This is a genomic window from Salinivibrio sp. EAGSL (genome assembly GCF_013366455.1).
In the GTDB taxonomy this organism is placed as follows: Bacteria; Pseudomonadota; Gammaproteobacteria; order Enterobacterales; family Vibrionaceae; genus Salinivibrio; species Salinivibrio costicola.
On record NZ_JABWMG010000008.1, the window covers coordinates 1 to 115,343 of the forward strand.

Annotated in this window: 102 protein-coding genes, 1 tRNA gene and 4 pseudogenes (1 of these 107 running past the window's edge); 87 read left to right on the forward strand and 20 right to left on the reverse strand. The window is 49.8% G+C overall.

The genetic code is table 11. The annotated features are described in order from the left end of the window. Window positions 1-273: 273 nt before the first annotated feature. The 3 genes and pseudogenes from HLG76_RS06350 to rdgC all read right to left on the reverse strand — a co-directional run bounded on the left by HLG76_RS06350 (window position 274) and on the right by rdgC (window position 2,919). Window positions 274-528 carry a YfhL family 4Fe-4S dicluster ferredoxin gene (locus tag HLG76_RS06350; protein ID WP_021022889.1) on the reverse strand — a complete coding sequence of 85 codons (255 nt, stop codon included), beginning with the start codon at window positions 526-528 and terminating at the stop codon, window positions 274-276. Window position 529: 1 nt separating this feature from the next. Further along, a pseudogene (gene yegQ, locus HLG76_RS06355) lies at window positions 530-1,875 on the reverse strand (tRNA 5-hydroxyuridine modification protein YegQ). A gap of 135 nt (window positions 1,876-2,010) precedes the next feature. Beyond that, window positions 2,011-2,919 carry a recombination-associated protein RdgC gene (gene rdgC, locus HLG76_RS06360; protein ID WP_175993358.1) on the reverse strand — a complete coding sequence of 303 codons (909 nt, stop codon included), beginning with the start codon at window positions 2,917-2,919 and terminating at the stop codon, window positions 2,011-2,013. A 40-nt stretch (window positions 2,920-2,959) separates the two neighbouring features. On the opposite strand from rdgC, the gene HLG76_RS06365 reads away from it, so the two are divergent. The 5 genes from HLG76_RS06365 (at window position 2,960) to HLG76_RS06385 (ending at window position 11,164) form a co-directional block, all read left to right on the forward strand. Then, window positions 2,960-4,315 (forward strand): exonuclease SbcCD subunit D C-terminal domain-containing protein, encoded by a 1,356-nt coding sequence (locus tag HLG76_RS06365; protein ID WP_236719536.1) that lies wholly within the window; start codon window positions 2,960-2,962, stop codon window positions 4,313-4,315. Window positions 4,316-4,318: 3 nt separating this feature from the next. Beyond that, complete coding sequence (locus HLG76_RS06370) at window positions 4,319-8,071, forward strand: AAA family ATPase (protein WP_175993315.1); 3,753 nt, start codon at window positions 4,319-4,321, stop codon at window positions 8,069-8,071. 122 nt (window positions 8,072-8,193) lie between these two features. Next, entirely contained in the window at window positions 8,194-8,883 is a 690-nt protein-coding gene (phoB, locus tag HLG76_RS06375) for a phosphate regulon transcriptional regulator PhoB (RefSeq protein WP_021022894.1), read from the forward strand. Window positions 8,884-8,921: 38 nt separating this feature from the next. After that, entirely contained in the window at window positions 8,922-10,217 is a 1,296-nt protein-coding gene (gene phoR, locus HLG76_RS06380) for a phosphate regulon sensor histidine kinase PhoR (RefSeq protein ID WP_021022895.1), read from the forward strand. Beyond that, window positions 10,211-11,164 carry a PstS family phosphate ABC transporter substrate-binding protein gene (locus tag HLG76_RS06385; protein ID WP_077774412.1) on the forward strand — a complete coding sequence of 318 codons (954 nt, stop codon included), beginning with the start codon at window positions 10,211-10,213 and terminating at the stop codon, window positions 11,162-11,164. Before phoR ends, HLG76_RS06385 begins: the two co-directional genes overlap by 7 nt. On the opposite strand, the gene ppx is transcribed toward HLG76_RS06385, so the two are convergent. Next, window positions 11,161-12,672, reverse strand: a complete 1,512-nt coding sequence (gene ppx / locus HLG76_RS06390) for an exopolyphosphatase (protein ID WP_175993316.1) — start codon at window positions 12,670-12,672, stop codon at window positions 11,161-11,163. The genes HLG76_RS06385 and ppx overlap by 4 nt on opposite strands. Next, entirely contained in the window at window positions 12,647-14,761 is a 2,115-nt protein-coding gene (gene ppk1, locus HLG76_RS06395; RefSeq protein WP_077460253.1) for a polyphosphate kinase 1, read from the reverse strand. The genes ppx and ppk1 overlap by 26 nt, the downstream gene beginning before the upstream one ends. 469 nt (window positions 14,762-15,230) lie before the next feature. On the opposite strand from ppk1, the gene HLG76_RS06400 reads away from it, so the two are divergent. From HLG76_RS06400 to phoU, 4 genes are read left to right on the forward strand one after another with little or no spacing between them, the layout of a single operon-like run. Next, the gene (locus HLG76_RS06400) at window positions 15,231-17,489 is read left to right on the forward strand and encodes an ABC transporter permease subunit (protein WP_175993317.1); all 2,259 of its coding nucleotides are present in this window, start codon (window positions 15,231-15,233) and stop codon (window positions 17,487-17,489) included. Between the two features lie 17 nt (window positions 17,490-17,506). Next, complete coding sequence (gene pstA / locus HLG76_RS06405) at window positions 17,507-19,153, forward strand: phosphate ABC transporter permease PstA (RefSeq protein WP_077677724.1); 1,647 nt, start codon at window positions 17,507-17,509, stop codon at window positions 19,151-19,153. An 18-nt stretch (window positions 19,154-19,171) separates the two neighbouring features. Continuing rightward, the gene (gene pstB, locus HLG76_RS06410; protein WP_021022901.1) at window positions 19,172-19,990 is read left to right on the forward strand and encodes a phosphate ABC transporter ATP-binding protein PstB; all 819 of its coding nucleotides are present in this window, start codon (window positions 19,172-19,174) and stop codon (window positions 19,988-19,990) included. Between the two features lie 10 nt (window positions 19,991-20,000). Then, window positions 20,001-20,708 carry a phosphate signaling complex protein PhoU gene (gene phoU, locus HLG76_RS06415; RefSeq protein ID WP_021022902.1) on the forward strand — a complete coding sequence of 236 codons (708 nt, stop codon included), beginning with the start codon at window positions 20,001-20,003 and terminating at the stop codon, window positions 20,706-20,708. A gap of 4 nt (window positions 20,709-20,712) precedes the next feature. On the opposite strand, the gene ppk2 is transcribed toward phoU, so the two are convergent. From ppk2 to HLG76_RS06430, 3 genes are all read right to left on the reverse strand, one after another. Beyond that, entirely contained in the window at window positions 20,713-21,525 is an 813-nt protein-coding gene (gene ppk2, locus HLG76_RS06420; RefSeq protein WP_077677725.1) for a polyphosphate kinase 2, read from the reverse strand. A 143-nt stretch (window positions 21,526-21,668) separates the two neighbouring features. Further along, window positions 21,669-22,412, reverse strand: coding sequence for a copper homeostasis protein CutC (locus HLG76_RS06425; RefSeq protein ID WP_077460257.1), 744 nt, complete (start codon window positions 22,410-22,412; stop codon window positions 21,669-21,671). A 205-nt stretch (window positions 22,413-22,617) separates the two neighbouring features. Then, window positions 22,618-23,220 (reverse strand): peroxiredoxin C, encoded by a 603-nt coding sequence (locus tag HLG76_RS06430; RefSeq protein WP_021022905.1) that lies wholly within the window; start codon window positions 23,218-23,220, stop codon window positions 22,618-22,620. A gap of 142 nt (window positions 23,221-23,362) precedes the next feature. On the opposite strand from HLG76_RS06430, the gene HLG76_RS06435 reads away from it, so the two are divergent. The 3 genes from HLG76_RS06435 to aceA all read left to right on the forward strand — a co-directional run bounded on the left by HLG76_RS06435 (window position 23,363) and on the right by aceA (window position 27,781). Beyond that, entirely contained in the window at window positions 23,363-24,295 is a 933-nt protein-coding gene (locus HLG76_RS06435; protein ID WP_077677727.1) for a hydrogen peroxide-inducible genes activator, read from the forward strand. Window positions 24,296-24,791: 496 nt separating this feature from the next. Beyond that, entirely contained in the window at window positions 24,792-26,399 is a 1,608-nt protein-coding gene (aceB, locus tag HLG76_RS06440) for a malate synthase A (RefSeq protein WP_021022907.1), read from the forward strand. 77 nt (window positions 26,400-26,476) lie between these two features. Next, window positions 26,477-27,781: an isocitrate lyase gene (gene aceA / locus HLG76_RS06445; RefSeq protein WP_021022908.1), complete on the forward strand. Its 1,305-nt coding sequence runs from the start codon at window positions 26,477-26,479 to the stop codon at window positions 27,779-27,781. A 57-nt stretch (window positions 27,782-27,838) separates the two neighbouring features. Here aceA and HLG76_RS06450 read toward each other — a convergent pair whose 3' ends face one another. Then, on the reverse strand, window positions 27,839-28,279 hold the full coding sequence (locus HLG76_RS06450; RefSeq protein ID WP_077660461.1) for a CBS domain-containing protein: 441 nt from the start codon (window positions 28,277-28,279) through the stop codon (window positions 27,839-27,841). 314 nt (window positions 28,280-28,593) lie between these two features. Here HLG76_RS06450 and queA point away from each other — a divergent pair, with 314 nt between their 5' ends. The 5 genes from queA (at window position 28,594) to secF (ending at window position 34,088) form a co-directional block, all read left to right on the forward strand. Next, window positions 28,594-29,652 (forward strand): tRNA preQ1(34) S-adenosylmethionine ribosyltransferase-isomerase QueA, encoded by a 1,059-nt coding sequence (queA, locus tag HLG76_RS06455; protein WP_021022910.1) that lies wholly within the window; start codon window positions 28,594-28,596, stop codon window positions 29,650-29,652. Between the two features lie 107 nt (window positions 29,653-29,759). Continuing rightward, a complete protein-coding gene (gene tgt / locus HLG76_RS06460) occupies window positions 29,760-30,881 on the forward strand; it encodes a tRNA guanosine(34) transglycosylase Tgt (protein WP_021022911.1) in 1,122 nt (373 codons plus the stop codon). A gap of 36 nt (window positions 30,882-30,917) precedes the next feature. Further along, window positions 30,918-31,247, forward strand: a complete 330-nt coding sequence (gene yajC, locus HLG76_RS06465) for a preprotein translocase subunit YajC (RefSeq protein ID WP_021022912.1) — start codon at window positions 30,918-30,920, stop codon at window positions 31,245-31,247. 27 nt (window positions 31,248-31,274) lie between these two features. Then, a complete protein-coding gene (gene secD / locus HLG76_RS06470) occupies window positions 31,275-33,128 on the forward strand; it encodes a protein translocase subunit SecD (protein WP_077460262.1) in 1,854 nt (617 codons plus the stop codon). Between the two features lie 12 nt (window positions 33,129-33,140). Continuing rightward, window positions 33,141-34,088 (forward strand): protein translocase subunit SecF, encoded by a 948-nt coding sequence (gene secF, locus HLG76_RS06475; protein ID WP_021022914.1) that lies wholly within the window; start codon window positions 33,141-33,143, stop codon window positions 34,086-34,088. Between the two features lie 135 nt (window positions 34,089-34,223). Here secF and suhB read toward each other — a convergent pair whose 3' ends face one another. After that, a complete protein-coding gene (gene suhB / locus HLG76_RS06480) occupies window positions 34,224-35,027 on the reverse strand; it encodes an inositol-1-monophosphatase (protein WP_077669528.1) in 804 nt (267 codons plus the stop codon). A 237-nt stretch (window positions 35,028-35,264) separates the two neighbouring features. Between suhB and trmJ the strand changes: the two genes are divergently transcribed. The 19 genes and pseudogenes from trmJ to der all read left to right on the forward strand — a co-directional run bounded on the left by trmJ (window position 35,265) and on the right by der (window position 52,747). Further along, window positions 35,265-36,029, forward strand: coding sequence for a tRNA (cytosine(32)/uridine(32)-2'-O)-methyltransferase TrmJ (gene trmJ, locus HLG76_RS06485; protein ID WP_021022916.1), 765 nt, complete (start codon window positions 35,265-35,267; stop codon window positions 36,027-36,029). 122 nt (window positions 36,030-36,151) lie between these two features. Beyond that, the gene (iscR, locus tag HLG76_RS06490) at window positions 36,152-36,673 is read left to right on the forward strand and encodes a Fe-S cluster assembly transcriptional regulator IscR (RefSeq protein WP_021022917.1); all 522 of its coding nucleotides are present in this window, start codon (window positions 36,152-36,154) and stop codon (window positions 36,671-36,673) included. Between the two features lie 30 nt (window positions 36,674-36,703). After that, window positions 36,704-37,917 (forward strand): annotated as a pseudogene (locus HLG76_RS06495) (IscS subfamily cysteine desulfurase). 53 nt (window positions 37,918-37,970) lie between these two features. Beyond that, on the forward strand, window positions 37,971-38,354 hold the full coding sequence (iscU, locus tag HLG76_RS06500; RefSeq protein ID WP_025744586.1) for a Fe-S cluster assembly scaffold IscU: 384 nt from the start codon (window positions 37,971-37,973) through the stop codon (window positions 38,352-38,354). 21 nt (window positions 38,355-38,375) lie between these two features. Next, on the forward strand, window positions 38,376-38,699 hold the full coding sequence (gene iscA, locus HLG76_RS06505) for an iron-sulfur cluster assembly protein IscA (protein WP_021022920.1): 324 nt from the start codon (window positions 38,376-38,378) through the stop codon (window positions 38,697-38,699). A 13-nt stretch (window positions 38,700-38,712) separates the two neighbouring features. After that, complete coding sequence (gene hscB, locus HLG76_RS06510) at window positions 38,713-39,225, forward strand: co-chaperone HscB (protein ID WP_077460265.1); 513 nt, start codon at window positions 38,713-38,715, stop codon at window positions 39,223-39,225. A gap of 45 nt (window positions 39,226-39,270) precedes the next feature. Continuing rightward, the gene (gene hscA / locus HLG76_RS06515) at window positions 39,271-41,121 is read left to right on the forward strand and encodes a Fe-S protein assembly chaperone HscA (RefSeq protein WP_077669531.1); all 1,851 of its coding nucleotides are present in this window, start codon (window positions 39,271-39,273) and stop codon (window positions 41,119-41,121) included. 2 nt (window positions 41,122-41,123) lie between these two features. Next, complete coding sequence (gene fdx / locus HLG76_RS06520) at window positions 41,124-41,462, forward strand: ISC system 2Fe-2S type ferredoxin (protein WP_077460267.1); 339 nt, start codon at window positions 41,124-41,126, stop codon at window positions 41,460-41,462. 29 nt (window positions 41,463-41,491) lie between these two features. After that, window positions 41,492-41,692, forward strand: a complete 201-nt coding sequence (gene iscX / locus HLG76_RS06525; protein WP_077460268.1) for a Fe-S cluster assembly protein IscX — start codon at window positions 41,492-41,494, stop codon at window positions 41,690-41,692. 203 nt (window positions 41,693-41,895) lie between these two features. After that, a complete protein-coding gene (gene pepB / locus HLG76_RS06530; protein WP_175993318.1) occupies window positions 41,896-43,197 on the forward strand; it encodes an aminopeptidase PepB in 1,302 nt (433 codons plus the stop codon). Between the two features lie 150 nt (window positions 43,198-43,347). Continuing rightward, complete coding sequence (ndk, locus tag HLG76_RS06535) at window positions 43,348-43,776, forward strand: nucleoside-diphosphate kinase (protein ID WP_021022926.1); 429 nt, start codon at window positions 43,348-43,350, stop codon at window positions 43,774-43,776. Between the two features lie 246 nt (window positions 43,777-44,022). Next, entirely contained in the window at window positions 44,023-45,144 is a 1,122-nt protein-coding gene (locus HLG76_RS06540; RefSeq protein ID WP_021022927.1) for a bifunctional tRNA (adenosine(37)-C2)-methyltransferase TrmG/ribosomal RNA large subunit methyltransferase RlmN, read from the forward strand. A 27-nt stretch (window positions 45,145-45,171) separates the two neighbouring features. Beyond that, entirely contained in the window at window positions 45,172-45,927 is a 756-nt protein-coding gene (pilW, locus tag HLG76_RS06545) for a type IV pilus biogenesis/stability protein PilW (RefSeq protein WP_021022928.1), read from the forward strand. Next, the gene (gene rodZ / locus HLG76_RS06550) at window positions 45,917-46,909 is read left to right on the forward strand and encodes a cytoskeleton protein RodZ (RefSeq protein WP_175993319.1); all 993 of its coding nucleotides are present in this window, start codon (window positions 45,917-45,919) and stop codon (window positions 46,907-46,909) included. The genes pilW and rodZ overlap by 11 nt, the downstream gene beginning before the upstream one ends. Window positions 46,910-46,924: 15 nt before the next feature. Continuing rightward, complete coding sequence (gene ispG / locus HLG76_RS06555) at window positions 46,925-48,052, forward strand: flavodoxin-dependent (E)-4-hydroxy-3-methylbut-2-enyl-diphosphate synthase (protein ID WP_021022930.1); 1,128 nt, start codon at window positions 46,925-46,927, stop codon at window positions 48,050-48,052. A gap of 54 nt (window positions 48,053-48,106) precedes the next feature. After that, window positions 48,107-49,375 (forward strand): histidine--tRNA ligase, encoded by a 1,269-nt coding sequence (gene hisS / locus HLG76_RS06560; RefSeq protein ID WP_077460272.1) that lies wholly within the window; start codon window positions 48,107-48,109, stop codon window positions 49,373-49,375. A gap of 12 nt (window positions 49,376-49,387) precedes the next feature. Beyond that, window positions 49,388-49,981 carry a YfgM family protein gene (locus tag HLG76_RS06565; protein ID WP_021022932.1) on the forward strand — a complete coding sequence of 198 codons (594 nt, stop codon included), beginning with the start codon at window positions 49,388-49,390 and terminating at the stop codon, window positions 49,979-49,981. Window positions 49,982-49,990: 9 nt separating this feature from the next. Then, window positions 49,991-51,148 (forward strand): outer membrane protein assembly factor BamB, encoded by a 1,158-nt coding sequence (gene bamB, locus HLG76_RS06570; protein ID WP_021022933.1) that lies wholly within the window; start codon window positions 49,991-49,993, stop codon window positions 51,146-51,148. A gap of 93 nt (window positions 51,149-51,241) precedes the next feature. Then, window positions 51,242-52,747, forward strand: coding sequence for a ribosome biogenesis GTPase Der (gene der, locus HLG76_RS06575; protein ID WP_175993320.1), 1,506 nt, complete (start codon window positions 51,242-51,244; stop codon window positions 52,745-52,747). Between the two features lie 399 nt (window positions 52,748-53,146). On the opposite strand, the gene xseA is transcribed toward der, so the two are convergent. Then, window positions 53,147-54,502: an exodeoxyribonuclease VII large subunit gene (gene xseA / locus HLG76_RS06580; protein WP_368656347.1), complete on the reverse strand. Its 1,356-nt coding sequence runs from the start codon at window positions 54,500-54,502 to the stop codon at window positions 53,147-53,149. A gap of 269 nt (window positions 54,503-54,771) precedes the next feature. Between xseA and guaB the strand changes: the two genes are divergently transcribed. The 4 genes from guaB (at window position 54,772) to tadA (ending at window position 60,387) form a co-directional block, all read left to right on the forward strand. Continuing rightward, window positions 54,772-56,235 carry an IMP dehydrogenase gene (guaB, locus tag HLG76_RS06585; RefSeq protein WP_021022936.1) on the forward strand — a complete coding sequence of 488 codons (1,464 nt, stop codon included), beginning with the start codon at window positions 54,772-54,774 and terminating at the stop codon, window positions 56,233-56,235. Between the two features lie 75 nt (window positions 56,236-56,310). Continuing rightward, window positions 56,311-57,888: a glutamine-hydrolyzing GMP synthase gene (guaA, locus tag HLG76_RS06590; RefSeq protein ID WP_175993322.1), complete on the forward strand. Its 1,578-nt coding sequence runs from the start codon at window positions 56,311-56,313 to the stop codon at window positions 57,886-57,888. 320 nt (window positions 57,889-58,208) lie between these two features. Then, entirely contained in the window at window positions 58,209-59,723 is a 1,515-nt protein-coding gene (locus HLG76_RS06595) for an AbgT family transporter (protein ID WP_241833844.1), read from the forward strand. A gap of 118 nt (window positions 59,724-59,841) precedes the next feature. Next, entirely contained in the window at window positions 59,842-60,387 is a 546-nt protein-coding gene (gene tadA / locus HLG76_RS06600; RefSeq protein WP_021023010.1) for a tRNA adenosine(34) deaminase TadA, read from the forward strand. On the opposite strand, the gene HLG76_RS06605 is transcribed toward tadA, so the two are convergent. Both HLG76_RS06605 and mltF read right to left on the reverse strand, forming a co-directional pair. Beyond that, a complete protein-coding gene (locus HLG76_RS06605; protein WP_021023011.1) occupies window positions 60,384-60,545 on the reverse strand; it encodes a hypothetical protein in 162 nt (53 codons plus the stop codon). The two genes, tadA and HLG76_RS06605, sit on opposite strands and share 4 nt — an antisense overlap. A gap of 7 nt (window positions 60,546-60,552) precedes the next feature. Beyond that, a pseudogene (mltF, locus tag HLG76_RS06610) lies at window positions 60,553-62,060 on the reverse strand (membrane-bound lytic murein transglycosylase MltF). Window positions 62,061-62,399: 339 nt separating this feature from the next. On the opposite strand from mltF, the gene purL reads away from it, so the two are divergent. Continuing rightward, the gene (gene purL, locus HLG76_RS06615) at window positions 62,400-66,290 is read left to right on the forward strand and encodes a phosphoribosylformylglycinamidine synthase (RefSeq protein ID WP_175993324.1); all 3,891 of its coding nucleotides are present in this window, start codon (window positions 62,400-62,402) and stop codon (window positions 66,288-66,290) included. 147 nt (window positions 66,291-66,437) lie between these two features. Then, on the forward strand, window positions 66,438-66,776 hold the full coding sequence (gene glnB, locus HLG76_RS06620) for a nitrogen regulatory protein P-II (protein WP_021023014.1): 339 nt from the start codon (window positions 66,438-66,440) through the stop codon (window positions 66,774-66,776). Between the two features lie 123 nt (window positions 66,777-66,899). On the opposite strand, the gene HLG76_RS06625 is transcribed toward glnB, so the two are convergent. Beyond that, the gene (locus HLG76_RS06625) at window positions 66,900-67,517 is read right to left on the reverse strand and encodes a YitT family protein (RefSeq protein ID WP_077460281.1); all 618 of its coding nucleotides are present in this window, start codon (window positions 67,515-67,517) and stop codon (window positions 66,900-66,902) included. A gap of 552 nt (window positions 67,518-68,069) precedes the next feature. Between HLG76_RS06625 and glyA the strand changes: the two genes are divergently transcribed. The 9 genes from glyA to HLG76_RS06670 all read left to right on the forward strand — a co-directional run bounded on the left by glyA (window position 68,070) and on the right by HLG76_RS06670 (window position 75,476). Then, on the forward strand, window positions 68,070-69,320 hold the full coding sequence (gene glyA / locus HLG76_RS06630; RefSeq protein WP_077460282.1) for a serine hydroxymethyltransferase: 1,251 nt from the start codon (window positions 68,070-68,072) through the stop codon (window positions 69,318-69,320). Window positions 69,321-69,492: 172 nt separating this feature from the next. After that, complete coding sequence (nrdR, locus tag HLG76_RS06635; RefSeq protein ID WP_021023017.1) at window positions 69,493-69,942, forward strand: transcriptional regulator NrdR; 450 nt, start codon at window positions 69,493-69,495, stop codon at window positions 69,940-69,942. Beyond that, the gene (gene ribD, locus HLG76_RS06640; RefSeq protein ID WP_175993325.1) at window positions 69,939-71,069 is read left to right on the forward strand and encodes a bifunctional diaminohydroxyphosphoribosylaminopyrimidine deaminase/5-amino-6-(5-phosphoribosylamino)uracil reductase RibD; all 1,131 of its coding nucleotides are present in this window, start codon (window positions 69,939-69,941) and stop codon (window positions 71,067-71,069) included. The genes nrdR and ribD overlap by 4 nt, the downstream gene beginning before the upstream one ends. Window positions 71,070-71,073: 4 nt before the next feature. Continuing rightward, a complete protein-coding gene (locus tag HLG76_RS06645) occupies window positions 71,074-71,736 on the forward strand; it encodes a riboflavin synthase (RefSeq protein ID WP_077677139.1) in 663 nt (220 codons plus the stop codon). A 10-nt stretch (window positions 71,737-71,746) separates the two neighbouring features. Then, window positions 71,747-72,856: a bifunctional 3,4-dihydroxy-2-butanone-4-phosphate synthase/GTP cyclohydrolase II gene (gene ribBA, locus HLG76_RS06650; RefSeq protein WP_077460285.1), complete on the forward strand. Its 1,110-nt coding sequence runs from the start codon at window positions 71,747-71,749 to the stop codon at window positions 72,854-72,856. Window positions 72,857-72,978: 122 nt separating this feature from the next. Next, the gene (gene ribE / locus HLG76_RS06655) at window positions 72,979-73,449 is read left to right on the forward strand and encodes a 6,7-dimethyl-8-ribityllumazine synthase (RefSeq protein ID WP_021023021.1); all 471 of its coding nucleotides are present in this window, start codon (window positions 72,979-72,981) and stop codon (window positions 73,447-73,449) included. Next, complete coding sequence (gene nusB, locus HLG76_RS06660; RefSeq protein WP_021023022.1) at window positions 73,449-73,913, forward strand: transcription antitermination factor NusB; 465 nt, start codon at window positions 73,449-73,451, stop codon at window positions 73,911-73,913. The genes ribE and nusB overlap by 1 nt, the downstream gene beginning before the upstream one ends. A 62-nt stretch (window positions 73,914-73,975) precedes the next feature. Beyond that, window positions 73,976-74,965, forward strand: a complete 990-nt coding sequence (thiL, locus tag HLG76_RS06665; protein ID WP_021023023.1) for a thiamine-phosphate kinase — start codon at window positions 73,976-73,978, stop codon at window positions 74,963-74,965. Continuing rightward, window positions 74,952-75,476: a phosphatidylglycerophosphatase A gene (locus HLG76_RS06670; protein WP_175993326.1), complete on the forward strand. Its 525-nt coding sequence runs from the start codon at window positions 74,952-74,954 to the stop codon at window positions 75,474-75,476. Before thiL ends, HLG76_RS06670 begins: the two co-directional genes overlap by 14 nt. Before the next feature lie 3 nt (window positions 75,477-75,479). Here HLG76_RS06670 and HLG76_RS06675 read toward each other — a convergent pair. Together HLG76_RS06675 and HLG76_RS06680 are read right to left on the reverse strand one after the other, a co-directional pair. Continuing rightward, window positions 75,480-75,555 (reverse strand) — tRNA-Arg (locus tag HLG76_RS06675). A 50-nt stretch (window positions 75,556-75,605) separates the two neighbouring features. Further along, window positions 75,606-76,739, reverse strand: a complete 1,134-nt coding sequence (locus HLG76_RS06680) for a flagella assembly protein FlgT (protein WP_175993327.1) — start codon at window positions 76,737-76,739, stop codon at window positions 75,606-75,608. Between the two features lie 211 nt (window positions 76,740-76,950). Here HLG76_RS06680 and HLG76_RS06685 point away from each other — a divergent pair, with 211 nt between their 5' ends. Both HLG76_RS06685 and HLG76_RS06690 read left to right on the forward strand, forming a co-directional pair. Continuing rightward, window positions 76,951-77,586 carry a FlgO family outer membrane protein gene (locus HLG76_RS06685; protein ID WP_021023026.1) on the forward strand — a complete coding sequence of 212 codons (636 nt, stop codon included), beginning with the start codon at window positions 76,951-76,953 and terminating at the stop codon, window positions 77,584-77,586. 24 nt (window positions 77,587-77,610) lie between these two features. Further along, window positions 77,611-78,045 carry an LPP20 family lipoprotein gene (locus HLG76_RS06690; protein ID WP_021023027.1) on the forward strand — a complete coding sequence of 145 codons (435 nt, stop codon included), beginning with the start codon at window positions 77,611-77,613 and terminating at the stop codon, window positions 78,043-78,045. A 210-nt stretch (window positions 78,046-78,255) separates the two neighbouring features. On the opposite strand, the gene HLG76_RS06695 is transcribed toward HLG76_RS06690, so the two are convergent. From HLG76_RS06695 to flgA, 3 genes are all read right to left on the reverse strand, one after another. Continuing rightward, window positions 78,256-78,690 carry a flagella synthesis protein FlgN gene (locus HLG76_RS06695; protein WP_175993328.1) on the reverse strand — a complete coding sequence of 145 codons (435 nt, stop codon included), beginning with the start codon at window positions 78,688-78,690 and terminating at the stop codon, window positions 78,256-78,258. Between the two features lie 15 nt (window positions 78,691-78,705). Next, on the reverse strand, window positions 78,706-79,029 hold the full coding sequence (flgM, locus tag HLG76_RS06700) for a flagellar biosynthesis anti-sigma factor FlgM (protein WP_021023029.1): 324 nt from the start codon (window positions 79,027-79,029) through the stop codon (window positions 78,706-78,708). A gap of 88 nt (window positions 79,030-79,117) precedes the next feature. After that, window positions 79,118-79,810: a flagellar basal body P-ring formation chaperone FlgA gene (flgA, locus tag HLG76_RS06705; protein ID WP_175993329.1), complete on the reverse strand. Its 693-nt coding sequence runs from the start codon at window positions 79,808-79,810 to the stop codon at window positions 79,118-79,120. Window positions 79,811-79,932: 122 nt separating this feature from the next. Here flgA and HLG76_RS06710 point away from each other — a divergent pair, with 122 nt between their 5' ends. From HLG76_RS06710 to flgL, 13 genes are all read left to right on the forward strand, one after another. After that, window positions 79,933-80,856, forward strand: a complete 924-nt coding sequence (locus tag HLG76_RS06710) for a chemotaxis protein CheV (protein ID WP_077460292.1) — start codon at window positions 79,933-79,935, stop codon at window positions 80,854-80,856. Window positions 80,857-80,882: 26 nt separating this feature from the next. Continuing rightward, window positions 80,883-81,710 (forward strand): protein-glutamate O-methyltransferase CheR, encoded by an 828-nt coding sequence (locus tag HLG76_RS06715; RefSeq protein ID WP_175993330.1) that lies wholly within the window; start codon window positions 80,883-80,885, stop codon window positions 81,708-81,710. Between the two features lie 186 nt (window positions 81,711-81,896). Further along, a complete protein-coding gene (gene flgB / locus HLG76_RS06720) occupies window positions 81,897-82,292 on the forward strand; it encodes a flagellar basal body rod protein FlgB (protein ID WP_021023033.1) in 396 nt (131 codons plus the stop codon). Between the two features lie 3 nt (window positions 82,293-82,295). Then, window positions 82,296-82,709 (forward strand): flagellar basal body rod protein FlgC, encoded by a 414-nt coding sequence (gene flgC / locus HLG76_RS06725; RefSeq protein WP_021023034.1) that lies wholly within the window; start codon window positions 82,296-82,298, stop codon window positions 82,707-82,709. 14 nt (window positions 82,710-82,723) lie between these two features. Beyond that, entirely contained in the window at window positions 82,724-83,467 is a 744-nt protein-coding gene (gene flgD / locus HLG76_RS06730) for a flagellar hook assembly protein FlgD (RefSeq protein ID WP_021023035.1), read from the forward strand. 24 nt (window positions 83,468-83,491) lie between these two features. Next, window positions 83,492-84,805 carry a flagellar hook protein FlgE gene (gene flgE, locus HLG76_RS06735; protein WP_077460295.1) on the forward strand — a complete coding sequence of 438 codons (1,314 nt, stop codon included), beginning with the start codon at window positions 83,492-83,494 and terminating at the stop codon, window positions 84,803-84,805. A gap of 169 nt (window positions 84,806-84,974) precedes the next feature. Continuing rightward, window positions 84,975-85,724 (forward strand): flagellar basal body rod protein FlgF, encoded by a 750-nt coding sequence (locus HLG76_RS06740; protein WP_077669108.1) that lies wholly within the window; start codon window positions 84,975-84,977, stop codon window positions 85,722-85,724. A gap of 22 nt (window positions 85,725-85,746) precedes the next feature. Beyond that, window positions 85,747-86,535 carry a flagellar basal-body rod protein FlgG gene (gene flgG, locus HLG76_RS06745; protein WP_175993331.1) on the forward strand — a complete coding sequence of 263 codons (789 nt, stop codon included), beginning with the start codon at window positions 85,747-85,749 and terminating at the stop codon, window positions 86,533-86,535. Window positions 86,536-86,616: 81 nt separating this feature from the next. Continuing rightward, window positions 86,617-87,357 carry a flagellar basal body L-ring protein FlgH gene (locus HLG76_RS06750; RefSeq protein WP_175993359.1) on the forward strand — a complete coding sequence of 247 codons (741 nt, stop codon included), beginning with the start codon at window positions 86,617-86,619 and terminating at the stop codon, window positions 87,355-87,357. Between the two features lie 25 nt (window positions 87,358-87,382). After that, entirely contained in the window at window positions 87,383-88,471 is a 1,089-nt protein-coding gene (locus HLG76_RS06755) for a flagellar basal body P-ring protein FlgI (protein ID WP_021023040.1), read from the forward strand. A 9-nt stretch (window positions 88,472-88,480) separates the two neighbouring features. Then, window positions 88,481-89,431, forward strand: a complete 951-nt coding sequence (gene flgJ, locus HLG76_RS06760) for a flagellar assembly peptidoglycan hydrolase FlgJ (protein WP_175993332.1) — start codon at window positions 88,481-88,483, stop codon at window positions 89,429-89,431. 170 nt (window positions 89,432-89,601) lie between these two features. Then, window positions 89,602-91,479, forward strand: a complete 1,878-nt coding sequence (flgK, locus tag HLG76_RS06765; RefSeq protein WP_175993333.1) for a flagellar hook-associated protein FlgK — start codon at window positions 89,602-89,604, stop codon at window positions 91,477-91,479. Window positions 91,480-91,491: 12 nt separating this feature from the next. Next, complete coding sequence (gene flgL, locus HLG76_RS06770) at window positions 91,492-92,685, forward strand: flagellar hook-associated protein FlgL (RefSeq protein WP_175993334.1); 1,194 nt, start codon at window positions 91,492-91,494, stop codon at window positions 92,683-92,685. Between the two features lie 1,259 nt (window positions 92,686-93,944). On the opposite strand, the gene HLG76_RS06775 is transcribed toward flgL, so the two are convergent. Then, window positions 93,945-94,892, reverse strand: coding sequence for a lipopolysaccharide assembly protein LapB (locus tag HLG76_RS06775; RefSeq protein WP_175993335.1), 948 nt, complete (start codon window positions 94,890-94,892; stop codon window positions 93,945-93,947). A 470-nt stretch (window positions 94,893-95,362) separates the two neighbouring features. Here HLG76_RS06775 and HLG76_RS06780 point away from each other — a divergent pair, with 470 nt between their 5' ends. The 21 genes and pseudogenes from HLG76_RS06780 to fliP all read left to right on the forward strand — a co-directional run. After that, the gene (locus HLG76_RS06780) at window positions 95,363-96,505 is read left to right on the forward strand and encodes a flagellin (RefSeq protein ID WP_175993336.1); all 1,143 of its coding nucleotides are present in this window, start codon (window positions 95,363-95,365) and stop codon (window positions 96,503-96,505) included. A gap of 263 nt (window positions 96,506-96,768) precedes the next feature. Then, complete coding sequence (locus HLG76_RS06785; RefSeq protein ID WP_175993337.1) at window positions 96,769-97,893, forward strand: flagellin; 1,125 nt, start codon at window positions 96,769-96,771, stop codon at window positions 97,891-97,893. A 55-nt stretch (window positions 97,894-97,948) separates the two neighbouring features. Continuing rightward, window positions 97,949-98,377 (forward strand): flagellar protein FlaG, encoded by a 429-nt coding sequence (locus tag HLG76_RS06790; protein ID WP_175993338.1) that lies wholly within the window; start codon window positions 97,949-97,951, stop codon window positions 98,375-98,377. Window positions 98,378-98,395: 18 nt separating this feature from the next. Further along, window positions 98,396-99,754 (forward strand): flagellar filament capping protein FliD, encoded by a 1,359-nt coding sequence (gene fliD, locus HLG76_RS06795; protein ID WP_175993339.1) that lies wholly within the window; start codon window positions 98,396-98,398, stop codon window positions 99,752-99,754. A gap of 2 nt (window positions 99,755-99,756) precedes the next feature. Further along, the gene (locus tag HLG76_RS06800) at window positions 99,757-100,059 is read left to right on the forward strand and encodes a hypothetical protein (RefSeq protein WP_021023051.1); all 303 of its coding nucleotides are present in this window, start codon (window positions 99,757-99,759) and stop codon (window positions 100,057-100,059) included. A gap of 12 nt (window positions 100,060-100,071) precedes the next feature. Next, entirely contained in the window at window positions 100,072-100,476 is a 405-nt protein-coding gene (gene fliS, locus HLG76_RS06805; protein WP_021023052.1) for a flagellar export chaperone FliS, read from the forward strand. Between the two features lie 163 nt (window positions 100,477-100,639). Further along, window positions 100,640-102,124, forward strand: coding sequence for a sigma-54 dependent transcriptional regulator (locus HLG76_RS06810; protein WP_077460303.1), 1,485 nt, complete (start codon window positions 100,640-100,642; stop codon window positions 102,122-102,124). Window positions 102,125-102,262: 138 nt separating this feature from the next. After that, the gene (locus HLG76_RS06815; RefSeq protein WP_021023054.1) at window positions 102,263-103,312 is read left to right on the forward strand and encodes a PAS domain-containing sensor histidine kinase; all 1,050 of its coding nucleotides are present in this window, start codon (window positions 102,263-102,265) and stop codon (window positions 103,310-103,312) included. Next, a complete protein-coding gene (locus HLG76_RS06820; protein WP_077660434.1) occupies window positions 103,309-104,721 on the forward strand; it encodes a sigma-54 dependent transcriptional regulator in 1,413 nt (470 codons plus the stop codon). Before HLG76_RS06815 ends, HLG76_RS06820 begins: the two co-directional genes overlap by 4 nt. A gap of 110 nt (window positions 104,722-104,831) precedes the next feature. Further along, a pseudogene (gene fliE, locus HLG76_RS06825) lies at window positions 104,832-105,142 on the forward strand (flagellar hook-basal body complex protein FliE). A 15-nt stretch (window positions 105,143-105,157) separates the two neighbouring features. Beyond that, the gene (fliF, locus tag HLG76_RS06830) at window positions 105,158-106,933 is read left to right on the forward strand and encodes a flagellar basal-body MS-ring/collar protein FliF (RefSeq protein ID WP_175993341.1); all 1,776 of its coding nucleotides are present in this window, start codon (window positions 105,158-105,160) and stop codon (window positions 106,931-106,933) included. Beyond that, complete coding sequence (fliG, locus tag HLG76_RS06835) at window positions 106,923-107,975, forward strand: flagellar motor switch protein FliG (protein ID WP_021023058.1); 1,053 nt, start codon at window positions 106,923-106,925, stop codon at window positions 107,973-107,975. The genes fliF and fliG overlap by 11 nt, the downstream gene beginning before the upstream one ends. A 29-nt stretch (window positions 107,976-108,004) precedes the next feature. Then, window positions 108,005-108,985 carry a flagellar assembly protein FliH gene (locus HLG76_RS06840; RefSeq protein ID WP_175993342.1) on the forward strand — a complete coding sequence of 327 codons (981 nt, stop codon included), beginning with the start codon at window positions 108,005-108,007 and terminating at the stop codon, window positions 108,983-108,985. Beyond that, window positions 108,982-110,301, forward strand: a complete 1,320-nt coding sequence (fliI, locus tag HLG76_RS06845) for a flagellar protein export ATPase FliI (RefSeq protein WP_077669116.1) — start codon at window positions 108,982-108,984, stop codon at window positions 110,299-110,301. The genes HLG76_RS06840 and fliI overlap by 4 nt, the downstream gene beginning before the upstream one ends. Before the next feature lie 3 nt (window positions 110,302-110,304). Continuing rightward, a complete protein-coding gene (fliJ, locus tag HLG76_RS06850; protein ID WP_021023061.1) occupies window positions 110,305-110,754 on the forward strand; it encodes a flagellar export protein FliJ in 450 nt (149 codons plus the stop codon). A 96-nt stretch (window positions 110,755-110,850) separates the two neighbouring features. Beyond that, window positions 110,851-112,410, forward strand: a complete 1,560-nt coding sequence (locus tag HLG76_RS06855; protein WP_175993343.1) for a flagellar hook-length control protein FliK — start codon at window positions 110,851-110,853, stop codon at window positions 112,408-112,410. A gap of 116 nt (window positions 112,411-112,526) precedes the next feature. Further along, the gene (gene fliL, locus HLG76_RS06860) at window positions 112,527-113,021 is read left to right on the forward strand and encodes a flagellar basal body-associated protein FliL (protein ID WP_175993344.1); all 495 of its coding nucleotides are present in this window, start codon (window positions 112,527-112,529) and stop codon (window positions 113,019-113,021) included. A gap of 8 nt (window positions 113,022-113,029) precedes the next feature. After that, window positions 113,030-114,100, forward strand: coding sequence for a flagellar motor switch protein FliM (fliM, locus tag HLG76_RS06865; RefSeq protein ID WP_077460309.1), 1,071 nt, complete (start codon window positions 113,030-113,032; stop codon window positions 114,098-114,100). A 29-nt stretch (window positions 114,101-114,129) separates the two neighbouring features. Beyond that, on the forward strand, window positions 114,130-114,528 hold the full coding sequence (gene fliN / locus HLG76_RS06870) for a flagellar motor switch protein FliN (RefSeq protein WP_021023065.1): 399 nt from the start codon (window positions 114,130-114,132) through the stop codon (window positions 114,526-114,528). A gap of 7 nt (window positions 114,529-114,535) precedes the next feature. Continuing rightward, a complete protein-coding gene (gene fliO / locus HLG76_RS06875) occupies window positions 114,536-114,922 on the forward strand; it encodes a flagellar biosynthetic protein FliO (protein ID WP_158011516.1) in 387 nt (128 codons plus the stop codon). Beyond that, window positions 114,919-115,343: the 5' portion of a flagellar type III secretion system pore protein FliP gene (gene fliP / locus HLG76_RS06880; RefSeq protein WP_077460311.1), read on the forward strand. 415 nt of this gene lie beyond the right edge of the window; the window shows 425 of its 840 coding nt (coding positions 1-425); its start codon is at window positions 114,919-114,921; its stop codon lies off the right edge, out of view. The genes fliO and fliP overlap by 4 nt, the downstream gene beginning before the upstream one ends.

A 115,343-nucleotide genomic window follows, 5' to 3' on the forward strand; every position in this document is an offset into this window, starting at 1 on the left:
GGGGGTCGCGGGTTCGAGTCCCGTCCACTCCGCCACTACTTAGAAACCCTAGCTGGAAAGCTGGGGTTTTTTGTTATTGGCCAGGTTCGCCCTGCGGGCGAATGAGTCCCGCAGGATGGCCTGCCCGTTGTCCGCAACCCCGGCCCTCCGCCACTACTTAGAAACCCTAGCTGAAAAGCTGGGTTTTTTGCGTTTAAAGCGCCCCTATAGTGTTAGGGTTATTGCTGGAGAATAAAAGACATAAAAAAAGCGCCTCGCGGCGCTTTTAGTGGTTTAGGCCATCCCTTGGATGACCACAAATTTTTCTAGGAGCTGATCCTCAGTCTCGACATTATCGGGATCGGTGATAATGCATTTGGAGATCGGGCAAACCGACTGGCACGTCGGTTTGTCGTAATGGCCTTTACACTCGGTACATAAATCAGGCTCGATCTCAAAGATCTCGGAACCCATAGAGATAGCCCCGTTGGGACACTCGGGCTCACACATGTCGCAGTTTATGCATTTATCGGTGATGAGTAGTGCCATATTACTTACCCGATGGGTTACGCGTATCTTGGCCTGATTGTAGGTTACGCATCAGTAGCGCGTACTCTAGATCCATATCAGCGGGCACGGGAATAAACACGAAATGGCCGCTGCCTTTGGCATCGTCGATCGCTTCTGATTTGCGGTTTCCATCGCCTCTAAGGTGAAATGCACATTGCCGCGTGGCGTCATTAGCTCCATGCTGTCACCGAGCATAAATTTATTCTTCACTTCCACTTCGGCTAGATCGCCTCGACGCTTGCCAGTGAATTCGCCGACAAATTGCTGCTGCTCAGAAATCGAGTAACCATAGTCGTAGTTTTGATAGCTATCGTGGGTATGACGGCGCAAAAAGCCTTCGGTATAGCCTCGGTGTGCAAGGTTCTCGAGGGTATTCATCAGGCTCTCATCGAATGGTTTACCGGCCACGGCATCATCAATGGCTTGGCGATACACCTGTGCTGTGCGTGCGCAGTAATAGAACGACTTAGTACGGCCTTCGATTTTGAGCGAATGAACGCCCATTTGCGTAAGCCGTTCAACGTGCTGAATGGCGCGCAAGTCTTTTGAGTTCATGATGTAGGTGCCGTGCTCATCTTCGTATGCCGCCATTAACTCACCGGGACGTCCACCTTCTTCGAGCAATACTACGTCATCAACCGGCTCGCCTTTACCAAGTGTGGGAGTCACTTCTTGAACTTGTACCACCTGGCCAGCATCATCTTCTTTGCCTTGATGGACTTTGTAGTCCCAGCGGCAAGCATTGGTGCAGGTACCTTGGTTTGGATCGCGCTTATTAATATAGCCTGATAGCAAACAACGACCAGAATACGCCATACAGAGCGCACCGTGAACAAATACCTCAAGCTCCATTTCAGGGCAGTGTTGGCGGATGTCTTCGATCTCTTCCAGTGATAATTCACGCGATAAGATCACACGCTCAATGCCTTGTTGTTGCCAAAACTTAACCGTGGCCCAGTTAATCGCATTAGCTTGCACGGAAAGATGAATCGGCATATCAGGAAAATGTTCGCGGACCATCATGATAAGGCCAGGATCCGACATGATCAGCGCATCAGGACCCATATCAATGATAGGTTTAAGATCACGAATAAAGGTTTTAAGCTTTGCGTTGTGCGGCTGAATGTTGCAAACCACGTAGAATCTTTTTCCCTGCGCATGGGCTTCGTCGATCCCAATTTTTAGGTTGTCGTGGTTAAATTCATTGTTGCGCACACGCAGGCTATAGCGTGGTTGACCGGCGTAAACAGCGTCAGCCCCGTAGGCAAACGCGTAGCGCATGTTCTTTAGGCTACCGGCGGGAGAGAGTAATTCTGGCGTCAACATAATTCCAAGCTTGAGTCTGAGTGTAAGTCAGGCACCTTCACGTTGAAGGTGAGTGTGGGCGCCATTTTACTGTGACATTGCCCACACTACCAGCCGAATTTACCTAATCTTTGTAAGGGTTAATGCGGTAAAGGATTAGTCGGTTTTCAGTCCGCCTAGCGCGGTAAATATGCCATCGAGCAAGGTGTCGAGCTCACCACACATGAGTGATAAATCTGCATCAAGGCGAGCAGCGACATCTTCGCGGTCAATATCGGCGTTTTGATCGCGGATTTCCTCTGAGAATTTGATCCGCTTTAGGCTAAGGTCGTCGCCAAGAACGAAGTGAACTTGCTCTTGCCAATCCATCGATAACTTAGTGACTTGTTTGTCTGCCTCAAGGTGCGCTTGGATTTCATCACTGGTGAGATCTTGCTGCTTACATTTGATCACCCCACCTTCTTCGAGTAGCGCTTTAAGCTCGGCCTCATCACCGAGGTGGAAGCCTTGTGGGGCTTGGCCTTGCTTGACCCATTCTGTCATCGCTTGCTCGGTTGGTGTTTCCGTTTCAACCGGCACCACGGGCAAACTGCCAATCGATTTACGTAATAGGGCGAGCAGCTCTTCCCCTTTTTTAATGCTTGCCGCATCAACGAGGATCAAGCCTTTATCGGCCATAATCAGCGCACACATCTGGCTTTGGCGAGTAAACGCGCGTGGTAATAGCTCCATGACCACATCGTCTTTTAAGCTGTCTTTCTCGCGCTTTTTCAAGCGTTGACCCTGCGCTTGCTCCATGGCGTCCACTTTTTCTTCCAAGGCATCTTTAATGACCGAGGCAGGTAAGAGCTTTTCTTCTTTGCGAGCGCGGATCAGAATATTGTTACCGCTGACATGGGTGAGCATATCGCCGTGTTTACCCAACGCATGATCCCAGCCAAATTTTTGCATGTCTTGGCTGCCACACGGGGTAAAATCGAATTCTTTCAGCTGGCCTTCCAACTGAGCGGGATCGAGAGGAATATCACGGGTGAGACGATAGACGAGTAAATTCTTAAACCAAATCATGGTGAGGCTTTATCCATCCTGTTGTGAGAAAGGCAACATGGTATTGCATTCACTCTCGAATGTCGCTGCAATTAGCGTAGAATTTAACCCTACTCGCGTGTTGTGCGAGATGCACTTGCCGAACGCTCAAATAAAATGGATTACCCCAGCTGTGTTAAAAATCATTCATACCTCCGACTGGCACCTTGGTCATCAGCTTCACGGTTACGATCGTCAATATGAACATCAAGTCTTTCTCGATTGGCTCAAGCAATGTCTCATTGATGAGCAAGCCGATGCATTGTTAGTGGCCGGTGATGTGTTTGATACGGCGAATCCACCGGCAAGCGCATGGCGGATGCTGTATCGCTTTTTAGCCGACATAGCAAAAGCGTTGCCCCATTTAAATGTGGTGATCACCGGGGGAAATCATGATTCACCTAGCAAACTCGACGCCCCACATGAGCTTCTAAAAGCCTTTGATTTACACTTAATTGGTGCCATTGCCCGCGATAATGATGGGCGTTTAGACACCGAGCGCATGATGGTACCGATCACTGATAACAGTGGCGAGACGGCAGCATGGATACTCGCGGTGCCTTTTTTACGCAGTGGTGATTTGCGTACTGAAGGGTTGGGAGAAGAGGATGATCGTCTCATCGAAGGGGTTCGACAGGTTTATCAGCAAACTGAACAAGCGGCGCGCGCTAAGTGCAAAGGGATGCAAGCATTGATCGCGATGGGGCATGTATATATGGCCAGTGGTGAATTATCTGAGATGTCAGAGCGGCGTATTCTAGGTGGTAATCAGCATGCGCTGCCCGCTGATATTTTCAGTGACGATGTGGCCTATGTCGCGCTTGGGCATTTGCATTTAGCTCAGCAAGTCGCCAAACAAACACGGATTCGTTATTGCGGCTCACCGCTTCCCCTATCACTGTCAGAGCGCCATTATCGGCATCAAGTGTTGGCCGTTACATTAGAAGGTAACCAACTGCAGAGTGTGACGCCTCACATTGTCCCGCGTGCCGTGGATCTTTGGCGGGTGCCAGAAAAAGCTTCGCCACTTGACACTGTGTTAGCGAGCTTGGCAGCGTTGGCGCCGCAAGATTTGCCGCTCGCTCAGCAACCCTTACTCGATGTGCCTGTGCTGTTAGATAAACCACAGCCGATGTTACGCGAGAAGATTTTAGCCGTGCTTGAGGACAAACCTGTGCGTCTGGCAAAGATTACGCCGCATTATCGCGAGACGTCCCAAGATACGGGCTTTCGCCAGCAACACCTTTCCGACGTAGAACCGTTTCAGGTATTGCGTCATGGCTGGCAACAAAAATACCAAGGTGAGCCGGATGAGGCGTTATCGGCGACGTTTTCTCACTTATTGGAGCAATTGGAACAGGACGAGGACCAATAAATCATGAAAATTCTGGCATTGCGTGGCGAGAATTTAGCCAGTATCCAATACCCGTTTGCGTTGGACTTCTCCCAAGGCCCACTCGGTGATAGCGGTTTGTTTGCCATCACGGGGAAAACGGGCGCAGGAAAATCGACGCTTTTGGATGCGATTTGTTTGGCGCTCTACGATAAGATCCCGCGTTTTCAATCCAATAAAAAACACGATGCCGATATTGGTTTGGGCGACCCGGCAACCCGCGTTAAAGCCAATGACGTTCGGAGTATTTTGTCTCGAGGCAAAGGCGAAGGTTATGCCGAAGTCGACTTTCTTGCCCATGATGGCAGCCGCTGGCGTGCACATTGGTCGGTGCGTCGCGCGCGAGGAAAAGCAGACGGTCGGATCCAAGCCAGTGAGCACTGGTTACAAAACCTGACCACAGACCAGCGTATTGCGGGCAAAAAACAAGAAGTGCTGAGCGAGATAGAGCGTCTAGTGGGGCTCAGTTATGAGCAATTCCGCCGTGCGGTAATGTTACCGCAGGGGGATTTTGCTGCGTTTCTAAAAGCCTCGGCAGATGACAGAGCGGCGTTGCTTGAACGTATGACAGGCACCGAAATCTACAGCCGTTTGTCGCAAATGGCGCATGAGCGTGCGCGTGAAGAAAAAAACGCGCTGGATCAGCTCACCCAACAGCTTGGGGATATTAACATACTCAGTGGTGACGAAGAGCAACAACTACACCAAGCGCAACAAACGTGTCAGCAGCAGATTCAAACGCAGCAACGGCAATTAAAAAAACTGAACGATTATCGCCAGCAGCACACGCATTTGGCGCAGGCGGAACAAGGGCTCGCCGCTGCCCAAAAAGCCTTGGATGAAGCCAGTGACGCGCGAAAAGGGGTGGCGGCGCGGCGGCAAAAACTGGATGACATTGCGCGCGTGCAAGTGGCCAGAGACGATTGGCAGGCTGTGCAAACGCGTCAATGGCAGCAGCAGGCATTAACGCAGGATCTTATTCACTTGGCGCGCGAAGAACGAGCGATAGCCGACGATTATGAGGTGCAAGCCGCGCACTGGCAAGATGCTAACCGAGGGGTCACGGAAGCGGAGCAAGCTTGGGCTGATATCGAACCTAAAATACGTGAGGCGCAGCAGCTAGATACGCAGTTGGCAGGGTTAGACAGCCAAATGCATGAGCAAAATATGGCGCTGAATGCACAACAGCAAAAGTACCGACACGCCCAACAAACACTCACGCAAACGCGTGAAAAATCTCAACAACAGGCGCAGCGAGCGCGCGTATTAGAGCAGGAGATTGCGCGTTACGGGGACTTTTCGCATATTGCTGAGCATTATCAGCCAGTATTCGACAATCTTCGCCAATACTTAGACTGCCAAGACACCCTGACCGAGTTACAAGAAGAATATCAAACGCGTTACCGCCAACGTCAGCAGTGGGCACCACAACGAGAGAAAATCGACCAAGATATTGCGCAGGTCGATGATAGCAGCGTGCAATTGAAAACCAAGCGTCAGGCGGCAAACCCTAAAGCCTTGTTCGCGGCACAAGAAGCCGACCAAGCACGTTATGCTAAGCTTCAGCAGCAAAAACGGCAACAAGAGTCACTGCTCCATGAGGCGCAAAATTGGCAATATTGGCAAGAACGCTGCCAGCATAACCATGTAGAGTTTGAAAAGCATGAAGCGATTTATCGCGACAGCCAAACGCATTTAGACCGACTTAAAGAGACGCTGACCCGTGAACAGGCCCAGGTTGATGAAGCGCAACATAGCTTGCAACAAGCAATGGCTGTTGTCGAGTTAGACGATCTTCGTCAAGCGCTGAAAGAGGGCGATCCGTGTCCGTTATGTGGGGCAACTGAGCATCCTTACTTGCATCATGCACCGGCAATTGAAGGCATGATCGCGCAGCAACAGTCGCGTGTCGATGTGTTGCAAGCCTCTTATAATCAACACAACGCCGAATACTATTACTGGCAAAAACAGCATCAACACAGCCAGCATGTCTGTGCTGAACTACGTGAGCAGGGCTTAGTGTGGCAGGCTGAGCGTCAGCAGTATGAGAACGGGCTACGCGACGCAATGGTAGAACTTGGGTGGCAGTTGGCGCCTGAACACCCCCTCGATGAGACGTTGAGCGAGATAGAAGCGCACGCAAAACAAACCGACAGCGACTATCACGCTTGTTATCAGGCGATCACTGCACGTCAACACCAGTTAGCGCAAATTCAGCAAATGGATGCCGCGTTGAGTGATTTACAACACGCACGAGAACAGCTTGTTGCGCGCCGACATCAACTGGATCAGTCATTGACCGAGTGTGAGACGCGGCTGAACGCCATTGATGAACAGTGGCAGCAACAACACGAACAGCTGACGCGCGTGAGCCAAGCGCTTGATCAGCAACTCGGTGCAGGACAGTGGCTCACAAGCCTGCAACAGGTGGGCGCCGCACGTTATATTCGCCAGATGGAGCAAAAAATTCAGGGCTATCGTGCGCTGCAGGACGAAAAAACATCGCTTGCCACGCAAAAACAACAGATAGAGACCGAGCTAGCGTCATTAACCCAGCAGTGTCAGAGCCTGTCAGAGGACACGCAGGCACGGCAAGCGCAATTAGTGAATCTGGCGCAAGCGCATCAACAGCGCAGCGCGGCGCGTCAGGCGTTGATCCCCGATTCAGACTTGGCGGCGCTTGAACAGGCGTATAAATCAGCAATCGAGGCGCAAAAGACTAAGCGTGCGCAGGCTGAACAAGCCTATAGCCAAGCCAGTGAAAAGCGGGCAGGGGTACAGGCACGTCAGCAAACCTTGCGCCAACAACAGCAAGAGGCTGCGCAACAGTATCGCGCCAGTGTTCGACGTTGGGTCCAATGGCAACCGACACTAGCCATGCATCAATACGACATCCTCCAAGCTTTATCTTACTCTGAAACCTGGCGAGCCAGTGAGCGGGAAGCGATCAGTGAAGTAGAAGCGGCTTACCAAGAAGCTAACACGCGCTTAGACGAACGTCAGCAACAATTAACCCATTGCCAGCAGGCGATTGCCGCGGCGCAAGTGTGGTTTGATGAGCAGCAGCTACCGGATGATGATGCCGCGTTGACCGCCCAGCACGATGCCTGGCAACACGCGTTAGAAGACGCCGAGCAGCAGCTGTTTACCTTGCGTCACCAATTAACCGAATCAGAGAAGGCCAAACAGCAGGCCGGATCGCTGACCGAGAAAATTGACGCGCAGCGTAGCCAAACAGAACAGTGGTTAAAACTGGCCGATTTAATTGGCTCGGCCAGCGGAGCTAAATTCCGTAATCTCGCACAATCGCTGACGCTGGCGCAGCTGGTCGAGATTGCCAATGAGCATTTGGCCTCATTATCACCTCGTTATGCGTTACAAACCGTGCCCGATAGCTTACTGGCGTTGCAAGTCGTTGATCATGATATGGGCGATGAAGTACGCAGTGTTGAGTCCTTATCTGGCGGTGAAAGCTTTCTAGTCTCTTTGTCACTGGCGCTTGCGCTGGCATCATTAGCGGCGGATACACGGCAACTTGGATCCTTATTCATAGACGAGGGCTTTGGCACACTGGATCCGGAAAGCCTGGAAATGGCGTTGGCCTGTTTAGACACCTTACAAGCCGACGGGCGGCAAATTGGGGTAATTTCCCATGTAGGCACACTGGTTGAGCGCATTGGTGCGCAAGTGCGCGTCGATAGTCAAGGTGGGGGCGCTAGCCGCGTCCTGGTCACATAGCAAGGTGTTGGCTAGGTCACAGCCTGTTAACACAACGCGAAATTTGCTCGCGCCGGGTCACAAAAATGTCATAATAAATGCACATAATGGCGCCAGTTAAATGATAACACTAGGTAATTATCATGGTTAGACGGATTCTCGTTGTTGAAGACGAAGCCCCCATTCGCGAGATGCTTTGTTTTGTCTTAGAGCAAAAAGGCTATCAAACGGTTGAGGCAGAAGACTACGACTCAGCGCTGGCGCAAATATGCGAGCCTTACCCAGAAATGATCCTCATGGATTGGATGTTACCTGGTGGATCTGGACTCAACTTGATTAAACATTTGAAGCGTGAAGAGCTTACGCGTCAAATCCCAGTGGTGATGCTGACCGCTCGGGGCGAAGAAGAAGATAAAGTTCGAGGCCTTGAAGTGGGTGCCGATGATTACATCACCAAGCCTTTCTCACCGAAAGAGTTAATCGCACGACTGAAAGCGGTCATGCGGCGTGTCTCACCGACCACGTTGGAAGATGTGATTGAAGTGCAAGGTCTAAAACTCGACCCGGTTTCACACCGTGTTACAGCGAATGATGATCCCCTTGATATGGGGCCAACCGAGTTCAAACTTCTACATTTTTTTATGACTCACCAAGAGCGTGTCTATAGCCGTGAACAGCTGCTTAACAATGTTTGGGGCACCAATGTTTACGTTGAAGATAGAACGGTTGATGTGCATATTCGTCGCCTGAGAAAGGTGTTAGAGGCGGGTGGACATGCTAAGTTAGTACAAACCGTTCGTGGGGCGGGGTATCGCTTCTCAACACGTAGCTAGAACATCCCTTTAAAGGGATGAGCCGATATGGAGATATAATGGTCGAACGACTGTCTTGGAAGAAGCTAGCCTGGGAGCTGGCTTTTTTTTATTTACCTTGGCTCGTAGTAGGTGGATTGTTTGGCGGCCTACCTTGGTTATTACTCGGCGCCACTGTAGCGATGTTATTGTGGCACTTGCACCAGCAAATAAAGCTGTCTGACTGGTTATGGAAAGACAAAAGCTTAACGCCTCCATCCGGTACGGGATCGTGGGAGCCTTTATTTAATGGTATTTATCGCTTACAAAAGCGTAACCGCCGGCGTCGTAAAGAGCTTGCTAACTTAATTCGCCGTTTTCGTAACGGCGCGGAGTCTTTGCCCGATGCGGTGGTGGTATTTGAGCGCGATGGCGCCATTGTTTGGTGTAACAAACTCGCTCAGGAGCTACTTGGCTTGCGCATGCCGGATGATAACGGCCAGCATATTAGTAACTTGATCCGCGCACCGGAATTTGTCAGTTATATCGCCAATGCCAATTACGATACGGCGCTGGAAATGCGCTCTCATCTGAATAGCGCTCGCACACTCGAATTTCGGACCATGCCCTACGCGGAAGGCGAATATTTGATGGTGGTGCGTGACATCACACAGTTAAAGCAACTGGAAGGTATGCGACGTAATTTTTTCGCCAACGTTTCGCACGAGCTGCGCACACCAATGACGGTATTGCGTGGGTACTTAGAAATGACTGAAGATCCGGATATGGTTGTTGGACCCATGTGGCCAAAAGCACATGGTGTGATGACAGAGCAATTATCTCGGATGGAATCCTTGGTTGAGCAACTGCTTACGCTGTCTAAAATTGAAGCTGCAGCCAAACCCGATCTCGACCATCATGTCGATGTTCCCGCGATGCTCGATGTGCTGCAAAAAGAGGCTCAGGCATTAAGTGGTAACAGTGAGCATGTACTTACCTTTGACGTCGACACGGCGTTGAAAGTCCGCGGCAATGATGATCAGCTGCGCAGTGCGATCTCAAACCTTGTTTATAATGCGGTGAAACACACTCCCGCCCAGGCAGAGATCCAGGTGCGTTGGTATCGTTCTAAAAAAGGCCCGCGCTTAGAGGTTATCGACAGTGGTGAGGGCATTCCGCCACAACATTTAGACCGATTGACTGAGCGATTTTATCGTGTCGACAAAGCGCGATCGCGAGAAACCGGTGGCAGTGGGCTAGGGCTTGCTATAGTTAAACACGCGCTGAGCCACCATGATGCTGAACTGGATATTAAAAGCGAAGTCGGGATAGGTAGCACGTTTGCATTCACGTTGCCGGAGCGGCTCGCATGTTAAAACGCGTTATCTTGTTTGTTTGTCTCGTATGGAGTCTGAATGCGTTAAGCCAAACCCATCCTTTACCGGATTACCAACGTACCAGCGGCATATCCGGCAACTTAAGCTCTGTGGGCTCTGATACGCTCGGTAATCTTATGGCGGCGTGGACAGGCGGATTTAAGCGCTTGCATCCGGGCGTCAATGTGCAGTTGCAGACCCCTGGCTCGGCATCGGCGGCGCCCGCGCTGGTGGAGGGCACTGCGCAACTTGGGCCAATGAGCCGCGCGATGCGTGTCAGTGAGGAAAACGCCTTTCAAGCGCGGTTCGGTTACCCCCCAACCGCAGTCCCAGTTGCGATTGACGCGATGGCCGTCTATGTCCATCAAGACAATCCACTTCGTACTATCAGTTTTCAACAGCTTGACGCGCTCTTTTCCAGAACGCTGTGGTGCGGTGCGAGTGACCCTATTACAACCTGGGGGCAGCTGGGCTTAACCGGCCGCTGGCAGCATCGTGATTTACAGTTGTTTGGCCGAAATTCGGTCTCTGGCACCTATGGTTATTTTAAGCAATCAGCCCTGTGTCGCGGCGATTTTCGAGCCGATGTGAATGAGCAGCCCGGTTCGGCGTCGGTGGTACAGTCGGTGGCTTCCTCACTCCATGCTATCGGTTATGCAGGGATCGGTCATCAAGCCTCGGGCGCCCGTATGCTTGCGATTTCTCGTCATGGCGACAAAGCCGTTATCCCTAGTGACAGGGCGATTCGAGAAGGTAAGTACCCACTTACTCGACATCTCTATTTATATATCAACAAAGCGCCGCATCAACCGCTTGCGCCTTTAGATGCCGCTTTTATGCGATATATTCTCTCTAAGCAAGGACAAAAAGCCGTCAGCCAGCAAGGATATATTCCATTGCCGGCAGAAACGGTACACGCACAGCGACAGGCGCTGGGATTGGATTAGTCGTTACAGGTCAACGCCCAGTTTACGGATTGCCAGTATTGTTTTTCGGCTTCAAGATCGGCGGCTAATAAGCGGTTATCTTGGAGCCACCTTGCAGGGAAATCGAGCTGCCATGTTCCTTTTTTATCCACATTCAGTGCGATATCAGGTAGTGGCTGGTCGTTACGTTGGGAGTGCAACACACAGGCTAAGCGTAATGCGCAAATTAGGGTTTCAATCAGTTTCGGCTTAAACAAAGTAAACTTGGGCATCTCACTGAGCTTTAGCGCCTTTCGGTGAAAGCGTGCCAATGTCGCGAGCACTGTCTGCTGCTCTTGATTAAAACCCGGCAAATTGGTGTGGTGTAAAATATAGGCTGAATGTTTGTGATAACCCGGATAGCCAATGCTCAGGCCAACTTCATGGAGCAGTGCTGCCCAGTTGAGCAATCCGGCGAGCTCGGACTTTTTACTGCCTTTATCCGGTTCTGCTTGCGCATAAAAGTGGGCCGCCGTTTGCTGTACACGTCGAGCATGACTCAGATCGATATTGTAGCGAGCCGCCATGTCATCTGTGGTGCGGCCGCGGATATCCGTACGCTGAAAACGATCTTCCATCTCATAGAGTAAACCTTCACGCAGTGCCCCGTCGGAAAAGCGCAGTGACTCGATGGCTAACGCATCAAATATCCCCGACAAGATAGCCACACCCGCAGCAAACACAGGTTGCCTATCGGCTGATAAGCCTGGCAAATTGATGCTCTCACTGGTTTTAAATGTCAGTAGCGTTTCAATCAAACTATCCAGGCGTTTGCGGGTGATTATGCCATCGTCGTCACCCAAGCCGATGATGACCTCACGAATCGCTTTCACCGTTCCTGAAGCCCCTAAAGCCACTTGCCAGCCTGCTTGGCGGTATTGGCTTGCGAGACTCTCTAGTTTTTGCCGAGTGGCGAGCTGAGCGGCCGCAAATTGCTTTGAGCTAATGGCCCCTTTGGGGAAAAACCGTTCATTATAGCTCACACAGCCCATGCGTTTGCTATTAACCAGAAGGGGGTCAAAGTTATCACCAATGACTAATTCTGTGCTGCCGCCACCAATATCGATGACGAGTTTGCGGCCGATATTTTGTTGGGTGTGTGACACGCCCATGTAAATCAAACGTGCTTCTTCCTCACCCGAAATAACTTCTATTGGGTAAGGGAAAACTTGATTCGCTCGCTGGATAAACGTCTCGATATTACGAGATTGGCGTAACGTGTGGGTCGCGGCAATGCGGACGTTATCCACGTCAATACCGTTGAGGCGCTCAGCGAACATGGCTAAACATTCCACGCCTCGATCAATCGCTTCCTCGCTAAGACAATGGTGGCTGTCTAGCCCCGCAGCGAGACGAACGCGCTGTTTATGGCGGCTGACGATTTGAAGCCCTTCACCGACGACGCGTGCGACGACCATGTGGAAACTGTTGGAGCCGAGATCAACCGCAGCAATCTCGCGCGGTTTATCCTTTGACTGGGGGTGTGTCATGTTGCAACTTTTCCGCGTGTTTGAGTGCTTGGCGTTCTATGTGTTTGAGGTAATCATAGATCTCGACTTGTGAGCGGATCTTTTTCTTGTTACCGCGTTTAACATAGGCGTTAGACATGGCTTTGTCGATGACTCGTGCTTTGGCGCGATCGGCAAATTGAATTTCCAAGATCGCCATGATGCGATCTTTGAGTCTTGGATCGCGAATGGGTGCCCCCACTTCAATACGATTATCAATATTTCGGGTCATCCAATCGGCAGATGAAATATAGATATCACGTTCACCGCCATTTTCAAAGGCAAATACACGTGGATGCTCGAGAAAGCGGTCCACAATACTGATCGCCTTGATGTTTTGACTCACCCCTTTTACGCCCGGCACGAGCGAGCACATGCCGCGGACGATAATTCGAATTTTGACCCCTTCATTGCTGGCTTTGTATAAGAGATTAACTAAGCCTCTATCAACGAGGTTATTGACTTTAAGCGTAATGCCAGCTTTGCGTTTGGCGCGCGCATGTTCAATCTCGCGCTCGATCAATTTACACATTCGGCGGCGTGAGTTACGCGGCGACACAATCAGGTGGTTAAACTTTACTGGGCGATAAGGGTTCTCGATAAAGTCGAAAACTTTTCGGATCTCTGAGGTGAGTTGTTGATCGGCGGTAAAAAGCGCAAAGTCAGTATAGATTCGTGCCGTTTTTTCATGAAAGTTTCCGGTACCAATATGGCCATAATCGCGAAGTTCGCCATCTTCGCGGCGAGATATCAAGCACAGCTTGGAGTGAATTTTTAGCCCTGGCGTGCCGAATACCACTTTGACCCCTGCGTCGGTCAGTACCCGTGACCACTCGATATTGGCCTCTTCATCAAATCGTGCCTGAAGTTCAACCACCACAGTGACGCGCTTACCGTTATTGGCAGCATCAATCATTGAATTGATAATCCGCGAGTTCTTTGCCACGCGATACACGTTGATCCGAATGCTACGCACTTTAGGGTCAAACGATGCTTGTCGCACCAGTTCGGTCATATGCCGAAAGGTATGATAGGGGTAGTACAGCAGTATGTCGCGTTCACGTATGGCCCGAAACGCATTGTTTTGCAATTGAAAATCGGCACTCTCGAAAGGCGGAAGCGGTGCGTTTTCTAGATACTGGCGTCCCACATTGGGAAAGCCGATAAAATCACGAAAGTTATGATAGCGCGCCCCGGGTAGCACACTGTCATAATCAGAAATCTTTAAAACTTGGATGAGTTTGTTCACCATTTCAGGTGGCATATCACGCTGATACACAAACCGAACAGGCAGGGCGGTTAAGCGTTGGTCCAAGCTTTCTGACATATTTTCGAGCAGGCTATGTTCGACTTCGTTGGTCAAATCGTATTCGGCGTCACGCGTCATTTTCATCGCATAAGCGTCGACGGTATCGTAATCGAACAAACCACTGAAAATCTGATCAACACAGAGTCGAATAATATTGTCCAATAAGATAATGGTTTTGCGCTGCCGCTTTCCTTTAGGCTCAGGCACTTTGACGAACCGGTCCAGATCGTCGGTTGGGATCTCAATTAAGGCATATTTTGGCTCTTCACCGGCTTTTTTTAGCTCGACCGCTAAATAGGAATAAGCGTCTTTTAAAAAGCTTAAAACATCGACATCTTTATTGAGCATGATCGGTGTAATGTAAGGCAAGATATTGCTACGAAAATAGCGTTTGAGCCATTGGGCTTGATGCTCCGACAGTTGTCGTTCATTCACCAAAAAGATATTGCGGCGTGCCATTTCAAGCAAAATATCATTATATAGATGATCGAAATCTTGATTGAGCTTGACCACTTTCGCTTGAATTTTACTGAGTAACTCCTTGGCGTGACTATCCACTCCGCGCTCTTCATCAATAATGATACGGCGTTTCACATCGGCAAATCGTACTTGATAAAATTCATCAAGATTGGATGAAAAAATACCTAAAAAGCGAACCCGTTCGATAATCGGCACGCTTTTGTCCGCAGCTTCCTGCAGTACGCGCTCGTTAAAGGAGAGCCAGCTCAGTTCTTTGTCGACATGATGGGAGTCTAAAGTCATAGCGTGTGAGAAAATCCTGTTCTACTGAATAAGATGGCTGTCAGCAAGACCGCTAAAGCGTCAGACAGCCTTTCAAGGGCTTTGTACAATACGCTGATGTTGGCTGCACTTTGTAGGAACGTATCCAGTGTGTCGATACGTGAAAACAAAACGCATCATGCGTGATCCTTAAGACGATTGTTTAAACAATTATTGAGGTCGTTCAAGGTGTTGTCTATGCTTCACGGCAGTAAACTCACGAAAGTGTGCCCAATATCAACTTGGGCCAGCCTAAAGTCCGTTTGTTGCATATTTATTGCGTACCGCTCAGCAACGCATCGTCCCGGTGTCGAGGCGTTAGCCCGCAAGAGGCAGTATGATTAGCCATCATCCACTTTTTTTATATGGATAATCATAGCGGGCCGATTTGTCACAAAATTGTCATTGTAATGAAATACAATCAAGAGCTTGATTAAAATAAGAGGTGCAAATGACCCACTCCTCACCATCACTTTCTGACACCAAACGTGCGCGACGTTTAAAAGATAAACTGACGCGTCAAACAGTGCGCTTTGGTGGTGTGATGGTACTAGTGACCTTGTTGCTGCTGTTTTTTTATCTTTTAACTGTCGTGATTCCGCTGTTTCATCAAGCCAGTGTGACGTTAAGTGAACGCTTTTCTGTCTCTTCACCTGGAGCGCCACGGTTTGTTGGCGCTGATAATCGCAATCAACTCGTTTATAGCTTGGATGAGACAGGCGTCTTGACGGTAGCGCGTCGTCCTCGTCAGTCATCGATGCCTCAACAGCCCCAACAGCCCCAACAGCCTCAAGAGAAGACAACTTTCCCGCAGGCTGAAACTGTCTTACAACGCGCGCTATCGACCCTCAGTGATCCTGCGATGAGTTGGGCTCAAGCAACGGCGCCTTTTATCGCAGTGGAAAATGCTCCCGGTGAAGTGGGCGTTTGGCAATTACGCTTTGGCAACGATGACCAAGCCGGTGATGCGGTGATCCCGCAGTTATCGCGTATATCTGCGTTTGGTGGACCCGTAACGGTGGATGCGAATAGACAGCCGCTGGATAAGATTGCCCTGGCGATACCGGATAGCTTGCATGGCCAGCCGATAGCGCCTGTGTTGGCGGCTGTGACTGCCGATAATCAATTGATGATCTACCGCGGCCAGCATAAAACATCATTCCCTTTGAGCGCGCCAGTCAATCAGTTGGCATTGTCGGGCGATGGACAACGGTTATTTATCCGTCAGCATCATACTTTATCGGTTTGGCAGGTTAATAATGACATGCCCATTAAGCGCGAACGCCTAGACCTCACTCATGTGAACGATAGCTCGGTGGTTAATATGACGCTGCTAGCGGGGGGACGCTCGTTAATATTGCAGCATCAAAATGGTGACTTGACGCAATGGTTTGATGTCCTCAAAAGTGGTGAGCCGTCATTGACCAACGTGCGTACGTTTTCGCCCGGTGCTGGGGCAAAAATAATAGCGCCAGAGTTACATCGTAAAAGCGTGGCCACCGTGGATGATACTGGGCAGCTGAGCTTGGTACATGTGACCAGTGAAAAACAGCGGCATTTTGATAAACGGTTTACCTCGGTCCCGGAGGCGCTGGCATTTGCTCCTCGCGCCAACGCCTTGATGGCGGTGACACAAAATCAGTGGCAGTGGTTGGCAGTGGATAATCCTCATCCTGAAGTCAGTCTCCATTCTTTATGGCAAAAAGTGTGGTACGAGGGGTACTCATCGCCGCAATATGTGTGGCAGTCGACATCGGCCGACGATAGCTTTGAAGCAAAGTTGAGTGTGGTGCCGGTGATCTTTGGCACACTAAAAGTGGCCGTGGTTGCCTTACTGTTCGCGGTGCCAATGGCCATTGGTGCGGCTATTTATACGGCTTACTTTATGTCATCAGGGTTGAGGCGATGGGTCAAACCGACGGTTGAGACGATTGAAGCATTACCTACGGTGATCATTGGCTTTTTAGCCGGCTTATGGCTTGCCCCTTGGGTTGAAGCACATATTGCTAGCGTCTTTATGTTGTTGATCCTGATCCCGTTTGTGTTGCTGGGGTTGAGCGCCTGTTGGCGAATGATCCCCCGCTATGCTCGCCGTCGCTTGCCGGACAACGCCCAAATACTGGTGATTATCCCGGTGTTGCTGTTAGTGGGGACAATGGCCGTGTCTTTAGGACCTTGGATTGAGCAGATTTGGCTGGGAGGCGATGCTCGTCAATTCATTACCCACGAGCTAGGCATTGGTTATGATCAACGTAATGCCTTAGTGGTTGGGATCGCGATGGGCTTTGCTGTGGTTCCCACCATATTTTCGATTGCTGAAGATGCGATTTTTTCGGTTCCGCCACATCTAAAGCAAGGTGCGTTAGCACTGGGGGCAACGCATTGGCAAACATTGATGCGGGTTGTGTTGCTTACCGCTAGCCCAGGGATATTCTCGGCGGTGATGATGGGATTAGGTCGCGCGGTGGGTGAAACCATGATTGTGTTGATGGCCACAGGGAATACACCGATTATGGATTGGAACCTGCTCGAAGGGCTTCGGACCTTGTCGGCCAATATTGCGATCGAAATGCCAGAGTCCGAAGTGGGGAGCTCGCATTATCGTGTGTTGTTTTTAACCGCGTTTATTTTGTTTGTTTTCACCTTTGTCTTTAATACGTTGGCTGAACTTGTTCGTCAGCGTTTACGCGACAAATACAGTCACCTTTAATTGAGATGAGAGTGCGCATGCGTCCATGGATAAAATCTGGCACGCCTTGGGTCTGGATGACGGCAGGGATGGTTAGCGTCAGTCTTATTGCCATTCTCGGTGTCTTACTCTTGCTCGGTGTTCGTGGCTTAGGCTATTTTTGGCCCACACCGGTGACCAGTTTTGAGTTACAGACGGAACAGGGCGTAGAAACTGTCGTTGGCCAGATTTATCGAACCGATGAGGTTGATGCGACTCAGCTTATAGACGCCGGTGTTCGCTTACCCGCATACCGGCAATCCGCGTATCAGCGCTTGGTGGTTAAAATTGGCAACCGTGAACGAGAAGGGCTCGACTTTCGTCAGTTACTTGCGTTTCAGATAAAAAGCCAACACACGCCGATTGAGATGGCGATGATTGAGCGCAGCGAGAACGGTGTCTTTTATGGCAAGCCAACAGCGTATATTGATCAAAGCGGTACACGTCATGGATTAGTGATTTCTGCGCTGCGTCAGCAACTGGCGGATTTGGCGGCACGTCGTGATGCGATCAATAAAATTGAACAAGTCCATCTGGCAGGGGTGAACTATCAGCTCGAACAGTTGCGATTAGAGGAAAAATCTCGCGAACTTGAGGGGACGTTGGACAAGCGCGCCCAATCGCAGATTGCATCCCGCCGCACGCAGTTGCTCACTCAGTATCAACAACTGGAGCAAAAGCTCGCACAGCTGCGGGATAAACAAAAAACAGGGCAACTGGTTGTCGAAGATAGCCATGGTGATGAGGTCGCATTACCGCTCGAGAATGTGCTAAATATTTGGTACCCCAATGCGATGAGCGGCGTCGATAAGCTGACATTTTGGGGGCACCAAGTGGCGGCTTTTCTATCTGAATCACCGCGTGACAGTAATGCCGCAGGTGGGGTTTTTCCGGCGATTTTTGGCACCGTTTTTCTGGTCTTATTAATGGCAGTGATTGTTACCCCTTTGGGCGTGGTCGCGGCGATTTATCTGCATGAATATGCGCCTAAAACGGCGTTCACTCGGTTGATTCGGATTGCGGTTGTTAACCTCGCTGGGGTGCCATCCATTGTTTATGGTGTGTTTGGTTTAGGCTTTTTTGTCTACTTCATTGGTGGCACCATTGACGATATCTTTTATCAAGCGGCGCAACCCGCGCCTGTGTTTGGTACGCCGGGCATTCTGTGGTCAGCGTTAACGTTGGCGATCTTAACCTTACCGGTCGTGATAGTCTCAACAGAAGAAGGGCTAGCGCGTATTCCTACAAGCGTCCGTCATGGTGCCTTTGCCTTGGGCGCGACCCAATCTGAAATGCTATGGCGAGTCGTCTTACCGATGGCAAGCCCGGCGATGATGACGGGGTTAATTTTAGCGGTTGCCCGTGCCGCCGGTGAAGTGGCGCCTTTAATGTTGGTTGGGGTGGTGAAAGTGGCGCCTTCTCTGCCGGTTGATGGCAACTTTCCTTTTTTACACTTAGAACGGAAGTTTATGCATCTCGGCTACCATATTTATGATGTGGGCTTTCAAAGTGCGCATATCGAGACTGCGCGACCTTTGGTGTATGCGACGTCGTTTTTACTCGTGTCTGTGATCGTGGCACTGAACTTATCCGCGATCGGTATCCGTCATTATTTGCGTGAAAAATATCGCGCATTAGAACTGTAACGATAAGGATCCTGCTCGATGTTTTCGATAAACCCGCCTATAGGCGCCACGCCGAGCTTAGATTTGGGAAACTTACCGAACGAGCAAACGGCGTTAGCTATTCGGGATTTGAATCTTTATTACGGGGCGACTCAAGCACTGTTTGATATCAGTATGCGTATCCCGAAGGGCAAGGTCACAGCGTTTATTGGTCCTTCTGGATGTGGGAAGTCGACCTTACTGCGTTGCATTAACCGCATGAATGATTTGGTGGATGGGTGTCGCGTGCGGGGCGAAGTCACCTTACATGGGCAAAACATCTATCACCGCGAGGTTGATGTGCCTGCGTTACGCCGTCAAGTCGGTATGGTATTTCAGCGTCCTAATCCGTTTCCGAAATCCGTTTATGAAAATGTCGTTTTTGGATTGCGGCTGCAAGGCATTCATGATCCCCGAACCTTGGATGATGCGGTGGAGCGTTCACTGCGAGGTGCGGCGCTGTGGGGTGAGGTAAAAGATCGTCTTAACGATAATGCGTTTGGTCTTTCAAGTGGACAGCAGCAGCGGTTGGTGATCGCCCGAGCAATCGCGATTGAGCCAGAAGTGTTATTGCTGGATGAGCCCTCTTCGGCGCTGGATCCTATCTCAACACTGACGATTGAAGAGTTGATCAACGATCTTAAAAAACAATACACAGTGGTGATTGTTACCCATAATATGCAGCAGGCGGCACGGGTGTCAGACCAAACCGCCTTTATTAATATGGGCCGCTTGGTAGAGTATGCGGATACTGACACCTTGTTTACTACACCAAAAAATAAACAGACGGAAGATTACATCACCGGTCGCTACGGATAAGGAGCAGGCCTTGGATAATTACAATATTAGCCGCCATATTTCTGGCCAATTTAATGCTGAGTTAGAAGCGATTCGCACTCACGTCCTAGCGATGGGGGGGCTGGTGGAGCGTCAGCTCACCGATGCTCTTCGTGCCATGCACAATCAAGATGAAGAGCTAGCGCGCCATGTGATTCGTGAAGATCACAAAGTCAATGGCATGGAAGTCGCCATTGACGAGGCCTGCACACGGATTATTGCTAAGCGCCAACCGACGGCAAGCGATCTGCGCCTGGTGATGGCAATCATTAAAACCATCACGGATCTAGAGCGTATTGGCGATGTGGCTGATAGCATCGCGAAAATGGCATTGGACAATGCCAGTCATTCTCAGCAACCTTTTTTGGTTTCTCTAGAGGCATTGGGTCAGCGTGCTGCCAAAATGCTGCATGACGTACTGGATGCGTTTGCGCGGATGGATATTGATGCGGCCATGAAAGTCTACCGTAAAGACGATTCTCTCGATCGTGAGTATGAGGGAATTTTGCGTCAGTTGATGACCTATATGATGGAAGATCCTCGTTCTATCCCTAATGTGCTAAAAGTGATGTGGTCAGCGCGTGCGATCGAGCGCGTGGGCGATCGCTGCCAGAATATTTGTGAGTACATCATCTATTTTGTAAAAGGGAAAGATGTTCGTCACATTCAAAAAGAGGAGCTCGAAAAGCTCCTCAAATAGGCGTTTAGTCGTTATCGATCCACTCACTGACCTTATCAGGGACAAAACTTTGGTCATGAAGCGGCATGCGCACATAGCCCTCTTTGCTGATCTCGGGAAGAATAACGTCTGGGTATTCAATCTCTTGATAGGGGATCTGGGAGAGAAGATGCGCGATACAATTAAGTCGCGCATGCTTTTTATTATCAGCTTCCACTACCCACCATGGACTTTCCTTGGTGTCGGTATAAGCAAACATGCGATCTTTCGCCTCACTGTATTGCACCCAGCGGCTGCGTGACTCCAAATCCATGGGACTAAATTTCCAGCGTTTTATTGGCGTGTTTATTCGCTCGGCAAAACGCTTTTCTTGTTCTTCGTCGGAGACGGAAAACCAGTATTTGAGCAAAATAATCCCCGAGCGGATCAGCATTCGCTCAAATTCAGGGCAAGTGCGGAAAAACTCTTCATATTCTTCCTCGGTACAAAACCCCATGACACGTTCTACGCCGGCTCGGTTGTACCAACTGCGGTCGAATAAAACTATCTCTCCGCTCGCTGGAAGGTGTTCGATATAGCGTTGAAAATACCACTGTGTGCGCTCGCGTTCCGTCGGTTTATCTAGTGCAACCACACGGCACACGCGTGGGTTGAGTTTTTCGGTAATCCGTTTTATCACCCCACCTTTACCGGCGGCATCTCGCCCTTCAAAGATCACCACGACTTTCAGCTGTTTGTGTTTTACCCACTCTTGTAATTTGACTAGCTCGGTTTGCAACTCAAGTAATTTTTTTTCGTAGTGTTTTTTGCTGATTTTAAGGGGCTTTTTATCCGACAAAGCAGCACTCCTTTTGTGAAGACCATCATTTCAAGTTAGGAAACTCAACGGTGAGATGCAATATCCTTGTCTCTAGGACACAAGCTTATCGACAAAAAGGTTTGGTCAATCACAGTATGGTGAGAGCGGCTGACATATTGCATTTAACTGAACCGAGCGACTGCCTGCTTTACCGCCCTGACTTGCATGGGATCAGTGATGGGGTAACCGATCTTTTCACCTTCACCCATCGTCGCCATCGCATGAGTGTGGGCGGCGCTTGCTTGTGTGGTACGCGCGGACAGGTGGATATCTCGTGCGCCGGTATGAGCGATGATTTCTGCGGCATTATGCGCTGTGATCCCGGCACCTGGCATGATCCGAAGCGGCGTATGACGGACGTAATCGACCCAGGCTTTTAGTGTTTCTTTGCCTTGCTCGGCATGGTTGGCACCACCTGAGGTCAGAATACGTTCCACGGCAGGTCGCGCGATAAGGGCGTCTAACGCTGCCATTGGCTCGGTGCAATGATCAAACGCCCGATGGAACGTCACCCCCATACCTCGGGCTTCGGCCAGCATGGCATCGAGTAACGTTAAGTCTACTGTCCCATCTGGGCGTAAGGCGCCAATCACCACGCCATGACAGCCAGTTTTGCGGGCAGTGGCAATATCTTTAAGCATCACTTCAGCTTCATCATGGCTATAAACAAAGTCCCCTTCTCGTGGACGTATAATCGCGTAAATAGGCACGCGAGCTTGTTGCATCGCTTGATTCAGGGTGCCCATACTTGGCGTGAGGCCACCGAGCTTGAGTGAAGCACAAAGCTCGATACGGTCTGCGCCCGCTTGCTGAGCAATCGATAAAGATTGGATACTATCAATACATACTTCGACGGTGACGGTCATAGGTGCTCCTTGTTTGAACGGTCTAGCATAACCGTGACCAGAGCAAGCGTCATGAACAAATCAGACAAGGTGTGACATGTAGAGAAACGGGAGGGAAGGAAGGCGTTGAGAGACAATAAAAAAAGGGCCCGGTTTAACCGGGCCTCATTATACTGTTACATTGCTTAGTATGGGCACATTGCTCAGTGCGGGGCACGTAACCTTATTACAGGTCGTCAGTGTGCTCAGACAGATACGCGGCAACACCTTCAGGTGACTCAGCCATACCTGCTTTACCTTCTTCCCACTGTGCAGGACAAACTTCGCCATTTTTCTGGTGGAAGTTCAATGCATCAACCATACGTAGCATCTCGTCAATGTTACGGCCTAGTGGCAGGTCGTTAACGACTTGATGGCGAACAACACCGTCTTCGTCGATCAAGAATGAACCACGGAATGCAACGCCCGCTTCTGGGTGTTCAACATCGTATGCTTTACAAATTTCGTGCTTCACATCAGCAACCAGTGGATATTTTACTGCGCCGATACCGCCATCATCGATAGCTGTCTTACGCCATGCGTTGTGTGAGAACTGAGAGTCGATAGACACACCGATTACCTCAACACCTTTAGCTTGGAAATCGCTCAGGCGCTTATCGAATGCGATCAGCTCTGATGGGCACACGAAAGTGAAGTCGAGTGGGTAGAAAAAGACAACTGCTTTTTTGCCTTTGGTGAACTCTTTCAGGTTGAAGTTATCAACGATTTCGCCATTACCTAGTACGGCAGCGGCAGTAAAATCTGGTGCTTGACGACCTACGAGTACCATATCTCAGCTCCTATTTAATTGTTGTCCTGATAATCAGGTTCCTATATAAGCGAGACAAACTATAGCTAACTTGTTAGATTGAAAAAAGTGGAATTAATAGATTGTTATAATCGGAAAATACGATTGTTTAAAATATGACGTTATGAACAAATATCCTTCATTAAAGCAGCTACACTATCTGGTTACCCTGTCAGAAACGCGTCACTTTGGTGAGGCGGCGAAATTATGCTTTGTCAGCCAGTCGACACTGAGCGCAGGGATTCAAAATCTAGAAGAGTTGATTGGAGCACAGCTGATTGAGCGTGACAATAAAACCTTAGTCCTCACCGGCATGGGTGAAGAGGTGGTACGCCGAAGCCGGGAGATTCTCGCCCGTAGCCAAGATCTTATGGAGCTAACGCAAGTTAAGTCTGATCCCATGCATGGTAAGGTGCGTTTAGGGTGTATTCCGACCATTGCACCTTTTTTACTATGTGATGTGGTCAAGCAAGTCAATCAACACTATCCAAATTTAGATTTACTGCTGCGCGAGGATACTACCGCCAATTTACTCACGGCGCTTAAACATGGCGAAATGGACATATTGATCCTTGCACTCCCCATGGATATTGGCACCATGACGCGTCGAATTGTTGGCCGCGATCCCTTTAAAATGGTCATGAGCGGCAAACAAGCAGCACAGCTTACATTGCCCGTTGATTATGAATCTCTCCCCGATGAGTCTGTCTTTTTATTAGAGCGTGAACACTGTCTCACCGACCATGCTGTCTCTGCCTGCCAGATGACTGCCTCGCAGAAGATTAATCCTTTTATGGCGACCAGTTTACATACCTTGGTGCAAATGGTGGCCAACGGCAATGGTGTGACCTTTATACCGCAAATGGCGATTGATCATGGTTTAATTGCTAATTTAGATGTGCATCTAGAAACCCCACCAGGAAAAGCAGCCTATCGTGATATCGGTATGGTATGGCGGCCATCTTCCAGTCGATTAGAGACCTTTAATAATCTCGCTGATCTGGTGACAGGACTGCTTTCCCCAACAGGTAAAGACATATTGACCGAAAATCAGTGATAAATTCTACATTAAAGGCAAAAGATTAGTTTTATATTCTGTTTGAGTGTCATAAAAACCACGATACCGACGTTGGATTATTATCACGAAAAAAAGCAGCACGCCTGAGTGCTGCTTTTATTTTTACAGCTAATATTATGATTTTAAATAAAAAAACAACTTTTCTGTTCAGTTGCTAGTGGCTTGTTTTGTAACTTAATTACGTAAGTGGTTACACTTAAGTGACAAAAATATGATCTTGGTAGCAGTGTTACATCATTCTGCTAATCCATTCAAAAAAGCATATTCGAGCTTATGCTCTAAATTATTTAAATGTCTGATTTTAAGTGTTTATTACTGGTTTTTGATTGATAGATGTGAGGTGTTAGGTTGATTTTTATCCGAGGTTGAGTCAACGTAAGATAACTAGCGCGGCGTTGAGTGAGTGAGATGCCACTTGATGTCCGAAAACAACTTTTGTTGTGATTGGATTACAAATGACAGCCAGGGAGGCGATATGACAGAAGCATGCTCAACCTTACGCGAATCACTGGTAATTAACGAGACCGTTACCCCAGCGCAGGCAGAAATCCTAACCGATGATGCCTTGTGTTTTTTAGCCAGTTTGGCTAATCGATTTGCGGATCGTATACCTGGGCTTCTTGCCACTCGCGAGCAGCGCCAACAGCGTATTGATGCGGGAGAGCTGCCCGATTTCCTTCCTGAGACGCAATCGATTCGCCACGATGATTGGACCATTCGTGGCATCCCCAAAGACTTGCAAGATCGACGGCTAGAAATTACTGGCCCAGTGGATCGGAAAATGGTGATCAACGCCCTGAACGCCAATGTGAAAGTGTTTATGGCGGACTTTGAAGACTCGTTCGCACCAGCTTGGCCACAAGTGGTCGAGGGGCAGCGCAACTTGCGCGATGCTATTAACGGCACCATCAGTTATGAACAACCAGAGACAGGAAAGCGTTATCAACTTAACGATGATCCCGCGCGCCTGATCTGCCGGGTTAGGGGCCTTCATCTGACAGAAAAACATGTCATGTGGCAAGGTAAACCGCTACCCGGTGCTTTATTTGATTTCGCGCTCTACTTTTTCCATAACTATCGTCGGTTGCTTGAGACAGGATCCGGTCCTTACTTCTACTTGCCCAAACTACAAGCCTATCAAGAAGCGGCGTGGTGGAGCGATGTGTTCTCATTTGCAGAAGATGAATTTGGGCTAAGCCGAGGCACGATCAAAGCAACCGTATTGATCGAAACCCTACCGGCCGTGTTTGAAATGGATGAGATTTTATATCACTTACGCGATCACATCGTCGCGCTGAACTGCGGTCGCTGGGATTATATTTTCAGTTATATCAAAACGCTTCGTAATCATCCTGATCGGGTGCTACCTGACCGTCAGGTGGTCACCATGGACAAACCTTTTCTCAATGCTTACTCGCGACTGTTGGTGAGAACCTGTCATAAGCGCGGTGCATTGGCCATGGGAGGGATGGCGGCATTTATCCCGAGCAAAGACCCAACCGAAAACCAACAAGTGCTCGAGAAAATCGAAAAAGATAAAACGCTAGAGGCAAATAATGGCCATGATGGAACCTGGATTGCCCACCCCGGATTAGCAGACACGGCGAAAGCCATTTTTGATAAAGCGCTCGGCGATAAGCCGAATCAGCTAACGGTTTCTCGTGAGCAAGATGCGCCAATTACCGCGGCGGATTTGCTTGCGCCTTGCGATGGAGAACGCACCGAAGCGGGCATGCGCCACAATATCCGGGTTGCGGTCCAATATATCGAGGCATGGATTTCGGGTAATGGCTGTGTGCCGATTTACGGCTTGATGGAAGATGCGGCGACCGCCGAAATTTCGCGTGCGTCGATCTGGCAATGGATCAAGCATCAAAAGCCGCTCAGCAATGGCAACGTGGTAACCAAAGAGCTATTTACGCAGTACCTCGAAGAAGAAATGGCTGTGCTTGAAAACGAACTGGGCACTGAACGTTTTGCTCAAGGGCGATACCGCCAAGCGGCAACGTTAATGGCCGAGCTGACAACCAGTGATGAGCTAGTTAACTTCTTAACCTTACCAGGGTACGAGTATTTGCCTTAATGGGCATGGAAGCAAAACAACAACATGGAATGAAAGCGAAGGGCTGACAAGGCTCTGCTAACAAAGAGGAATGGAACATGACTTTGACTCGCCAACAACAAATCGCGCAACTGGAAAAGGATTGGGCTGAAAATCCACGCTGGAAAAACGTAAAGCGAACGTACACCGCTGAAGAAGTGGTCAGTATGCGCGGCTCTTTTGTCCCCGAGAATACCATTGCTAAACGCGGCGCAGCTAAGCTGTGGGACCTTGTTAACGGCAGTGCGAAAAAAGGCTATGTTAACTGCTTGGGCGCGTTAACGGGAGGCCAAGCTGTGCAGCAAGCAAAAGCCGGCATTGAAGCTATTTACTTGTCAGGCTGGCAAGTGGCAGCGGACAATAACACAGCGTCCAGCATGTATCCGGACCAGTCACTGTATCCAGTTGACTCAGTCCCCTCGGTTGTTAAACGTATCAACAATGCTTTTCGCCGCGCGGATCAAATACAGTGGTCAAAAGGTGGGACCCCAGAAGAGGGGACTGATTATTTTCTCCCTATTGTTGCCGATGCCGAAGCTGGCTTTGGTGGTGTACTCAACGCCTATGAGTTGATGCGCAATATGATTGAGGCAGGTGCAGCAGGCGTCCACTTTGAAGATCAATTGGCGTCAGTGAAAAAGTGTGGTCACATGGGTGGAAAGGTATTGGTGCCAACCCAAGAAGCCGTGCAAAAGCTGGTTGCAGCGCGTTTGGCGGCGGATGTTGCAGGGACTGACACGCTCGTGATTGCCCGTACCGATGCTAATGCGGCTGATCTGCTTACCTCAGACTGCGACCCTTATGATAAAGACTTTATTGCAGGTGAGCGCACCGCAGAAGGTTTTTATCGCGTGCGTCCAGGGATTGAACAAGCGATTTCCCGTGGTCTCGCTTATGCACCGTATGCTGATTTGATTTGGTGTGAAACCGCGACACCGGATCTGGAAGAAGCACGTCAATTTGCCGAGGCGATTCATGCGCAATATCCGGATCAATTATTGGCATATAACTGCTCGCCATCCTTTAACTGGGAAAAGAACTTGGATGCCGACACCATCGCTCGTTTCCAGCAAGCGCTGTCCGACATGGGTTACAAGTATCAGTTCATCACCTTAGCGGGCATTCACAACATGTGGTACAACATGTTCGATCTTGCCCACGCTTATGCGCAAGGTGAGGGAATGCGCCATTATGTAGAGAAGGTACAGCGACCTGAATTTTCTGCGGCGGAGCGTGGTTACACGTTTGTGGCTCACCAGCAGGAGGTCGGTACTGGCTATTTTGACCAGATGACTAATATTATCCAAGGCGGTCAATCTTCGGTAACCGCACTGACGGGCTCAACGGAAGAAGATCAGTTTTAATTAAAACCGTTATCATGGAAATGAAGCCAGAAAGGGAGTGGAAACACTCCCTTTTGTTTATTCACCTTCTTCCATCGGCTCGCTTTCTTCTTGAATTTCGAGCAAGGTCGACGCAATGGCGACAAAGTCACTATCAGTAATGATCCCAACAAGGCGTTGATTTCTAATCACGGGTAAACACCCTATTTTACGCGCTAACATTGATAATGCTGCGGCACGTAACGACGCCTCTGGCGAGACGGTGACAAGTTGCTTATCGGTAAATTGTGCGAGTGGGGTATGGATTTGATGATCGCCATTGGTTGCTCTTCCTAAAGACGATGCCTGGGCTGAAAGCACATCGCGCTGGGTAACGAGCCCAAGCAAGCGTTCATTATCATCGACGATGGGTAAGTGACGGAAGCGTTCCGCGCGCATTAAGCGGTGGGCATCATCAAGCGTATGATCCGGACTCAGTGTATGTGGATGGCGAGTCATCATATCATCAACGGTAAACATGGCACCTCCTTGTTATCAGTGCACAGGATTAATTTAACTGTAGTGCACTTGGCACGGGGTGGACGTGATACACATCAATTATCTGCGCGAGGCTATTATCCGCAAAAGGCTATTATTCGCAAAAGGCAATGATCTGCAAAAGGACATCATCCGCGAAAGCTAATCATCCGCCAAAGTTAATCATCCGGCAAAGGCTTCAAACGTAAATATCGCCATGCTATTAATGCGCACTGAAACGATTGCCTGCTTCGCTCGCTTGATATTCACGGTGGGCTACCTATACTAGCGGCCTGCTTTTTATCTAGGCAAACGTCATGCAATTATCCGATTTTCACTTTGAACTCCCTGATGAGTTGATTGCGCGCTATCCACAGCCGGATCGCAGTGCAAGTCGCTTATTGTCACTTGATGGCACCAGCGGTGAGGTAGCGCATCGTCAGTTTAAAGATATCCTCGAACTGGTTGAACCTGGAGATTTGATGGTGTTCAACAACACACGTGTGATCCCTGCACGCGTGTATGGCCGCAAAGCCTCGGGTGGAAAAATAGAGGTGCTGGTGGAGCGTGTGCTCGACGAACGTCGTTTCCTTGCCCATGTGCGCGCGTCTAAAGCGCCAAAACCCGGTGCTGAATTATTCCTCGGTGATGACGGACAGATCCCGGCAGAAATGGTGGCACGCCATGACGCCCTGTTCGAAATCCAGCTAAACAGCGATAAAGGCGTAGTGGATACACTCAACGACATCGGCCATATGCCGTTGCCGCCGTATATCGACCGTCCTGATGAAGAAAGCGATAAAGAGCGTTATCAAACCGTGTATAACCAAAAACCTGGGGCGGTGGCTGCGCCAACGGCGGGATTACACTTTGATGATGCCATTATGGCAACGCTCAAAGAAAAAGGCGTCAATATTGCCTTTGTTACTTTGCATGTGGGCGCCGGAACATTCCAACCGGTTCGGGTCGACAACATTGAAGAGCACATCATGCATGCCGAGTATGCTGAAGTGCCTCAAGAGGTGGTCGATGCGGTTAATCAAACGCGTGCACAAGGTAAACGCGTGATTGCGGTGGGGACCACGTCAGTACGGTCATTGGAAAGTGCAGCACAAGCGGCGAAGCAAAAAGGTGAACCACTGGCGCCATTTTTTAATGACACCCAGATTTTTATCTATCCAGGTTACCAGTGGCAGCTAGTGGATGTGCTTGTCACCAATTTCCACTTGCCGGAATCAACCTTGATCATGCTGGTGAGTTCTTTTGCCGGTTACGAACATACCATGGCCGCTTATCGCGCGGCAGTTGAAGAACGCTATCGCTTTTTCAGCTATGGCGATGCCATGTTTATAACCCGTCAGCAACAACCTGATTAATTAAGTTCACGCGAAGCCTGGCTTCGTGTGATCTAAGCTTGCGGCAGGGTAAACCTTGTTAGCATAAGACACACGCCAGACTGTTTCTCTGGCACTGAGGAGGATTCGTGGAATACGAACTAAAGAAAACCGATGGACGCGCCCGCCGTGGCCGTTTGATTTTTGAGCGCGGCACGGTCGAAACCCCGGCATTTATGCCCGTGGGGACCTATGGCACCGTAAAAGGCATGACCCCTGAAGAAGTGAAAGGCACCGGGGCTGAGATCTTACTCGGTAATACCTTTCACCTATGGTTACGTCCGGGGCAAGAAGTTATGCGACTGCATGGGGATTTGCATGACTTTATGCAGTGGCATGGCCCTATCTTAACCGACTCTGGCGGCTTCCAAGTTTTTAGCTTAGGAGATATCCGTAAAATCACTGAAGAAGGAGTGCATTTTCGTAACCCGGTTAACGGTGATCGGATTTTCATGGATGCGGAAAAATCCATGGAGATCCAATACGACCTTGGCTCAGACATCGTGATGATCTTTGATGAGTGTACCCCGTATCCTGCGACGCACGCTGAAGCGAAAAAGTCGATGGAGATGTCACTGCGCTGGGCCAAGCGTAGTCGCAATCATTTTGACAAACTTGGTAACAAAAATGCGCTGTTCGGCATTGTGCAAGGTGGTGTATATGAAGACTTACGCGATGTGTCGGTAGAAGGCCTAACTGAGATTGGCTTTGATGGTTACGCCGTTGGCGGACTTGCCGTCGGTGAGCCAAAAGAAGATATGCATCGCATCTTGGAGCATACCTGCCCGCAGTTGCCGGAAGACAAACCCCGTTATCTAATGGGAGTGGGTAAACCGGAAGACCTCGTGGAAGGGGTGCGTCGTGGCGTTGATATGTTCGATTGCGTGATGCCGACCCGAAATGCCCGAAATGGTCACCTATTTATTACCGGTGGTGTGATCAAGATCCGTAATGCGAAACATAAAAGTGATACCTCGCCTCTGGATCCTGAGTGTGACTGTTACACTTGCCGCCATTATAGCCGTGCCTATCTTTACCACTTAGACCGTTGTAATGAAATCCTCGGTGCGCGACTCAATACTATCCATAACTTGCGTTATTATCAGCGCGTCATGGAAGGTTTGCGTAACGCGATTGACGAAGGTAGATTAGATGCCTTTGTAGCGGATTTCTACGCGCGTCGTGGCAAGGAAGTGCCACCGCTCGATTGATTTCGAATTCAACAACTAAAACGAGGACGTGATTGAATGTTTATCTCACAAGCTCACGCAGCGGCTGAAGCCGGCCCACAAGGTGGTGGTATGCAGCTTTTTATTATGCTTGGTCTCTTTGCGGTTATTTTCTATTTTATGATTTATCGCCCGCAATCTAAGCGTGTTAAAGAGCATAAAAACCTAATGGCATCCATGAGCAAAGGAGACGAAGTACTGACCGGTGGTGGTTTGGTGGGTAAAATCACCCAAATTGCTGAAGACAATGACTTTATTGTTATTGCTCTTAACGACAATAACGAAGTGACCATTAAAAAAGACTTCGTGACGGCAGTACTGCCCAAAGGTACTATCCAGTCTCTCTAATTCTCGCAACCATAAAGGATGCATGCTGTGCTAAACCGTTATCCTTTGTGGAAGTACATCATGGTGCTAATAGCCTTGGTTATTGGCATCGTGTATGCGCTTCCCAATTTATACGGTGAAGATCCAGCAGTACAAATTTCCGGGGCGCGTGGCGCCTCGGTAGATATGACTGCGCTGGACTCCATCAAACAAACCCTCGAATCTAATGACCTCTCCTACCAATCCATTGCGCTTGAAGACGGCACTGTCTTAGCTCGCTTTAAAGACACTGAATCGCAAATCAGTGCTCGTGATGCGTTGATGTCTCGCTTTGATAGCAATAACTATGTGGTCGCATTAAACCTGGCGCCAGCGACCCCTTCTTGGTTGGACGCCCTTGGCGCAACACCAATGAAATTGGGACTCGATTTACGTGGCGGGGTACACTTCTTAATGGAAGTGGACATGGACGCTGCGCTAGAAAAGTTGATTACCCAGCAAGAAGACAGCTTTCGTACTGATTTACGTGAAGCGCGCATTCGCTATCGTGGTTTACGTGTCGAAGATAACACGCGCGTAATGGTTAACTTGCGTAACGCAGAAGACACCAATAAAGCGCTCGAGCTACTGTCGAACAATTATCGGGATATGAACTTCTCGATTGATGAAGACGACGGCACCTTAACCGCGGTGTACAAAGAAGAGCGATTAAAAGAAATCCGTAACTACGCGGTGGCGCAAAACATCACTATTTTGCGTAATCGTGTCAATGAGCTCGGGGTCGCAGAGCCTTTGGTCCAACGTCAAGGTGCGAGTCGCATCGTGGTTGAGTTGCCAGGTGTGCAAGATACGGCCCGAGCAAAAGAAATTCTCGGCGCGACCGCGACCTTGGAATTTCGTGAAGTCGACCAAGATGCCGATTTATCTGCAGCGATGGCAGGGCGTGTTCCGCCGGGTAGTGAGCTAATGAGCTCGCGTGACGGGCGTCCTGCAGTATTGAAAAAGCGGGTCATCTTAACCGGTTCACACATCACAGACGCCAGTTCATCACGTGATGAGTACAGTCGCCCACAGGTGAATATCTCGCTCGACAGCGAGGGCGGTGACAAAATGTCTGACTTCAGTAAGCGTAACATTGGCGAGCTGATGGCAACGGTGTTTGCTGAGTACAAAGACAGTGGTGAGCGTGACGAAAATGGCAAAGTGATCTTGGAAAAACACGAAGAAGTGATTAACCAAGCGACCATTCAATCGGCATTAGGCCGTGACTTCCGAATTACCGGGATCGACTCAGCAGCTGAAGCTCACAACCTTGCGTTATTGCTACGTGCCGGTGCGTTGATTGCGCCCATTTCGATTGTTGAAGAACGCACCATAGGTCCATCCATGGGGCAGCAAAACATCAATATGGGTATACAAGCCTGTTTATGGGGCCTCGTTGCAGTCATGCTGTTTACACTGGTGTATTACCGCCGCTTCGGCTTGTTTGCTAACTGTGCCTTGTTCGCGAATATCATCTTGATTATTGGGATTATGTCGCTTATTCCGGGCGCCACCATGACGCTACCGGGCATTGCCGGTATTGTCTTAACCGTGGGGATGGCGGTGGATGCTAACGTGCTTATTTTTGAACGTATTCGAGAAGAGCTGCACGAAGGGCGTAGTCCACAACATGCGATTGATCGGGGTTATTCCAACGCCTTTAGTACCATTGCCGATGCTAATATTACCACGCTGATTACGGCGATCATCTTGTTTGCTGTGGGTACTGGCGCAATTAAAGGTTTCGCGGTGACACTATCGATTGGTATTTTGACCTCCATGTTTACCGCTATCGTGGGAACGCGTGCACTGGTAAATCTTGTGTATGGCGGCAAGCGCGTCGAAAAACTGTCGATTTAAGGGAGCCCAAGCATGTTTCAAATATTTAAACCGGACATGTCGATCAACTTTATGCGTTGGTCTAAAGTGGCCTTCGTGTTCTCGATCTTCATGATTGCGGCGTCTGTGGTCACCTTATCAACCAAATGGTTGAATTGGGGGCTCGATTTTACCGGCGGTACCTTGATTGAAGTCGGTTTTGAACAACCGGCTGATCTTGCCCTAATCCGTGATTCGTTATCCGCTGAAGGCTTTGGCGATGCGGTGGTGCAAAACTTTGGTAGCGCCACGGACGTGATGGTTCGGCTGCGTCCACGTGATGACATGGAAGGTGAAAACCTCGGTAATGAAGTACTGAATGCCATCAAAGCCGGTACCGGTGATAACGTCGAGATGCGCCGCATCGAGTTTGTCGGCCCCAATGTCGGGGACGAGCTGACCGAAGCGGGTGGCTTGGCAATCATCATTGCATTGGTTTGTATCCTGATCTACGTCTCGTTCCGTTTCGAATGGCGTCTAGCTTCCGGTGCCGTCATGGCGCTGGCTCACGATGTGATTATTACGCTGGGGATTTTCTCTCTGTTCGACGTGGAGGTGGATCTCACTATCGTCGCTGCTTTGCTGACAGTCGTGGGTTACTCGCTTAACGATACCATTGTGGTGTTTGACCGTATTCGTGAGAACTTCCGCAAACTTCGTAAAGGCGAGTCAGACGAAATCATCAATGCGTCTGTTTCACAAACCCTAAGTCGGACAACCATTACTTCAGGCACTACCTTGTTTGTGGTGATTTCGCTCTTTACCTTGGGTGGGTCGATGATCCATGGGTTTGCCATGGCACTGTTGATTGGTATTACCGTCGGGACATACTCATCGATTTATGTCGCTTCGGCGCTGGCCTTGAAACTCGGTATTGCGCGCGAGCACCTCTTGATCCCTGAAGTGGAAAAAGAAGGGGAAGAGTTCGACGCGATGCCTTAACCACGCTTGCCCTGTGCTTAGAGTGGGGCTATGCAGTGACCAAGTGGCGAATTGTTTACAAGCCGTCATCATCTTCAGGTACAAAAAAGCGGCGCTCATTGAGCGCCGCTTTTTATTAATATCTTATCGGTGTCTTTATTTTTTCATCGACTCAGGCGCGTGTTCGCGAACTTTGGCGAGTATACCTTTCACCACACGTGCGCCACCGCTGACAATATTGCCAGAGCGCATATAGTCGGTACCGCCGTTAAAGTCAGTGCAAATGGCACCCGCTTCGCGCGCAATTAACTCACCCGCAGCCAGATCCCAAGGCTTAAGGCCTAGTTCAAAGAAGCCGTCAACACGGCCCGCGGCAACGTAGCAAAGATCGAGCGCTGCCGATCCAGTACGACGGAAGTCAGCACAATCGACAAACAACGCCCCAACAACGGCGATAAAGCCTTCAGCGTGCTGTTTAGCTTTAAACGGGAAGCCGGTCGCTAAGAGGGTGCCGTCAAGCTCTTTGGCGCTGCCAGTACGGATACGCTTGTTATTGAGTTGTGCGCCAGAACCACGTTGAGCGGTAAATAGCTCATTGCGGATAGGATCGTAAACGCAACCAATTTCTGTACGGCCTTTAATGCGCACAGCAATGGAAACGCAGAAATGCGGGAAGTCGTTAATGAAGTTAGTGGTGCCATCCAGTGGGTCGATGATCCATTGATAATCGCTATCTTTGCCTTCCGCCACGCCTGACTCTTCGCCAACGATGGTGTGGTCCGGATATGACTTTTTAATAATATCGATAATGATTTGTTCCGCCGCTTTGTCGACATTAGTGACGAAGTCATTAGTGCCTTTTTGTGCGGTTTCGATGTTGTCTTTGTTTTCTGCAGATTTAGCGATAAAATCGCCAGCCTTCCGTGCAGCACGGACGGCGATGTTTAGCATCGGATGCATACGGTTTTCCCAACGGATGTTAAAGAACGAAAGCGGGGCGGAGTATAACAGAGCCAGAGCAAAAGGAAAGTGGGTATTTTTTAACCGTCAATAAGCGCGTGCTCTCTGCTAAATATGACGCCAGCCGCAGGCTTAGCTGAGAAGTATTATCGATTGCACTGTGATAAACTGCGCAGATCTGACAGACCGCTGCCCATCCCATCCAAGATGGACAGAGCAAGAGACGAAAACAACATCATGCTAGATCAAATTCGCGTTGTATTAGTAGGCACGTCCCACTCCGGAAACATTGGCTCAGCCGCCCGAGCGATGAAAGTCATGGGACTGACCAACATGACATTAGTGGCGCCTGGCTGTGAAGTAGACGGTCAAGCCATTGCCTTAGCCGCAGGGGCCAGTGATATTGCCAATAACGCGAGAGTGGTGAATACGCTTGAAGAAGCGGTGGCCGATTGTGGCCTAGTGATAGGCACCAGCGCAAGAAGCCGAACATTAGAATGGCCGATGCTGGATGCGCGAGCGTGCGGCCAAAAAGCCATTCAAGAAGCCGCAACACATCCGGTTGCCATCGTTTTTGGCCGAGAGCGAACTGGCTTAACCAATGAAGAGCTGCAAACATGTCACTATCATGTTTCGATTCCATCCAATCCAGACTACAGCTCTTTGAATTTGGCCATGGCTGTGCAAACGCTGTGTTATGAAATGCGTGTCGCCTGGTTGGACAGTCAAGCCTATCAAGGACCAACCCTTGAACAAGACTATCCGCTGAACCAAGATTTGGCGCGTTTTTATACGCACCTCGAAACGGTTCTTACTAAAACAGGGTTTATCCGTACTCAGCACCCTGGCATGGTCATGACAAAACTACGTCGCTTATTTAATCGCGCGCGCTTAGAGAGTCAGGAGCTCAATATTTTACGAGGCGTGCTGTCTTCGGTGGAAAAGGTGACCAAACAGGCGGCATCGAGCGAGCAAAATACCGATAATCACTCCCCACGTTGATCCTTTCAAATGAGGCGTCGTACACCTTGGTGAAAACTTGACAAAAATACTCAGGTAAATACTTGACCAAAACACTCAGGTATGTAACCATTTGAGCATCTATTCACCACAGGTAGCGTGTTATGAGATTGACTTCGAAAGGCCGTTATGCGGTTACCGCCATGCTCGACGTGGCGCTTCATGCCGAGCAGGGCCCTGTGCCCCTGGCGGACATCTCTGAGCGTCAAGGCATTTCCTTGTCTTATCTTGAGCAACTTTTTTCACGGCTCCGTAAGTCGGGACTGGTCAGCAGTGTTCGTGGTCCAGGCGGTGGTTATCGTCTCGGGATAGCAGCCAACGAGATTGCCGTTGGCGCGGTGATTGCCGCGGTTGACGAATCGGTTGATGCGACAAAATGCCAAGGTAAAGCAGACTGCCAAGGCGGAACCCGTTGTTTGACACACACCTTGTGGCACGACTTAAGTGCCCGTATTAGCGGTTTTCTAAACGACATCACGCTCGGTGAGCTGATGCATGATAACGAAGTGAAGCAAGTAGCAGATCGTCAGGATGCTAAACTGGACGCCTCATTGGCGCCAAGAAACACGTTTAGCTCGAAGGTCAAACAAGATAGCGCCACCATAGGCGTGAACGTTCGCTCCTGATGACCAATGTCGGTGTAATTGGAGAAAAACATGAAATTGCCCATATATTTTGATTATTCAGCCACGTGTCCGGTTGATCCGCGCGTTGCTGAAAAATGAGTCAGCATCTGACCATGGACGGGGTCTTCGGTAACCCAGCCTCTCGCTCGCACCGTTTTGGTTGGCAAGCAGAAGAAGCCGTTGATACCGCACGCGAAAACATTGCCGATTATTGCAATGCCGATCCGCGTGAGATCGTGTTCACCTCTGGCGCGACGGAATCAGACAACCTAGCCATTAAAGGTATTGCCAATTTCTACTCGAAAAAAGGCAAGCACATCATTACCTGCAAGACCGAGCACAAAGCGGTACTTGATCCATGCCGGCAGCTAGAGCGAGAAGGCTTTGAAGTCACCTACCTCGACCTAGAAGAAAACGGCTTAGTTGATCTGAAAAAGCTAGAAGCGGCGATGCGTGATGACACCATTTTGGTTTCTATCATGCACGTGAATAACGAAATTGGCGTGATTCAAGACGTTTCGGCTATCGGCGAATTATGCCGCGAGCGCAAGATCATGTTCCACGTGGATGCTGCACAATCTGTGGGCAAAGTGCCTTTAGATGTGAAAGAAATGAAAATTGATCTGATTTCTTTCAGCGCGCACAAAGCTTACGGACCAAAAGGCATCGGCGCTTTGTATGTTCGCCGTAAGCCACGGGTGCGTATTGAGGCGCAAATGCACGGTGGTGGTCACGAGCGTGGTATGCGCTCAGGCACCTTACCGACCCACCAAATTGTGGGTATGGGTGAAGCCTTCCGTATCGCTAAAGAAGAGCGTGAAAAAGATTTTGAACATGCACTTGCGTTACGTAATCGCTTTTATGACGGCGTCAAAGATTTAGAAGAAGTTTACGTTAATGGTGATTTGGAGCAGCGCGTTCCACACAACTTGAACGTGAGCTTTGCCTTTGTTGAAGGTGAGTCTTTGTTGATGGCGCTAAAAGATCTGGCGGTATCGTCTGGGTCGGCGTGTACATCAGCAAGCCTTGAGCCTTCTTATGTTCTTCGTGCGCTAGGACGCGACGATGAGCTAGCACACAGCTCACTACGTTTTTCATTTGGTCGTTTTACTACTGAAGAAGAAGTGGATTACGCGATTGAAAAAGTCCGTGAGGCCGTGAACAAGCTGCGAGAAATGTCACCACTTTGGGACATGTACAAAGACGGTATTGATTTAAGTACCGTTGAATGGGCGCACCACTAATACGAAAAACGCGCCAACTGGCAACAGTGAGCAATCATATTGAGGAAACAATTATGGCTTACAGCGAAAAAGTAATTGACCACTACGAAAACCCACGTAACGTTGGCTCGTTTGAAAAAGGCGATCCATCCGTCGGTAACGGCATGGTCGGTGCCCCTGCATGTGGCGACGTCATGAAGCTACAAATCAAGGTGAATGACGAAGGCATCATCGAAGACGCTAAATTTAAAACCTATGGCTGCGGGTCAGCGATCGCATCGAGCTCGTTGGTCACCGAATGGGTAAAAGGCCGTTCGATTGACGATGCCGCTGCAATCAAAAACTCTGAGATTGCGGAAGAGCTTGAGCTGCCACCGGTTAAAGTCCACTGCTCTATCTTAGCGGAAGACGCCATTAAAGCAGCAGTTAGCGACTACAAGAAAAAACACCAGCAGTAAAACGAAGGGGTTGTTGATACTATGGCTATTACCATGACACAAGCGGCATCAGATCGCGTAAGAGCGTTTCTAGACAACCGTGGAAAGGGCATTGGCTTGCGTCTTGGCGTACGGACGTCAGGATGTTCTGGCATGGCCTATGTCATTGAATTTGCTGATGAGCTTCAAGAAGGTGATCAGGTATTCGAATACGATGACGTCAAGGTAATCGTCGATGGCAAGAGCTTGCTCTATCTCGAAGGGACAGAGTTAGATTTTGTCAAAGAAGGCCTAAATGAAGGTTTTCAGTTCAACAACCCTAACGTCAGTAGCGAATGTGGTTGTGGCGAAAGCTTCAACGTGTAATACGTGAGAGCACATGAATCATTTTGAACTCTTCGGGCTACCGTATCAGTTTGAGCTGGACGGTAGCTCGCTTTCTTCAACGTTTCGGGAGCTGCAACGCCAGTATCACCCAGATAACGTTGCTAGCCAAGACGATAAAACGCGTCTTCAGGCGGTGCAGAAAGCCTCGCAAATTAACGATGCGTTTCAGACGTTGAAAGATCCCGTTCGACGCGCTGAATATATGCTGACGTTACAAAGCATTGATATAAAAGACGAACAGCAAACGATGCAGGATCCTGAGTTCTTAATGCAGCAAATGACACTGCGTGAAGAACTGGAGTCGATCACTGATAGCCAAGACGATGCTGCGTTATTTGATTTTGGCGCAAAAGCACAAGCGCTTTATGATGCCTTGATCAAAGAGGTTAAGCAGGCACTCGCTGCTTCTCAATGGCAAGAGGCGGCAGTGATTGTGCGCAAGCTTAAGTTTGCAGAGAAGCTTTGCTCCGAAGTGGAGCGCGTCGAAGATCAGCTGATGAGCTGATCGGCACTATTCGCCTGTCAACGCAGTAAAGTTTAAGGATTAGACATGGCACTGTTACAGATTTCAGAGCCCGGTCAAAGTGCCGCGCCGCATGAACACAAGCATGCAGTCGGCATCGATTTGGGTACGACCAACACTTTGGTTGCCACGGTACGAAGCGGTGTCGCAACCACCTTGAACGATGAACACGATCGATCACTGATCCCGTCGGTGGTCCACTATGGTGGTGATGCCATTTCAGTGGGTTATGATGCCCTTCCTCATGTGCAAACGGATAGTGCCAACACCTTGGTATCGGTCAAGCGCATGATGGGACGCTCTTTGGATGACGTCCAGACACGTTATCCGCAACTTCCTTATCGGTTTTCACAAACTGAAAATGGCCTGCCACAAGTCGAGACACGACGTGGTGCCATCAACCCAGTTCAAGGCTCGTCCGATATTTTGCGGGCGGTACGTGAACGTGCAGAAGTCAGCTTGGGTGATGCGCTTGAAGGCGTGGTGATCACTGTTCCAGCTTATTTTGATGATGCGCAGCGAGCAGGCACCAAAGATGCCGCGACACTCGCGGGCCTGAATGTACTCCGTTTACTCAATGAGCCAACCGCAGCGGCCATTGCTTATGGGCTCGACTCGGGCCAAGAGGGCGTGATCGCTGTGTATGATCTCGGGGGCGGGACCTTCGATATATCGATTCTCCGTCTCTCCCAAGGCGTGTTTGAAGTCATGGCCACCGGGGGCGATTCAGCACTAGGTGGGGATGATTTTGACCACCTGCTCGAGCAATGGATCTGTGAGCAAGCCGGGTTTGAAACCCTCAGTGGTGATGAGCGCCGTACGGTGCTCCACGCAGCGACACAGGCTAAAATCGCATTGTCTTCCTCTGCCAGTACCGACATTGACGTACTCGGTTGGCAAGGTACGCTGACACGTGACACCTTTGATGCCTTGGTCGCCCCTTTGGTTAAAAAGACCTTGATGTCGTGCCGTCGTGCGCTTAAAGACGCCGGCGTCAGTGCCGATGAAATCCTAGAAGTCGTGATGGTCGGCGGGTCAACCCGGGTACCGGCCGTTCGCCATCAAGTCGGCGACTTCTTTGGTCGTGAACCGTTAACCAGTATCGACCCAGATAAAGTGGTCGCGATAGGTGCCGCAACACAAGCGGATATTTTGGTCGGCAATAAGCCCGACTCTGACATGTTGTTGCTGGACGTGATCCCGCTTTCGCTCGGCATTGAAACCATGGGCGGCCTGGTAGAAAAAATCATTCCACGCAATACCACCATTCCTGTGGCGAAAGCCCAAGAGTTCACCACGTTTAAAGACGGTCAAACCGGCATGAAAGTGCACGTGGTACAAGGTGAACGTGAAATGGTGGATGATTGCCGCTCGTTGGCGCGTTTCTCCTTAAAAGGCATTCCACCGATGACCGCGGGGGCAGCCCATGTCCGCGTGACCTACCAAGTGGATGCCGACGGTTTGCTGTCTGTGTCGGCCATGGAAAAGTCGACTGGTGTGGCCTCGTCGATACAGGTTAAACCGTCTTACGGGCTCAATGATGACGAAATCGCCAACATGATCAAATCATCATTTACCCATGCGGAAGAAGACAAAGATGCCCGCTATTTGGCGGAGCAACGCGTTGAAGCCGATCGGGTGATCGAAGGCCTACTGGTCGCCATGCAACAAGACGGTGACACCTTGCTCGATCATAATGAGCAACAAGCGCTCGTGAACGAAATTGAAACATTGATCGCGCTGCGTAACGGCGATGATGGCGCTGCCATTGAAGCGGGAATCAAAGCACTAGATAAAGCCAGCCAGACCTTTGCGGCACGTCGTATGGACAAATCGATTCGTAATGCGTTGGCCGGTCAATCCATTGATGAGGTGTAATCATGCCTAAGATTATTGTTCTGCCGCACCACGAGTTATGCCCAGAAGGTGCGGAACTGGAAGGGAAAGAAGGGGAGACCGTCCTCGATGTGGCGCTAAAAAATGGCATTGGCATCGAGCACGCGTGTGAAAAGTCTTGCGCGTGTACTACCTGTCACATTGTGGTTCGCGAAGGCTTTGACTCGCTCGACGAAAGTGATGAGCTTGAAGATGACATGCTCGATAAAGCATGGGGACTTGAGCCAGAGTCGCGCTTGGGCTGTCAGGCGAAAATTACCGATGAAGATCTGGTGGTCGAAATTCCACGCTACACCCTAAACCATGCAGCGGAAAATCATTAATCTAATGCTGTAACGGACGGAGAAGCAAAATGAGTTTAAAATGGACGGATTCACTCGATATTGCGATTGAGCTGTGTGACGCTTACCCAGATGTCGATCCTAAAACAGTACGTTTTACCGACTTGCATCAATGGATCACCGAACTGGATGACTTTGACGATGATCCTGAGCGCTCGAATGAACGGATTTTGGAAGCGATCATTATGTGCTGGATGGATGAGCAAGACTGAGGGCTAGCTCTCGTGAGTGATTGATAATACTTGTGTTATTGTCACCGGCTCGGCACAGTATCGACGGCCAAATAGAGTTATTACCAAAAGCGGGCCCATCGGTTCGCTTTTTTTATTCCACTGGGTGCCATGTACTCAACGTACGCTGCCCAGTCAAACACGCTGTACAGTAAAAAACAGCGCGACAGTACAAGGAGTACAAAATGTCAGAAACATTAAAAGTAACCCTGTCGCATCAGCCGGCAGCCGCGCAATGGGGCGATAATGCGCTGGTCTCTTTTGACGCCGATAAAGCGCTTATCCATGCACCGAGCGACACCAATCAACGAGATAAGGTGCAACAAGCCGCGCGTAAACTCGAGGGGCAAGGTGTCCCTGCACTGACGCTGACCGGCGAGCATTGGGATCTTGAATTAGTGTGGGCCTTTTACCAAGGGCTTCGCGGTCCTAAAAATAAAGTGGCTTTTGCGCAAGCGGTCTTAAATGACACAGACACCAAGGAGTTCGAACTTCGGCAAACTGTTGGTGACTGGGTGCGCGATATTATCAACCAACCGGCAGAAGAAGTCGGTCCGCATCAGTTGGTGGCCCGCGCAGGGGAATTTGTAAAATCGATGGCACCGGAGCCGGAGCATGTCACTTACAAGATTATTTCAGGCACGGATCTGTTAGAAAAAGGCTGGCACGGCATCTATACCGTTGGACGAGGCTCTGCCCGTAAACCGACCATGTTGCAATTGGACTACAACCCGACCGGCGATCCGGATGCACCGGTTTATGCATGCTTAGTCGGAAAAGGGATCACCTTTGATTCGGGCGGCTATAGCATCAAAGGCTCAGATTTTATGACCACCATGAAAGCCGATATGGGTGGCTCGGCAACCGCGACAGGCGCATTGGCGATGGCAGTGGCGAAGGGCCTAAATAAGCGCGTGAAATTAGTGCTTTGCTGTGCAGAGAACATGATCTCAAGCAGTGCCTACAAGCTAGGTGATATTATCACTTACAAAAACGGCGTGACGGTTGAAGTATTGAATACCGATGCCGAAGGACGCTTGGTGCTCGCGGATGGCTTAATGTATGCCAGTGAGCAAAAGCCTGAACTCTTAATTGATTGCGCCACCCTGACGGGCTCAGCAAAAGCCGCATTGGGTAACGATTATCACGCATTGTTTAGCTTTGATGATAAGCTCGCCCATCGTACCCTTGAGGCGGCACAGCAAGAGGGTGAAGGAATGTGGTCTCTCCCTGTGGCTGAAGTCCATCGTAAGTTACTGCCTTCTTCATTTGCTGATATTGCCAACGTATCGACAGGCGCGTACATGCCAGGTGCGAGCACGGCCGCCGCGTTTTTATCGTATTTTGTCGAAGATTACCAAAAAGGCTGGATGCACATCGACTGTTCGGGGACTTATCGTAAAGCCGCCAGTGACAAATGGGCGGTCGGTGCCACCGGGATGGGCGTGAAAACCTTGGCGCGTGTGTTATTGGATGAAGCCAAATAACCTCATCAATTAATCGGTGAGGTGTTAACGAATTTTTTGTGTGAGTTAACGCTTCACCGCATTGGTGATAGGGGCAGACAATAAAGTTTGCTAGGGTAAGCGCGTTGTTGCTCCTAGTGAGCCTGATTTAGACAGTAAAAGGACAAGCGAATGACCATTGAACGCACTTTTTCTATCGTCAAACCTGATGCCGTAGAGCGTAACTTGATTGGTACGCTTTATCAGCGTATCGAAAGTGCTGGCTTACGCATCGTGGCAGCGAAAATGTTACACCTTAGCAAAGAACAGGCTGAGGGGTTTTATGCTGAGCACCAAGGTAAACCTTTCTTTGCGTCCTTAGTCGAGTTTATGACCTCTGGACCGATTATGGTGCAGGTGTTGGAAGGCGAGGGTGCCATTAACCGTTATCGTGAGTTGATGGGCAAAACTAACCCTGAAGAAGCGGCTTGCGGGACATTGCGCGCTGACTACGCGGAAAGTATGCAATATAACTCCGTACATGGCTCGGATAGCCCAGGCTCGGCTGAACGTGAAATTGCGTATTTTTTCACCGCGGATGAGATTCATCCTCGTTGTTAACGCAAAGACGGATATAAAAGGTTTATAAAGAGGCGCGAGCCTCTTTTTTGTTTTGTTCTTCTCCTGCCTCTTACCTGAATAACCACGCTCATAGAGAGTGGAAAGTGTGATCTAAAGCCTGTACAATTTCGCGCCTTAAGCGCGTTCCGAACAGGGATCTTGACTAGATTCAAGGTGTATTCACTCGAGAACGCCAGGCCAATACCCGTGTCTTACCATATAGCTAGTTTTTACGAGGCAACCCCAATGACGACAGAGAAAGTAAATCTGCTTGATTTTGACAGGCAAGGATTGCGTGCCTATTTCGCCGATGAACTCGGTGAAAAAGCCTTCCGCGCTGACCAAGTCATGAAGTGGATGTATCATTTTGGTTGCGATGACTTCGATGAAATGAACAACATCAACAAGAAGTTACGTGAAAAACTCAAGCTTGTCGCCGAGGTTAAAGCCCCTGAGGTGAGTGAAGCGCATTACTCAAAAGATGGCACCATTAAATGGGCGATGCGAGTGGGCGGTCAAGATGTGGAAACCGTGTATATCCCTGAAGATGACCGGGCGACATTGTGTGTTTCCTCTCAGGTTGGTTGTGCGCTCGACTGCAAATTTTGCTCGACTGGTGCGCAGGGTTTTAACCGTAATTTGCGGGTTTCTGAAATTATTGGCCAGGTTTGGCGTGCCGCAAAAGAAATTGGTATCGAAAAAGAAACCGGACGCCGTCCTATTACCAATGTGGTGATGATGGGGATGGGCGAGCCGTTGCTGAACATGAAAAACCTGCTGCCATCACTCAACTTGATGCTCGATGATAATGCCTATGGCTTGTCGAAGCGTCGTGTCACGGTATCGACTTCTGGTGTGGTGTCTGGCTTGGAGCAGATGATTGGTAAAATTGATGTTGCGCTAGCGATTTCACTGCACGCGCCGAATGATGAACTGCGTAGTCAAATTATGCCGATTAACGATCGCTGGGATATCGACGCTTTCTTAGATGTGGTGCATCGTTATATTGAAACCTCGAATGCCAACCGTGGCCGTGTCACGGTTGAATATATTTTGCTCGATCATGTTAATGACTACATGGAGCATGCGCGCCAACTCGCAGAGCTGTTAAAAGATACACCGGCGAAGATTAACCTGATCCCATTTAACCCGTATCCTGGATCGCCATTCAATAAACCAAGTAACTCTCGTATTGATAGGTTTATGAAAACCTTAATGGAATACGATTTTACGGTCACGGTGCGTAAAACGCGCGGCGATGATATTGATGCGGCGTGTGGCCAATTAGCCGGAGACATTGTCGACCGGACAAAACGCGCCGAAAAGCGACTGGGTGCGCAGGAGGTGATCCCTGTTCGACCCGTCTAGCATTATAGGTCTTTATAAGGGAAGAACATGGTAAAAACTGGCTGGGTATGGGTGTTGATTATCACGTTGGCAGGTTGTGCCTCGCCAGTTTCACAGCAAAACGACGCTAAGTTTGATAAGATTCAAGCGGCCGAGGCACGAATTTCGTTGGGGTTAGGTTACTTAAACAGTGATCGCTATCAACAAGCGCAGCAAAACTTGCAGCAAGCACACCAATATGCGCCTAATTACTATCGTACCTCGCTGTCTATGGCGTATTATCAACAACGTGTCGGTGAAACCGACCAAGCGGACCGTTTATATCAAAAAGCGTTATCGCAAGCGTCTAAAAAAGGCGATGTGTATAATAACTACGGTGTGTTTTTGTGCGAACAACAGCGTTTTGCTGAGGCAAAAGAAGCATTTTTGCAAGCCGTCGCACAACCGTATTATCATCGCGTGTCAGACAGTTATGAAAATGCCGCGTTCTGCCAGCTAAAAGCGGGCGAAACCAAGAGCGCGAAGGCCTTGTTGGAAAAAGCGACTGAGCATGACCCGCTGAATGTCCGCGCAGGATTACAACTTGCCAAGTTAGAGATAGAACGAGGGCAAGAGGCAGGTGCCATTACGCGTATCAAACGACTCCATAAACGCGTTGGTGCCCATCCCAGCGGATTATTATTGTTGGTCAAAGCTTATCAGCAACAAGGTAACACGGAGCGAGCTGCCCATGATGCTCAGCGATTGGCGCACCAGTTTCCAGAATCCAAAGAATATCAATTGTACTTAGCGAATGAATACTGAACAGACGGAAGAACACGCGCAAAAAGATACGCAACCTGCGCCCGGGGAAGTATTAAAGCAAGCGCGAGAAAAAATGGGCTGGAGTGTTCGCGATGTGGCTGACCGACTGCGATTGCGCGTCAGTGTCATCGAGGACCTCGAAAGCAATAATCCAGATATGGATCAACTGGCCACGTTTACGCGTGGCTATTTGCGATCCTATGCCAAGTTAATGCAAATCGACGCCGACCAGCTTCTCGGTGACAGCAATATGGAAGCAAGCAGTGCGGCAACGGTTCAGAAAATGCAAAGCTTTTCGCGCAAGACACGACGGCAAAGGAGTGAAAGCCGTTTGATGTGGTTGTCTTGGGTGATCATTGCTATTGCGGTGGGTATTACTGGCGTGTGGTATTGGCAAAATCAACAAGCGATGACATCGTTACCCACGCAGCTGGATAGCGAACAAGCCGATGAGTTAGTAACCACCCCTTCTGACCAAGACAGTGCTGTGATTGCCGCTGAGCCCCAACCGAGCACCGATGAACTCGACACTGAGCCTGCTAAAGCAGTCGATGCGCCGCAGCCGGTAGAACCCGCGGCCAAAGCCAGTGATGAGGGGCAATCGAATCCTGTGTCTATCTCTGATGAGGCAACAGCCGCTAAGACACAAATGGAGGCGCAAACGACTGACGCAGCGAGTCGTCAGGAAACAGCACAAGCGCCAGTGACGGATCCGGCAGCAAAAACAACCGCAAGCGCCAACGAAAACCGCCTGGTCATGACCTTTACTGGCGATTGCTGGATTGATGTGCGTGATGCCAATGGCGAACGCTTGGCGACAGGAATAAAAGCTGAAGGTGAGCAAATTACCTTAACTGGCGAAACGCCGTACCAATTGGTACTTGGGGCGCCAAGTGTGGTGAACATTACCTTTAATGGCGACAATATTGATCTTGATGGCTACCCAACCGGGCAAGTGGCTCGGTTGCGCCTTCCGCAGTAATCAGAGAACGTCAATATGCACAACGAAAATCCGATTAAACGTCGTCCGTCCAAACGTATCAATGTGGGCAATGTGCCGATTGGTGATGGTGCGCCCATTGCAGTGCAATCAATGACCAATACGCGCACCACGGATGTTGAGGCGACCGTGGCGCAAATAAAAGCGCTCGAAAATGTGGGTGCAGACATTGTTCGCGTGTCGGTCCCCACTATGGATGCCGCTGAAGCCTTCAAAACAATTAAAGCGCAAACGTCGATCCCGCTAGTGGCAGATATTCACTTTGACTATCGTATCGCGCTTAAAGTCGCTGAATACGGTGTCGATTGTTTGCGGATCAACCCTGGGAATATCGGTAAAGAAGAGCGCATCCGTGCGGTGGTCGATGCTGCTCGCGATAAAAACATCCCGATTCGAATTGGTGTTAACGGTGGCTCGCTAGAACGTGATCTCCAGGAAAAATACGGTGAGCCAACGCCAGACGCGCTAGTAGAATCCGCGATGCGTCATGTTGATATTCTCGATCGACTCAACTTCGACCAATTTAAAGTCAGTGTGAAAGCATCAGACGTTTTTTTAGCGGTGGAATCCTACCGCAAATTAGCACAACAGATTGAGCAACCTCTTCACCTCGGGATCACCGAAGCAGGTGGTGCGCGCGCAGGGGCGGTAAAATCATCGGTTGGGCTAGGCATGTTACTCGCTGAAGGTATTGGCGATACGTTGCGTGTGTCGTTAGCGGCCGATCCTGTTGAAGAAATTAAAGTTGGGTTTGATATTCTTAAATCCCTCCGAATTCGCTCACGCGGGGTGAATTTTATCGCCTGCCCAAGCTGCTCTCGTCAGGAATTTGACGTCATCGGCACCGTGAATGCGCTTGAACAGCGCGTAGAAGATATTCTGACGCCAATGGACGTTTCAATCATTGGTTGCGTTGTCAATGGCCCAGGCGAAGCCGAAGCGTCACATCTTGGCCTTGCTGGTGGCAACAAGCGCAGTGCTTATTATCTCGACGGCAAACGTCAAAAAGAGCGCTTTACCAATGACAACTTGGTGGATGAGTTAGAAGCAAAAATCCGCGCCAAAGCGGCGATGATGGATGAGCGCAACCGCATCAAGGTGTCTCAAATCGATCAAGAAGGCTAAGCCATCAGGCTGCCTTTTCCCCTTTTATATATGATATCGGTAACGGAAGTTAACGTGGCTAAAACAATTCAAGCAATCCGAGGCATGAATGACTGCCTCCCTTCTCAATCTCCTTTGTGGCAGAAGCTCGAAAATACGATTAAACAGGTCGTCAGTGCCTATGGCTACAGTGAAGTACGTATGCCTATCGTCGAAGCAACACATCTGTTTAGCCGTGCGATTGGTGAAGTGACCGACGTTGTCGAAAAAGAAATGTACACCTTTGATGATCGAAACGGTGACAGCCTAACGCTACGACCTGAAGGCACGGCGGGTTGTGTCCGCGCAGGGATTGAAAACGGCTTACTCTATAACCAGGAACACCGTTTGTGGTATACCGGGCCAATGTTCCGTCATGAACGTCCACAAAAAGGCCGCTATCGTCAATTTCATCAATTTGGAGTGGAAGTCTTTGGCTTGAATGGCCCTGACGTTGATGCCGAATTGATCATGATGACGGCCCGGATGTGGCGTGAGCTGGGGATTGCTGAACACGTACGTTTAGAACTTAACTCCATTGGTTCGCCGCAAGCGCGTGCAGATTATCGCCAAGCACTGGTCGATTTTCTGATGCAGCACGAATCGGTGTTGGATGAGGACAGTAAACGTCGCATGCAGACCAATCCGCTACGTGTATTAGATACCAAAAACGCGGATATTCAGGCGATTCTTGTTGACGCGCCAAAGCTTAGTGATTATCTGGATGACGAATCAAAACAACATTTTGCTGGATTGTGTGAACTCTTGGACGCGGCAGGTATCGAATACCAAGTGAATCACCGTCTAGTACGTGGACTTGATTATTACAACCGCACGGTCTTTGAGTGGATTACCGATAGCTTAGGCGCGCAGGGCACGGTGTGTGGCGGCGGCCGCTACGATGGTTTGGTTGAACAACTCGGTGGTAAGGCAACACCGGCGGTCGGGTTTGCAATGGGCCTTGAGCGCTTAGTCTTGATGCTCGAAAACCTGAGCCAAGATGATATCCGCCCAGTGGTGGATGTATACATGGTGACGGCAGGCGAGGGCGCCTTAGCCGCTGGGATGAAACTAGCCGAAAACCTGCGTGAGCAAGTGCCGGGGTTACGCGTTATGTCGCACTTTGGTGGTGGCAGTTTTAAAAAGCAATTTAAACGTGCAGACAAAGTCGGCGCATCCGTCGCATTGGTTTTGGGCGAAGACGAAGTCGCTAATCAAACGGTAGCGCTAAAAGATTTAAAAGGCGGCGAGCAACAAACTCTGAAGCAGGATCAGATCGCTGCGACATTAAAAGCATTGATTTAGAGAGGACAGATCGTGGACGTCTACACCACAGAAGAGCAGCAAGTTGAAGCCATTAAAAAGTGGTGGCGAGATAACGGGAAAGCGGTTGTAATCGGCGCTGTTGTCGGTTTAGGTGCCTTGTACGGCTGGCGTTATTTCCAGTCGCAACAGGTCGAAAGTAAGGAACAAGCCTCTCAACAATACGAACAAACTTTGAACAGTATCGAGAGCGGTGATGGCACGGCACTGAGCCAGCTCGAGGGGCATGAAGGTTATCAAGCGCTGGCGGCACTTAACCTGGCAAAGAAACAGGTTGAACAGGGAGAGCTAGACAGTGCACGTAAACAGCTGCAAACGGCCCAGCAAGCGGTAAATGATGATGCGCTCTATGGGTTGGTAACCACGCGTTTAGCGCGTGTGAACGCGGAGCTGGGTCAGTATGACGCGGCACTGAGTGAACTGGATAAAGTGACCGCGTCAAGTTGGACAGCCAAAGTACAGGAAATTCGCGGTGATATTTTGCTTCGCCAAGGGGACAGTGAGGCCGCTCGTGATGCCTATACCGCCTCGCTTGAGGCAGGAGCGAGTCCAACCGTCACGATGAAGCTTGATAACCTCAGTCAATAAGGGCGTGGTATGAAAAAAGGATTATGGCGCATAGCCGCTGTGGCCACGACTTTGGCGATACTGACCGGTTGTGCGGGTGAAGAAGATGTTGTGCAAATGGCACCATTACCCACTGTAACGGATAAAATTGCATCATCACAGATTTGGCAAGCCCAAGTCGGTGATGGTGTCGGGCAATATTATTCGGCCCTTCAACCGACGGTCGCGTACGATAAGGTATTCGCCGCTGACCGCCAGGGAGAAGTGGCTGCGTTTGATCTTGAAAGTGGCGAGCGTATTTGGCAGCAGTCGGTGCAAACTGAGACGCCAGCGTTGTTATCTGGTGGGCTGAGTGCGTCCTACGGTAAGGTGTATGTTGGCGGAGAAACCGGCGAACTGTATGCCTTGGATGCTGAAACGGGCGAGCGCCTTTGGCAGCAAAATGTGAACGGTGAAATCTTGGCCAAGCCTTTGGTCGATGCTGGTATGGTGATCGTTAATACCAGCCGCGGTGAGTTGGTTGCGCTTGATGCGGAATCCGGTGAGCCTCAGTGGAGTAACGCCAATGATGTCCCTAATCTAAGTTTGCGCGGCGAGAGTGCCCCCGTAACCGTGTCAGGCGGTGTATTCTGGGGGATGGCAAATGGTCGTCTTGGCGCCGCGATGATCGAAACGGGTCGCTCTATTTGGCAAATTCCGATTTCGACACCCAAAGGGGCGACCGAAATTGATCGTCTTGTTGATGTGGATGCGACCCCTGTGATTGATGGCGACCGTTTGTATGCCGTGGGCTATAATGGGCAGTTAGTGTCGATTGATTTACGCTCGGGAAAAGCAGCATGGAAGCGTGATTTTTCATCGGCCAACGATTTTATTGCGGCGGGTAATAGCCTTTATTTAATTGATGATAAAGACAATATTGTCGCATTAGATGCACGTAATGGTTTAGAGAAATGGCGCAACAGTGAGTTAGCGTATCGCATATTAACTGCGCCAGCGGCAAGCGATGGTTATCTCGTGGTTGGAGATAGCCAAGGGTACTTGCATTGGCTCGATCCAGAAACTGGGGATTTTGTTGCCCAGCAATCGCTTGAAGGCGAGGGTATTGCGGTGGCGCCCGTGCAAACCGATAATGGCTATATCGTGATAACACGCGATGGCCAATTGAGAAAGCTGGCTATCGACTAGTATCAGCCACCCAGTTTTATATTTAGGCTCCTGGCTGTATAGACAGTTGGGAGCCTTGTTTATTGATAAGAGAATGAAAATTAAGAGGTCTACATGATTCCTGTTATAGCCCTAGTAGGGCGCCCGAATGTGGGAAAATCGACGCTCTTTAACCGTCTTACCCGCACGCGCGATGCATTAGTAGCGGATTTTCCGGGACTGACCAGGGATCGAAAATACGGCAAGGCATTGCTGGATGAGCACGAATTTATCGTGATCGACACCGGCGGGATTGATGGTACAGAAGAGGGTGTAGAAACCAAAATGGCCGAACAATCGCTTGCTGCGATTGAAGAAGCCGACGTGGTGTTATTTATGGTGGACGGGCGTGCAGGATTAACACCTGCTGATCGGGATATTGCTCAACATATCCGTGTCCGCGAAAAAACCAGCTTTTTGGTCGTCAACAAAGTAGACGGTATTGACCCAGATACCGCAACCGCAGACTTTTGGCAATTAGGCATGGACAACATGTATCAAATTGCTGCCGCACACGGTCGTGGGGTCAGCGGATTGATTAATCGTGCTCTAACGCCCTTTGCCGAACAAGCGCTACAGCAAGCGCAGGAAGAGACAGGTCTGGTTGACCTGACCGATGGGCAAGATGACATCGATGATCAAGACAACCCGACCGTGAACACAGAAGAGCAGGCTGAAAATGAGTACGCCTACCTTCAATCACTGCCGATTAAAATTGGTATTATAGGTCGCCCCAATGTGGGTAAATCGACCTTGACCAATCGCATGCTCGGTGAAGAACGAGTCGTCGTTTACGATATGCCGGGGACCACACGAGACTCCATTTATATCCCGATGGAGCGCGATGGACGCGAGTACGTGATGATTGATACGGCCGGTATACGTCGTCGTAAACATGTCAGTGAAAAAGTTGAAAAATTTTCTGTTATTCAAACACTTAAGGCTATCGAAGACGCGAACGTCGTGCTGCTAGTGATTGATGCTCGAGAAAATATATCTGATCAAGACTTGAGCTTGCTAGGGTTTGCCTTGAATGCGGGCCGTTCGATCGTGTTGGCGGTCAACAAGTGGGATGGCTTAGATAGCGAGATTAAAACGCGGGTGAAATCCGAGCTGGATCGTCGCCTTGGTTTTGTCGACTTTGCACGCGTTCACTTTATTTCTGCGTTGCATGGTACCGGTGTCGGTCACTTGTTTGAGTCCATTCAAGAAGCCTATCAGTCGGCGACCAAACGTGTCGGAACCGCGATGCTAACCCGTATTTTGAAAATGGCGCAAGATGACCATCAGCCTCCAATGATACGTGGCCGCCGAGTGAAGCTAAAATATGCACACGCCGGTGGATATAACCCACCCATTGTGGTCGTCCATGGTAACTTGGTGAGTGAGTTGCCAGACTCCTATAAGCGCTATCTGATGAATTATTATCGTCGAACCTTAGACATTATGGGCACACCGATAAAGATTCAGTTCCAGAACAGTGAAAACCCGTATGAGGGTAAAAAAGAAAAGCTGACGTTATCTCAGTCACGTCAACGCAAACGCTTGATGGACATGGTTAAAAACCGCAATAAGAAGTAAACGAAAGCCCAGCCTTGATGCTGGGCTTTTTTGATCCCGCCTACTTTTAACGATCCAATCTGGATCTTGAATTTATCATTCGTGATCATAATCACATTAAAGCCACGTCGTCTGTGATGTCGTGGATCTTAGCTTATCGCGTGACTGGGCAGGTTTTGAGCGGCGATAATTGCATCACCCCTTCACGCCACTCTCATTTCATTTATGCTGGATCTTTAATTTACAACACTCTTTTTTAGTGTTTTATATCGATAAAAATCCAAATGCAGAACATGTAACTTATGCTTTCGGGAAGTGTATTGATAAATATTCTTTTCAGGGTAGGAAGCTGATCAAGGGGAATTAACCCCAAGATCGCTCGATCGCTTACTGATCGGTTAGATGTGTATTGTACAGAGTTTAATCAGCCGACTGACTTGGATGACGCTGTTGTACCACGCTGGTGATCTCGCCGTTACTGAGCTGGGTGCGCAGGATATCGCCTTCATGCAGTTGATTGATGTTATTAATAATTCGCCCATCACTGTCACGGCTAATCGAATAGCCACGAGAGAGCGTCGCTAATGGACTGACGGCATCCAAGGTCGCCACTAAGGTCAAAAGTCGCTGCTGCGCGTGTGACAATTGCGAGTTCATCGCGTGGACGAGGCGTTGATGGTGCTGTGCCAATTGAGCCTGATGTTGATGAATACGATGCTCAGGCGTCACGCGTTGTAACCGGCTATCCAGGGCATTAAGCTGGTGGTTATATCGTGAAAGCTGTTTCGTCAGTCCTTGGTGAATGCGCCTTTGCAGCTCATCAATATGCTGACTTTGCTGTTGCAGACGACGACGGGGGTGTTGGTGAGACAAACGGTGTTCGTGTTGCGTCAGTGCCCGTTGCTGGCGATAAAGTAGCGTGCCGATCGCGTTTTTAAGCGCTTGCTCGCGCTGCTGATATTGCTGCAAGCGATAACTCAGATCACGGCTAACAAGTTCTGCGGCAGCTGATGGGGTGGGGGCGCGAACATCGGCAACAAAGTCAGCAATGGTCACATCCACTTCATGGCCTACGGCACTGACGATGGGGATCTGACTCGCGGCAATAGTACGGGCGACGATTTCTTCATTAAAGCACCATAAATCCTCGAGTGACCCACCGCCACGACCAACAATCAGTACGTCACACTCATGACGGCTATTGGCGCGCCCGATCGCTTGCGCTATCGATACTGCCGCATCTTGCCCTTGCACCAGGGTCGGATAAATCACCACCGGCAGGCTAGGGTCCCGTCTTTTAAGTACATTCAGAATATCATGCAAGGCAGCGCCGGTTTTGGAGGTGATTATGCCAACGCGCTTTGGTTGGTCGGGCAAAGCTTGCTTAGCGGTTTGTGCGAATAACCCTTCTGCGGCTAACGCTTGTTTACGTTGCTCAAACGCCTGCTGCAGTCGTCCATCGCCTTCGGGCTGCATGCTTTCTAAGATTAGCTGATAGTCGCCTCGAGGCTCGTACATAGACACACGCGCGCGCACCAGGACTTGATCCCCATTTTTGGGTTTAAAGGTCACGCGACGATTGTTACCACGAAACATGGCACACTTCACTTGGCTTTGGTTGTCTTTGAGTGACAAATACCAATGGCCAGACGTTGCCGCGGTAAAATTGGAGAGTTCGCCCGTTAGCCAGACAATGCCAATGTTTTTTTCTAAGCAAAGACGCACCTCCGCATTGAGGCGGGAAACGGACAAAATATGTTGATTACTCGCGGTCACAATCGCTGATCCTTTTGATAAACCTGATCGCATACTACCTGCCGTATACTGGGATGCCAACTGACTCAGCATGACGATAGCCAGGCGATCAAAGCAATCGATTGCGAAAAAATGAACAATGTATCCGTTGATAAATCAACCGACTAAATCTGTCTTGGACAATCAATCGCTATTCTTAGTAAAAATCGATAGCCAAACGTTTGCGCTGCACGTATAATTCTACGGCAATATTTTGTTCCCCTTCACAACTTTTAGTGTGAGATATTGCAATGCTGAGAATCGCGAAAGAAGCGTTAACCTTTGACGATGTACTCCTCGTCCCTGCTCACTCAAATGTACTCCCTAACCATGCGGATCTGCGGACCCAATTGACCCGTTCAATTAGCCTGAACATCCCTGTGCTCTCTGCAGCAATGGATACAGTGACCGAAGCCCGTTTGGCCATCGCATTGGCACAAGAAGGCGGCCTTGGCTTTATCCATAAAAATATGACCATCGAGCAGCAAGCCGAGCAAGTGCGCTTGGTGAAAATCTATGAAGCGGGCATGGTGTCTAACCCGGTTACGGTGACGCCTGAGATGACCATTGCCGATGTCAAAGCCTTGACCGAACGCAATGGCTTTGCCGGTTATCCAGTGGTGAATAAACAAAAAGAGCTGGTTGGCATTATTACAGGACGCGACGTGCGTTTTGTCTCAGATCTTAGCAAACGTGTTGAAGATGTGATGACCCCTCAGTCTCGTCTCGCCACCGTGCGTGAGGGCGCTGAGCGTGAGCAAGTGCAACAGTTGATGCAGCAGCATCGCGTCGAAAAAATTCTGGTCGTCAACCAAGACCATCACCTCAGCGGCATGATCACCGCCAAAGATTTCCAGAAAGCGGAAAGCAAGCCTAACGCCTGTAAAGACGAACAAGGTCGTTTGCGTGTCGGTGGTGCCGTCGGCGCAGGGGCGGGCAATGAAGAGCGTATCGCGGCCTTGGTGGAAGCGGGAATCGATGTGTTACTTATTGACTCATCACACGGCCACTCTGAGGGCGTCCTACAACGTATTCGTGATGCCAGAGCCTCGTACCCGCACTTACAAATTGTGGGCGGTAACGTTGCCACTGCCGAGGGCGCACGTGCCTTGATTGACGCGGGTGTGGATGCCGTAAAAGTCGGTATTGGCCCAGGCTCTATTTGTACCACGCGTATCGTCACTGGCGTGGGTGTGCCGCAAATTACCGCGATCAGTGATGCCGCTGCCGTCGCGCAAGAGTATGGTATTCCGGTAATTGCCGATGGCGGTATTCGTTTCTCGGGTGACTTGTGTAAAGCCATTGCTGCCGGCGCATCCTGTGTGATGGTGGGCTCAATGCTCGCCGGTACCGAAGAGTCTCCGGGTGAAGTCGAGCTTTACCAAGGCCGCGCGTACAAATCTTACCGCGGTATGGGCTCAGTGGGCGCCATGTCAAAAGGCTCATCTGATCGTTACTTCCAAAGCGATAACGCCGCCGATAAGTTGGTGCCTGAAGGCATAGAAGGGCGCGTTGATTACAAAGGCATGATGAAAGAGATCATCCACCAACAAATGGGCGGGTTGCGTTCAAGCATGGGCTTAACGGGCTCTGCCACCATAGAAGAGATGCGCACTAACGCGCAGTTTGTTCGCGTGACCGGCGCGGGCATGAAAGAATCACACGCGCATGATGTCACCATTACTAAAGAAGCGCCGAACTATCGCCTCGGCTAAAGACATCACTACCGCGATGCATTTGAGAGGGGAGCACAGCTCCCCTTTGTTCCACTTAATTGAGAAAGCCAGATAATGACCCAGAACATTCATGCTCAACGTATTTTGATCCTTGATTTTGGCTCCCAGTACACCCAGTTGATTGCGCGCCGTGTCCGTGAAATTGGTGTGTATTGTGAGCTTTGGAGCTGGGATGTCGATGAGCAAGACATTCGTGACTTTGCTCCCAACGGCATCATCCTATCCGGTGGCCCAGAGAGCGTGGCAGAAGCCAACTCGCCACGTGCACCGCAATATGTCTTTGACGCAGGCGTGCCTGTGTTGGGCGTATGCTATGGCATGCAGACCATGGCTGAGCAGCTTGGTGGTAAGGTTGCGGGCTCTGAGCATCGCGAGTTTGGCTACGCGCAAGTAAAACGCGTTGGCCAGAGCGCACTGTTTGATGGCATTGAAGATGCTATTGCCGATGATGGTCACCCACTTTTAGATGTGTGGATGAGCCACGGCGATAAAGTGGTCGCGATTCCGGAAGATTTTGTCAAAATCGCTGAAACAGATACCTGTCCGTTTGCAGCCATGGCCAACGAAGATAAACGTTTTTATGGTGTTCAGTTTCACCCAGAAGTGACGCACACGCGCCAAGGCAAACGGATGCTTGAGCAGTTTGTGATGCAAATCTGCCAATGCGAGCGTTTGTGGACACCGGCAACCATTATTGACGATGCGATTGAGCGTATTCGTGAGCAAGTGGGGGATGACGAGGTGATCCTTGGCTTGTCTGGCGGCGTCGATTCTTCTGTAGTGGCTATGCTGGTTCACCGTGCGATTGGCGATAAGCTCACGTGTGTGTTCGTTGATAACGGCCTGCTGCGCCTTAACGAAGGTGAGCAAGTGCTGGAAATGTTCGGCGATCACTTTGGGTTGAACATTATTCATGTCAATGCGGAAGACCGCTTCCTTAATGCCTTGAAAGGTGAAGCCGATCCCGAAGCGAAGCGTAAAATCATTGGCCGGGTGTTTGTCGAAGTGTTCGACGAGCAAGCGAGTAAAATGGACAATGCTAAATGGCTGGCGCAAGGCACCATCTACCCAGACGTGATCGAATCGGCGGCTTCGAAAACCGGTAAAGCGCATGTGATCAAATCACATCACAACGTCGGTGGCTTGCCGGATGAGATGGAAATGGGTCTGGTTGAGCCACTCAAAGAGCTGTTCAAAGACGAAGTGCGTAAAATCGGCCTTGAACTTGGCTTGCCATATCACATGCTGTTCCGCCACCCCTTCCCAGGGCCAGGCTTAGGCGTGCGTGTTCTGGGCGAAATCCAAAAAGAATATTGCGATCTGCTTCGTCGCGCTGACGCTATCTTTATCGAAGAGCTGCGCAATGCTGACCTCTACGAGAAAGTCTCGCAAGCCTTCGCGGTGTTCCTGCCGGTTCGCTCGGTAGGTGTGATGGGCGATGGCCGTAAATACGATTGGATCATTGCGTTGCGTGCCGTCGAAACCATCGACTTTATGACTGCGCACTGGGCACACCTGCCATACGATTTCCTTGGCAAAGTGTCGAACCGCATTATCAACGAAGTCGACGGTATCTCCCGCGTGGTTTACGACGTCTCCGGCAAACCGCCAGCGACGATTGAGTGGGAATAAGCGTTTGAGAAAGTAAAACGCTAGTTTAACGACATAAAGCCCATGCCTAGCGTGGGCTTTTTTGTTTCTAAATGTTTCATTGCTGTCTGTAAGCATCCGTTTTTTGTGCTGCTTTTCTAACTTTAAAGGAATTTAACATTGGGTTAACTGGCTTACTTATGGCTAACTATGCTGATTTTTGCTTTACTGACGATAATTTGTCATTTTATTGTCATTAAAGCCTGCTGGATCAGGTAAGCCAAAACACAACATCGAAAATAATGGAGTTCCCAGTGAGTCAACACATTAACCCAGCAACCGATACAGGCCGACCGCGCGGCATGGATCGGTTTTTAAATATGATAGAGCGTGCGGGTAACCGGATCCCAGATCCTGCCTTATTGTTTTTCTGGGGCCTGGTGACGGTTTGGGTGCTCTCCGCTCTCTTGTCACAAATCACGTTTAATTCCGTTCACCCATTGACCGGGGACACCGTCCAAGTCAAAAACCTGCTCACCGGTGATGCGCTCGCCCACTTTTTAGCCAATATGGTTGACACTTTTACAGGTTTTGCGCCGCTTGGGATTGTATTGGTTGCGATGTTAGGGGTGGGTGTGGCTGATCAGTCAGGCTTTATCACCACCGGTTTGAAGAAAATGCTGAGTGTGACGCCGAAGCAAGCACTCACACCCATGCTGATTTTGGTGGCGATCGTTTCACACACGGCGGCGGATGCAGGCTATGTACTGGTGATCCCATTAGGCGGGATTATCTTCCACGCTGCGGGGCGTCATCCGCTAGCGGGAATTGCGGCTGCTTTTGCTGGAGTGTCGGGAGGCTTCTCGGCCAACTTTATTCCGTCTGGCATTGATCCTTTGCTGGCAGGCTTTACCGAGTCGGCCGCACACGTGTTGGATGACAGCTACCAAGTTAATCCCCTCGCTAACATCTACTTTACGGGCTTGTCGTCGATTTTAATCGTGGCGCTGGGCTGGTTTGTGACTGAGAAAATTGTCGAGCCACGCTTAAATCGCACACCGATTGATGAGGATGCCGAAGAGGCGCCTGATCTGGGCTCATTCACCACCATTGAAGGTAAAGCCTTTAACCGTGCCGGATTGGCGATGCTGGCCGGGATTGCCGCGCTGGTGGCGGCCTCATGGCCGGAAACCTCGCCGCTTCGGTCACCGGCGGGCGAGCTCACCGCCTTTGATGCACCGATTATGCAATCGATCGTGCCGCTCATTTTTGTGCTGTTTATTATTCCAGGCATTGTGTATGGCAAAACCGCAGGCACCTTTAAAACCAGCCAAGATGTGATTAAATCCATGTCTGACACCATGGCGACCATGGGCGCTTATATGGTGATGGCATTTTTCTGTGCGCAATTCTTAGCCGCATTCACCCAATCAAATATTGGTACCTTGTTAGCGCTGAATGGCGCGGAGCTATTGCAGTCAATGAACCTGCCAGGTGAGATGACGATTGTGGGGATGATTTTGCTCACCGCACTCGTGAACCTGTTAATCGGTTCTGCGTCAGCGAAATGGGGTCTGATTGGACCGATTTTGGTGCCAATGCTGATGGTTGTCGGTATTTCCCCTGAATTGTCACAAGCGGCCTATCGTGTCGGGGATTCCGTTTCGAACATTATCTCGCCATTAATGGTGTTCTTCCCACTCGTTGTGGTGTATTGCCAGCGCTATGTTAAAGCAACAGGCATTGGCACCGTGGCGTCAATGATGATCCCTTATTCATTGACCATGCTGGTGGGCTGGACCTTGTTCTTGCTAGCGTACTGGGCATTCGGATTGCCACTGGGTATTCAAGCAAGCTATCAGTACCTGGTGCAATAACGGTCACATAGAGCGCGTATCGTCTATCATGACGTTGCAGACACAAGCCGGCCTTCGAGCCGGCTTATTTGTGTCGTATACTAGCGATGAATTACATAGCCAATAAATCGAGGTTGGAATGAACGAGCCACAAACGTCGGATACGATTCACGACGTTTATATGCGCCAGGCGATCACACTGGCCGACAATGCTGAGCAAGAAGGTGAAGTGCCTGTCGGCGCCGTGGTGGTGTATCAAGGTGAGGTTGTGGGCACAGGGTGGAACCGAACCATTACCCAGCATGATGCCACTGCCCATGCCGAAGTGATGGCCTTACGCCAAGCCGGCCAAGTGCTGGGTAATTATCGCCTATTAGACGCGGATCTTTATGTGACACTCGAACCGTGCCCGATGTGTGCGGCGGCGATGGTGCATGGCCGTGTCAGAAAGGTGTATTTTGGCGCGCCGGATCCCAAAACCGGCGCGGCTGGCTCGGTGATGAACCTACTCAGTTATGAAGAGGTAAATCACCATGTGCAAAGCGAGGGTGGGGTATTAGAAGCTGAGTGCCGTGCGCAACTGCAAGCGTTTTTCCGCCGTCGTCGTGCTGAAAAAAAGGCTGCAAAAAAAACAGCCCGTGGTGAGGCTTCTATTGTGTCGTCTGATTCAGACCAAGCGTCTTAAAACGCCTCATCAAACGCGGCAAACTCACGAATCGCAAACGCGCGTTGGCGCCATAGTACTTTCTTGTGCATATTTTGGCGCATGCGCTTGCGACGGTTAGCCGATGAAATATTGTTTTTACGAAAGCTTTGTTTCACCAGCCGTTTTTTTGGCACCATAGGATCCTCATTGTGGTTGCTTTTCTGATTGCGATATTGGGTTTTGTTCAGAGCCCTCTGGCGTAGTATCCGGCGCTGGTTCAGCAACTTGCTCGGAGGATGGCTCGGGCGCAATGATGGTTTGCAGCCCACCGAGCGATTCGACTTGCTGACTGTCCAGCGACTCTATATGTGCTTTTTCATAGCCTAGAATACTCTGATAATAACGGCGAATATTCTCAACATAGCTTAGCGCTTCATAGCCACGTGCATAGCCGTATCGCGTTTGCGTGTAATATTGGCGCTTAGCGAGCAAGGGAAGTCGCTGTTTCACATCACTCCACGAGTTAGGATTGGCACCTTGCGCTTCAGTAAGTCGCCGTGCATCCATCATATGACCAAAGCCAATGTTGTAAGAGGCGAAAGCAAACCAAATCCGCTCGTGTGGGTTAACACTGTCGGGAATCCGGTCGAGCATACGCTGCAGGTAGAGTGAGCCGCCTTTGATGCTTTGTTCGGGATCCAGACGGTTGCGCACGCCGACGGATTTAGCGGTCGGTAACGTCAGCATCATCATCCCACGTACCCCTGTGGGAGATATGGCGCGTGGGTTCCAGTGCGATTCTTGATACGACAAGGCGGCAAGCAGGCGCCAATCAAAATCGTTCGCATGCTTTTTGAAAAGGGGCTCCCACTGCGGGAGTTTGCTTTCTATGGCGCGCAAAAATGCGCGGGTATCGACGTAATCAAATTGATTCACGTGGCCAAAATACTTTTCTTCTAAAATTGCCAATTCACCGGTTTGGTTCAGCTCACCAAAAAAATTCACCATTAGGGCATAGGCGCTGCTGTCGCCCTGCTTTTTCATAAACCAGGCGACGGGCTCATCTTCACTCAGCGCCATGGCGACGGCAATATCAGGTTGGGTGCGTTGCATTAAGGCAATATCGACGGAGTCGGCAATGGTAAAATCGATATCACCGTCTGCAACCTGTTTAAGCAGTTCATCGTCGTCGGCGTCTTGCACAACTTTCCAGCTTAAATCGGGGTGATCGTTTTTAAGCGATTGTAAGGTGAGATCGTGACTCGAACCTTCCACTACCGCCATTACCGCGTTCTCGCGGTTAAAATCGCCAACATCGCGAGGGCGCCAATGTCCCTTTTTATACACCACTTGTTGGCTGACAAAATAGTAGGCGGGGCCGGGGCGAAATTGGGCCAAGCGTTGGTCGGTAATGGTGAGTCCTGCAGCAATTAAATCGACATCACCGCGCTCTAATGCAGGAAAGAGGCCGGATAACGTATAGGTCGGCACCATTTCCAGCTTTACGCCAAGCTTGTCAGCAAAACGTGATGCAAGTTCGTAATCCAGCCCGGTCGGGCCATCAGGACCAATGTAATAAGAAAGTTCGTTATTGAGCGTTCCGACTCTTAGCACGCCGCGGTCGCGGATTTTTCCAGTACGGTGCGATCGTCGAAGTGCCAATCACACCCCGTTAATACCAGGCTAACTACCAGCACGACAAGGCTAGTCATCCATGATTTCAGAGAAAAGTCACGCTGTATCAAAGGCTGTCGCTCGCAGTTGCTGGCTAGCGTGGTAGTGCTAGCGATGATCGATAGACGCCACATTCTACGTGAATAGGTTGGATACGGATAGAGGGAAAATTTTTTGCGCAAACGGTTGCGTCAGGTGTGTTGTCGCTAAGGATTTTGCCCTATAATGGCCGCCGTCTGCTTAAAAGGCCAGCGAAAACGCATTTTTGCGTGTTCAAACCACTGCGGTCAAGAGCGTGGTGATACCCAAGTTATCGTGCCAGGATGCGTCAATTTGGGTATACCCTTTCATTTACCGCTAACGAGAGACGTACGCACATGGATATTTTGCGTGGTTCCCCCGCACTGTCTGAGTTTCGTGTCAATAAACTACTGGCCAGCTGCCAAGCGCATCAGTTACCGGTCACGGCACTGTATGCTGAGTTTATTCATTTCGCTGATTTGCATCACCCTTTGGATAGCGCGAGTCGCGAGAAGCTCGAAAAGCTGCTGACTTACGGACCCACTTTACCGCCGCACGCACCTGAAGGGACGCTGTTTCTCGTTACGCCTCGTCCCGGCACCTTGTCGCCGTGGTCATCCAAGGCAACCGATATTGCCGATAATTGCGGGTTGGACGCGGTGAAACGTTTAGAGCGTGGTACCGCGTACTATATTCAACTCTCTGCGCCATTAACTGATGAGCAACACGCAACCTTAATCGGGTTGTTGCACGATCGGATGATGGAAACGGTATTTAGTGAGCTTGAGGCCGCTGAGGTGCTGTTTGAACAAGCGGAACCTGCGCCGATGCACAGCGTGGACATTCTCGTGGGTGGTCGAGCCGCTTTGACTGAGGCGAACCAAGTCTTAGGATTGGCTCTGGCAGAAGACGAAATTGACTATCTAGTTGAGAACTTTACCCAGCTGGGGCGTAACCCCAACGACATCGAACTGATGATGTTTGCGCAAGCCAACTCAGAGCATTGCCGCCACAAAATCTTTAACGCCGACTGGACCATTGATGGTGAAAAGCAGCCTAAATCGCTGTTTAAGATGATCAAAAACACCTATGAGCAAACCCCAGATAACGTGCTGTCGGCGTATAAAGACAACGCAGCCGTAATGACGGGCTCAAACGTTGGGCGCTTTTTCCCGACGCCAGAGAGCCACAGCTATCAGTATCACCATGAACCCGCCCATATTTTGATGAAGGTGGAAACCCACAACCACCCCACCGCGATTTCACCGTGGCCAGGGGCCGCGACCGGCTCTGGCGGTGAGATTCGTGACGAGGGTGCGACCGGTGTCGGCGGTAAACCCAAAGCAGGGTTGGTCGGTTTTTCCGTCTCTAATCTGAAAATCCCGGGCTTTATTCAGCCGTGGGAGCGAGACTATGGCAAGCCTGAGCGCATTGCCACTGCGCTCGATATTATGCTGGAAGGCCCGCTAGGCGGTGCGGCGTTTAATAACGAATTTGGCCGTCCTAACTTGCTGGGCTACTTCCGTACCTATGAGCAATCAGTGACCTCGCATGCCGGTGAGGAAGTGCGCGGCTATCACAAGCCGATCATGCTCGCAGGCGGAATGGGCAACATCCGCGATGGCCATGTGCAAAAAAGTGAGATTGACGTGGGGGCCAAACTGATTGTGTTAGGTGGCCCGGCGATGAACATCGGCCTTGGTGGCGGAGCAGCATCGTCGATGGCATCCGGCCAGTCGGCGGAAGACTTGGACTTTGCCTCGGTACAACGTGAGAATCCAGAAATGGAACGCCGTTGCCAAGAGGTGATTGATCGCTGCTGGCAGCTTGGCGAGGATAACCCAATTGCCTTTATCCACGATGTGGGCGCGGGTGGCCTTTCAAATGCGATGCCAGAGCTGGTTGATGATGGCGGCCGCGGCGGGTGTTTTAACTTACGTGATATTCCGAATGATGAGCCGGGAATGAGCCCGCTCGCCATTTGGTGTAACGAGTCACAAGAGCGTTACGTCTTGGCGGTCAAACCCGAAAACCTGGCGCTTTTCGAAGCCTTGTGCGAGCGTGAACGCGCCCCGTACGCAGTCATTGGTGATGCCACCGACGCGCGTCACCTGTCGCTTGAAGATAGCCACTTCGGTAATAGCCCTATCGATATGCCGATGGATATTCTGCTGGGTAAAGCGCCCAAAATGCACCGTGACGTTACACGCCAACAAGTGACAGGTACCGCGCTAAACACCCAAGGCATTGAACTGGCACAAGCCTGCGAGCGTGTTTTACGCTTGCCAGCAGTGGCGGAGAAAACCTTCTTGATCACCATCGGCGACCGCTCGGTGACCGGATTGGTTGCGCGTGACCAAATGGTTGGCCCGTGGCAAGTGCCGGTGGCGAACTGTGCGGTGACGGCGGCCAGTTATGACAGTTATCACGGCGAAGCGATGGCGATGGGCGAACGTACCCCGTCCGCCTTGCTCGATTTTGCTGCCTCTGCCCGTATGGCAGTGGGTGAAGCGTTGACCAATATCGCCTGTGCCGATATTGGCAGTCTGACCAACATTAAACTGTCTGCCAACTGGATGTCCGCGGCGGGTCACCCGGGCGAAGATGCTGGCTTGTACGAAGCGGTCAAAGCCGTGGGTGAGGAGCTGTGTCCTGAGCTATCACTGACCATTCCGGTGGGTAAAGATTCGATGTCGATGAAAACTCAGTGGCAGCAAGACGGTGAAAACAAAACGGTGACGGCACCGATGTCGCTGATCATCACCGCCTTTGGCCGCGTGGAAGATGTGCGTCGTACCGTGACCCCACAATTGCGTAGCGATAAAGGTGACAGCCACCTGATTGCGATTGATCTTGGTGAAGGCGCGCAGCGTCTGGGCGCAACCGCGCTGGCTCAGGTGTATCATCAATTGGGCGATAAGCCTGCCGATGTCACCAACAGCGCCCGCCTAAAAGGCTTTTTCAATGCGATGCAAACCTTGGTGGCAGAGCAAAAACTGCTGGCGTATCACGACCGAGCCGATGGCGGGCTATTCGTTACCTTGGCTGAAATGGCCTTTGCCGGTCACACCGGTATTGACGTGGACATCGCCCGTTTAGGCGACGATGCCTTGTCGGTGTTGTTTAACGAAGAGCTGGGCGCGGTGATCCAAGTGGCGACGCAAGATCTCGAGCGTGTTAATGCGGTGTTGGATGAACATCAATTAACCGCATGCAGTCACCTGATTGGCGGCCTAAGTGATAGCGATGAGATTATCGTGCGTCACGGTGAGGCACCTATCTATCAAGCCAGTCGCCAGCACTTACGTCAGATTTGGGCTGAAACCACCTATCAAATGCAAGCGCGACGCGATAATCCGGACTGTGCACGCCAAGAGTTTGACGCCAAACAGGCGGCCGATCCTGGGTTGCACGCTAGTCTGAGCTTTGATGTGCACGAAGATGTTGCTGCGCCATATATCGCGACCGGTCAACAACCGACCATGGCTATTTTGCGTGAGCAAGGCGTGAATTCGCATGTGGAAATGGCCGCCGCCTTCGATCGCGCTGGATTTAACGCCGTGGACGTTCATATGAGTGACATTCTCTCAGGACGCGTTAGTTTGGACGGTTTCCAAGGGCTGGTGGCCTGTGGCGGTTTCTCTTACGGTGACGTGTTAGGCGCTGGTGAAGGTTGGGCGAAATCCATTCTGTTTAATAGCCGTGCGCGCGACCAATTTAGTGCCTTCTTTGGCCGTGAAGACACGCTAGCACTTGGGGTGTGTAATGGCTGCCAGATGCTATCGAACCTGCATGAACTGATCCCAGGGGCTGCACACTGGCCACGATTTGTTCGCAATGAGTCCGAGCGCTTTGAAGCCCGCTTTAGCATGGTGGAAGTGCAATCAAGCCCATCCGCCTTTTTTGCCGGGATGGCAGGGTCACGGATGCCCATTGCGGTATCGCATGGTGAAGGACGGGTAGAAGTGCGCGATGCTGAGCACTTGGCGGCGATTGAGGCGTCAGGCACGATAGCGCTGCGTTACACCGATAATCACGGCCAGCCAACACAAGCGTATCCTGCCAACCCGAATGGCTCACCAAATGGCATTACCGCGCTGACTACCGAGTCGGGCCGTGTGACCATTATGATGCCGCACCCTGAGCGGGTATTCCGTACTGTCGCTAACTCTTGGCACCCAGATGATTGGGGTGAAGATAGTGCGTGGATGCGGATGTTCCGCAACGCGCGGGTTACTCTAGGGTAAGCACCGTACCAATAAAGCCGCCACACTTTGGCGGCTTTTTGGTGATATGCGAGAATCGATGGATGATTTTTTATCCTGCTGCGATACAATTTCAGCTAAACAACTGATCCATCAGGACCGGCTGCGGCCAACGAGAAGGATAACGGAATGAAAAAAATTGAAGCCATCATCAAGCCATTCAAACTCGATGACGTACGCGAAGCGCTGGCAGACGTCGGGATTACAGGGATGACCGTCTCAGAGGTAAAGGGTTTTGGTCGTCAAAAAGGCCACACTGAACTATATCGTGGTGCCGAATACATGGTGGACTTTCTGCCTAAGGTGAAATTGGAGGTAGTGGTGTCTAACGATGTTGCTGAGCAATGTGTCGATACCATTATTGAGACCGCGCAAACCGGCAAAATTGGTGATGGTAAAATCTTTGTCTTTGACGTTGAGCGTGTGGTGCGTATCCGTACCGGCGAAGAAGACGAAGAAGCGATTTAATTTCACGGGTTAGACCAATACGGCAAGTAATAAAAAGCCAAGCGTAATGCTTGGCTTTATTGTATTTACGGTGTAGATACTGTATTCACGGTGTAGATAGCGTATGCTCGGTGTAGATACTGTCTACGCGCCACGATTGGCCGGATGCGCTTGATAGCGTCCCGGTTTGTGGTTCATCGCTAACACTAAATTGAGTACAATCGCACCGGCCACAGACCACATCAGCAGGTTCAGATCGATAAGGAAGAAAGATAACGCGAGAATGGTGCAGTCGATGCCCATTTGTAGCTTTCCTGCCGAGATCCCAAACTTGTCCTGACAATAGAGCACCAGTACGTTAAAACCGCCTAAGCTGGCATTATGGCGGAAAATCATTAACATACCGACGCCCATCAATAGTCCACCAATCACCGCACAGTAGGCGGGGGCCAGCCAAGTGATTTGAAAAAAGTAGGCAATATGATCAGCCATCACCGATACGGCGCCACCGGCAAGTAAACTGCGTAATGCAAATCGCGGACTCATACGAAACCAAGCCATTACATAAAACGGGCAATTGCAAAGAAAATACAAAGTACCGAACGATAGGTCGGTAAATTGGCTGACTAATAACGCCAGGCCTGTGGTCCCCCCGGTTAAGAGTCCGGCCTGTTGCAAGAAAAATACCCCCTGGGCGACTAAAAACGCGCCCGAGGCGATAGCAATAATGTCTTCTTTAAAGCTGTGTTGATACTGGCTCACACGGCTTCTCCCTACTTAATTAGCGTGATAAAAACAAAAACGTGTTAGCAACAAAAGCCCCGCCAAAACCCAATAGGCTGGCGGTTAAAAAAGGTTAATGGGCACTGGCGACGAGTGCCTGCGGGTGCGGGCGCGCATTCTATCGCCAATGAGTCTTGGGAAACAGTCGACAACGTAAATAACCTGCGTCTTGATTGTCATTATTATGATACTCCGCTGTAAAGTGTTTACAGTGGATAGCGTGCTGCTGCGCCGTGATACAAGCCAAAACAGCCAGGTTTTAAATAAAAAAATCATCCCCCAGGCTACCTGATTGAAGGGAATTTTTGTAGAATAGCAAACGCAGTCATGGCGGTAACGAAAACGTTTGCGTAAGTGAGTCAAACGTTTGATGTTGCCTTGGCTTAATCGCTTTGATTCGAAGGTGAAAGCGATTAAGCCAAGGCGTGATCTAAAACATCACACCGAGACTAATTGTTGCTAGGTGGCCTATCGGATCCTAGCGTTCGCTTTATGGGTGATTGCCCGCCAATGTTAAGTCAGGAGAGACCAATGCTAAAGCGTGACATGAATATCGCGGATTATGACCCAGCGCTGTTTGCGGCGATGGAAGAAGAAAGTACGCGTCAAGAAGAACACATTGAACTGATTGCGTCAGAAAACTATACCAGCCCGCGCGTGATGGAAGCGCAAGGCTCTCAACTGACCAATAAATACGCGGAAGGCTACCCTGGTAAACGGTATTACGGCGGCTGTGAATACGTGGATAAAGCCGAAGCCTTGGCGATTGAGCGTGCTTGTCAACTCTTTGGCTGTGAGTATGCCAATGTTCAGCCGCACTCTGGCTCACAGGCGAATAGCGCGGTCTACATGGCGCTGCTAAACCCAGGTGATACGGTACTGGGTATGAGCTTGGCGCATGGTGGTCACTTAACCCATGGTTCGCCAGTTAACTTTTCCGGCAAGCATTATCATGTGATCCCTTACGGTATCGATGAAGCCGGTAAAATCGATTACGAGCAAATGGAGCAGCTTGCACTCGAGCATAAGCCAAAAATGATCATTGGCGGGTTTTCTGCATACTCACAAGTGGTTGATTGGAAACGCATGCGTGAGATTGCAGATAAAGTCGGGGCTTGGTTCTTGGTGGATATGGCACACGTGGCTGGCTTAATTGCCGCTGGTGTTTATCCCGATCCACTGCCTTACGCACATGTGGTCACGACGACGACGCACAAAACCCTTGCAGGTCCGCGTGGTGGTTTGATCTTATCAAATGCCGGTGAAGATATTTATAAAAAGCTCAACTCTGCGGTGTTCCCTGGCGGCCAAGGCGGCCCATTGATGCACGTGATTGCGGGTAAAGCCGTCGCGTTTAAAGAGGCGATGGAGCCAGAGTTCAAAGCCTATCAAGCGCGCGTGATTGATAACGCACGTGCGATGGTGAAAGGGTTCCAAGCTCGCGGTTATAAAATCGTATCGGATTCCACTGACAACCACCTGTTGTTGGTTGATTTAATTGATAAAGACATTACTGGGAAAGAAGCCGATGCCGCGTTAGGTGCCGCTAACATCACAGTAAACAAAAACAGTGTACCGAACGATCCACGTAGCCCGTTTGTCACCTCCGGTATTCGTGTGGGGACGCCAGCGATTACACGTCGTGGCTTTACCGAGCAAGACGCCGAACAACTCGCGCATTGGATGTGTGATGTGCTTGATAACATCAACAATGAGCAAGTGATTGCAGAGACCAAAGAGAAGGTCCAAGCCATCTGCCGTCGTTTGCCGGTATATGCTTAATAAAGCAATACAGATTATCTAAAAAGATGGGCGCCTATGGGCGCCTTTTTTATATTTATCTGAGAACGAAGTCTAGTTGAGACACAAAACCCGTACTCCGTCTCCTTAGAGAGGCTTTTTCATCCTCGCAAATCGGTTACACTAGCAGGACAATATTGAGGAGACGACGCGCATGCACTGTCCATTCTGTGGTGCTACCGACACCAAAGTGATCGATTCTCGACTCGTGGCTGATGGCCATCAAGTTCGCCGTCGTCGCCAGTGTTTGGCGTGCGCTGAGCGATATACGACGTTTGAAACAGCGGAATTAGTCATGCCACGGGTGATCAAAACCAACGGTAATCGAGAGCCCTTTGACGAAGATAAATTGCGGGGCGGTATTCAACGTGCGTTGGAGAAGCGTCCTGTCAGTACGGATGATATCGAAAAGTCGATAAATAGCATTAAGTCGCGTTTGCGAGCGACGGGTGAGCGAGAAATAGGATCAGCCATGGTTGGCAACTTGGTCATGGAAGCACTGAAGGAGCTTGATAAGGTGGCTTATATCCGTTTTGCCTCTGTTTACCATAGCTTTGAAGATATTCGCGAATTTGGTGAAGAGATTGCACGGTTACAAAAATGACAACTAGCCACCAAGATCAAATGATGATGGCGCGCGCATTAGCGCTTGCGGCCCAAGGTCGCTTTACCACCACACCTAACCCCAATGTCGGCTGTGTGATTGCTCACGGTGATGACATTGTGGGTGAGGGGTTTCACATTGCTCCAGGTGGTCCACACGCCGAAGTTCACGCCTTAAAAGCAGCGGGGGAATGCGCGGTGGGCGCGACGGCTTATGTCACCTTAGAGCCTTGCTCTCATTATGGTCGCACGCCGCCGTGTTGTGATGCGTTGGTTGCCGCCAAGGTCACGCGTGTTGTCTGTGCGATGCAAGACCCTAATCCTAAAGTGGCAGGGCGCGGTCTCGCGCGGTTACAACAAGCCGGTATTGAGGTCGTGGTCGGTGTGATGGCTGAGCAGGCCAAAGCGCTGAATCCTGGTTTTATTAAACGTATGCAAACCCAAATGCCCTATGTTCAGCTCAAACTGGCGGGCAGTCTTGATGGGCGCACCGCCTTGGCAAATGGTCAAAGTAAATGGATCACGGGTGAACCAGCGCGCGCCGATGTGCAGACATTTCGCGCCCAAGCGAGCGCTATTTTATCGACCAGCGCCACGGTATTAGCCGATAACCCCAGCCTAAATATACGTCGTAGCCAGCTTGCAACTGAGATCCTCGACCATTACCCGCAATCAGTACTGCGCCAGCCGACGCGCGTGATCTTGGATAAACATAATAAAACGTCACCTGAAGCGACCGTCTATCAGCTTGAGGGCGAGGTGATCCGAATTGTCGATATGCCAAGTAGTCAGATATGGCCGGATAACGTCCACGAATGGGTCATGCCCGACGCTTCGCTCAGCGCTATCCTTCACGCATTGGCACAACATGATATCGATAAGGTTTGGGTAGAAGCAGGCGCGAGGCTGGCGAATCAGTTATTAACTGAGTCGTTAGTGGATGAGCTGATTGTTTATCAAGCGCCGGTATTGCTGGGGGCAGATAGCCGCCCGCTGATTGCTTTAGACGGGTTGCAACGTATGGATGACGTACCGCGTTTTCATTTTAATCAAGTGACGCCTATCGGTGACGATGTTCGCCTAATCGCAACGCTCTCGGAGCATGCGGTCATCACGCAAGAGTATTAATACGATGTTTACTGGAATTATCGAAGCGGTGGGCCGAATTCAAAAGCTGACTCGCCGTGGCCAAGACATGACCCTCACCATAGAGAGTGGTGCCCTCGACCTCTCGGATGTCAAACTGGGCGACAGCATCGCCACCAATGGGGTGTGTTTAACCGTGGTTGCATTGACCGCAACCGGTTATAGCGCCGATGTGTCGTCAGAAACGCTGGCGCGTTCATCACTCGGGATCTTGTCTGTTGGCGATAACGTCAACCTGGAAAAGGCGATGTTGCCGACTACGCGTTTTGGCGGACACATGGTCTCTGGGCATGTGGATGGCCTAGGGGAAGTGACGTCAGTGAGTCAAACGGGGCGTGCATGGGAGTACTGGATTGCATTACCGCCTGAACTTGCCAAGTATGTGGCGTTGAAAGGATCGATTACGGTGGATGGGATTAGCCTGACGGTGAACGACGTCAATGGCAGTGCGTTTAAGCTCACTATCGTACCGCATACGGCTGAACAAACGACAATTCAGCACTTTGCTTCGGGGCGTAAGGTGAACATTGAAGTCGATGTCATCGCCCGTTACCTTGAGCGATTGATGCTCGGAGACAAAGCGGCTGAACCGACACAATCAACGGGCGTGAGTCTTGAAACGCTCGCCCGTTCCGGTTTTTTGAAATAAGGAATCCAAGATGGCAATTAGTAGCGCCCAAGAAATCATTGATGATATCCGCCAAGGTAAGATGGTGGTATTGATGGATGACGAAGATCGCGAAAATGAAGGCGACTTGATCATTGCAGCAGAAGCCATTACGCCAGAAGCGATCAATTTTATGGCGACCCACGGGCGTGGTTTGATTTGTTTAACGCTGACTCAACAGCGCTGTCTGCAACTTGGATTGCCCTTGATGGTGTCAGATAACAATGCGCAGTTTTCCACCGCCTTTACGGTATCAATTGAAGCGGCCGAAGGCGTGACCACTGGCATTTCGGCGGCCGACCGCGCGCGCACCGTGCAAGCGGCGGTGGCGTCAGATGCCAAAGCCGCCGACTTAGTACAGCCTGGGCATGTTTTTCCGCTCATGGCGCAAGAGGGCGGTGTACTGACTCGCGCAGGTCATACAGAAGCGGGCTGTGATCTGGCGCGCCTAGGCGGTTTTAACCCTTCCTCGGTGATTGTTGAGATCTTAAATGAAGACGGCACCATGGCGCGTCGTCCTGACTTAGAAGTGTTTTGTGACAAGCATGGTATTAAACTTGGCACCATTGCCGATCTAATTGAGTATCGTAATTTAAACGAAACGACCATCGAGCGTGTTGCTGCCTGTACTCTGCCGACCGAATTTGGTGAGTTTGATCTGGTAACCTACCGGGATACCATTGATAACCAAATTCACTACGCGATGCGTAAAGGCGAGATTAGCACCGATCCGACATTGGTAAGGGTTCATCTGCAAGATACGTTTACCGATTTACTTCGCTCCGATCGTACTGCTGAGCGCAGCTGGGGGCTGACTCGTGCGATGAAGCGCATCAGTGAAGAAGGCGGTGTGTTGGTTATTTTGGGGAAAGAAGAGACGCCTGATTCCATTATCAGTAAAGTCAAAGCGTTTGAAGCGCAAGATAAAGGTGAGAAACCAGCAGGTGCCAAATGGCAGGGCACGTCACGCCGAGTCGGAATTGGATCACAAATATTAGCCGATCTGGGCGTGAAACAAATGCGTTTGCTCTCTTCATCGACAAAGCGTTATCACGCCCTGTCAGGCTTTGGTCTGAACGTGGTTGAATACGTGACCGAATAAATACTGAGAGAAACGATGAGGCTCGGGCGCTTTTCCCAAGACACTGAGCATGGTGTCAATGGTAAAAAGTATGCTAGAATCGCGCGGTTTCTCATTCCGGAAAGCAAGTCACAGGAAGGCTCATGAACGTAATCGAAGGTGCATTTGCCGCGCCCAATGCGCAGGTTGCTATTGTTATCTCTCGCTTTAATAGCTTTATTAATGAGAGTTTGCTAGATGGTGCGGTTGACGCACTGAAGCGCCAAGGCCAAGTCAACGACGATAATATTACCGTGGTCCGTTGTCCCGGTGCTTACGAGTTGCCTGTGGTGACCCAAAAGTTGGCGAAAAGCGGTCGTTATGATGCGATTGTCGCGCTAGGCTCAGTGATCCGCGGCGGCACACCGCATTTTGACTATGTTGCCGGAGAATGTAACAAAGGGTTGGCACAAGTAGCGCTGGAGTATGAAACCCCAGTTGCTTTTGGTGTGCTGACGGTAGACACCATTGAGCAAGCGATCGAACGCGCAGGTACCAAGGCTGGTAATAAAGGGGCAGAGGCTGCACTGAGCGCGCTTGAAATGGTGAATGTTCTGTCCCAGATTGAATCCTAATGGGGGTTAAAGTGAAACCAGCCGCACGGCGTAATGCTCGCCAATTTGCATTGCAAGCCATTTACACATGGCAAATCGCAAAAGGGAATGTCGCTGATATTGAAGCGCAGTTTTTGGCCGCAGATAAATACGAAGAAGAAGATGAGCACCAGAAAACAGAGCCACTTCTTCGCGATCCGGAAACAGATGTTGCGTATTTTCGTACGCTGTTCAGTGGTGTTGCGCTCAGCCATCAAGAACTTGATAGCAAGATGCGTCCGTATTTGTCTCGTCCATTACAAGATCTTGACGACATGGAGCACGCCTTATTGCGTCTTGCGATGTATGAGCTGATCAAATGCGATGATGTCCCTTATAAAGTGGTCATCAATGAAGCCATTGAGTTGGCTAAACGCTTTGGTGCGGAAGACAGCCATAAATTCGTTAATGGTGTCTTGGATAAAGCGTATCCTCGGTTACGTTAATCCCTCCTTACTAGGCCAGCCATGCTGGCCTTTTTATTGATCTAATCCGATAAATAGTTTTTATGACGCGCAACGAATTTGATTTGATTCGCGATTATTTCGCACGTCAACCGGTTAACCGTCGAGATGTCGCCCTAGGCATTGGCGATGATTGTGCGATCACTGAGGTGCCAGACGGCTGCCAACTCGTGGTCACCACAGATACATTAGTCGAGGGCACGCATTTTCTTCCTTCCGCCAAGGCATCCGACGTTGCTCACAAAGCCTTAGCCTCTAACTTAAGTGATCTTGCCGCAATGGGTGCGATGCCAGCTTGGTGCTCGCTCGCTCTAACCTTGCCCGATTCTGATGAAGCCTGGGTGGCCGGTTTTTGTCAGGGATTTTCTGCTTTGGCTGAACACTTTCAGGTTCAGTTAATCGGGGGCGATACCACGCGAGGTCCAAGAAGCATTACCATGACGTTGCATGGCCACGTGCCTAAAGGGCAGGCACTGACGCGTTCAGGCGCCAAACCTGGCGACTGGATCTATGTAACGGGATCGCTAGGTGAAAGCCAGGCAGGGCTTGCTTATGTGCTTGGCAAACCCATCGTTGATGAGGCGCGTGCTAATCGCTTGATTAACCATCATTATCGCGCTCAACCGCGCGTAGCTGCCGGGCAGGCACTGCGGGGCATTGCTTCGGCTGCTATCGATATCTCTGATGGTTTGTATGCAGATTTAACCCATATTCTCCAAGCCAGTGATGTCGGGGCGCAAATTGAGGTCACACGGCTACCGATTTCTGAACGTTTACTCGCAGAGGTTGATAGCGAAACAGCCGCACAAAAAATGGCCCTGACGAGTGGCGAGGAATATGAACTTTGCTTTACTGTCCCAGAAATGCATCGTGGCACACTTGATACAGCATTAAAACACAGTGGCACTAAGGTGCAGCGTATTGGCCAAATTAATGGCCACCGTGCGCTTGAGTTAGTTTCACAAGGTCAGCCACTTGATTGGACGCTGACAGGTTGGGATCATTTTAAGGAGTCAAATTGTGACGGATCCTAAACACCGTTTATCGTTGTCTAATCCTATCCACTTATTGGCGCTCGGGTTTGGCGGTGGCTTATCGCCGATAATGCCCGGCACAGTCGGTACGTTAGTTGCGATTCCGTTTTATTGGGCGCTGGTCACTTTTGGTGGGATTGTTGGGCTTTGGAGCGCCATTATTGTTGGCGGCATCGCAGGGATTGCCATCTGTGGGCGTGCGTCTAAAGACATGCAAGTCCATGATCATGGTGCGATTGTTTGGGATGAGTTTGTCGGCTTCTGGTTGACGATGGCGCTTGTCCCCACAACAGATTGGAAAACGGTATTGGCTGGCTTTATTTTATTCCGCCTTTTCGATATGGCAAAGCCTTGGCCAATCAGCTGGTTAGACAAACATGTTCATGGCGGTATCGGCATCATGGTGGATGATATTCTCGCCGGGGTGATGGCGATGCTAAGCTTGTGGCTCTTAATGACCTACATGCCTACGCTTTTTAGCATGACTCATTCAGTATTAATCATGCAGTAAGGATGGCGCTCCCACAGGGACTCGAACCCCGATCGATCGCTTAGGAGGCGACTGCTCTATCCTGTTGAGCTATGAGAGCGTGCGGCCATTATACGTAAAAACAGGCGCGATTTAAGCGCCTGTTTTCATTTAGTTAAGCCCTTTGGTCACTATATCGCCAATTTGAATGCTGCCGGTTAAGGTTTGAGGCTGAATCACAGCTTCTGCACTACTCTCATACACGCGAGCCACGGTCAGGGTGATACCGCTTTTGCGGCGCTGGGTGCGTACAATCCCTAAATCATCAGTGAAAGAAGCGACATGCCATAGGTTTAATTGATCACCTTGCTGCACACCATTCACACGGCCTACATTAATTTGCGCAATATTGTCATTTAATGACACTATTTTAGGCTTACTGGCACGGCAAGCCAGTGAAGACTCGAGATCCAACAAAATATTTCGGCTCATCCGGCGCGCCATCTGCCCATAGGGTGATTGCCAAAACCGTGCCGTTTGCGTATCGACTTGGCTGTGTCGCTCAAACGGCCATTGCGCGATATCACGATAGCGGCGTTGGAAGATCACTTCCCCGCTCTCACTGTCCATCGCTTGTACATTGACCGCTAATTGTCGATTATTTTTAGCTTTACCGAAGCCACTATCATCCGTGGTGGCAGATAAGTCGGTGATCGCACCTGTCACAACAAACTGCGCGTCTTTGTCTTCCGCCAGCATGGTAATCGCGTTTGGCATATTGGGTGATACATCAACATTGGCGATCCCGCGTCCCACAAAACTTTGTGCATGCTGTTTAACTTCACGGCTCAATAGCACTGAAAAGTCATCACCGAATTGATAGATCCCACCTAACGCTGCCTGCTGTGGCGACATAATGGGGAAACGGGTTAACACTATGCCTTTTTTATACTGGGTTTTGTGGCAAGCGTTTGCCGAGGGGTAGATATCTAGCCGCAGGTTAACCACATAATTGCCACCTTGCGTGCCTTCCTCCAGCACTTGCACCTCGCGCACCGCGTTACCGCTAAAGAGATAGTCAGGTTTTACTTGTGTATAAAAACGTTTGAGCTGCTGAAGGCTCCCCACATCGGCACCCGCAAAACGAATGGCGTCAAAAGTTGCCGCTTCGAGTGCGCGCACGCGCGCCGCTTGCTGGCTTTCGAGTATCGGGGAACTGGCGGATACCTCATACCAGGCAGCGTGCGTGAACGGAGTGACAACAAAGCTAACAACCAGTGTTAGCCGCGCCAAAAGGGTTTTCATAGTCAAGATCTCACTTAGTGGGTACGGAAATTGCTTTAACTTTATTAACGCGTAGGGTAACGGCCTACCAATAAGATGACGCAAAGACGCTGATGCAAGTTGTGTTCCTAAATGAGAATGAGCAATCTAAGGTAAAGGTTTGACGACATTGACCGATACACTAAATAACACACTTGTCTCACATCGATGACTGAGCGCGGAGCATGATACGATGAAAAAGTGGATAGTGGCGATAGTAGCGCTATTGGTAACGGGCTGTGCTTATACGCCTATTTATAACGGTAAAGAGCCGTATTCAGGCAGTGAGTTTTTTCTTAAGCAGCGGCCACGCCACACACTCGACTATTTTTTAAATAGCATGGCGGATGAACTTTTAGCGACCAACGCTTATTTGACGGCACGCACACCGCTGGCCGTGACTTCGTTTGTCGATCTGCAAAATATGGGCGAAACAAACTGGTTAGGAAACACTGTCACTGAAGGGTTGATTTACCAGATGCAAAGCCGTGGTTTTACGGTGGTAGACTTTAAGTCAACGGGCGCTATTCGGGTCACAGAAGAAGGTGATTTCACGATCAGCCGTGACTGGAAGGAGCTCGATCCTGAGCAGCAAATCGACTATGTATTAACAGGCACCATGCTGCGTCAAGGCGGTGGGGTGCTCGTCAATGCGCGTGTCATCGGTATGGAGTCGCGTGTGGTTGTCGCCTCAGCGCAAGGGTTTTTACCCGCGGACCGGATTGGCCGTGATATCGATAGCTTGTACAAGGTGCGCAAACGTGATGGTGTGATTATTCGTGACGATCAAAACCGCATGAAACGTGAAACCGTCGTACTAAAGCCTTAGTACAGGAAAGAGTAAGGTAGATAAATGTTTAAAAGACATGGATTACTTTTCGCCGCATTATTGATGCTCTCTGCATGTCAGCCTCTTACCAGAATGAAAGAAGAGAGTATTATTTCGGCGGTTGGCATGGCCTCGATCAGCGCCCAACAAGGTGCGACCCAAGAAGACAAAGAAACACGGGCGATGCGCGCGTCTAAAGTGGACGCCTACAAAGAGTTGAGCGAGCAAGTTTATGGATTGCGGATAAGCAGCCGTGCGAGCGTTAACGATCAAAGTTTAGGTCGTGACAGCACACAAGGCGCCGTCGATGGCATTATTCGCGGCGCCGAAGTGGTGGCGAGTTACAAAGTTGGTGATAGTTACGTCACAGAGCTCGAACTGAACCTAGATACAATGCAAAAAATGAAACGCTATGGTGAGTCACAGCAGGTGCCAACCAACAACTCTATTATCTTCTAATGGCGTTGTCTGATTTTTCAATAATATGTGCGTGAACCACGACAATAAGGCGGGCCAAGTGCTCGCTTTTTTAGTTGGCTGATTGATTATGATTAAAAACGACCGTTGCTTAATCTGTTTTTCGCGTTGGGACGGTTGAAGCTTTAATCGATGACAAATATTTGACGCGCAGGCTTAGAGAGGGGGCGAGGGGAAGATGGACAGCGCTTTTTAGGCTTTGATGTTAGTGCCGAGTGTTTTTCTCCCTGATGCATTGCCGTCCTGGTTGTAAGTCAGCTCTGATTTGCCACCGCTTTCTTGGAACAAGTTGCGCAGACGATGAATGCTTAAGCTGGCTCGTTGCAATGCAACGCCGTTGGTTTCGTTTTGCTGTTTACAGGTGGACAAACACGTTTGGATCGCGCTGATGTGTTCACGCATGGTTTCGTCATGATGGAGTGAATCACGTTCAGAGTGACGACTGATTTGCGCATCATTTCGCTGGATTTCATTGATTAACGCTTGTTTTTCTCTCGCGATGGCTTCGATATCATCCGATACACGGCTCGCGATGATACTGGCTTCTTGTTCAAGGAGCGTTTGCAGCGCTTGAACACACTCACGCTGTTGCTCGACAAGCGTCATTAAAGGCGCAGTAGGACTCATAACCACTCCGTCAGCTTAGCTTTCGTTTAGATCATTCTCAAAGCGCATCATGTTGGCAGCCAGCTTGTCAGCATCCACTCTATACGAACCGTTAGCAATCGCTTGCTTGATTTGCTCAACCTTCGCACTATCAAAGTGGGGCTCGGCGGCCATTTCTTGATTCATTTTGTCGATCTTCTGGCTTTGTTGGCTTAATGAAACAGCATCGTCTTGAGATTTCACTCCCTGCTGTTCACGGACCGCGCCGCCTTGTGTCTCTTGTGTTTTGGTCTGGTTACTGGTGTTTCGTGTGGTGGTCAGCGCTTGCTGGTTACCACGTAGTTGATCAATACTCGCCATAACATTGCCTTACTGTCAGTCGCTTTTGAGTCCGTCGCTCAGCATATCGGCACATTTTGCAGTTACTTTAGCATTGAGACGTAAAAAGTCAGAAATTAACCGTTACTTCGCCGACCGCTGAGATTGTAGCATCGACGAGACGTTTAGATTTGTTGTTCTTGACTTTTATTTGCTCACCTAGCGCTCCATCACTTAATGCCGTGCCTTTTGCAACAATATTGAGTCCGTTTCCTTGTGCAGTGATTAAAACGTCATCATTTCGACACACCGCACAGACATCACTACTGCTGATCGGTTCGCCCATGCCCACCGTCCGTTTGACTTTGGAACCAATCAAGCGGGCGGGCTGAGTATAGGTTCTACCGCGTTGAAACCGACTATTTACCATTTGAATGGCAAGATCATTTGAAGCAATAGTCATGCCACGATTAAGAGGCCGCTTCGCCACGACCGAGGGTGTCATCAGCTCAATCTTAACCGGAATGTACACTTGCCAGTTGTCTTGATCACAAGACACCATCACAGTAACCGACGTATTAAGCTGCTGTCGTCCAGGCACATCGGTACCCAAAGGAACAGGGCAGTCTGTTAGACGCATGCGAGAATCCAGATTACCTGCTGTAATATTGATTTTGCCGTTTTTGGGCACAGAAATGATGTCTGCAACATGTTTTTCTGCTGCATCTTGTACCGCTTCAATTTGACTTACTGTTGCAGCGGCTATACTAAAGCTAAAGCTTGCGAGCAAAGTGACGCTAAATAAGCGTAATATCTTGGACATAGTTCCAAACCATCGGTAGCGGACAAAGAAGAAATTTCCCTTCTTTCTCGAGAGTCATGTGATTACCCACTATGATTACCATGCTACTCTACAAAAAAATGGGGCAATATGGAGTTTATCTTATGACAGGTGGTGTTCTTGATTCGGTCAACCAACGTACGCAGTTGGTGGGGCAGAACCGCTTAGAGTTGTTGACTTTCCGCCTGATGAGAAACCAACGCTTTGGCATTAATGTCTTTAAAGTCAAAGAGGTCTTGCAGTGTCCGCGATTGACGGCGATGGCGAATTTGCATCCTCTTGTCAAAGGCGTGGCCCATATTCGAGGTCAAACGATCTCTGTCATTGATATGAGCCTTGCAACGGGTGGGCCAGCTATTCCCGATCCTGAAAATCGATTTGTGATCATTTCAGAGTTCAACCGATCCATGCAAGGATTTTTGGTGGGTTCTGTTGAGCGCATTGTTAATATGAATTGGGAAAAAATACTGCCCCCGCCACAGGGAACGGGCCGCTCGCATTATCTGACAGCCGTCACTGAAATCGATAATGAGCTGGTTGAAGTGCTTGATGTCGAAAAAATCCTCAACGAAATCGCCCCAGTGAATGAGGAAATCAGTGAAGAAGTCTTGTCAAAACGTGAAGAGCGAGAGGAAAGCGCGCCTAGTCAAGTTTTGGTAGCGGATGATTCCAGTGTCGCGCGTCGACAAGTGAAACGTGCTGTAGAAAGTGTCGGCTATGACGTTATCCTCGTGCAAGATGGCAAAGAAGCGCTCGATAAGCTGAAAGAAATGGCTGCAGAGGGGAGTATCTATAGCCAGTTGGCCTTGGTGATATCCGATATCGAAATGCCTGAAATGGATGGGTACACGCTCACAACTGAGATTAGAAAAGATTCGAGTCTTAAAGATCTTCATGTAGTATTGCACTCATCACTAAGTGGGGTTTTTAACGAGGCGATGGTTCAGCGCGTCGGAGCCAACTCGTTTATCGCTAAGTTCGATCCAGATGAGCTGGGATCTACCGTCCTTGAAGCGGTTAAGTCGTAACGTAACCAGAGCGATTGAGTGAATTAATGACAAATGTAGCAATCAGTGATCAAGAATATCGGGACTTCTGTAAGCACCTCGAGTCCAAGTGTGGGATCGTACTCGGAGACAGTAAACAGTATCTGGTACGTAGCCGACTGAGCCCACTTGTGAATAAATTTGGCTTGGCGTCACTGTCTGAGCTGGTTAAGTCGGTCATCACTGGACGAAATCGTGAATTAGCTGTCGCGGCCATTGATGCTATGACGACCAACGAGACGCTATGGTTTCGTGATACCTATCCGTATGAAGTCTTGGCACACCGTTTACTTCCAGAGCTGGCGAAATCACGTAAACCAATCAAAATTTGGTCGTCAGCCAGTTCATCGGGGCAAGAGCCTTATTCGATTGCCATGACGGTCGCAGAAACACAGCAGCGAAAACCTGGGATGCTGAGCAGTGTCAGTATTACCGCGACAGATATTTCCACGTCGATGTTAGAGGCGTGTCGGCAGGGCATCTACGACAACTTAGCGTTGGGCCGCGGTTTATCTCCAGAGCGTCGCCGCACTTTTTTTGAAGATGTGGGTGACGGCAAAATGCGGATCAAAGACAATATCAAGCGAATGGTGACTTTCCGTCCGCAAAACCTGATGGAAAGCTACAGTTTGCTGGGCAAGTTCGACATTATTTTCTGTCGTAATGTCTTGATTTACTTTTCTCCGGATATGAAAGCCAAGGTGCTTAATCAAATGGCAGGGGCGCTCAACCCCGGTGGGTATCTTATTCTCGGGGCGTCGGAGTCACTTACTGGTTTAACCGATAAGTTTGAGATGATCCGTTGTAATCCAGGCATCATCTACAAGTTAAAATAGTATTTTAAAAAGCGGCACAGTGTTTGCCGCTTTTTTGTTTAACACCTGCCTCCTCGCTGCATTATGTCGAAGTATGAGTGCTTCGAACCCGCGTCCTACCTAGTGTCCACTTTAAAAAACAGTGCTAAATCGAAACTTGGCACTTTGTTTGCTTTATTCTATTCAGTAAGAATTCGGAGGTTGTCCATGGCGATTACATTTGACAATGCATTGGGTGTGCACCAGCACACCGTTGGCGTAAGAGGAAAGCGGGCAGAGACCTTGTCTAGCAATATCGCTAATGCCAACACGCCAGGCTACAAAGCGCAAGATATTGACTTTCAACGCGCGCTCAAGGCGGCAAGCTCCGAGGCAAGTATTGGCCTAAGTCGCACAAATGAGCGGCACATCGCTGCCTCTAGCCGGGTGACCGGAGAGAAAAAGTACCGTGTCCCATCACAGCCGGATACGGGCGATGGTAATACGGTTGATGCGCAGCTAGAAAAGAATTTGTTCATGCAGAACGCACTGGAATACCAGGCCTCACTCGATTTTCTTGGCTCTAAGTTCAAGAATATGAAGAAGGCATTGAATGGGAAATAATCGATGAGTTTGTTTAATATTTTTAACGTGTCGGGATCGGCCATGAGCGCCGAATCAGTACGATTGAACACCACATCAAGCAACCTGGCCAATGCCAATTCGGTGAGTAGCTCTGCTGAAGAGACATACCGAGCACGGCATCCGATTTTCTCTGCGGAGCTTAATCGCTTTAAGCAGCAGGGCGAAAGTGTGCCGGTCAACATTGATGGTATTGTCGAGAGCCAGAAACCATTACGCGCGGAATATAACCCCAACCATCCGATGTCGAATGACGAGGGGTATATTTTTAAACCGAACGTGAATGTGATGGAAGAGATGGCGAACATGATTTCTGCGTCGCGATCTTACCAAACCAATGTTCAGGTGGCCGATGCGAGTAAACAAATGCTGATGCGTACGCTTCAGATGGGTCAGTAATGTAGGAGGCGAAGATGGCCGGAATTGACGGTACAGGTTCAAGTAACGGACTGTCCTACATTGACCAGCTAAAGGCGCAGCAAGAGAAAAAACTGCAAGAGAAGCAAGACTCGACCACGGGTAAGCAAGCACTCGAACAGGAAGACTTTCTCAAATTGCTCACCAAGCAGCTGTCACAGCAGGATCCGTCCAAACCTGTCGATAATGACAGAATGATCTCGCAGATGGCGTCGTTTGCCACGGTAGAGGGCATCGGCAAAATGAACAAGCAGTTTGATACGTTCAATGAGTCGATTACGTCCAACCAGGCATTACAAGCGTCATCGTTAGTAGGGCGTGACGTGCTAGTTCCCGGCTCCACCGGTGTGAAAGGTGAAACGGGCGGTGTCGCGGGCATGGTGAAGCTGCCTCAAGCGCTAGATAATGTCAGTGTTCGAATTGAGAATGAACAAGGACAACTATTGAGAACGTTCAGTATGGGTGCCAAACCACCAGGTGATCATCGCGTCGAATGGGATGGGATGGATGACAACGGCAATCCTATGCCGGAGGGCACTTACAAGCTCAAGGTGAGTGGCATGGTTGATGGACAGACACAAGAGTTTGATGTGTCCACCTATGCCAATGTGAACAGTGTTTTGCTGGGGAATGGTGGTGGCAATGTGATGTTAAATATTGCTGGCTTTTCCTCACCGATGAAACTGGCTGAAGTGCTAGAGGTCGGTAATGCCGACGTCGGTAATGTGACGAAAGGCTGACCGATTTATTAGGAGTGAAAAGCAATGGGTTTTAATATTGCGTTAAGTGGCCTTGGTGCGGCCCAGAAAGACATGAACACCACCAGTAACAACATTTCTAATGCCAATACCTATGGCTTTAAGGAATCTCGCGCAGAGTTTGGTGATGTGTATTCGACGTCGATCTTCTCAAACTCGAAGACTACCAACGGCACAGGTGTTCAAACATCGACCGTGGCGCAGCAATTCCACGAAGGCTCGAGTATTTATACCAATAATCCGCTCGATTTGCGGATTAGCGGCAATGGTTTCTTCGGTGTGTCAAATGACAAGCTGCAAAACAATGATTACCATTTAACCCGCAACGGTGCTTTCCACCTTGATAAAAATAACGACATTATCAATTCCGAAGGTCAGTACTTGCTCGGTTACAATGTCGATCCTGATACCCAGCAGGTCTCTTCTTATGAGCCTCAGTCTCTTAATGTACCGGATCAGTTTGGTCAGCCTCGTGCGTCACAAAATGTTGATATTGGTTTGAACTTACCAGCTGGCGGTGCGCAAAAAGATCCGACCCAGTTTAATTTTGAAGACCCTGAAACCTACAACAAGCAAACCTCTGCAACGGTTTATGATTCGCTTGGTCAGCCGTATAAGTTGTCGACGTATTATGTGAAAGGTAACGATCCGGCCAATCCCAATAGCTGGTCTGTGTATTACACCATGACGGATCCTGAAGGTGAAAAGCCGGTGAATATCCAAGGTGGCAATTCAACCAATGCCACTGGACAGGTTGGTCACACCATCGACTTTAACTCAGATGGTTCAGTGAACAATATTAATGGCGGTAATCCGATCGTGACCGATGCCTTGGGCCCAACAGGCGCTGGATTAGAGATGAACGGTGCCAACGGTGATCAGCAGCTCACGCTCAACTTTGATAACCCGACTCAGTATGCCGCGCCGTTTGAGATGCGCAAATTTTCTGATGATGGGGCGACGACAGGCTATTTGACCAAGGTCGATATTGATCCGAAAGGGACCATTATGGCGACCTACAGTAATGGTGAAAACATCGCATTAGGCCGGGTTGGCATGGTGCGTGTTGCCAACCAGCAAGGCTTAGCACAGGTGGGTAACACCCAGTGGGATATCACCCAAGACTCGGGCGATCCCATTTTTGGTGAGGCGATGCAAGGCGCATTTGGTCAAGTGAAAAGCGGGACCATTGAGCAATCTAATATCGATATGACTCAAGAGCTGGTCGATTTGATCACCGCGCAACGTAATTTCCAAGCGAACTCGCGAGCGCTGGAAGTGAGTAACCAGATGCAACAGAATATCTTGCAAATCCGTTAAGCTCGCTTTTATTGCCGCCTGCCTATCAGGCGGCAAGTCCTCGCCTTCGTTTACTGCTTTTATCTCCCCTTTCTTGATTTTCTCTTTCTATCTTTCTGAAAAACATGCATTTAATTAATGGCACGCTCCTTGCTTTGTTACCTACAGAACGATTGTGGAGGCAACCAATATGGATCGCGCGTTATACCTCGCCATGAGTGGCGCTAAGCAAGATATGCAGGCAATGCAGTTGCGCGCCAACAACCTAGCCAATGTCAGTACCACGGGATTCCGAGCTGATCTTGAGCAGTCACGCTCTATGCAAGCTTACGGTGAGGGGTTACCAAGCCGAGTTTTTAATATGACTGAGCGACCTGGTTATAGCTTCGAGCAAGGCTCCACCATCACAACCGGCCGCAATCTTGATGTGGCCGTTCAAGGTGAAGGCTGGATGTCGGTATTAGACAGCCAAGGCCAAGAAGGCTACACCCGTGCCGGTCACTTGAAAGTGGATCAAACTGGGTTACTTCAGAACAGTAACGGCAATCTCATTTTGGGTGAAAATGGCGGGCCGATCTTTATTCCTTTGCCGGCGGCAAGAATTGAAGTCGGAAAAGAGGGGGGCGTCTCGGTATTGCCCCAGGGGGCGCCGCCTGATGCTATGGAAATGGTGGATAGAATTAAACTCGTTCGCCCAGATAACCAAGACCTTTTCAAAGATAAAAATGGGGTATTTAAGCCCAAAGAACCTGGCACCGTATTTCCAGCGGATGCAGGCGTGACGTTACAAACGGGAGCTTTAGAGGGCAGTAACGTTAACGCAGTGGGTGAAATGACGGGGCTGATTGATTTGCAACGTCACTTTGAGATGCAAGTGAAGTTAATGAAAACCACAGAAAAAATGGACGAGTCGTCTTCATCGTTATTGCGGCTTGGCTAAGGTTTATTAAGAGGAAGTAATTATGCATCCAGCATTATGGGTCAGCAAAACCGGACTTGATGCGCAGCAAACTAATATTTCGACGATTTCGAATAACCTAGCCAACGCATCAACGGTCGGTTTTAAAAAGTCACGCGCGGTATTTGAAGATCTTTTTTATCAAAACATTAACCAACCGGGCGGCCAATCATCTCAGAACACCGAGCTGCCGAGTGGTTTGATGTTGGGGGCAGGGTCAAAGGTTGTTGCCACTCAGCGTGTCCATACCAATGGTAATGTGCAAACAACGGACAACTCATTGGATATGATGATTGAGGGCGATGGCTTTTTCCAAGTGTTGCTCCCTGACGGCAACATGGGTTACCAGCGCAATGGTCAGTTCACCCTCAACGATGAGGGAACTATCGTTACCTCAGGGTCGGGTTATACACTGGAGCCTGAAATCACGATACCGGATGATGCTGTGCAGGTAACCGTCGGCACGGATGGCGAAGTCTCTGTCCGTTTGCGCGGTCAGCAAGAAAACCAAGTCTTGGGTCAAATCACGACGGTGGATTTTATTAACCCAGGTGGTTTGGAGCCGGTTGGTCAGAATATCTACCTACCCACAGGCGCCAGTGGTGATCCGCAAGAAGGCGTACCAGGCCTGAATGGGTTTGGCGAAGTAAAACAATCGATGCTCGAAACTTCAAACGTCAATGTGACCGAAGAGCTGGTCAATATGATCGAAGCCCAACGTGTTTATGAGATGAACTCTAAAGTTATCTCATCTGTTGATCAGATGCTCAGTTACGTAAATCAACAGTTATAAGCATGGTGAAGGTATAAGGGGGCAATGATGACAGTGCAACGTGGATTAATAGCGGGCCTTTTCTTTGCCACGCTTCTAGGGATGGGCGGTTGCTCATTGCCGGGGCAGCAAGATACAGGCAGTGATCTTGACCAAGCCACCTCGACCACGGATGCGGTTGAAGGCGATACAACACCGGAAGGTGAGGGCTTGATTGGTTTGTTACGTCAGCGTGAAGATCCCAAAGCTGACGATCCGTCTTGGTCTCCGATTCGCCCGCAACAGCCCCCGGAGCACTATGCAACGGCGACAGGATCTCTTTTTAATACCAGCCAACAGCGTGATTTATATAATGGCTCAAAACCCAGTGGACTTGGGGATATCGTGACGGTCATGCTTGAGGAAAACACTCAGGCTCAAAAAAGTGCGAGCTCCGATTTGGCCAAGTCAAACGACTTGAGCATGGATCCTCTGTCCTTAGGAGGGGAAGAAATCACCATTGGTGAGCGCACCTTGTCGTATGAAGTGAGCAATGATAACTCATCAACGGGCTCTTCATCGGCAGACCAAAGTAATAGTTTGCAAGGCTCTATTTCAGTGCAAGTGATTGATGTGTTGGCCAATGGCAACTTAATGGTGCGCGGCGAAAAATGGTTAACGTTGAACTCAGGCGATGAATACATTCGCTTGAGCGGTACCATTCGACCCGCCGATATTGGCCCGGATAACACCATTGCTTCAACCCGTATATCCAATGCCAGAATTCAATATTCCGGTACCGGCGAGCGACAAGATACCCAAGAACAAGGCTGGTTGGCACGATTCTTTAATGTCACCTTGTAGCCCTATATTGTGACGGAGAGTTGACGTGAAAAAGTGGTTGTTATCGATAGTCTTGCTGGTTGTAGCCACACCAAGTCTTGCGGCTCGAATAAAAGACGTTGCCGAGGTTGCTGGGGTCAGGAGTAACACGTTGACGGGCTATGGTTTAGTGGTCGGTTTGCCGGGGACAGGTGAAAGCACTGATTTTACTGACCAAAGTTTTAAGTCGATGCTAAATAACTTTGGTATCGAACTTCCTACTGATACAACCCCTCAATCAGACAATATCGCCGCAGTCGCAGTGACCGCAGACCTCCCTGCGTTTGCCAAACAGGGTCAAAAACTTGACGTGACTGTGTCATCGATTGGCTCGGCGGAAAGTTTAAGAGGGGGAACCTTGCTCCAAACCTTTCTGAAAGGGCTGGATGGCAACGTCTATGCCACCGCACAAGGCAACTTAATTGTCGGTGGGTTTAGTGCCACGGGGGCCGATGGCTCACAACTGGTGGGGAATACCCCTACTGTGGGGCGAATCACGAACGGTGCCTCGGTCGAGCGCGAAGTGCCGAATCCATTTGGTCGAGGTGATCACCTTACCTTTAATCTTTTTCAATCCGACTTTACCACCGCTCAACGTATGGCGGATGCGATTAACCGCTTTCTAGGACCATCAACAGCGTCTGCGATGGATGCTACGTCGGTGCGTGTCAGAGCGCCACGTGATGTGAGCCAGCGGGTCGCGTTTTTATCCACCTTAGAAAATATTGAATTTCAACCTGGAGATGGTGCGGCTAAAATCATCGTCAATTCTCGTACGGGCACCATTGTGGTGGGACAAAATGTGCGCCTTCGTCCAGCTGCAATTACGCATGGCGGCATGACCGTCTCGATTCAAGAAGACTTTAATGTCGATCAGCCCAACCCATTAGGTGGTGGGGAAGCGGTAGTCACACCGGATACCGAGATCAATGTCGAAGAAGAAGAAGGGCGAATGTTCCACTTTAAACCAGGCGTGACCTTGGACGATTTAGTTCGCGCAGTCAATGGCGTGGGGGCAGCCCCCTCAGACTTGATGGCCATCTTGCAAGCGCTAAAACAAGCCGGTGCCATCGATGGCCAGTTGATAGTCATATAAGGTACAGCAATGAAATCTCCTGTTGATAGTCAATTTGTACACGATATTAGCCAGCTTGATTCGTTGCGCCGTCAAGCGACTAAGAATGGCGATGGCGATAAAAGTGCCGCATTACGCTCTGCGGCTGAGCAATTTGAAGCCTTGTTCACCCAGATGCTGTTTAAATCAATGCGTGATGCCAATGAAGCGTTCGAGTCCAATCTCATTGACGATCGCACCTCTAAGTTTTATGAGCAAATGGCAGACGAACAAATGGCGAGTGAACTCAGTCGAGAGGGATCGCTGGGGCTGGCTGATATGATTGTGGAACAACTGGGCCAGGCTCTGGGCGATAGTGAGCCTGACTTGGAAGATGCGGCGCGCACATCGGCGCAATCTTTGCCTTTGGATCAAAATCGAAGTCGAGAGGCGGCAGAAAAAGCGATTGCCGCGCTGGATAGCCAGTCGATTGCCCCACCGGCAGCGGGAAGTGAGGCGGGACAACGTAATGAAGGCTTTGATTCGCCTGCCGCATTTGTTGATACATTAGCGCCTCATGCACGACGCGCGGCACGGGCACTCGGCACTGATCCAGCGATCATTTTAGCACAAGCTGCCTTGGAAACCGGCTGGGGTAAAAAAGTGATCGCCAATGCCCGTGATAACAGCCATAACTTGTTCAATATTAAAGCGGATCCACGCTGGAGCGGAGACAAAGTCGCGACGCAAACACTCGAAGTGTATGATGGGATCCCGGTGAAAGAAACGGCGAGTTTCCGCGCGTATCCATCCTATCAAGAGAGTTTTGATGATTTTGTTTCGTTTTTACGAGAAAACCCCCGTTACGAGCAAGCCCTGTCTCAATCTGCGCAACCTGAACAGTTTATTCGCGAACTCCACCAAGCGGGCTATGCCACTGATCCTGAGTATGCCGACAAAGTTATCCGTGTGCTCGATCAAGTCCGTGGCATGATGGAATAATTGAGCGGCAGGCAAAGGCTTGCCGTTTTTTATTTCAGCTTGATTTTTGATGCCTTTAAATCAGTTAAAATCTTGTTTTACATCGCTTTAAAACCCCTCTATCTTCTCTGGCCTGATTTTTGCTTTACTTTCATTATCTCGTTTTAATTGCCGGGTTACTTGGAGGCACAATGGGCTTGGACCTGCTTTCCCTTGGATCGCAAGGCGTACTGACTGCGCAGCGACAGCTGAATACAACAGGTCACAATATCTCTAACGTGAATACGGAAGGGTATAGCCGTCAATCCGTTGAGCAACAAACCAATGATCCGCAATTTTGGGGTGGCAACAATTACGGTACCGGTGTTCACGCTGCTGCGGTACGCCGTAACTATGATAAGTTCGCGGTTAATGAACTGAATGTGGCGACCTCGAACTTGTCTCACGCCGCCGCGCGCAACGATCAACTCGGTCGACTCGACGATATGATGGCGCATTCAGCCAAAAAAATTCCTGAAAACATGAATGAATTCTATGGCGCGGTTAAAGGGTTAACTGATAGCCCCAGTGATATGGGGGCGCGAAAAGTCGTGCTCGAAAAAGCGCGAATGGTCGCTGCCGGTATGAACGACGTCTATGGCGTGTTACAGCAGCAATCAATTGATACCTCGTCACAAATTGATGCCACGGTAAAGCGAATGAACGACATCGGCCAAGAGCTGGTGGATGTGCATAAGGCAATACTTAAAACCCCCGCCGAAGCTAATGATCTATTGGACCGTCATGACAAATTGATCCGAGAGCTGTCTGAGTACACCCAGGTAAGCGTGAATGCACGCGAAGATGGTCTTTTCAATGTCATCATTGGCAGTGGCCATATGCTGGTATCCGGGATGAATAGCAGTGAGTTAACTACCTTGCCGGGTGAGCCGGATCATCAAGAGCGTCGTTTAGCCCTCGTTGAAGGTAAGAGTGTGAAAGCCATTTCGAATAGCGATATTCGCGGTAAACTCGGTGCATTATTTGAGTACCGTGATGACACACTCAGCCAAGCGCGTGACGAGTTAGGCCGAATGTCGATTGGGTTTTCTCAGGCGTTGAATGATTTGCAGGGACAAGGCTTCGATCTTAATGGTGAAGTGGGCAAAAATATCTTTACCGATTTTAACAGTGATCGCATCGCCCGTTCTCGCGTGGTTCAAAACGGTGAATCCACTGCGGACCTTAAAGTTTATATCGATGATTTGCAGAAGCTTAAACCGGGTGACTATCAACTTAAGTTCGATGGCACACAATATACGCTGACCGCCCCAGACGGCAAACAAGCCGCCGTTACCCCTAGTGGTACGCCTCCCAGCTTCAATGTGGACGGAATGCGTGTTCAAATTGATGCAGGATTGGCGGCCAATGAGCGAGTATTAATTCGCCCGGCGCGGTCAGCGGCAGGGCAAATGCGGGTGGCGATGGAAGATCCTGCTGATATTGCCGCACAAAGCTATATCAGTGGTAGCTCGGTGAGTAAAGGAGAGGGCGACGTCCGTGTACTGCAAAGTGGCGGACAAAAAGAATTTCAAGTTCGAATCTCACCGGATGGCAGCCAATTTGCGGTGACAGACACCAAAGGACAAATCTTGGTTGCGCCTCAAGCTTATCCACCCGGTGGGCCGATAGACGTGAATGGGACCGTGATTGATCTTAATGATAAAGCGGTGCCTGACGATGTCTTGGCCGTAAGCTTGATTCCGGCGGATGGCGACAACAGTAACTTAATTCGCATGCAAGAGTTGCAAACGCAAAAGTTGATGGATAATGGCCGCTCCACCGTGCTTGATGTCTATGAAGGGCTGAGTACCGATTTAGGGGTGCAAAAAGCGTCGTATGAGCGTTTGCAGGATGTGAGTATGGTTGAACATGATGCGGCAGAAGGACGTGTCGCCCAAGTGTCTGGGGTTAACCTTGATGAAGAGGCGGCGAATATGATGAAGTTTCAACGCGCTTATATGGCGGCGTCACGCATCATGACTGCGGCCAATGAAACCTTTGATTCTCTGCTCAATGCAACGCGATAAGGGTCGATCAGTATGATTAGTCGTATTGCTAGTTTTCATAATTACCAATCTGTCTCCAACGACATTATGCGCCAAAATGTAAAGGTGCAAGATAATCAGGAGCAAATGGCGACCGGAAAACGTGTGATCACATCCGGCGATGATCCCGTCTCATCAATCTATATTCAGAACTTTCGCCAGCAAGATGAGCAGATTGATCAGTTTATTGATTCGATCACCTTGGCGAGAAATCGTCAAACACGTGAAGAGATCGCTATTGATGAATCAGAGCAAATCATGGATGGCGCCAAGCGTAAAGTGATGGCGATGATTAATGGTTCGTTATCGGTGGAAGACCGCACTGCGCACCGCCAAGATCTGCAAGGAATGTTTGATAACTTTATGGACTTGGTGAACACCAAGGACGAGTCAGGCAACTTCTTGTTCTCCGGCACCCAAACCAGTACCCAGCCTTTTTATCGTGATACCCAAGGCAATGTCCGTTATGCCGGCGACAGTTACTTTCGTACGGCACAAGTAGCGCCTGCAGTAGAAGTGCCAACCTCCGATCCCGGCGATAAGATGTTTATGGAAATTGATAACCCTTTTGGCGATTATCAACCGGAATACGATCTTGAAGATGGATCTCTGCTGTTGCTGGCAAACGCGGAAAATAGCAATGATGCTGATACGGCCAACTATTCGGTGTCGTTTGATGTGAATGCTAGTGGCGGTACCACGTACTCTCTGATGCAAGATGGCACCGAAGTCAGTGCTGGCCTTTACGATCCGCAAACCGGCATTGAGTGGAACACGCTCAAAATGACCTTTGAAGGCGAGATGGAACCGGGTGATACTATCAACTTAGAAAGACAAGATAGCTTCAATATCTTCGATGCGTTTAAAAATGGTGCGGCTTTATCGTATGCGGATATCGATGATGCCTCGGCAACGGCAGAGCTCCATCAAGTCACTGAGCAGTTTTCAGCCGCCTTTAAACACTTGAACAAAGCACGCTCAGAAGTGGGAACGCGGTTGACCACGCTCGATCGACAAGAAAGCATGCATAAAGATTTTAAATTAGTGTTGAATCGCTCTTTGGGTACCATGGAAGATTTAGATTATACCCAAGCCGCCATTGATATGAACGAAGATATGCTGGCACTGCAAGCGTCCCAGCAGGCCTTTGCTAAGACTAAAGATCTTTCGTTGTTTAATTATATCTAACCCAAGGTTGAAGCCTTAGGTTACCGCAAAGTATCAGGGATGAATAAAAAACGGGGCCGTCTCAGCGGCCCCGTTTTTATTGGTGGAGGCTGATTCTCCCTCTTTTTACCGACCGAGATCGTCAACCATACGGCGTGCTATCGCATCAAGCAGTGGCTGTTTGTCTTTGATCATTGGCGGATAACTAAACGCATACTCTGCGTAGCCTGGCATCGACTCTGGCGTTTGTATATCGCTCTCTTTATGGCCGGCAAAAAACACATAGCAAGGTGTGCCGACGGCAACCGTCAGCCGATGCACCGCTGTCCCCGCAGTAAATACCCCCGAGAGCTGTTTGATCGCATGCGCGGTCCCCATAAAATCATTTTTAAGATCTAATCCCGGCAGTGACACGATCTCAACGCCCGTTTGTTTTTTGATTTTACTCAGCTCTTTTTCACACTCACCATATTGTAAATTGACAAACTGGGCGTTAGGACAAAGCTGGCGAACGGCTTTTATCCAGCCTGCTAATTCTTCAGCCACCAAGTAGTGAATGTTACGGGTGGCAGCCGCAAGACCACTGCGCCAGCATAGCCCAAACACAGGCCCTTTCTGATGCAATTTAGCTAACGGTGCTATCCAAGGCGCATGGGGTGCGACATCAGGAACAATATAGGTTTGCTGATAAAGATGACGGTCAAAGTGGTGATAGCACAACCCTGCCAGTGATCCACCGGCCACCCAACTATCAATGTCAGCGAGAACATGCTCAGGGACGAAAATATCTTTTCCATCTTTGCGAGAAATCGGCACAATTTCTGTACTTGGAAATGCTTGACTCAGTAAGGGCTCTAGACGCGGATCGCAGCCAACGTACACTTTTCGAGCACGCTCAACCACCATTGCCACGTTATGAAAATAGGCGAGTTCATCCCCGACACCTTGCTCAGGCATAATGAGTACGGCATCGGTTTGTGGTCGCGACAAATCCCAACGGGGTAAATCACCGTGGTATTTGAGTCGACGGCCGCAATCAAGTCCTGCTTCATTCGCCGAGTAAAACTTATCCCACGCCATTTGGGTACGATAGACAAAGGCAAGGTTAAACCGCAGCGCATGATCATCGGGTTGCGCCGCTAATAACGTTTCTAGGCGATGTTGGGCTTGTTCGATATTCCCCATATACCAATCGAGCTCGCCTAATTGTGCATTTAAGGTATTCGCTTGTTTATCGCTGACATGAACGAGAGCCTTCTCGTGGATCTGGTAGCAATCGGTCAATTTATCTTGCGTAAACTGATGATGTTGCTTGAGTCGCTCGAAGGTAGCACGGGCATAGGCATAGTGTAATTCTCCGCGCTCGGGGTCATCACGCAAACATTGCTTGGCCAGTTTACTCGCTTCCAACCAATTGGCTTCCTTGAGATACACCACCAACAGTTGGTGCAAAAGGCTGGATCTTGAGTTTGCTTATGGGCTTGCAAGCAGCGTTGGCGAGCGCTTGTATACGCACCGAGCCCTGACTCTGCTCTTACCAAAAGCAGTTGCCACACTTGATGAGATTGCGCTTTGTCATTACCGCGTAATAAGAGCTGCTGGGCCTTACCGTATTCTTGTTCATCAAGCGCATGCTGAGCCAACGCCATCAATGCAGGAGGGTAGTCGGGCTCAAGCGTTAGTATCGTTTGATAAAGTTGTTCGCTTTGTGCCGTGTGGCCATCCTTCATCAAATTAGCGGCCAACGCCATGGTTTTGTTGATTTCCTCAGCCAGACCTTGATTTTTAATTTGATGCAATTCATCACGCAAAGCATGTGTACGACGGCTCTCACCTTGCAAGCCAAGTTTTGCGGTTAATTGTTCACGTAAACTAAGGATATCTTGGTTGGTGGGAGCGGCGGCAAACAAAGCGTCGACAATGTCTAAGGCCGCTTTGTTGTGGCCTTGCTGGGTGAGCAGTTGCGCTTTGTCGAACAACAGAGAGTGATCATCAGGCGCGAGCGCAAGGGCATGTTCAAGATGTGTCATCGCTTGGCGATATTGCCCTTGTTCCGCATCTAATACGGCGAGAACCTGCCGCACGGGAACGGTATCTGGCGCCTGGCTCAGTATCTGTTCAAAAACTTGCCGTGCATCGACTTTATTGCCGTCTTGATAGAGGCGAATACCGAGCTGGAACGCGTCATCCAGCGTCATATTCGTTTGACCGTCGTTTTCTTGCGTCATCAGTGACTTCGTCCTGTTATTTATGATTGCCTCGACTTAGTGTCAAGACGCTGGTGGGATGATGAGTGTTATCTATCTGCAAAAAATATCTGCAAAAAATATGCCTTCTAGCTCAGTCGTTACCGGAGTTGGCCGCCTATTTGCAAGCGTACATCGACAAGCGATAGACCGGTCATGCCGGCAACCGAAGGCGAGGCGTTGCCGCTATATTGCCGCTGGTACAGAAAATCGGCAGATTTCGCTGTCATTATTGCGCTCTATTATACAACAAAAATCTAGTAAGATGCTGATTTGTATAGATTTTAAAAAGTTGGCACATATATTGTATTTAATCAACCAAGCGGCCAGTTTTTGAACGGGCTGAGACTAAAACTGATTAACAAGCTGTTCCCGCAGCACCGCCATTACACAGTGCAACACGTCGCGGGTAGGCTGTTTCGCAAAGCAAGCGAAAGTCAAAGGAGAGCAAAATGGGTGTAACAGTTAACACCAACGTGTCTGCGATGACTGCGCAGCGTTACCTGAATAAAGCGACCGATGAGTTGAACAATTCAATGGAACGTCTGTCGTCAGGTAGCCGAATCAACAGTGCTAAAGACGACGCGGCGGGTTTGCAGATATCTAACCGATTAGTGGCCCAAACTCGAGGGCTTGATGTGGCAATGCGGAACGCCAATGATGGTATCTCGATTGCCCAGACTGCCGAAGGGGCTATGCAAGAGTCTACCAATATTTTGCAGCGTATGCGGGACCTTTCCTTGCAATCTGCTAACGGTGCCAATGGTAAATCTGAACGTGTGGCTATCCAAGAAGAGGTTGAGGCACTGAAAGATGAGCTGAACCGAATTGCAGAAACGACAGCCTTTGGTGGACGTCGATTACTGAATGGTTCGTTTGGTGAAGCCTCGTTCCAAATTGGTGCTGACGCCGGTGAAGCGATCATTATGGGACTCTCGAGCATTCGTGCAGATGATTTCCGCATGGGTGGCGTAGAATTTGTCGGTAGTCAACCCAAATCAGCTGGCTGGGAAGTGGATGGTGCAGCCTCGACATTACAGCTGCAATTTACCACTAAAGAGGGTGAAAACGTCAGCTTAAGTATCGGCGCGAAAGCAGGCGATGATGTGGAAGAGCTGGCAAGCTATATCAACGGTCAGTCAGATGAAATGCTCACCGCGTCCGTTGACGAGGAAGGACAGCTGCAAATCTTTATTGAAGAGAATAAAGTCGCAGGTGCCGTCAATTTTAGTGGTGGACTCGCCGCCTCTCTGGGCATGGTTTCGGGTAACGGTGACTTAGTGACAGCGGCAGACCTCGATGTGTCCGATGTCGGTGGTGCTCAAATGGCTGTTGGCGTTGTCGATTCGGCGATGCGTTATATCGACAGTCAGCGGGCGGATTTGGGCGCGAAGCAAAATCGACTCAGCCACACCATTAGCAACTTGTCGAATATCCAGGAAAATGTGTCGGCTTCAAACAGTCGTATTCGAGACACAGACTTTGCGCGTGAAACGACGGCCATGACCAAAGGTCAAATCCTACAGCAGGCGGGTACCTCGATGCTGGCTCAGGCCAAACAGATGCCGCAAGCAGCATTGAACCTTCTGCAATAACCTCTCGTTTTTACAGGTAAAAAAAAGCGGCAAGCGGTTGCCGCTTTTTTTATGCCAATTTTTATTAAAATCCCACTAAAGATATCTCTCCTTTGGGCGTTAACCTTCATAGCGCCATACGGCATCGGTATTAATACCGACACGCACAACAAAAAAGCTAAAGCTTTCTCAACGTGCGCCGCTACATGGGTTGTGAACAATTTTACACTGGTTTTCCCTGGTCAGCTGGGCGAAGCCGGACCTAGAACCTAAGGAGAATAGTTATGGCTATTACTGTTAACACTAACGTCCCTGCGATGACAGCTCAGCGATTTTTGAATAATTCAACCGATGCGCTGAACAACTCAATGGAGCGTTTGTCATCCGGCTCTCGTATCAACAGTGCCAAAGATGATGCGGCAGGTCTTCAGATTTCTAACCGCTTGATGGCACAAAGCAGTGGCTTGGGTGTGGCTGTTCGAAATGCCAATGACGGTATCTCAATGGCGCAAACCGCTGAAGGGGCGATGGAAGAGTCAAGCAACATTTTGCAACGTATGCGTGACTTGTCACTGCAATCCGCTAACGGTGCAAACGGTGACTCTGAACGTAGCGCAATTCAAGAAGAAGTGGTCGCGCTGAAAGACGAGTTAAACCGTATCGCAGAAACCACCTCGTTCGGTGGTGCCAAGCTTCTCAACGGCACATTTGGTACGCGTTCGTTCCAAGTGGGTGCTGATGCTGGTGAAGCGGTGATGATGGAGTTCAAAAACATCCGTGCTGACCACAGTGAAATGGGTGGCGCTAGCTTTACGGCGGCTAACGCAAAATCAGCCGGATGGACAGCTACTGCCGGTGCAACCATGGCAATCAATATCACCAATGCGGATGGCACATCAACATCCATCAATGTAACGGCGAAAGGCGGTGATGACATTGAAGAAATCGCCACCTACATTAATGGTCAGGCTGACGATAAACTCAGTGCATCGGTGACGGAAGACGGTGAGCTGCAAATTGTCACTGGGGCAGGTTCGGATGCAACCTTCTCAGGGGCGCTGGCTACGTCGCTATCCATGGGAACCAAAGTGGATGAAACCATCAAAGATGTGGATGTTTCGTCTATGGGTGGCGCACAAAAAGCGGTCGGTATGATCGATAATGCGATGCAATTTATCGACTCTCACCGTGCTGAATTGGGTGCGAAGCAAAACCGTTTGAGCCATACAATTGCGAACTTGGATAACGTCAATGAAAACGTATCGGCCTCTAACAGCCGAATCCGTGATGTTGATTTCGCGAAAGAAACAACGAACTTGACCAAATCGCAAATTCTGCAGCAGTCTGGTACCTCGATTTTGGCGCAAGCCAAGCAGGCACCACAAGCGGCACTGAGCTTGCTCGGTTAACCATTCACGAGCGGCGGCCTAATCGCCGCCGCTACGTTTTTGGAGGTGAATAGCAATGGACATTTCATCCGTTTCCAATTCATCCCTGCTGCACTCAAAATCCTCTGATGGCACAAAGATTGCAAAAGATGTAAGAGTTGGAAAAACGCAGTCTGATCCGGTGAATCAGCATCAGCAAGCTGAACGTCGAGAAGCGCGAGAATCAATGCAGCAACGGCGTGTTGAACAGTCGCAGCGCATTGAAGAAAACCGTCAGCTACAACGACAACAGCTTGAAAAGCTGGTCGCCCGGCTAGATGAGTTTATGTCTGACTTTAACAAAGGGCTCGCATTCCGACTGGATGAAGACACAGGACGTAGCATTGTCACCGTGTATGAAATGAACAGCGGTGATATCATCCGTCAAATTCCAGAAAAAGAAATGTTAGAGCTTGCTAAGCAATTGTCGCAACACGCGCGAGGGCTGGTCACAGAGAAGGTGTAACGAGGTGAGAGAGTCGTTATGAGTGTAAAAGCAGCAGGCATGGGCGGTGGCATGGATATTAATGCCATGGTCACTAAAATCGTGGATGCTGAACGTGCACCCAAGCAAGAGCGGATTATCAAACGCACTAATGACGTTGAAACCGACATTAGTGCGTTTGGTCGCTTAAAAGATTCTCTCGCGACACTTAAAACCCAGATGTATGATTTTCGTCGTAACGAAGGTTTTTCGGCGAGAACCACATCGGTGAGCAACCCCGACGCGCTCGGTGCTACGGCAACACCGGACGCCATCCCTGGACGTTATCAGATTGATGTACAGCAACTTGCGGGGGCTCATAAGCTTGTCTCGCCAGGCGTCGATCCTGATGCATCGTTGGGTACGGGTAAACTTACGATCACCATGGGTAATCGCACCAGTGTGATCGATGTACCACAAGGCAAAGACAGCTTGGCTGACGTTGTGCGGGCGATTAACAACGATCCTAAAAACCCCGGGATCCAGGCGTCGCTTATCCAAGACGATAGTGGCACACGTATGGTGCTAAACGGTAATAAAACCGGGGAAGCGAATCGAATCGAAGTGAATGTTGATGCTCAGATAGGCAGTGCACTCCACCAGTTAGGGTTTCAAGCTGGACAAACTAATAATGGCATGACGCAAATGCAGGCAGCACAAGATGCCAAGATACTGATTGATGGTATCGCCTCGGTGTCCAGTACAACCAATACATTTGATAATGCTATCGAGGGTGTCTCGTTAGAAGTTGACCAAACCAGTGATAAGCCACTTTCACTGGCGGTAGAGCATGACCGAGAATCGGTACGATCAACGATTACGTCTTTTGTTGATAACTACAATGCGTTCTTCCGTGTCTCTCAAGCCGTTAGCCAATATGATCCCGAGACGCAACAAGGCGGTCCGTTGGCGGGTGAAAGTGTGATACGTACGGCGACCAGTCGGTTACGTAACTTATTTTCATCCCCGATAGAGAAAGCGCCTGAAGGGATGAAAACATTGAGTGAACTTGGGGTGACGACCACCATGGATGGCCGTTTAGAAATCGACAATAAAGTGTTAGACCGCCAGCTGCGTCAAAACTTTAACGCTTTAGAAGGTTTTTTCGGTGGCAATGATGGCTTTGCGCGTCAATTAGAGCAGGTGGTCAATGGGTTCACCGGCGCGGGTGGAGCGATCAGTAACCGTGAAAGCACGCTTTCAGAGCAAAAGCTGAGATTACGTGATGATCAGCGTGAGTTAGATAGACGCATGGAAAGCTTAGAGTCACGAACCATGCAGCGCTTTTCTGCGATGGAAGAAGCAACGAGTCAAATGCGTTCTCAATTGCAAGCAATGCAAAACATCATGCCAGGTTAGCCATGACAGAGATTGCGGATTGGCTCGTCACGTTAGAGGTAATGGATGCAGACATTGCTCAGCACTTAACCTTAAGTGATATTGATCCAGAAAAGCTGGCTCAACAATTGCATGATAGAAAAACGCTGCTCGATAAGATTGCAGCGTCAACACAGGCGCCGAGTCATCCACAATGGTCCGAGGCGTTGGCAAGAACAAAAACGCTCATTGATACGCTCGAAGAGCACAAAGCAGAATCTGCCAAGCGCTTGTTACAGCAGCGCAAGGGGAAGCAGTCTGTGCAGCTGTATAAGAAATTTCAATAGGTGAGGAAGACTATGAGAGGCTCACTACAGGCCTATAAGAAGGTCTCGGTTGACAGTCAGTTAAGCGCCGCGTCGCCTCATAAGGTTATCCAGATGCTGATGGCCGGGGCTATTGAGCGTTTAATTCAAGGCAAGGCGGCGATGGCACAAGGCGATTTATCCGTCAAAGGTGAGCGCCTAGGTAAGGCATTGGATATTATTATCAATCTACGGGCTTGTTTATCTATGGATGAGGGCGGTGATATCGCGGATAATTTGGATGCCATTTATGACTTTATGATTCGACAAGTCAGTGCCGCCAACTTAGACAATACGCCAGAACCCATTGACGATGTGATTGAGCTATTGCGAGAGATAAAATCAGCTTGGGACCAGATTCCCTCTGAATACCATAATATGACCCAAGCGACCAGTTAAACCGCCTACCAAAAGACGGACATGGCACTGGAGTCACAGGTTTACTGTGTCTCCGGTTGCCTTATGCGCGTTCTCTATTACAATGTCTTGATTAAAATTGAGATTGTTGTTGCTTACGAGCGGCACAATAATAATAAGTTATCAGGGCAGACGTATCTCACACATGCAAGATTTAGCAAAGATCCTTGTTATCGATGACGATGACCAGTTTCGTCACGATCTCGGCGTGATACTCGATTTTATCGGCGAGCGTTACGCGCTTCACTCGACCACAGATGTCAGTGATGCACTCTGGGAGCAAAACTGGGGCGCATGTTTTCTTGGTCACGTCCGCTCGACATCGCTGTTAGAGAAAGTGCTTGACCAGCTTGCAACCTATCACCATGTTCCAGTGATTGCGATTCGACGTCATGATCGTGAACTTTCCGGGTTGCCTAATTATGTCGGCGAACTGGGCTTACCGTTAAATTATCCACAATTGTTTGACGCCTTACACCATTGCCGTGAGTTTGCTGGAAAACAAGCGTTTAGTATTCCACAACTCGCAGGTGACAACACCGCCTTTCATAATATGGTTGGCAAGAGCGATGTGATTGAACAGGTTCGTCATTTAATTGATCAGGTTGCTTCAACCGAGGCAAGTGTGTTGATTTTAGGTGAGTCTGGCACCGGTAAAGAAGTGGTTGCACGCCATATTCATCATTCATCCTCACGCGCGACCGGTCCTTTTGTGCCGGTGAACTGTGGTGCGATTCCCGGAGAGCTCCTCGAAAGTGAACTCTTTGGCCATGAAAAAGGGGCTTTTACCGGCGCAATTTCAGCACGCAAAGGACGTTTTGAACTTGCGGAGGGTGGAACGCTCTTTTTGGATGAAATCGGCGATATGCCGATGCCAATGCAAGTGAAGTTGTTACGCGTCCTTCAAGAGCGTACGTTTGAGCGAGTGGGAGGAAATAAAAGTATTCGCGCCAATGTTAGAGTGGTTGCTGCCACTCACCGCACACTGGAAACGATGATCCAAGAAGGCGAATTTCGCGAAGATCTCTATTACCGACTCAACGTATTCCCGATTGAGATGCCTGCATTGCGAGATCGTATTGACGATATTCCCTTGCTTATCCACGAACTGATGTCTCGTCTAGATGGTGAAGGAAATGGACGTATTCATATTTCACCGCGAGCGATTAATTCGCTAATGGAACATCAGTGGCCAGGGAACGTGCGTGAATTGGCCAACCTTATCGAACGCTTGGTGATTTTATATCCGGGGCAAATGGTGGATGTAAATCACCTTCCCGCGAAATATCGCTACAGTGATATTCCTGAATTTCAGCCAGAAGCGTATTCGGTAGAAGACACCGAAATGGCAGAGCGAGAGGCACTCACTGCGATGTTTTGTGAGCCAGATATTCCCGCGTTTGACGATGAGATGCCAGGCTTTTCTGACAGTCCAGGTTTTACTAGTTTGCCTCCCGAGGGCGTTAATCTTAAAGAGACCCTGGCTGAGGTAGAAGTTGATCTGATCAAGCAGGCACTTGAGGCGCAGTCAGGCGTCGTCGCCAGAGCCGCGGACATGTTGAGTATGCGGCGAACCACCTTGGTGGAAAAAATGCGTAAGTACGGACTCAACAAAGAAGAGTTAATATAAATCGGTAATGTGTCAAAAAGCGGAGTCAAAAAAATGACTTCGCTTTTTTGTCTTCAAGAAGCTGATATTATTGGCTATTTTTATGGCATAATCCCTGCTTAAATGAGTAAAACCTTGATTGAAATGTGTATTGCTTAAATGGAAACCCAATCGTCGCCACTTGGATCAGTGGATCAACAAGTTACTCGATATAAGCAAGTTCTGGATGTTATGCCTGCGGGGGTTATCTTGCTGGACGCCAATGGACGTGTTGCTGAAGCCAATCCAGAGGCGCATCGACTACTGGGTGAGCCATTGACTCAGCAGCGTTGGTTTGAGGTGATACAACGGGCTTTTTCCCCACGTGACGATGATGGGCACGAGGTATCACTAAAAGATGGTCGGCGAGTAAAGCTGGCCATCTCAGCGTCCGATTCGGGGCAGCTCATTTTAATTACCGATATGACCGAAACCCGTTTATTGCAATCGCGTGTCAGTGATCTACAACGCTTATCATCGTTAGGTAAAATGGTGGCATCATTAGCGCATCAGGTGCGTACGCCACTATCGAGTGCCATTTTGTATGCGTCCAACCTAGGTGCCCCAAACCTGAATAATGCGACCAGGCAGCGTTTTCAATTCAAGTTGTTAGACCGTTTGCATGATCTGGAAAAGCAAGTCAATGACATGTTGCTATTTGCCAAAGGCGGCGACAATAACGTGGTCAAGGTATTCAGTGTCGAACAGCTATTTAATGAATTTGAGCCCATGGTGGATGCGGTCGTTCAAGGACACGATGTTGATTTTGCAATTAACAGTGACGACGAAAGTGTAAAGGTGTTGGGCAACCCCAATGCGTTAGCCAGTGCCTTAAGTAATCTTGTGATTAATGCTGTCCAGGTGGCGGGCAAAGGCTGCCAAGTCGTTGTCGATTCACGGCTGCAGGGCGATAACCTTTTACTTTCGGTGGCGGATAACGGGCCAGGCATCGCGCCGGAGTTACATGCCAAAGTCCTTGAGCCTTTTTTTACCACGCGACAACAGGGGACAGGTCTTGGCCTCGCCGTTGTGCAAATGGTGTGTCATGCCCATGATGGCAAGCTCACCTTACAATCTGAGCCTGAAAAAGGGGCCTGTTTTACATTGTGTTTGCCGCTTGCCAAAGGGGCGGTGGCAGATCATGGTGAGAGCGTAGGAGAAACACAATGAGCCAAACAACCGTGCTAATCGTGGAAGATGATGAAGGGTTGCGCGAAGCGCTTGTCGATACACTGGCGCTGGCAGGGTATCACTGGCGAGAAGCGGACAGTGCCGAGCAAGCCTTAGTGACCCTGAAATCAGAGGCCATTGATATTGTCGTCTCTGACGTGCAAATGGCAGGAATGGATGGCCTTGCACTTTTGCGCTCGATTAAAACACACATGCCGAATTTACCGGTTTTGCTGATGACGGCCTATGCCAACATCGAAGATGCCGTGGCGGCGATGAAAGAGGGCGCGATCGATTACATGGCCAAACCGTTTGCCCCCGAAGTGCTGTTAAATATGGTGAGCCGCTATGCCCCTGTCAAAACCGATGACTCCGATGCGATTGCTGAAGATCCAAAAAGCGTCGCCTTACTGGCGTTGGCAGACAAAGTAGCAAATACCGATGCGAATGTGATGATCTTAGGGCCGTCAGGCTCAGGAAAAGAAGTCATGGCGCGTTATATTCACGATCATTCAGCACGTGCCAATGCCGCTTTTGTCGCCATTAACTGTGCCGCGATTCCAGAAAACATGTTAGAAGCCACGTTATTTGGCTACGAAAAAGGGGCCTTTACTGGCGCGGTTCAGGCTTGCCCGGGCAAGTTTGAACAGGCACAAGGCGGAACCATTTTACTGGATGAAATCAGTGAGATGGAGCTTGGGTTGCAAGCGAAATTACTACGCGTGTTGCAAGAGCGTGAGGTTGAGCGTTTAGGTGGACGAAAAAGTATCCAGCTTGATTTGCGGGTGCTTGCCACCAGTAACCGCGACTTAAAAGAATACGTAGCGCAAGGCCACTTTCGAGAAGATCTTTACTATCGCTTGAATGTCTTTCCCATCACTTGGCCGGCGCTCAGTGATCGGCTCGGCGATATTATTCCACTGGCGCATTATTTACTGTCACGCCACTGCCAAAAACAAGGCTTACCTTGCCCAAGTTTGCATCCAGATGCCGAACAGAAACTGCTCGCGTACCCGTGGCCTGGTAATGTCAGAGAGCTCGATAACGTTATGCAACGCGCATTAATCTTGGCCACGCAGTCGCACATTCAAGCCTCTGATATTCTACTGGAGGGGCAAGATTGGCAAGATGCGTCTAGCTTACAAAATCAAGTAATGAATACGCGCTTTAACCACCAAGCACAAGCTCCGGCTTCTCCTCCAACGGCCACTGAGCATGTTGAGCAGCCTCCCAATGGCGTAGGATTGGGCAATGAGTTACGCGATCAGGAATTTTCTATTATTTTAGAAACGATCCGCGCTTGTGAAGGACGCCGCAAAGATGTTGCAGAACGCCTTGGGATTAGCCCGAGAACCTTACGCTACAAATTAGCCAAAATGCGTGATGCTGGCATCGATATTCCCCAATAATCGCGCGGTGTTGCGGCTTTTTGCTAAAGTGGTCTCAAAGTTGCAAACACACAGATATCTGATAGAAATCTGACTCATTTGACAAAAAATTGACACAGGAAGGATCGACGATGAAAGCCAATGCCCTGACGCAAGAAATGCAAGCCATGGCGGTAGCCGCGAAAATGTGTCTCAGCCTGCCACGGGACAGCAAGTTAGCCAAGAGTTTGGCGATATGCTCTCCAGTGCCATTAATCATGTCAATGGACTGCAAAAAACATCCGGTGAACTCGCCACCCGGTTTGATGAAGGCGATCGTAATGTGAGCTTATCGGATGTCATGATCGCTCGGAACAAATCCAGTGTGGCCTTTGACGCAACAGTACAAACGCGCAACAAACTGGTTGAAGCGTATAAAGAATTAATGAACATGCCTGTTTAATGTAGGAATTAATCAGTGGCTGAAGAGAATCAAAATACCGATCTCGCGGTGTCAGATGGTGCAGCAGCATTACCATCGACCGATGCAACGCTAGACGCGGAGCAAAGCGCGCAAGATCCGGATGCACTCGAACAATCGGCGTCGTCAAATTCGATATTTGGCGATCTCGACATGGTGCGTCAACTGATCTTGGTGCTCGCGGTCGCGATCTGCGTGGCCCTGATCATGATGCTTTTTTTCTGGGTACAAGAGCCAGAGATGCGGCCACTGGGTACGTACGAAACGGAAGAGCTTATTCCGGTTCTCGATCACCTAGATCAAAGCAAAGTCGATTATCAACTCGATGGAAACACCATCCGCGTTCCCTCTAGCGATTACTCGTCCATTCGTCTTGGGCTCACCCGAGCGGGCTTAAATACAGCCACGGCAGAGGGCGACGATATTTTGCTCAATGATATGGGCTTTGGTGTATCGCAAAAGCTTGAAACAGAACGCTTAAAACTGAGTCGTGAACGTCAACTGGCGGCAGCGATCGAAGAAGTGCGTCAAGTGCGAAAAGCAAGAGTACTGTTGGCGCTGCCTAAACAGAGTGTTTTTGTGCGTCACAATCAAGAAGCGTCCGCAACGGTCTTTTTGACCCTTGGCGGGCGTAATACCCTAGGCCAGGAAGAAGTCGACTCGATTGTTGATATGGTGGCCTCCGCAGTGCCTTCTCTGAAACCCACGCGCGTAACCGTCACCGACCAGCATGGACGTTTGCTCAACTCAGGCAGTGAAGATCCAGCGTCGGCGGCGCGGCGCAAAGAGTACGAATTAGAACGTAAACAAGAGCGCCAGTTACGGGAAAAAATTGATTCCATTCTCATCCCTGTTTTGGGCTTAGGGAATTATACCTCTCAAGTCGATGTTGCCCTGGATTTTAGCTCGTTGGAAGAAACGCAACGGCAATATAACCCCAATACGCCAGCGACGCGCAGTGAGTACACACGTGAAGATTATAACGGCTCCGACCGTGTGGCTGGTATCCCTGGGGCATTAAGCAATCAACCACCAGCAGACGCCTCTATTCCAGAGGATGTGCGAGATTTAAAAAATGGCGCAGGCGGAAATGGTTCGGTCAGTCGAGAAGCGACGCGTAATTTTGAATTAGATACGACAATTCGTCATCGGCGCGCGCAATCAGGCGTGATCGACCGCCAAACTGTTTCAGTGGCGGTGAATTTTAAGCAAAGTGTCGATCCGGACACCGGTGATGTGGTTAAAGAGCCTTTAACGGATGATGAACTGGCAAAAATCCGCCGCTTATTAATGGGCGGGGTAGGTTTTAGTGAGCAGCGCGGTGATGTGCTTGAAGTGATCGCCGTACCATTTGTTGAACCTGAGCAAGCTGCCGAACAAGATGTTGCTATCTGGGATCATCCAAACTTTAATGATTGGGTACGCTGGTTGGCGGCTGCTTTAGTCATTATCGTGATTATTGTGGTGTTGGTCCGCCCAGCGATGAAAAAGCTGTTGTACCCCAATATCGACGAAGATGGCAATACTGTCGGGCCTAATGGCGAAATCTTGGGTCCGGATGGCCTACCCATTACCCCAGATGGCGATGACGTTGGCTTGATTGGTTCAGAGCTCGATGGCTCGAGTAATTTTGCCATGTCAGCGTCAGATGTTGAGCTGCCAAACTTACATAAAGACGAAGACTTGCTAAAAGCGGTCCGAGCGCTGGTCGCCAATGAGCCAGACTTGGCCGCACAAGCGGTAAAAAACTGGGTGACCGAAGATGGCAAATGAAGTCGCAAACACGGGTGAAGAGCAAGCCGGCTCAAGTTTCGATATCAGCTCTTTAAGTGGGATAGAGAAAGCCGCCATCTTACTGTTAAGTTTAAGTGAGCAAGATGCAGCAAGTATCATTCGACACCTCGAACCTAAACAAGTGCAGCGAGTCGGTTCGGCGATGACATCAATGACCGATCTTAACTCGGACAAGGTCGCGGCGGTGCATCGTGCGTTTTTGGAAGAAATCCAAAAATACACATCGATTGGGATGGGAAGCGAAGACTTCGTGCGTAACGCACTGGTGGCGGCGCTGGGTGAAGACAAAGCTAATAACTTGGTTGACCAAATCTTGCTTGGCAGTGGCTCCAAAGGCTTAGACTCACTCAAATGGATGGATCCGCGTCAAGTCGCCAGCATCATCATCAACGAGCACCCGCAGATTCAAACTATCGTGCTGTCATACTTAGATCCTGAACATTCAGCAGAAATTCTCTCCCAGTTTGTTGAGCGTGACCGGCTCGATCTGATGATGCGGATCGCCAACTTAGAAGAAGTCCAGCCAGCGGCATTACACGAACTAAACGAAATCATGGAGAAGCAGTTTGCTGGCCAAGCGGGTGCTCAAGCCGCCAAAATTGGTGGCTTAAAAGCGGCTGCCGAAATCATGAACTACATGGACAACAGTGTAGAAGGTGTCTTAATGGACTCCATTCGTGATCAGGACGAAGAGATGGCATCACAAATCCAAGACTTGATGTTTGTCTTTGACAACTTAATTGATGTGGATGACCGCGGTATACAGACCCTATTGCGCGATGTGCCGCAAGAAGTGCTGCAAAAAGCACTTAAGGGAGCGGAAGATAATTTACGCGAGAAAATCTATCGCAACATGTCTAAACGTGCGGCCGAAATGCTGCAAGATGATATCGAAGCCATGGGGCCAATTCGTGTCTCCGATGTTGAAGGGGCACAAAAAGAAATCCTTTCCGTTGCGCGTCGCCTTGCCGATGCCGGTGAGCTGATGCTCACTGGTGGCGGCGGTGATGAGTTTGTATAAGTTGCTTTTCTTTCGCGTAGAGGTTGTCGATGAGTTTAGATAAACGCCGTGGCTATATTCGTGCCAACGAAGCTGACGCCGAAACGATCGATCGTTGGACACTGCCGCCTTATGGCGATCGAGATAATCTGCCCAAAGATACTGCGCTCAATTATGATCCGAGCTGGGAGCCAGAAGCGGATACTGACGTTGAAGAAAGTGAGCCGTCCCCAGAGCCATTAACGGCCGATGCCCTAGAAGCGATTCGGCAACAAGGTTATGACGAAGGCTATGAAGAAGGCAAACAACTCGGGCATCAAGAAGGGCTAGAGGGTGGCCTAGAAGAAGGGCACGAAAAAGGGTTCGAAGAAGGCAAAAAGGCAGGGTATGAGCAGGGTGTTGAAGAGGGAAAAGCATTAATTGAGACGCGCTGTCAGCATCTTGACACCATTCTTAATCAGCTCAGTCATCCATTGGAGAAGCTTGATATAGACGTCGAACAGCAGCTTTTGGTAATGGTCCAAGCATTGACTAAGTCGCTGACCGGCGTGGAGTTAGAAACCAATCCGCAGGTCATTTTACAGACATTACGCGCATCGATAGCTGCACTCCCCGTGGCGGATCATCCCGTCACAGCCGCGTTACATCCTGATGATTATGCCGTGGTCACCGAAGCCTACGACGACGCCATGTTAGCCTCACGGGATTGGACGTTACAATCAGAGCCCGCGTTAGCGCGTGGTGATGTACATGTGAAATCGAAAGATTCTGTGGTTGATTATCAATACAGTGAACGGGTGGACGCGTTGCTCCGCGAGTTTCAAGGGAAAAACCAGTCACGGCAATCAGTGCCATCCCAGTCTTCCACGTCTGGCGCTGACGATCCCAGTGTTAATACGTCCAATACTGAAGCCGATACGCTGAAGTCGTCGGCGCAACCGTCGTCAGACGTAGCGGCACAAGAGCAAGCGCAAGCAAAACCTCATGCTTCATCCTCCTCATCCAGCGATGATGACGGCGTGTCGTCATGAGTCAGCTGGCTGAGCGCTTAAAGCGGTGTCAATTAGATAACCTTGCGCCAAAACCCGTGGCATCCGGCAAATTGGTACGAATGGTCGGCTTAACGCTCGAAGCGATCGGCTGCCGGGCGCCCATCGGTTCTGTTTGTGCGGTCGAGACCTTAAATGGAACCATCGAAGCGGAAGTGGTGGGGTTTGCCGGAGAGTTGTTGTACTTGATGCCAAATGAACAAGTCTCTGGAGTACTCCCGGGCGCACGCGTGACGCCTTTATCTGAACGTAGCCAACTTTCCGTAGGCATGGAGCTTCTTGGCCGTGTTATCGACGGTATGGGAAACCCACTGGATGGTAAAGGGGATATCTACACTGATAAGCAGGCCAGTTTAGAAGGTACTCCCATCAACCCATTAGCGAGACAGCCAATTAGAGAACCCCTCGATGTGGGGATTAAAGCGATTAACGGTCTGCTTACTGTCGGTAAAGGGCAGCGAATTGGGTTGTTTGCCGGCTCTGGTGTGGGTAAATCCGTAACGCTTGGGATGATGACACGTGGCACCACGGCACAAGTTGTGGTTGTGGGGCTGATTGGCGAACGTGGCCGAGAAGTAAAAGAATTTATCGATGATATCTTAGGGGAAGAGGGCCGGGCCCGTGCCGTCGTTATCGCCGCCCCTGCTGATTCATCGCCGCTCGTGCGTTTAAAAGGCTGTCAAACGGCACTGACGATCGCTGAGTATTTTCGCGATCTTGGGTTGGATGTCCTTTTGCTGATGGACTCATTAACACGTTTCGCTCAGGCACAACGTGAGATCGCATTATCCGTGGGTGAACCTCCCGCGACCAAAGGCTACCCACCCTCGGTATTTGCCCGTTTACCCTCATTAGTCGAGCGTGCAGGAAATGGTGCTGTCGGGCAGGGCTCGATCACGGCATTTTTTACTGTATTGACCGAAGGTGATGACTTACAAGATCCAATTGCCGACGCTGCACGTGCCATTCTTGATGGTCACATCGTGTTATCTCGCGAATTGGCGGATGGCGGGCATTATCCGGCGATTGATGTCGAACGGTCGGTAAGCCGTGTGATGCCGAATATTACCAGTGACGAGCAAATCTTGATGTCGAAAGCGGTGCGGCAAGTGTTGTCCGTTTGCCGCAAAAACCAAGACTTGGTCTCAATTGGCGCGTACAAGCCAGGCAGTGATGCAGCCGTGGACCAAGCCTTTCACCTGAAGCCAAAACTGGATAATTATTTGCAACAAGGGATGAAAGAGGTGGTCCCTTTCGATATGTGCGTCAATATGTTGCGCTCAACCTTGCAAGGATAATTTATGGCTGATCATGCACTGCATTTATTATTAGAAAAGGCCCAAGAAGATGAAAAGCAGGCGCAACTTAGCGTCAGTGAAGCCCAGCAAGCATTAGATGGCTATTATCACCAGCTCGAGCAAATTGAGCAGTATCGTCTGGAATATTGCCGACAAATGTCAGACCGGGGTCAGTCAGGGCTCTCTGCCAGCGCGTTTGGCCACCTTAATAAATTTATCGTCCAGCTTGATGAAACCTTGGCAAAGCAACGAGGTGCTGAGCATCAGTTTAAGGATCATTTAGAACAGTGCCGTCAAGCATGGCAACAAACACGCCAACACCGGCAGTCTCTCGAGTGGTTAATCGAAAAGCGAGCGCGAGAAGAAGCAGAACGTGCTCATTATCAAGAACAGCGTCAAATGGATGAAATGGCAGCAATTATTGCACGCCGACGTCCCTCTCCCTTTTCCTAAGAATAAAATGGCGCGATAATTGCTTTATCATTACCGACATGCCAGCACATTGAGGCTCGGTTTAAAGGATAACCATAAGGTAATGACGAGAAACTTATGACGCAGTCTACGCTGACGCTTTCCAATCTTTCACCTAAAACCCCTCTTGCGACCAGTGAAGGTGCGGCAGGCGAGGTAAAAGGTGATAAAAATACCGGCTTTTTAGCGGCGTTGCGCCAGTCCATTGATGGCAAGGGTGAGCAAGGCGACATACCGATTAAACTGACCCAAGATGGCAAGACTTTACTGGTTGATGGTCAGGCAATTGATGCCGAGGCGATGCTTGCTGATGGCATGTTTAGCGAAGCGGAAATGGCCGAAATTGCCGATATGACAGCCATGGAAGAGAGCCAAGCACTGCTGATGCGACTGAATCAAGCGGCAGCCATGCTTAATGGCAAATCTTTGCCTACTGCCGACGCTGATCCCTTATCTGCCAGTGCGGATGCGTTATCAGCACAGACGCTAAACGTGACGCAATCTGATGACGATGAAAGTGTGCAGATAGACGGTGATAACACAGAAGGGGTGATCGACAGACAAGCGTTATTGACTGAGCTGGCCAAAAACTTGCCGGAGGGTGTGTCACCCGAAAAAGTACTCGATCAGTTATCGCCGGATCAGTTGGCGGCGTTGGCAAGTCAAGTAAGAGCGACGCAATCACTTGACGCTGAGAGTGCTGCACATCGCAAAGATAACGCGCTTGAATCGGATGGAAGCGCGATAAAATGGTCAACCGCCAAAGCGCAACAAGAGACAGATAATCCAGCATCTCTAAGCAAAGAGAAGGAAACGCTGGCGAAAGAAGGCCAGCTGAAAGAGGGCGTCACAAAAGAAGGCGCGACACTATTAAAGAGTAGCGAGCTGACCGATAAACTGCGCCATGATGCAAAATCAGCAGCGACCCCCAATGCCAATCCAGCGTCGTTATTAGCAGGAAAAATGGGCCAGTCGGATGACCTCAGCAAAGCCGCATTAAAAGCGATGGCAGAGCAAGCGGGTCAAGCGGACAGCGCATTGACAAGTGGCAGTGCTTCTAGCGCAGCAGAGGGAGCCACACGCCCTGAAAACTTAGCGCAACAATTGGCCAGTGGTTTAGGGTTGTCGTCGGCCCAGTCCGCCACGGCACGACAAGATATGCAAGCAGCGCAGAGTGTACAGGCGCCCCTCCCGCTCGGACAAACGTCCACAGAAGCTGGTGCTGCCTTGACGGAGCGTATTAACATCATGCTGTCAAAAAACCTCAAGCAGGTTGATATTCGGCTTGATCCTCCTGAGCTAGGGCGAATGCAAATTAAGTTGGGAATGAACAACGATCAAGCGACGGTTCACATTACAGTCGCCAACCAGCAAGCGCGAGACGCGGTTGAACAAGCAATGCCGCGGCTTCGTGATATGCTACAGCAACAAGGCTTACAGTTGGCTCAAGGATCCGTTCAGCAGCAAGACAGTGGCGCGCAGCAAATGGCTTCAGGACAACAAAATCATACTGGGGCAGGGGCGTCAGGCGACCCGTCTCTTGGGTTGAAGACCGCTGACGACCATGATGACGCGATGTTAGCAGGGCACGCGTTAAACGTTTCACACAATGATCGCGCTGTCGATTACTATGCTTGATCAAAACGACGCTTGATAAAAACAACGCTGGATCAAAACAACGCTGGATCAAAACTGCGTTTAATCCAGAACTTTGCTAGAGCAACACGCATCAATAATGAGGAGCATGAATAGCCATGGCAAATGACAACGCAACCTCGGAACAAGGCGGGGGCAAGAAAAAGCTCATCATCATTATCATTGTTGCTGCTGTGGTGTTATTGGCGGCCGTAGGCGGTGGGGCTTTTTTCTTTTTATCGGGTGACGATAAAAGTCAGGACGATATTGTCTTGGAGGAAGAAAATAACACGCTTCCGGCCATTTATGTCACTCTACCTCAGCCGTTTGTCTTTAACGTGACCGGTGATGAACAACAACGGCTGGTGCAAGTGAATGCACAATTATTGGTGCGTGGTAGCGAGAGAGAAGCGCTAGCGAAGGAAAATTTGCCGCTGGTAGAACACGCGTTACTCAATACCTTTGGTGCTGCCACAGTTGAGCAACTGCGGACCCCTCAAGGTCAGCTAGAAGTCCGACGCCAATCCGCCGAGAATGTGCGCGCGGCTTTAATTAAAGTAACGGGTGAGCCGGTGGTAGAGCGGGTTCTCTTCACTGGGTTTGTGATGCAATAGGTGATGACGTGACTGACTTACTCAGCCAAGACGAGATTGACGCGCTCCTTCACGGCGTTGACGACGTCGATGACGACGATAATGAGCCCGAGGTTGGAGAAGATGGGACGGTCTCCTTCGACTTCTCGTCGCAAGATAGAATTGTGCGCGGGCGCATGCCGACGCTCGAGCTTATCAATGAGCGTTTTGCGCGTCACATGCGCATCAGCTTGTTCAATATGCTGCGGAAAACCGCCGAAGTTTCGATAAACGGCGTGCAGATGATGAAGTTTGGCGAGTACCAAAACACGTTATACGTTCCGACCAGTTTAAACATGGTACGGTTTCGTCCACTAAAAGGGACGAGCTTAATCACCATGGAGGCCCGACTGGTCTTTATTTTGGTTGAAAACTTCTTTGGTGGCGATGGCCGATTTCATGCCCGGATCGAAGGGCGCGAATTTACCCCAACCGAACGACGCGTCATACAGATGCTGCTGAAGCTGATGTTTGAGGATTATAAAGACGCGTGGGCCCCTGTTATGGAAGTGGCCTTTGAGTATCTTGATTCGGAAGTCAACCCAGCGATGGCAAACATTGTCAGTCCATCGGAAGTGATTGTGGTCAGTTCATTCCACATCGAACTGGATGGCGGGGGCGGTGACATTCATATGGTCATGCCTTATTCGATGCTGGAGCCAATCCGTGAGCTCCTCGACGCCGGGGTACAAAGTGACAAGATGGATACCGACGTGCGCTGGAGTAAAGCGCTACGTGATGAAATCTTGGACGTAAATGTGGAACTCAGTGCAAAACTACTCGATGTGACCTTATCGTTGCGCGATTTGATGGAGTTACAAAAAGGGGATGTGATCCCGGTTGATATGCCAGATGCGTGTACGGTTTTTGTGGAAGACTTGCCAACCTATCGAGCGAAAATGGGCCAGTCTAACGATAAACTGGCACTGAAAATTGTTGAGAAACTAAAACGACCTGATATGGCGAAGTCTGATATTTCGCTATTACAGGATAAACCTGAGCTACTCGATGATCTCGAGGAAGATTTACCGATTGATGATAAACAAGGTAAAACTCAGTGAATAAGACCAGTAAACAGGGGTAAGACGTCATGGATCAAAATGATGTAGATGATGATTGGGCTGCTGCCCTGGCTGAGCAGTCTGATTCGGAAGGATCAGACGACGTACAAGCGGCACCATTGGATGAGCTCACTGACGACAGTGAGAAGCAACTGGGCGCGGATGAACAACGTAAGCTCGATGCGATTCTCGATATTCCGGTGACCATTTCGATGGAAGTGGGGCACACTCAGATTAATATTCGGAATCTTCTCCAGCTTAACCAAGGCTCGGTGGTTGAACTCGACCGTCTCGCCGGTGAATCGCTCGATGTTCTGGTGAACGGTACCTTGATCGCCCACGGTGAAGTGGTGGTGGTTAACGATAAATTTGGTATTCGTCTTACCGATGTCATCAGTCAAACTGAGCGAATTAAGAAGTTACGATAAGATGATCGTGAACCGACGCGTTTGGGGAATATTGTTGGTGCCGATGCCCGCTTGGGCAGCGGCGCCAGATGTAAGCATAGTGACAATGCTGTTGTCTCTCGGGCTGGTATTGGCATTAATCTTTGGCTTAGCGTGGCTATTACGTCGGCTTAAGCTCCCTGGCTTGGCGCAGCAAAGCAATGGGATCAAAATTGTCAGTCAATTAGCCATTGGCCAAAAAGAGCGGATATTAGTTGTGGACGTACATGGAGAGCAACTTGTCATCGGTGTCACAGCTTCTCAGGTGCAGCTATTAAAAGCGCTAGATAATCCGGTGCCCACAACAGCGCCGACTTCGCCAGACTCTCACTCTCGCTTTGCAAATCAGCTTAGCCAACTATTGAATCGAAAATGACGATACGCACGCTATTGGCAGTCTGGGTTTTGGTGGTGGCCACTTTGATGACACCGTTTGCTTTCGCCGAGCAAGAAGCCACGCCCGCCCAGGAAAGCATCACAACCGAGTCACTGAATGATAGCGGTGAAGCGGTTCGCCTGGAAACGCAGCGCAATACCGGAGGCGGGATCCCTGCGGTGACCATGCGAGTCAATCCGGATGGTAGCGAAGACTACTCCGTGACCTTACAAATTTTAGCGCTGATGACCGCGTTGGGCTTTTTGCCAGCGGTCGTCATTTTAATGACGTCCTTTACCCGCATTGTGGTGGTGATGGCGATCCTTCGCCAAGCGATGGGATTACAGCAAACGCCGTCCAATCAAGTCATTATTGGCATCGCCATGTTTTTGACCTTGTTCATTATGTCGCCGGTGATCGA

What these genes read in the sequence shown, in the direction of transcription:
- HLG76_RS06350 (WP_021022889.1), bottom strand. Translation starts at nt 528, where the DNA reads ATGGCACTACTCATCACCGATAAATGCATAAACTGCGACATGTGTGAG.
- HLG76_RS06365 (WP_236719536.1), top strand. Translation starts at nt 2,960, where the DNA reads ATGGTATTGCATTCACTCTCGAATGTCGCTGCAATTAGCGTAGAATTT.
- HLG76_RS06370 (WP_175993315.1), top strand. Translation starts at nt 4,319, where the DNA reads ATGAAAATTCTGGCATTGCGTGGCGAGAATTTAGCCAGTATCCAATAC.
- phoB (WP_021022894.1), top strand. Translation starts at nt 8,194, where the DNA reads ATGGTTAGACGGATTCTCGTTGTTGAAGACGAAGCCCCCATTCGCGAG.
- phoR (WP_021022895.1), top strand. Translation starts at nt 8,922, where the DNA reads ATGGTCGAACGACTGTCTTGGAAGAAGCTAGCCTGGGAGCTGGCTTTT.
- HLG76_RS06385 (WP_077774412.1), top strand. Translation starts at nt 10,211, where the DNA reads ATGTTAAAACGCGTTATCTTGTTTGTTTGTCTCGTATGGAGTCTGAAT.
- ppx (WP_175993316.1), bottom strand. Translation starts at nt 12,672, where the DNA reads ATGACACACCCCCAGTCAAAGGATAAACCGCGCGAGATTGCTGCGGTT.
- ppk1 (WP_077460253.1), bottom strand. Translation starts at nt 14,761, where the DNA reads ATGACTTTAGACTCCCATCATGTCGACAAAGAACTGAGCTGGCTCTCC.
- HLG76_RS06400 (WP_175993317.1), top strand. Translation starts at nt 15,231, where the DNA reads ATGACCCACTCCTCACCATCACTTTCTGACACCAAACGTGCGCGACGT.
- pstA (WP_077677724.1), top strand. Translation starts at nt 17,507, where the DNA reads ATGCGTCCATGGATAAAATCTGGCACGCCTTGGGTCTGGATGACGGCA.
- pstB (WP_021022901.1), top strand. Translation starts at nt 19,172, where the DNA reads ATGTTTTCGATAAACCCGCCTATAGGCGCCACGCCGAGCTTAGATTTG.
- HLG76_RS06425 (WP_077460257.1), bottom strand. Translation starts at nt 22,412, where the DNA reads ATGACCGTCACCGTCGAAGTATGTATTGATAGTATCCAATCTTTATCG.
- HLG76_RS06430 (WP_021022905.1), bottom strand. Translation starts at nt 23,220, where the DNA reads ATGGTACTCGTAGGTCGTCAAGCACCAGATTTTACTGCCGCTGCCGTA.
- HLG76_RS06435 (WP_077677727.1), top strand. Translation starts at nt 23,363, where the DNA reads ATGAACAAATATCCTTCATTAAAGCAGCTACACTATCTGGTTACCCTG.
- aceB (WP_021022907.1), top strand. Translation starts at nt 24,792, where the DNA reads ATGACAGAAGCATGCTCAACCTTACGCGAATCACTGGTAATTAACGAG.
- aceA (WP_021022908.1), top strand. Translation starts at nt 26,477, where the DNA reads ATGACTTTGACTCGCCAACAACAAATCGCGCAACTGGAAAAGGATTGG.
- HLG76_RS06450 (WP_077660461.1), bottom strand. Translation starts at nt 28,279, where the DNA reads ATGTTTACCGTTGATGATATGATGACTCGCCATCCACATACACTGAGT.
- queA (WP_021022910.1), top strand. Translation starts at nt 28,594, where the DNA reads ATGCAATTATCCGATTTTCACTTTGAACTCCCTGATGAGTTGATTGCG.
- yajC (WP_021022912.1), top strand. Translation starts at nt 30,918, where the DNA reads ATGTTTATCTCACAAGCTCACGCAGCGGCTGAAGCCGGCCCACAAGGT.
- secF (WP_021022914.1), top strand. Translation starts at nt 33,141, where the DNA reads ATGTTTCAAATATTTAAACCGGACATGTCGATCAACTTTATGCGTTGG.
- suhB (WP_077669528.1), bottom strand. Translation starts at nt 35,027, where the DNA reads ATGCATCCGATGCTAAACATCGCCGTCCGTGCTGCACGGAAGGCTGGC.
- trmJ (WP_021022916.1), top strand. Translation starts at nt 35,265, where the DNA reads ATGCTAGATCAAATTCGCGTTGTATTAGTAGGCACGTCCCACTCCGGA.
- iscR (WP_021022917.1), top strand. Translation starts at nt 36,152, where the DNA reads ATGAGATTGACTTCGAAAGGCCGTTATGCGGTTACCGCCATGCTCGAC.
- iscU (WP_025744586.1), top strand. Translation starts at nt 37,971, where the DNA reads ATGGCTTACAGCGAAAAAGTAATTGACCACTACGAAAACCCACGTAAC.
- iscA (WP_021022920.1), top strand. Translation starts at nt 38,376, where the DNA reads ATGGCTATTACCATGACACAAGCGGCATCAGATCGCGTAAGAGCGTTT.
- hscB (WP_077460265.1), top strand. Translation starts at nt 38,713, where the DNA reads ATGAATCATTTTGAACTCTTCGGGCTACCGTATCAGTTTGAGCTGGAC.
- hscA (WP_077669531.1), top strand. Translation starts at nt 39,271, where the DNA reads ATGGCACTGTTACAGATTTCAGAGCCCGGTCAAAGTGCCGCGCCGCAT.
- fdx (WP_077460267.1), top strand. Translation starts at nt 41,124, where the DNA reads ATGCCTAAGATTATTGTTCTGCCGCACCACGAGTTATGCCCAGAAGGT.
- iscX (WP_077460268.1), top strand. Translation starts at nt 41,492, where the DNA reads ATGAGTTTAAAATGGACGGATTCACTCGATATTGCGATTGAGCTGTGT.
- pepB (WP_175993318.1), top strand. Translation starts at nt 41,896, where the DNA reads ATGTCAGAAACATTAAAAGTAACCCTGTCGCATCAGCCGGCAGCCGCG.
- ndk (WP_021022926.1), top strand. Translation starts at nt 43,348, where the DNA reads ATGACCATTGAACGCACTTTTTCTATCGTCAAACCTGATGCCGTAGAG.
- HLG76_RS06540 (WP_021022927.1), top strand. Translation starts at nt 44,023, where the DNA reads ATGACGACAGAGAAAGTAAATCTGCTTGATTTTGACAGGCAAGGATTG.
- pilW (WP_021022928.1), top strand. Translation starts at nt 45,172, where the DNA reads ATGGTAAAAACTGGCTGGGTATGGGTGTTGATTATCACGTTGGCAGGT.
- rodZ (WP_175993319.1), top strand. Translation starts at nt 45,917, where the DNA reads ATGAATACTGAACAGACGGAAGAACACGCGCAAAAAGATACGCAACCT.
- ispG (WP_021022930.1), top strand. Translation starts at nt 46,925, where the DNA reads ATGCACAACGAAAATCCGATTAAACGTCGTCCGTCCAAACGTATCAAT.
- bamB (WP_021022933.1), top strand. Translation starts at nt 49,991, where the DNA reads ATGAAAAAAGGATTATGGCGCATAGCCGCTGTGGCCACGACTTTGGCG.
- der (WP_175993320.1), top strand. Translation starts at nt 51,242, where the DNA reads ATGATTCCTGTTATAGCCCTAGTAGGGCGCCCGAATGTGGGAAAATCG.
- guaB (WP_021022936.1), top strand. Translation starts at nt 54,772, where the DNA reads ATGCTGAGAATCGCGAAAGAAGCGTTAACCTTTGACGATGTACTCCTC.
- guaA (WP_175993322.1), top strand. Translation starts at nt 56,311, where the DNA reads ATGACCCAGAACATTCATGCTCAACGTATTTTGATCCTTGATTTTGGC.
- HLG76_RS06595 (WP_241833844.1), top strand. Translation starts at nt 58,209, where the DNA reads ATGGATCGGTTTTTAAATATGATAGAGCGTGCGGGTAACCGGATCCCA.
- tadA (WP_021023010.1), top strand. Translation starts at nt 59,842, where the DNA reads ATGAACGAGCCACAAACGTCGGATACGATTCACGACGTTTATATGCGC.
- HLG76_RS06605 (WP_021023011.1), bottom strand. Translation starts at nt 60,545, where the DNA reads ATGGTGCCAAAAAAACGGCTGGTGAAACAAAGCTTTCGTAAAAACAAT.
- purL (WP_175993324.1), top strand. Translation starts at nt 62,400, where the DNA reads ATGGATATTTTGCGTGGTTCCCCCGCACTGTCTGAGTTTCGTGTCAAT.
- glnB (WP_021023014.1), top strand. Translation starts at nt 66,438, where the DNA reads ATGAAAAAAATTGAAGCCATCATCAAGCCATTCAAACTCGATGACGTA.
- glyA (WP_077460282.1), top strand. Translation starts at nt 68,070, where the DNA reads ATGCTAAAGCGTGACATGAATATCGCGGATTATGACCCAGCGCTGTTT.
- nrdR (WP_021023017.1), top strand. Translation starts at nt 69,493, where the DNA reads ATGCACTGTCCATTCTGTGGTGCTACCGACACCAAAGTGATCGATTCT.
- ribD (WP_175993325.1), top strand. Translation starts at nt 69,939, where the DNA reads ATGACAACTAGCCACCAAGATCAAATGATGATGGCGCGCGCATTAGCG.
- HLG76_RS06645 (WP_077677139.1), top strand. Translation starts at nt 71,074, where the DNA reads ATGTTTACTGGAATTATCGAAGCGGTGGGCCGAATTCAAAAGCTGACT.
- ribBA (WP_077460285.1), top strand. Translation starts at nt 71,747, where the DNA reads ATGGCAATTAGTAGCGCCCAAGAAATCATTGATGATATCCGCCAAGGT.
- ribE (WP_021023021.1), top strand. Translation starts at nt 72,979, where the DNA reads ATGAACGTAATCGAAGGTGCATTTGCCGCGCCCAATGCGCAGGTTGCT.
- nusB (WP_021023022.1), top strand. Translation starts at nt 73,449, where the DNA reads ATGGGGGTTAAAGTGAAACCAGCCGCACGGCGTAATGCTCGCCAATTT.
- thiL (WP_021023023.1), top strand. Translation starts at nt 73,976, where the DNA reads ATGACGCGCAACGAATTTGATTTGATTCGCGATTATTTCGCACGTCAA.
- HLG76_RS06680 (WP_175993327.1), bottom strand. Translation starts at nt 76,739, where the DNA reads ATGAAAACCCTTTTGGCGCGGCTAACACTGGTTGTTAGCTTTGTTGTC.
- HLG76_RS06685 (WP_021023026.1), top strand. Translation starts at nt 76,951, where the DNA reads ATGAAAAAGTGGATAGTGGCGATAGTAGCGCTATTGGTAACGGGCTGT.
- HLG76_RS06690 (WP_021023027.1), top strand. Translation starts at nt 77,611, where the DNA reads ATGTTTAAAAGACATGGATTACTTTTCGCCGCATTATTGATGCTCTCT.
- HLG76_RS06695 (WP_175993328.1), bottom strand. Translation starts at nt 78,690, where the DNA reads ATGAGTCCTACTGCGCCTTTAATGACGCTTGTCGAGCAACAGCGTGAG.
- flgM (WP_021023029.1), bottom strand. Translation starts at nt 79,029, where the DNA reads ATGGCGAGTATTGATCAACTACGTGGTAACCAGCAAGCGCTGACCACC.
- flgA (WP_175993329.1), bottom strand. Translation starts at nt 79,810, where the DNA reads ATGTCCAAGATATTACGCTTATTTAGCGTCACTTTGCTCGCAAGCTTT.
- HLG76_RS06710 (WP_077460292.1), top strand. Translation starts at nt 79,933, where the DNA reads ATGACAGGTGGTGTTCTTGATTCGGTCAACCAACGTACGCAGTTGGTG.
- HLG76_RS06715 (WP_175993330.1), top strand. Translation starts at nt 80,883, where the DNA reads ATGACAAATGTAGCAATCAGTGATCAAGAATATCGGGACTTCTGTAAG.
- flgB (WP_021023033.1), top strand. Translation starts at nt 81,897, where the DNA reads ATGGCGATTACATTTGACAATGCATTGGGTGTGCACCAGCACACCGTT.
- flgC (WP_021023034.1), top strand. Translation starts at nt 82,296, where the DNA reads ATGAGTTTGTTTAATATTTTTAACGTGTCGGGATCGGCCATGAGCGCC.
- flgD (WP_021023035.1), top strand. Translation starts at nt 82,724, where the DNA reads ATGGCCGGAATTGACGGTACAGGTTCAAGTAACGGACTGTCCTACATT.
- flgE (WP_077460295.1), top strand. Translation starts at nt 83,492, where the DNA reads ATGGGTTTTAATATTGCGTTAAGTGGCCTTGGTGCGGCCCAGAAAGAC.
- HLG76_RS06740 (WP_077669108.1), top strand. Translation starts at nt 84,975, where the DNA reads ATGGATCGCGCGTTATACCTCGCCATGAGTGGCGCTAAGCAAGATATG.
- flgG (WP_175993331.1), top strand. Translation starts at nt 85,747, where the DNA reads ATGCATCCAGCATTATGGGTCAGCAAAACCGGACTTGATGCGCAGCAA.
- HLG76_RS06750 (WP_175993359.1), top strand. Translation starts at nt 86,617, where the DNA reads ATGGGCGGTTGCTCATTGCCGGGGCAGCAAGATACAGGCAGTGATCTT.
- flgJ (WP_175993332.1), top strand. Translation starts at nt 88,481, where the DNA reads ATGAAATCTCCTGTTGATAGTCAATTTGTACACGATATTAGCCAGCTT.
- flgK (WP_175993333.1), top strand. Translation starts at nt 89,602, where the DNA reads ATGGGCTTGGACCTGCTTTCCCTTGGATCGCAAGGCGTACTGACTGCG.
- flgL (WP_175993334.1), top strand. Translation starts at nt 91,492, where the DNA reads ATGATTAGTCGTATTGCTAGTTTTCATAATTACCAATCTGTCTCCAAC.
- HLG76_RS06775 (WP_175993335.1), bottom strand. Translation starts at nt 94,892, where the DNA reads ATGACGCAAGAAAACGACGGTCAAACGAATATGACGCTGGATGACGCG.
- HLG76_RS06780 (WP_175993336.1), top strand. Translation starts at nt 95,363, where the DNA reads ATGGGTGTAACAGTTAACACCAACGTGTCTGCGATGACTGCGCAGCGT.
- HLG76_RS06785 (WP_175993337.1), top strand. Translation starts at nt 96,769, where the DNA reads ATGGCTATTACTGTTAACACTAACGTCCCTGCGATGACAGCTCAGCGA.
- HLG76_RS06790 (WP_175993338.1), top strand. Translation starts at nt 97,949, where the DNA reads ATGGACATTTCATCCGTTTCCAATTCATCCCTGCTGCACTCAAAATCC.
- fliD (WP_175993339.1), top strand. Translation starts at nt 98,396, where the DNA reads ATGAGTGTAAAAGCAGCAGGCATGGGCGGTGGCATGGATATTAATGCC.
- HLG76_RS06800 (WP_021023051.1), top strand. Translation starts at nt 99,757, where the DNA reads ATGACAGAGATTGCGGATTGGCTCGTCACGTTAGAGGTAATGGATGCA.
- fliS (WP_021023052.1), top strand. Translation starts at nt 100,072, where the DNA reads ATGAGAGGCTCACTACAGGCCTATAAGAAGGTCTCGGTTGACAGTCAG.
- HLG76_RS06810 (WP_077460303.1), top strand. Translation starts at nt 100,640, where the DNA reads ATGCAAGATTTAGCAAAGATCCTTGTTATCGATGACGATGACCAGTTT.
- HLG76_RS06815 (WP_021023054.1), top strand. Translation starts at nt 102,263, where the DNA reads ATGGAAACCCAATCGTCGCCACTTGGATCAGTGGATCAACAAGTTACT.
- HLG76_RS06820 (WP_077660434.1), top strand. Translation starts at nt 103,309, where the DNA reads ATGAGCCAAACAACCGTGCTAATCGTGGAAGATGATGAAGGGTTGCGC.
- fliG (WP_021023058.1), top strand. Translation starts at nt 106,923, where the DNA reads ATGGCAAATGAAGTCGCAAACACGGGTGAAGAGCAAGCCGGCTCAAGT.
- HLG76_RS06840 (WP_175993342.1), top strand. Translation starts at nt 108,005, where the DNA reads ATGAGTTTAGATAAACGCCGTGGCTATATTCGTGCCAACGAAGCTGAC.
- fliI (WP_077669116.1), top strand. Translation starts at nt 108,982, where the DNA reads ATGAGTCAGCTGGCTGAGCGCTTAAAGCGGTGTCAATTAGATAACCTT.
- fliJ (WP_021023061.1), top strand. Translation starts at nt 110,305, where the DNA reads ATGGCTGATCATGCACTGCATTTATTATTAGAAAAGGCCCAAGAAGAT.
- HLG76_RS06855 (WP_175993343.1), top strand. Translation starts at nt 110,851, where the DNA reads ATGACGCAGTCTACGCTGACGCTTTCCAATCTTTCACCTAAAACCCCT.
- fliL (WP_175993344.1), top strand. Translation starts at nt 112,527, where the DNA reads ATGGCAAATGACAACGCAACCTCGGAACAAGGCGGGGGCAAGAAAAAG.
- fliN (WP_021023065.1), top strand. Translation starts at nt 114,130, where the DNA reads ATGGATCAAAATGATGTAGATGATGATTGGGCTGCTGCCCTGGCTGAG.